Origin of the sequence: Actinomycetospora lutea (genome assembly GCF_028737205.1) — a bacterium.
GTDB classification, from domain to species: Bacteria; Actinomycetota; Actinomycetes; order Mycobacteriales; family Pseudonocardiaceae; genus Actinomycetospora; species Actinomycetospora lutea.
Map to the genome: position 1 here is coordinate 56,585 of NZ_JAQZAL010000004.1, position 112,405 is coordinate 168,989.

112 protein-coding genes, 3 tRNA genes and 1 pseudogene (2 of these 116 cut by a window edge) are annotated in these 112,405 nt (G+C 73.7%); 64 read left to right on the forward strand and 52 right to left on the reverse strand.

Annotated features, from left to right (window positions below; genetic code table 11):
- The 8 genes from PHK61_RS06125 to PHK61_RS06160 form a co-directional block, all read left to right on the forward strand.
- On the forward strand, positions 1–10 hold the 3' end of the coding sequence (locus PHK61_RS06125; RefSeq protein WP_274280090.1) for an NAD(P)-dependent alcohol dehydrogenase. The gene continues 1,019 nt to the left of window position 1, outside the view; only the last 10 of its 1,029 coding nucleotides appear in the window; its start codon lies beyond the left edge, outside the window; its stop codon occupies positions 8–10.
- 29 nt (positions 11–39) lie between these two features.
- Entirely contained in the window at positions 40–1,101 is a 1,062-nt protein-coding gene (locus tag PHK61_RS06130; RefSeq protein WP_274280091.1) for an amidohydrolase family protein, read from the forward strand.
- A gap of 50 nt (positions 1,102–1,151) precedes the next feature.
- A complete protein-coding gene (locus PHK61_RS06135) occupies positions 1,152–1,862 on the forward strand; it encodes a metal-sulfur cluster assembly factor (RefSeq protein ID WP_274280092.1) in 711 nt (236 codons plus the stop codon).
- A 40-nt stretch (positions 1,863–1,902) separates the two neighbouring features.
- Positions 1,903–2,535, forward strand: coding sequence for a hypothetical protein (locus PHK61_RS06140; protein ID WP_274280093.1), 633 nt, complete (start codon positions 1,903–1,905; stop codon positions 2,533–2,535).
- Positions 2,532–3,137, forward strand: coding sequence for a hypothetical protein (locus PHK61_RS06145; protein ID WP_274280094.1), 606 nt, complete (start codon positions 2,532–2,534; stop codon positions 3,135–3,137). The genes PHK61_RS06140 and PHK61_RS06145 overlap by 4 nt, the downstream gene beginning before the upstream one ends.
- Positions 3,134–3,388, forward strand: a complete 255-nt coding sequence (locus tag PHK61_RS06150) for a hypothetical protein (RefSeq protein ID WP_274280095.1) — start codon at positions 3,134–3,136, stop codon at positions 3,386–3,388. The genes PHK61_RS06145 and PHK61_RS06150 overlap by 4 nt, the downstream gene beginning before the upstream one ends.
- Before the next feature lie 11 nt (positions 3,389–3,399).
- Positions 3,400–3,936, forward strand: coding sequence for a bifunctional nuclease family protein (locus tag PHK61_RS06155; protein WP_274280306.1), 537 nt, complete (start codon positions 3,400–3,402; stop codon positions 3,934–3,936).
- A gap of 151 nt (positions 3,937–4,087) precedes the next feature.
- Positions 4,088–5,950, forward strand: coding sequence for a sigma-54-dependent Fis family transcriptional regulator (locus tag PHK61_RS06160; RefSeq protein WP_274280096.1), 1,863 nt, complete (start codon positions 4,088–4,090; stop codon positions 5,948–5,950).
- On the opposite strand, the gene PHK61_RS06165 is transcribed toward PHK61_RS06160, so the two are convergent.
- From PHK61_RS06165 to PHK61_RS06195, 7 genes are all read right to left on the reverse strand, one after another.
- Entirely contained in the window at positions 5,931–6,854 is a 924-nt protein-coding gene (locus PHK61_RS06165; protein WP_274280097.1) for an IclR family transcriptional regulator, read from the reverse strand. The genes PHK61_RS06160 and PHK61_RS06165 overlap by 20 nt on opposite strands.
- 112 nt (positions 6,855–6,966) lie before the next feature.
- Complete coding sequence (locus PHK61_RS06170) at positions 6,967–8,502, reverse strand: YcaO-like family protein (protein ID WP_274280098.1); 1,536 nt, start codon at positions 8,500–8,502, stop codon at positions 6,967–6,969.
- Positions 8,499–9,329, reverse strand: coding sequence for an MBL fold metallo-hydrolase (locus tag PHK61_RS06175; protein WP_274280099.1), 831 nt, complete (start codon positions 9,327–9,329; stop codon positions 8,499–8,501). The genes PHK61_RS06170 and PHK61_RS06175 overlap by 4 nt, the downstream gene beginning before the upstream one ends.
- Complete coding sequence (locus tag PHK61_RS06180; protein WP_274280100.1) at positions 9,320–10,321, reverse strand: Gfo/Idh/MocA family protein; 1,002 nt, start codon at positions 10,319–10,321, stop codon at positions 9,320–9,322. The genes PHK61_RS06175 and PHK61_RS06180 overlap by 10 nt, the downstream gene beginning before the upstream one ends.
- Entirely contained in the window at positions 10,318–11,433 is a 1,116-nt protein-coding gene (locus PHK61_RS06185; protein WP_274280101.1) for a class I SAM-dependent methyltransferase, read from the reverse strand. The genes PHK61_RS06180 and PHK61_RS06185 overlap by 4 nt, the downstream gene beginning before the upstream one ends.
- Positions 11,430–12,359 (reverse strand): HD domain-containing protein, encoded by a 930-nt coding sequence (locus PHK61_RS06190; RefSeq protein WP_274280102.1) that lies wholly within the window; start codon positions 12,357–12,359, stop codon positions 11,430–11,432. The genes PHK61_RS06185 and PHK61_RS06190 overlap by 4 nt, the downstream gene beginning before the upstream one ends.
- The gene (locus PHK61_RS06195) at positions 12,356–13,540 is read right to left on the reverse strand and encodes an inositol-3-phosphate synthase (RefSeq protein WP_274280103.1); all 1,185 of its coding nucleotides are present in this window, start codon (positions 13,538–13,540) and stop codon (positions 12,356–12,358) included. Before PHK61_RS06195 ends, PHK61_RS06190 begins: the two co-directional genes overlap by 4 nt.
- 263 nt (positions 13,541–13,803) lie before the next feature.
- On the opposite strand from PHK61_RS06195, the gene PHK61_RS06200 reads away from it, so the two are divergent.
- Complete coding sequence (locus PHK61_RS06200) at positions 13,804–13,983, forward strand: PspC domain-containing protein (protein WP_274280104.1); 180 nt, start codon at positions 13,804–13,806, stop codon at positions 13,981–13,983.
- Positions 13,984–14,068: 85 nt separating this feature from the next.
- Complete coding sequence (locus PHK61_RS06205; protein ID WP_274280105.1) at positions 14,069–14,983, forward strand: slipin family protein; 915 nt, start codon at positions 14,069–14,071, stop codon at positions 14,981–14,983.
- On the opposite strand, the gene PHK61_RS06210 is transcribed toward PHK61_RS06205, so the two are convergent.
- The 3 genes from PHK61_RS06210 to glsA (PHK61_RS06220) are packed head-to-tail and all read right to left on the reverse strand — an operon-like array spanning position 14,952 to position 17,151.
- The gene (locus PHK61_RS06210) at positions 14,952–15,134 is read right to left on the reverse strand and encodes a DUF1707 SHOCT-like domain-containing protein (protein WP_274280106.1); all 183 of its coding nucleotides are present in this window, start codon (positions 15,132–15,134) and stop codon (positions 14,952–14,954) included. The two genes, PHK61_RS06205 and PHK61_RS06210, sit on opposite strands and share 32 nt — an antisense overlap.
- A gap of 7 nt (positions 15,135–15,141) precedes the next feature.
- Positions 15,142–16,134 carry a glutaminase A gene (gene glsA, locus PHK61_RS06215; RefSeq protein ID WP_274280107.1) on the reverse strand — a complete coding sequence of 331 codons (993 nt, stop codon included), beginning with the start codon at positions 16,132–16,134 and terminating at the stop codon, positions 15,142–15,144.
- An 18-nt stretch (positions 16,135–16,152) separates the two neighbouring features.
- Positions 16,153–17,151 (reverse strand): glutaminase A, encoded by a 999-nt coding sequence (glsA, locus tag PHK61_RS06220; protein ID WP_274280108.1) that lies wholly within the window; start codon positions 17,149–17,151, stop codon positions 16,153–16,155.
- Positions 17,152–17,294: 143 nt separating this feature from the next.
- Between glsA (PHK61_RS06220) and PHK61_RS06225 the strand changes: the two genes are divergently transcribed.
- Complete coding sequence (locus tag PHK61_RS06225; RefSeq protein WP_274280109.1) at positions 17,295–17,591, forward strand: DUF3040 domain-containing protein; 297 nt, start codon at positions 17,295–17,297, stop codon at positions 17,589–17,591.
- On the opposite strand, the gene hrpA is transcribed toward PHK61_RS06225, so the two are convergent.
- Complete coding sequence (gene hrpA, locus PHK61_RS06230; RefSeq protein WP_274280110.1) at positions 17,584–21,666, reverse strand: ATP-dependent RNA helicase HrpA; 4,083 nt, start codon at positions 21,664–21,666, stop codon at positions 17,584–17,586. The genes PHK61_RS06225 and hrpA overlap by 8 nt on opposite strands.
- A 280-nt stretch (positions 21,667–21,946) precedes the next feature.
- Here hrpA and PHK61_RS06235 point away from each other — a divergent pair, with 280 nt between their 5' ends.
- The 9 genes from PHK61_RS06235 to PHK61_RS06275 all read left to right on the forward strand — a co-directional run bounded on the left by PHK61_RS06235 (position 21,947) and on the right by PHK61_RS06275 (position 29,898).
- Positions 21,947–22,492 carry an RNA polymerase sigma factor gene (locus PHK61_RS06235; RefSeq protein ID WP_274280111.1) on the forward strand — a complete coding sequence of 182 codons (546 nt, stop codon included), beginning with the start codon at positions 21,947–21,949 and terminating at the stop codon, positions 22,490–22,492.
- Positions 22,489–23,979 carry a dynamin family protein gene (locus tag PHK61_RS06240; protein WP_274280112.1) on the forward strand — a complete coding sequence of 497 codons (1,491 nt, stop codon included), beginning with the start codon at positions 22,489–22,491 and terminating at the stop codon, positions 23,977–23,979. Before PHK61_RS06235 ends, PHK61_RS06240 begins: the two co-directional genes overlap by 4 nt.
- Complete coding sequence (locus PHK61_RS06245; protein ID WP_274280113.1) at positions 23,979–24,812, forward strand: serine/threonine-protein kinase; 834 nt, start codon at positions 23,979–23,981, stop codon at positions 24,810–24,812. The genes PHK61_RS06240 and PHK61_RS06245 overlap by 1 nt, the downstream gene beginning before the upstream one ends.
- Before the next feature lie 112 nt (positions 24,813–24,924).
- Positions 24,925–25,266: a hypothetical protein gene (locus tag PHK61_RS06250; RefSeq protein ID WP_274280114.1), complete on the forward strand. Its 342-nt coding sequence runs from the start codon at positions 24,925–24,927 to the stop codon at positions 25,264–25,266.
- 5 nt (positions 25,267–25,271) lie between these two features.
- On the forward strand, positions 25,272–25,601 hold the full coding sequence (gene grpE, locus PHK61_RS06255) for a nucleotide exchange factor GrpE (protein WP_274280115.1): 330 nt from the start codon (positions 25,272–25,274) through the stop codon (positions 25,599–25,601).
- Complete coding sequence (locus PHK61_RS06260; RefSeq protein WP_274280116.1) at positions 25,598–27,418, forward strand: dynamin family protein; 1,821 nt, start codon at positions 25,598–25,600, stop codon at positions 27,416–27,418. Before grpE ends, PHK61_RS06260 begins: the two co-directional genes overlap by 4 nt.
- The gene (locus tag PHK61_RS06265; protein ID WP_274280117.1) at positions 27,415–27,777 is read left to right on the forward strand and encodes a hypothetical protein; all 363 of its coding nucleotides are present in this window, start codon (positions 27,415–27,417) and stop codon (positions 27,775–27,777) included. The genes PHK61_RS06260 and PHK61_RS06265 overlap by 4 nt, the downstream gene beginning before the upstream one ends.
- Complete coding sequence (locus PHK61_RS06270; protein ID WP_274280118.1) at positions 27,774–29,459, forward strand: Hsp70 family protein; 1,686 nt, start codon at positions 27,774–27,776, stop codon at positions 29,457–29,459. The genes PHK61_RS06265 and PHK61_RS06270 overlap by 4 nt, the downstream gene beginning before the upstream one ends.
- A gap of 34 nt (positions 29,460–29,493) precedes the next feature.
- The gene (locus tag PHK61_RS06275; protein ID WP_274280119.1) at positions 29,494–29,898 is read left to right on the forward strand and encodes a hypothetical protein; all 405 of its coding nucleotides are present in this window, start codon (positions 29,494–29,496) and stop codon (positions 29,896–29,898) included.
- A gap of 50 nt (positions 29,899–29,948) precedes the next feature.
- Here PHK61_RS06275 and PHK61_RS06280 read toward each other — a convergent pair whose 3' ends face one another.
- From PHK61_RS06280 to PHK61_RS06295, 4 genes are read right to left on the reverse strand one after another with little or no spacing between them, the layout of a single operon-like run.
- On the reverse strand, positions 29,949–30,899 hold the full coding sequence (locus PHK61_RS06280) for an Acg family FMN-binding oxidoreductase (protein WP_274280120.1): 951 nt from the start codon (positions 30,897–30,899) through the stop codon (positions 29,949–29,951).
- Complete coding sequence (gene cydD / locus PHK61_RS06285) at positions 30,896–34,288, reverse strand: thiol reductant ABC exporter subunit CydD (protein WP_274280121.1); 3,393 nt, start codon at positions 34,286–34,288, stop codon at positions 30,896–30,898. Before cydD ends, PHK61_RS06280 begins: the two co-directional genes overlap by 4 nt.
- A complete protein-coding gene (cydB, locus tag PHK61_RS06290; protein WP_274280122.1) occupies positions 34,285–35,316 on the reverse strand; it encodes a cytochrome d ubiquinol oxidase subunit II in 1,032 nt (343 codons plus the stop codon). Before cydB ends, cydD begins: the two co-directional genes overlap by 4 nt.
- A 10-nt stretch (positions 35,317–35,326) precedes the next feature.
- Complete coding sequence (locus tag PHK61_RS06295) at positions 35,327–36,730, reverse strand: cytochrome ubiquinol oxidase subunit I (protein ID WP_274280123.1); 1,404 nt, start codon at positions 36,728–36,730, stop codon at positions 35,327–35,329.
- A 134-nt stretch (positions 36,731–36,864) separates the two neighbouring features.
- On the opposite strand from PHK61_RS06295, the gene PHK61_RS06300 reads away from it, so the two are divergent.
- Entirely contained in the window at positions 36,865–37,503 is a 639-nt protein-coding gene (locus PHK61_RS06300; protein ID WP_274280124.1) for a response regulator, read from the forward strand.
- On the opposite strand, the gene PHK61_RS06305 is transcribed toward PHK61_RS06300, so the two are convergent.
- Positions 37,504–37,971 (reverse strand): CoA-binding protein, encoded by a 468-nt coding sequence (locus PHK61_RS06305; RefSeq protein WP_274280125.1) that lies wholly within the window; start codon positions 37,969–37,971, stop codon positions 37,504–37,506.
- Positions 37,968–39,296, reverse strand: coding sequence for an O-acetylhomoserine aminocarboxypropyltransferase/cysteine synthase family protein (locus tag PHK61_RS06310; RefSeq protein WP_274280126.1), 1,329 nt, complete (start codon positions 39,294–39,296; stop codon positions 37,968–37,970). The genes PHK61_RS06305 and PHK61_RS06310 overlap by 4 nt, the downstream gene beginning before the upstream one ends.
- Positions 39,297–39,383: 87 nt before the next feature.
- On the opposite strand from PHK61_RS06310, the gene PHK61_RS06315 reads away from it, so the two are divergent.
- Positions 39,384–39,605: a hypothetical protein gene (locus tag PHK61_RS06315; RefSeq protein WP_274280127.1), complete on the forward strand. Its 222-nt coding sequence runs from the start codon at positions 39,384–39,386 to the stop codon at positions 39,603–39,605.
- Positions 39,606–39,613: 8 nt separating this feature from the next.
- Here the strand turns inward: PHK61_RS06315 and PHK61_RS06320 are convergent, their stop codons facing one another.
- Genes PHK61_RS06320 through PHK61_RS06365 form a run of 10 tightly spaced genes read right to left on the reverse strand, consistent with a single transcriptional unit; the run spans position 39,614 to position 51,603 of the window.
- Positions 39,614–40,015, reverse strand: coding sequence for a hypothetical protein (locus tag PHK61_RS06320; protein WP_274280128.1), 402 nt, complete (start codon positions 40,013–40,015; stop codon positions 39,614–39,616).
- A gap of 15 nt (positions 40,016–40,030) precedes the next feature.
- Positions 40,031–40,513 (reverse strand): GNAT family N-acetyltransferase, encoded by a 483-nt coding sequence (locus PHK61_RS06325; RefSeq protein WP_274280129.1) that lies wholly within the window; start codon positions 40,511–40,513, stop codon positions 40,031–40,033.
- A gap of 55 nt (positions 40,514–40,568) precedes the next feature.
- On the reverse strand, positions 40,569–41,720 hold the full coding sequence (locus PHK61_RS06330) for an acyl-CoA dehydrogenase family protein (protein WP_274280130.1): 1,152 nt from the start codon (positions 41,718–41,720) through the stop codon (positions 40,569–40,571).
- Complete coding sequence (locus PHK61_RS06335; protein WP_274280131.1) at positions 41,720–42,751, reverse strand: TIGR03617 family F420-dependent LLM class oxidoreductase; 1,032 nt, start codon at positions 42,749–42,751, stop codon at positions 41,720–41,722. Before PHK61_RS06335 ends, PHK61_RS06330 begins: the two co-directional genes overlap by 1 nt.
- Positions 42,748–44,514, reverse strand: a complete 1,767-nt coding sequence (locus PHK61_RS06340; protein WP_274280132.1) for an acyclic terpene utilization AtuA family protein — start codon at positions 44,512–44,514, stop codon at positions 42,748–42,750. The genes PHK61_RS06335 and PHK61_RS06340 overlap by 4 nt, the downstream gene beginning before the upstream one ends.
- Complete coding sequence (locus PHK61_RS06345) at positions 44,511–46,430, reverse strand: ATP-binding protein (protein WP_274280133.1); 1,920 nt, start codon at positions 46,428–46,430, stop codon at positions 44,511–44,513. Before PHK61_RS06345 ends, PHK61_RS06340 begins: the two co-directional genes overlap by 4 nt.
- 4 nt (positions 46,431–46,434) lie before the next feature.
- On the reverse strand, positions 46,435–48,096 hold the full coding sequence (locus tag PHK61_RS06350; RefSeq protein ID WP_420791360.1) for an acyl-CoA carboxylase subunit beta: 1,662 nt from the start codon (positions 48,094–48,096) through the stop codon (positions 46,435–46,437).
- Positions 48,093–48,881: a TIGR03084 family metal-binding protein gene (locus PHK61_RS06355; RefSeq protein WP_274280134.1), complete on the reverse strand. Its 789-nt coding sequence runs from the start codon at positions 48,879–48,881 to the stop codon at positions 48,093–48,095. The genes PHK61_RS06350 and PHK61_RS06355 overlap by 4 nt, the downstream gene beginning before the upstream one ends.
- A complete protein-coding gene (locus tag PHK61_RS06360; protein ID WP_274280135.1) occupies positions 48,878–50,059 on the reverse strand; it encodes an acyl-CoA dehydrogenase family protein in 1,182 nt (393 codons plus the stop codon). The genes PHK61_RS06355 and PHK61_RS06360 overlap by 4 nt, the downstream gene beginning before the upstream one ends.
- Before the next feature lie 41 nt (positions 50,060–50,100).
- A complete protein-coding gene (locus PHK61_RS06365) occupies positions 50,101–51,603 on the reverse strand; it encodes an acyl-CoA synthetase (protein WP_274280136.1) in 1,503 nt (500 codons plus the stop codon).
- A gap of 73 nt (positions 51,604–51,676) precedes the next feature.
- Between PHK61_RS06365 and PHK61_RS06370 the strand changes: the two genes are divergently transcribed.
- The gene (locus PHK61_RS06370) at positions 51,677–52,366 is read left to right on the forward strand and encodes a TetR/AcrR family transcriptional regulator (protein ID WP_274280137.1); all 690 of its coding nucleotides are present in this window, start codon (positions 51,677–51,679) and stop codon (positions 52,364–52,366) included.
- On the opposite strand, the gene PHK61_RS06375 is transcribed toward PHK61_RS06370, so the two are convergent.
- From PHK61_RS06375 to PHK61_RS06385, 3 genes are all read right to left on the reverse strand, one after another.
- Positions 52,348–52,938 carry a dihydrofolate reductase family protein gene (locus PHK61_RS06375; RefSeq protein ID WP_274280138.1) on the reverse strand — a complete coding sequence of 197 codons (591 nt, stop codon included), beginning with the start codon at positions 52,936–52,938 and terminating at the stop codon, positions 52,348–52,350. The genes PHK61_RS06370 and PHK61_RS06375 overlap by 19 nt on opposite strands.
- A 28-nt stretch (positions 52,939–52,966) precedes the next feature.
- Entirely contained in the window at positions 52,967–53,380 is a 414-nt protein-coding gene (locus PHK61_RS06380; protein WP_274280139.1) for a DUF6069 family protein, read from the reverse strand.
- A gap of 89 nt (positions 53,381–53,469) precedes the next feature.
- Positions 53,470–53,901: a nucleoside deaminase gene (locus PHK61_RS06385; RefSeq protein WP_274280308.1), complete on the reverse strand. Its 432-nt coding sequence runs from the start codon at positions 53,899–53,901 to the stop codon at positions 53,470–53,472.
- Between the two features lie 43 nt (positions 53,902–53,944).
- Here PHK61_RS06385 and PHK61_RS06390 point away from each other — a divergent pair, with 43 nt between their 5' ends.
- The 5 genes from PHK61_RS06390 to PHK61_RS06410 all read left to right on the forward strand — a co-directional run bounded on the left by PHK61_RS06390 (position 53,945) and on the right by PHK61_RS06410 (position 60,366).
- Positions 53,945–54,790, forward strand: a complete 846-nt coding sequence (locus PHK61_RS06390; protein ID WP_274280140.1) for an Fpg/Nei family DNA glycosylase — start codon at positions 53,945–53,947, stop codon at positions 54,788–54,790.
- 130 nt (positions 54,791–54,920) lie between these two features.
- Positions 54,921–56,276: an NADP-specific glutamate dehydrogenase gene (gene gdhA, locus PHK61_RS06395; RefSeq protein WP_274280141.1), complete on the forward strand. Its 1,356-nt coding sequence runs from the start codon at positions 54,921–54,923 to the stop codon at positions 56,274–56,276.
- A gap of 23 nt (positions 56,277–56,299) precedes the next feature.
- Positions 56,300–57,850, forward strand: a complete 1,551-nt coding sequence (locus PHK61_RS06400) for an acyl--CoA ligase family protein (RefSeq protein ID WP_274280142.1) — start codon at positions 56,300–56,302, stop codon at positions 57,848–57,850.
- Between the two features lie 19 nt (positions 57,851–57,869).
- On the forward strand, positions 57,870–59,900 hold the full coding sequence (locus tag PHK61_RS06405; protein ID WP_274280143.1) for a S9 family peptidase: 2,031 nt from the start codon (positions 57,870–57,872) through the stop codon (positions 59,898–59,900).
- Between the two features lie 31 nt (positions 59,901–59,931).
- Entirely contained in the window at positions 59,932–60,366 is a 435-nt protein-coding gene (locus PHK61_RS06410) for a hypothetical protein (protein WP_274280144.1), read from the forward strand.
- 12 nt (positions 60,367–60,378) lie between these two features.
- Here the strand turns inward: PHK61_RS06410 and PHK61_RS06415 are convergent, their stop codons facing one another.
- Positions 60,379–60,771 carry a YbjQ family protein gene (locus PHK61_RS06415; protein ID WP_274280145.1) on the reverse strand — a complete coding sequence of 131 codons (393 nt, stop codon included), beginning with the start codon at positions 60,769–60,771 and terminating at the stop codon, positions 60,379–60,381.
- A 73-nt stretch (positions 60,772–60,844) separates the two neighbouring features.
- Positions 60,845–61,414, reverse strand: a complete 570-nt coding sequence (locus PHK61_RS06420; RefSeq protein WP_274280146.1) for an SACE_7040 family transcriptional regulator — start codon at positions 61,412–61,414, stop codon at positions 60,845–60,847.
- A gap of 98 nt (positions 61,415–61,512) precedes the next feature.
- Here PHK61_RS06420 and PHK61_RS06425 point away from each other — a divergent pair, with 98 nt between their 5' ends.
- The 3 genes from PHK61_RS06425 to PHK61_RS06435 are packed head-to-tail and all read left to right on the forward strand — an operon-like array spanning position 61,513 to position 66,265.
- The gene (locus PHK61_RS06425; protein ID WP_420791361.1) at positions 61,513–63,087 is read left to right on the forward strand and encodes a carboxyl transferase domain-containing protein; all 1,575 of its coding nucleotides are present in this window, start codon (positions 61,513–61,515) and stop codon (positions 63,085–63,087) included.
- A gap of 5 nt (positions 63,088–63,092) precedes the next feature.
- Positions 63,093–65,120 (forward strand): acetyl/propionyl/methylcrotonyl-CoA carboxylase subunit alpha, encoded by a 2,028-nt coding sequence (locus tag PHK61_RS06430; protein ID WP_274280147.1) that lies wholly within the window; start codon positions 63,093–63,095, stop codon positions 65,118–65,120.
- Positions 65,117–66,265, forward strand: coding sequence for an acyl-CoA dehydrogenase family protein (locus PHK61_RS06435; protein WP_274280148.1), 1,149 nt, complete (start codon positions 65,117–65,119; stop codon positions 66,263–66,265). Before PHK61_RS06430 ends, PHK61_RS06435 begins: the two co-directional genes overlap by 4 nt.
- Here the strand turns inward: PHK61_RS06435 and PHK61_RS06440 are convergent.
- Both PHK61_RS06440 and PHK61_RS06445 read right to left on the reverse strand, forming a co-directional pair.
- Positions 66,240–66,605 (reverse strand): DUF2834 domain-containing protein, encoded by a 366-nt coding sequence (locus tag PHK61_RS06440; protein ID WP_274280149.1) that lies wholly within the window; start codon positions 66,603–66,605, stop codon positions 66,240–66,242. The two genes, PHK61_RS06435 and PHK61_RS06440, sit on opposite strands and share 26 nt — an antisense overlap.
- Positions 66,602–67,579: a hypothetical protein gene (locus PHK61_RS06445; RefSeq protein ID WP_274280150.1), complete on the reverse strand. Its 978-nt coding sequence runs from the start codon at positions 67,577–67,579 to the stop codon at positions 66,602–66,604. Before PHK61_RS06445 ends, PHK61_RS06440 begins: the two co-directional genes overlap by 4 nt.
- 47 nt (positions 67,580–67,626) lie before the next feature.
- On the opposite strand from PHK61_RS06445, the gene PHK61_RS06450 reads away from it, so the two are divergent.
- Together PHK61_RS06450 and PHK61_RS06455 are read left to right on the forward strand one after the other, a co-directional pair.
- Complete coding sequence (locus PHK61_RS06450; RefSeq protein ID WP_274280151.1) at positions 67,627–68,277, forward strand: MerR family transcriptional regulator; 651 nt, start codon at positions 67,627–67,629, stop codon at positions 68,275–68,277.
- A 10-nt stretch (positions 68,278–68,287) separates the two neighbouring features.
- Positions 68,288–69,193, forward strand: a complete 906-nt coding sequence (locus PHK61_RS06455) for an LLM class F420-dependent oxidoreductase (protein ID WP_274280152.1) — start codon at positions 68,288–68,290, stop codon at positions 69,191–69,193.
- 28 nt (positions 69,194–69,221) lie between these two features.
- Here the strand turns inward: PHK61_RS06455 and PHK61_RS06460 are convergent, their stop codons facing one another.
- The gene (locus PHK61_RS06460; protein ID WP_274280153.1) at positions 69,222–69,632 is read right to left on the reverse strand and encodes a VOC family protein; all 411 of its coding nucleotides are present in this window, start codon (positions 69,630–69,632) and stop codon (positions 69,222–69,224) included.
- A 59-nt stretch (positions 69,633–69,691) separates the two neighbouring features.
- Here PHK61_RS06460 and PHK61_RS06465 point away from each other — a divergent pair, with 59 nt between their 5' ends.
- Entirely contained in the window at positions 69,692–71,428 is a 1,737-nt protein-coding gene (locus PHK61_RS06465; protein ID WP_274280154.1) for an MFS transporter, read from the forward strand.
- Positions 71,429–71,496: 68 nt separating this feature from the next.
- Entirely contained in the window at positions 71,497–71,670 is a 174-nt protein-coding gene (locus PHK61_RS06470; protein ID WP_274280155.1) for a CsbD family protein, read from the forward strand.
- A 30-nt stretch (positions 71,671–71,700) separates the two neighbouring features.
- On the opposite strand, the gene PHK61_RS06475 is transcribed toward PHK61_RS06470, so the two are convergent.
- Positions 71,701–72,561 (reverse strand): hypothetical protein, encoded by an 861-nt coding sequence (locus tag PHK61_RS06475; RefSeq protein WP_274280156.1) that lies wholly within the window; start codon positions 72,559–72,561, stop codon positions 71,701–71,703.
- Positions 72,562–72,645: 84 nt separating this feature from the next.
- Between PHK61_RS06475 and PHK61_RS06480 the strand changes: the two genes are divergently transcribed.
- From PHK61_RS06480 to PHK61_RS06520, 9 genes are all read left to right on the forward strand, one after another.
- On the forward strand, positions 72,646–73,458 hold the full coding sequence (locus PHK61_RS06480) for a phosphatase PAP2 family protein (protein ID WP_274280157.1): 813 nt from the start codon (positions 72,646–72,648) through the stop codon (positions 73,456–73,458).
- Between the two features lie 109 nt (positions 73,459–73,567).
- Entirely contained in the window at positions 73,568–74,830 is a 1,263-nt protein-coding gene (locus PHK61_RS06485) for an FAD-dependent monooxygenase (protein WP_274280158.1), read from the forward strand.
- Between the two features lie 34 nt (positions 74,831–74,864).
- Entirely contained in the window at positions 74,865–75,740 is an 876-nt protein-coding gene (locus PHK61_RS06490; RefSeq protein WP_274280159.1) for an alpha/beta fold hydrolase, read from the forward strand.
- Positions 75,741–75,748: 8 nt separating this feature from the next.
- Complete coding sequence (locus tag PHK61_RS06495; protein ID WP_274280160.1) at positions 75,749–76,993, forward strand: serine hydrolase domain-containing protein; 1,245 nt, start codon at positions 75,749–75,751, stop codon at positions 76,991–76,993.
- A gap of 298 nt (positions 76,994–77,291) precedes the next feature.
- Complete coding sequence (locus tag PHK61_RS06500; protein WP_274280161.1) at positions 77,292–77,537, forward strand: hypothetical protein; 246 nt, start codon at positions 77,292–77,294, stop codon at positions 77,535–77,537.
- A gap of 102 nt (positions 77,538–77,639) precedes the next feature.
- Positions 77,640–78,377, forward strand: coding sequence for a ScbR family autoregulator-binding transcription factor (locus PHK61_RS06505; RefSeq protein ID WP_274280162.1), 738 nt, complete (start codon positions 77,640–77,642; stop codon positions 78,375–78,377).
- Between the two features lie 74 nt (positions 78,378–78,451).
- Positions 78,452–78,524: transfer RNA gene (locus tag PHK61_RS06510), tRNA-Glu, on the forward strand.
- Between the two features lie 20 nt (positions 78,525–78,544).
- Positions 78,545–78,618: transfer RNA gene (locus PHK61_RS06515), tRNA-Asp, on the forward strand.
- 32 nt (positions 78,619–78,650) lie between these two features.
- Positions 78,651–78,724, forward strand: a tRNA-Phe gene (locus tag PHK61_RS06520).
- Between the two features lie 76 nt (positions 78,725–78,800).
- On the opposite strand, the gene PHK61_RS06525 is transcribed toward PHK61_RS06520, so the two are convergent.
- The 8 genes from PHK61_RS06525 to PHK61_RS06560 are packed head-to-tail and all read right to left on the reverse strand — an operon-like array spanning position 78,801 to position 83,157.
- On the reverse strand, positions 78,801–80,033 hold the full coding sequence (locus PHK61_RS06525) for a tyrosine-type recombinase/integrase (protein ID WP_274280163.1): 1,233 nt from the start codon (positions 80,031–80,033) through the stop codon (positions 78,801–78,803).
- Positions 80,033–80,218, reverse strand: a complete 186-nt coding sequence (locus tag PHK61_RS06530) for a helix-turn-helix domain-containing protein (RefSeq protein WP_274280164.1) — start codon at positions 80,216–80,218, stop codon at positions 80,033–80,035. Before PHK61_RS06530 ends, PHK61_RS06525 begins: the two co-directional genes overlap by 1 nt.
- A 3-nt stretch (positions 80,219–80,221) precedes the next feature.
- A complete protein-coding gene (locus tag PHK61_RS06535; protein WP_274280165.1) occupies positions 80,222–80,572 on the reverse strand; it encodes a hypothetical protein in 351 nt (116 codons plus the stop codon).
- 24 nt (positions 80,573–80,596) lie between these two features.
- Positions 80,597–80,800: a hypothetical protein gene (locus PHK61_RS06540; RefSeq protein ID WP_274280166.1), complete on the reverse strand. Its 204-nt coding sequence runs from the start codon at positions 80,798–80,800 to the stop codon at positions 80,597–80,599.
- Positions 80,797–80,994: a hypothetical protein gene (locus PHK61_RS06545; protein WP_274280167.1), complete on the reverse strand. Its 198-nt coding sequence runs from the start codon at positions 80,992–80,994 to the stop codon at positions 80,797–80,799. The genes PHK61_RS06540 and PHK61_RS06545 overlap by 4 nt, the downstream gene beginning before the upstream one ends.
- Positions 80,991–82,484, reverse strand: a complete 1,494-nt coding sequence (locus tag PHK61_RS06550; protein WP_274280168.1) for an FtsK/SpoIIIE domain-containing protein — start codon at positions 82,482–82,484, stop codon at positions 80,991–80,993. The genes PHK61_RS06545 and PHK61_RS06550 overlap by 4 nt, the downstream gene beginning before the upstream one ends.
- Positions 82,481–82,747: a hypothetical protein gene (locus tag PHK61_RS06555; RefSeq protein ID WP_274280169.1), complete on the reverse strand. Its 267-nt coding sequence runs from the start codon at positions 82,745–82,747 to the stop codon at positions 82,481–82,483. Before PHK61_RS06555 ends, PHK61_RS06550 begins: the two co-directional genes overlap by 4 nt.
- Entirely contained in the window at positions 82,747–83,157 is a 411-nt protein-coding gene (locus tag PHK61_RS06560) for a hypothetical protein (protein WP_274280170.1), read from the reverse strand. The genes PHK61_RS06555 and PHK61_RS06560 overlap by 1 nt, the downstream gene beginning before the upstream one ends.
- Before the next feature lie 133 nt (positions 83,158–83,290).
- On the opposite strand from PHK61_RS06560, the gene PHK61_RS06565 reads away from it, so the two are divergent.
- The 7 genes from PHK61_RS06565 (at position 83,291) to PHK61_RS06595 (ending at position 90,165) form a co-directional block, all read left to right on the forward strand.
- Complete coding sequence (locus PHK61_RS06565) at positions 83,291–83,896, forward strand: helix-turn-helix domain-containing protein (RefSeq protein WP_274280171.1); 606 nt, start codon at positions 83,291–83,293, stop codon at positions 83,894–83,896.
- Positions 83,893–84,321 carry a VOC family protein gene (locus PHK61_RS06570; protein WP_274280172.1) on the forward strand — a complete coding sequence of 143 codons (429 nt, stop codon included), beginning with the start codon at positions 83,893–83,895 and terminating at the stop codon, positions 84,319–84,321. The genes PHK61_RS06565 and PHK61_RS06570 overlap by 4 nt, the downstream gene beginning before the upstream one ends.
- Positions 84,322–85,092: 771 nt before the next feature.
- Positions 85,093–85,545 carry an HIT family protein gene (locus tag PHK61_RS06575; protein WP_274280173.1) on the forward strand — a complete coding sequence of 151 codons (453 nt, stop codon included), beginning with the start codon at positions 85,093–85,095 and terminating at the stop codon, positions 85,543–85,545.
- Between the two features lie 6 nt (positions 85,546–85,551).
- On the forward strand, positions 85,552–86,685 hold the full coding sequence (locus tag PHK61_RS06580) for a hypothetical protein (RefSeq protein ID WP_274280174.1): 1,134 nt from the start codon (positions 85,552–85,554) through the stop codon (positions 86,683–86,685).
- Between the two features lie 303 nt (positions 86,686–86,988).
- On the forward strand, positions 86,989–88,116 hold the full coding sequence (locus PHK61_RS06585) for an aminotransferase class III-fold pyridoxal phosphate-dependent enzyme (RefSeq protein WP_274280175.1): 1,128 nt from the start codon (positions 86,989–86,991) through the stop codon (positions 88,114–88,116).
- A 199-nt stretch (positions 88,117–88,315) separates the two neighbouring features.
- Positions 88,316–89,038, forward strand: a complete 723-nt coding sequence (locus PHK61_RS06590) for a hypothetical protein (protein ID WP_274280176.1) — start codon at positions 88,316–88,318, stop codon at positions 89,036–89,038.
- Between the two features lie 23 nt (positions 89,039–89,061).
- Entirely contained in the window at positions 89,062–90,165 is a 1,104-nt protein-coding gene (locus PHK61_RS06595; RefSeq protein WP_274280177.1) for a glycerate kinase, read from the forward strand.
- Here PHK61_RS06595 and PHK61_RS06600 read toward each other — a convergent pair.
- Positions 90,162–91,517, reverse strand: coding sequence for a hypothetical protein (locus PHK61_RS06600; protein ID WP_274280178.1), 1,356 nt, complete (start codon positions 91,515–91,517; stop codon positions 90,162–90,164). The two genes, PHK61_RS06595 and PHK61_RS06600, sit on opposite strands and share 4 nt — an antisense overlap.
- Positions 91,518–92,871: 1,354 nt before the next feature.
- On the opposite strand from PHK61_RS06600, the gene PHK61_RS06605 reads away from it, so the two are divergent.
- The 6 genes from PHK61_RS06605 (at position 92,872) to PHK61_RS06630 (ending at position 96,446) form a co-directional block, all read left to right on the forward strand.
- Positions 92,872–93,963, forward strand: a complete 1,092-nt coding sequence (locus PHK61_RS06605) for an AI-2E family transporter (protein WP_274280179.1) — start codon at positions 92,872–92,874, stop codon at positions 93,961–93,963.
- Positions 93,964–94,208: 245 nt separating this feature from the next.
- Positions 94,209–94,571: a DUF7144 family membrane protein gene (locus PHK61_RS06610; protein WP_274280180.1), complete on the forward strand. Its 363-nt coding sequence runs from the start codon at positions 94,209–94,211 to the stop codon at positions 94,569–94,571.
- Between the two features lie 114 nt (positions 94,572–94,685).
- Positions 94,686–95,231 carry a potassium channel family protein gene (locus tag PHK61_RS06615; RefSeq protein ID WP_274280181.1) on the forward strand — a complete coding sequence of 182 codons (546 nt, stop codon included), beginning with the start codon at positions 94,686–94,688 and terminating at the stop codon, positions 95,229–95,231.
- Between the two features lie 228 nt (positions 95,232–95,459).
- The gene (locus PHK61_RS06620) at positions 95,460–95,675 is read left to right on the forward strand and encodes an ANTAR domain-containing protein (protein WP_274280310.1); all 216 of its coding nucleotides are present in this window, start codon (positions 95,460–95,462) and stop codon (positions 95,673–95,675) included.
- A gap of 82 nt (positions 95,676–95,757) precedes the next feature.
- Positions 95,758–96,120 (forward strand): hypothetical protein, encoded by a 363-nt coding sequence (locus PHK61_RS06625; RefSeq protein WP_274280182.1) that lies wholly within the window; start codon positions 95,758–95,760, stop codon positions 96,118–96,120.
- Between the two features lie 134 nt (positions 96,121–96,254).
- Positions 96,255–96,446 (forward strand): hypothetical protein, encoded by a 192-nt coding sequence (locus PHK61_RS06630; RefSeq protein WP_274280183.1) that lies wholly within the window; start codon positions 96,255–96,257, stop codon positions 96,444–96,446.
- A 3-nt stretch (positions 96,447–96,449) separates the two neighbouring features.
- On the opposite strand, the gene PHK61_RS06635 is transcribed toward PHK61_RS06630, so the two are convergent.
- The 3 genes from PHK61_RS06635 to PHK61_RS06645 all read right to left on the reverse strand — a co-directional run bounded on the left by PHK61_RS06635 (position 96,450) and on the right by PHK61_RS06645 (position 99,142).
- Complete coding sequence (locus PHK61_RS06635) at positions 96,450–97,250, reverse strand: serine protease family protein (RefSeq protein WP_274280184.1); 801 nt, start codon at positions 97,248–97,250, stop codon at positions 96,450–96,452.
- A 72-nt stretch (positions 97,251–97,322) separates the two neighbouring features.
- A complete protein-coding gene (locus tag PHK61_RS06640; RefSeq protein ID WP_274280185.1) occupies positions 97,323–98,096 on the reverse strand; it encodes a coniferyl-alcohol dehydrogenase in 774 nt (257 codons plus the stop codon).
- Positions 98,097–98,125: 29 nt separating this feature from the next.
- Positions 98,126–99,142, reverse strand: a complete 1,017-nt coding sequence (locus tag PHK61_RS06645; RefSeq protein ID WP_274280186.1) for an NAD-dependent epimerase/dehydratase family protein — start codon at positions 99,140–99,142, stop codon at positions 98,126–98,128.
- 226 nt (positions 99,143–99,368) lie between these two features.
- Between PHK61_RS06645 and PHK61_RS06650 the strand changes: the two genes are divergently transcribed.
- On the forward strand, positions 99,369–100,199 hold the full coding sequence (locus tag PHK61_RS06650) for a PhzF family phenazine biosynthesis protein (protein WP_274280187.1): 831 nt from the start codon (positions 99,369–99,371) through the stop codon (positions 100,197–100,199).
- A 117-nt stretch (positions 100,200–100,316) separates the two neighbouring features.
- Here PHK61_RS06650 and PHK61_RS06655 read toward each other — a convergent pair whose 3' ends face one another.
- Together PHK61_RS06655 and mycP are read right to left on the reverse strand one after the other, a co-directional pair.
- Entirely contained in the window at positions 100,317–101,174 is an 858-nt protein-coding gene (locus PHK61_RS06655; protein WP_274280188.1) for a nitrilase-related carbon-nitrogen hydrolase, read from the reverse strand.
- A gap of 71 nt (positions 101,175–101,245) precedes the next feature.
- Positions 101,246–102,604 carry a type VII secretion-associated serine protease mycosin gene (gene mycP / locus PHK61_RS06660; RefSeq protein ID WP_274280189.1) on the reverse strand — a complete coding sequence of 453 codons (1,359 nt, stop codon included), beginning with the start codon at positions 102,602–102,604 and terminating at the stop codon, positions 101,246–101,248.
- Positions 102,605–102,797: 193 nt separating this feature from the next.
- Here mycP and PHK61_RS06665 point away from each other — a divergent pair, with 193 nt between their 5' ends.
- The 5 genes and pseudogenes from PHK61_RS06665 to asnB all read left to right on the forward strand — a co-directional run bounded on the left by PHK61_RS06665 (position 102,798) and on the right by asnB (position 109,937).
- Positions 102,798–103,775 (forward strand): hypothetical protein, encoded by a 978-nt coding sequence (locus PHK61_RS06665; RefSeq protein WP_274280190.1) that lies wholly within the window; start codon positions 102,798–102,800, stop codon positions 103,773–103,775.
- Complete coding sequence (locus PHK61_RS06670; RefSeq protein ID WP_274280191.1) at positions 103,772–104,740, forward strand: hypothetical protein; 969 nt, start codon at positions 103,772–103,774, stop codon at positions 104,738–104,740. The genes PHK61_RS06665 and PHK61_RS06670 overlap by 4 nt, the downstream gene beginning before the upstream one ends.
- Positions 104,741–104,811: 71 nt before the next feature.
- The gene (locus PHK61_RS06675; RefSeq protein ID WP_274280192.1) at positions 104,812–106,476 is read left to right on the forward strand and encodes an NAD(P)/FAD-dependent oxidoreductase; all 1,665 of its coding nucleotides are present in this window, start codon (positions 104,812–104,814) and stop codon (positions 106,474–106,476) included.
- A gap of 62 nt (positions 106,477–106,538) precedes the next feature.
- Complete coding sequence (locus PHK61_RS06680; RefSeq protein WP_274280311.1) at positions 106,539–107,984, forward strand: ATP-binding protein; 1,446 nt, start codon at positions 106,539–106,541, stop codon at positions 107,982–107,984.
- Positions 107,985–108,045: 61 nt separating this feature from the next.
- A pseudogene (asnB, locus tag PHK61_RS06685) lies at positions 108,046–109,937 on the forward strand (asparagine synthase (glutamine-hydrolyzing)).
- Positions 109,938–109,956: 19 nt separating this feature from the next.
- Here asnB and PHK61_RS06690 read toward each other — a convergent pair.
- Both PHK61_RS06690 and PHK61_RS06695 read right to left on the reverse strand, forming a co-directional pair.
- Entirely contained in the window at positions 109,957–111,111 is a 1,155-nt protein-coding gene (locus tag PHK61_RS06690) for an FAD-dependent monooxygenase (RefSeq protein ID WP_274280193.1), read from the reverse strand.
- Positions 111,099–111,680: a TetR/AcrR family transcriptional regulator gene (locus PHK61_RS06695; protein ID WP_274280194.1), complete on the reverse strand. Its 582-nt coding sequence runs from the start codon at positions 111,678–111,680 to the stop codon at positions 111,099–111,101. The genes PHK61_RS06690 and PHK61_RS06695 overlap by 13 nt, the downstream gene beginning before the upstream one ends.
- Before the next feature lie 452 nt (positions 111,681–112,132).
- Between PHK61_RS06695 and PHK61_RS06700 the strand changes: the two genes are divergently transcribed.
- Positions 112,133–112,405 carry the 5' portion of a DUF445 domain-containing protein gene (locus tag PHK61_RS06700; protein WP_420791362.1) on the forward strand. 1,134 nt of this gene lie beyond the right edge of the window, so the window shows 273 of its 1,407 coding nt (coding positions 1–273); the start codon lies at positions 112,133–112,135; its stop codon lies beyond the right edge, outside the window.

The window sequence follows — 112,405 nt, forward strand, 5'->3', positions numbered from 1 at the left end:
CGTCCCGTAGACGGCGGAGTACAGGAAGGACACCACCACATGTACGAGAAGGACGGCGAGAAGTACTTCATCGTCGATTCCCACATGCACTACTGGGACGCGTCGCCCGAGAACTGGGTGCAGGGCGCGGAACAGTACGCCAAGGGTTGGATCGAGTGCTTCCACGCCTACCAGGGGCTCGGCCCGGCCGAGACGCACCAGCCGCTCGAGGAGTTCCAGAAGGTCTCCGAGGAGCAGCTGATGCGCCAGGAGTTCGAGGAGGGCCACGTCGACGTGGCGATCCTCCAGTCGACCTACCTGCGCGAGTGGTACAAGAACGGCTTCAACACCAGCGAGCGCAACGGCTACCTCGCCGAGAAGTACCCGGGCAAGTTCATCCTCAACACCCGTTTCGACCCGCGTGACGGTGACGCCGGCATGCGCGAGTTCGAGGAGAACGTGCGCCGGTACGGGGCCATCGGCGCGAAGCTCTACACCGCGGAGTGGAACGGCGACTCGCGCGGCTTCAAGCTCACCGACCCGGAGGCGTACCGCTTCCTGCAGCGGGCCGAGGAGCTCGGGGTCAAGAACATCCACGTGCACAAGGGCCCGACGATCTGGCCGCTGGACAAGGACGCGTTCGACGTCTCCGACGTCGACCACGCCGCGACCGACTTCCAGGGCCTGAACTTCATCGTCGAGCACGTGGGTCTGCCGCGCATCGAGGACTTCTGCTTCATGGCGACGCAGGAGCCCAACGTGTACGCGGGTCTGTCCGTGGTCATCGGCGGCCTCATGCACGCCCGTCCCAAGTTCTTCGCCAAGGTCATGGGCGAGCTGCTGTTCTGGGTCGGCGAGGACAAGATGACCTTCGGCTCGGACTACAACATCTGGGAACCGAAGTGGCAGGTCGAGGGCTTCGTCGACTGGACGATGCCCGACGACGACCAGTTCGCCGACTACCCGCGCCTCGACACCAACGGCAAGAAGAAGATCCTCGGTCTGAACGCGGCGAAGCTCTACGGCATCGAGGTGCCGGCCGAGTGCCAGATCACCGAGGGGCAGCCGGCGGCGCAGGACGACGCGCAGCTCGTCGAGGACCGGTCGGTGGCCCCGGCATGATCGCAGGCACGGGTCCAGCTCGCCTATCGGCGTGCTGTGTGTCTGGCTCCGTGTCCCAGGCCTCCTCCACCCCGCCGACCACGCTGGTCGACGGGGTGTGGGAGGCGCTGCGCACCGTGCGCGACCCCGAGCTCGACAACGACGTGGTCAGCCTCGATTTCGTGGCCGACTGCTCGGTCACCGAGGACGGGATCGCGCACGTGCGCCTGCGCCTGCCCACCTACTTCTGCGCGCCCAACTTCGCGTTCCTCATGGTCGCCGACGCCTGGGACGCCGTGTCGCAGGTGGACGGACTGGCCGACGTGGACGTGGCGCTCATCGACCACTTCGCCTCCGACGCCATCAACGCCGGGGTCGCGGCGCGGGCCGGGTTCGTGCACTCGATGGCCGGCAGCGAGGTCGGCGAGGCCGTCGAGGAGCTGCACGAGCTGCGCCGCTCGTTCACCGAGCGGGCCATGATGGCCGGCACCGACCTCGTCGTCCGCCCGCTGATGCGGGCGGGTGCGACGCCCGAGCAGGTCGCCGGGATGACACTCGGCGACGCGCCGGACAGTGCCGACCTGCGCCGCCTGCGGGCGCGCCGGAGCGAGCTCGGCATCCCCGCCGACGACGACGCACCGCTCGTGGTCGACCCCGTGGGGCGGACGGTGGGCCTCGAGGCCCTGCCGCTGCACCTGCGCAAGGCGCGCTCGTACCAGGTCGGCGTCGACGCCAACACCAGCATCTGCCGCGGTCAGCTCGCGGCCCGCTACGGGCTGTAGCACCGACCGGCCGGCTCCGTCCCGAGAGGAGGCTCCCGCCATGCCGCGTCACCCGGGCTGCGACCCCGTGCAGCTCGATCCCGGCAGTCACGACGACCCCGGGGCCGGGCGCTGTCTGATGGAGCACGTCTCGGTGCTGGCGGGGGAGCCGTTCCGGGCGTGGCCCCGGTGCACCCACCCCGCCGTCGCCGCGCTGGCCACCCAGGTCAACGACCGGTGCTCGCCACAAGGGCGGGCGGCGCTGCTCGGGCGGGCCGAGGCGCTCGCCCGCGCGGCCAGCGACGACCCGGCGCTGACCTGGCGGCTCGTCGGGCTGACCGCCGAGGCGACGCTCGTGATCCGACCGTACGAGCGGGGCGCGACCCGGCGCCTCGCCCGGGCCCGGCGGTGGCGCCGGCTGTGGGGCACCGCCCTGCCGCGCCCGCTCGCCCGCCGCCTGCCGCGCTGGGCGCTGGTGAGCTGCGGGCTCGCGGCCCTCGACGAGCTCGTCGCCGCGGTCCACGGCCTGGTCGCCGTGGCCGGGCCGCCCGGCTCGCCGGAACGCGACATCGCGCTCGTCGCCCTGCTGGACAGCGTGCTCGACCACGTCCTCGACGACGTGCCGCAGGCCGTCCCGCCGGCCGGGCCCACCCGGACCGACACCACCATCGTCATGAAGGAGCTCGTCGCATGAGCGCCCCCAGCGACACCCCGCGCACCGTCCGGCGGATCGGATCGCCGGCCGCGGTGGCGCTCGCCGACCTCGCGGCGATCTTCGACGACCTGCAGACCGTGCTGCTGTGCTGCGAGCGCCTCGTGACGGCGCTCAACATCCCGGAGCCGGACCCGGTGGTCGTCGAGTCGCTCTGGACCACGGCGCTGCTGTCGTACTCGCGCTGCTTCGCGCCCGGCGAGCGGGGCATGAACCTCACCGAGGACGACGTCACCGCCCTCGAGCTCGAGGGCGAGGTGCTCGGCTGGCACAAGATGCTGCGCCAGCTCAAGAAGCACTACGCGGACCCCGCGACCAACCCGCGCGAGACGTTCGACGTCGGCGTGGCCGTCGCCGACGGCGTCCCGCAGGGCGTGGCGATCACGTCGACGCGCCAGGCGCTGCCGGACACGATCTCGGTGCACCAGACCGGCGCGATCGCCTACCAGCTCAGCCAGCGCGTCGACCAGCGCATCGCCGAGCACCAGGGCACGGTCCTCGAGGGCGCCCGCGCCCTGAGCCCGACGGAGCTCGAGACCCTCGACGAGGTCGAGCTCACCGACACCCCGGAGGGTGACGAGTGATCGAGAAGTACAACCCGTGGACGGTCGTCAACCTGGTGTTCGAGCACCTCGCCGACCAGGGGCTGCACCCCGTCCTGGGCGAGAGCGGCGACCCCTCGGACGCGGCCGCCGACCTGCTGCGCTCCCTCGGGATCACGCCCGGTGACCCGTCGTGGGGCGAGGGCCAGGACGCCGAGCGCGTCCGCGAGGACCTCGCCGCGCTGCGGGCGGCGTTCGAACCGGTCGACACGGCCGACTCGTCCCGGGAGTGACCGTGGTCGCGATGCGCTTCGCGCGGCTCGTGGTGCACCGGATGACCCGCGAGCCGCTCGCGCTGCTCGTGGAGGAGAACGCCGACCGGTGCGTGGTGGTGTCGGTGCGCGGGCCCCAGGCCGAGATCCTCGACCGGGGTCCGCGGGCGGCGACGCCGGACGACGACGACCGCCTCACCCAGGACCTCATCGGCGAGCTCGCGGCCAAGCTCGGGCGGCGCCTCGCGCGCGGCGAGATCGTCGACCTCGTCGACGACCGCTTCCGGGCCGAGCTGGTGCTCGACGACGGCACGCGCCTGCCCGGGCGCCCGAGCGACGTGCTCGCGGTGACCGTGCGTGAGGGCCTCGCCCTCGAGGTGGCCGACGCCGTGGTCGACGCCGTGGGCCAGTCGTACAGCGAGCTCGGCGGCGACCGGCAGGAGCCGGCGCGCGCGGCCGCGGAGCAGGTGGAGGAGATGCGCGCGTTCCTCGAGCAGGCCACCCCGCAGGACTTCGCCCGCCCGCCGGACGCCGGCGGGGGCCGGACCGGCGGGGACGACCCGGTCTGAGGGCCGGGACCTCCCGACCGGTCCTGACCTGCGGCGTCGTCGCGCGGACGTCTCGATCCGAGACAATCGAGGGTCCCTGCGGGGCCCGTCGGGGCCGTACGATGCCGTGTTAGCCATCACTTCGTCGTGGTGGTCGATGGCGAGGTGGCCCATGGACGGACGTGCCCAGAGCGCCCTCGGTCGTGCGCGCGAGTTCTTCGTCGACCGCGGCTCCGTCAGCGCCTCCGGCATCGTCCGCCCCGAGATCGTCGACTCCTGGGAGCGCTCGCGGAACGCCGGGGTCGACGCCACGCAGCTCGACCTCCCCTACGAGCCCGACCTCGACTTCGACGGCAGCCTGTCCAACTGCGCGCGCCCGGTGCTCGACGACCTCGCCGAGCGGCTCTCGGGCATGTCCGTGGCCGTGGTGCTCACCGACGCCGACGGGCGGGTGCTCGAGCGCCGGGTCGGCGAGGGCGAGCTCCAGCGCCGCCTCGACGCGATCTCGCTCGCGCCCGGGTTCAGCTACGCCGAGGAGTTCGCCGGCACCAACGGCGTGGGCACCGCGCTCGAGGGCGCGATCCCCGCGCTGGTCGTCGGCGCCGAGCACTTCAGCGAGCGCCTGCAGGCCTTCGCGTGCGCCGGCGCGCCCGTCCGGGGCCCGGACGGCGCGCTCGCCGGCATCCTCGACGTCACGTGCCTGCGCTCCGAGGCCAACGACCTCATGCGCTTCCTGGCCCAGCAGGCCGCCACCGACATCGAGGACGTGCTGCGCGAGCGCGGCGGCGTCGGCATCCGCCGGGTGATGGCCGCGTTCCGCGCCACCTGCGCGCGCACCCGCGGGCCGGTCCTCGCCCTCACCGACGACCTCGTGATGGTCAACCGCGCCGCCCGCGGCCTCTCGACGCTCGACCAGGAGCGGGTCACGGTGCGGGCGCTGGAGCTGGGCGTGGGCGGGCGTCCCCATCAGGACCGCGTGCTGCTCGCCGACGGCCCGGCCCGCCTGATGATCACTCCGGTGCCGGCCGAGCGGCCGGTCGGCGTCGTCGTGGAGGTCGTCCCCAGCCGCAGCAGTCTGCGGCTCGCGGGCGGCGACGACGCGAGCCGGACCTCCCCCCGCACCGGCGAGCTGCCCGCCCCACCGTCGGCCTCCGGGTCGTCCTCGGCGTGGTTCCCGCCGTCCCCCTCGTCGGTCGAGCGGCCGCTGCCCGGGCTCGCCGGCGACTCGCGGCCGTGGCGCACGGTCGCCGGGGCGCTGCGCACGGCCGCCGGCGCGGCCCGCAGCACCGTGGTGCTCGGCGAGCCGGGCACCGGCAAGGCCGCCGCCGTCCGGGCCGCGCACGGCGAGGTCCGGCCCGCGGCCCGGTGGGTCACGGTCGACGGGGCCGACCCGGAGGCGGCCGTGACGCTCGCGGGGTACGCGGCGGAGGCGACCACCGCCGGGGTGGGCGCGACCACCATCGTCGTGCGGCACACCGAGGCCCTCGACGAGGCCGGCGTCGGCGCGCTGAGCGCGCTGCTCGAGAAGGTGCCGCCGTCGTGGTGGGTGGTCGGCCTGATCACCGCGGAACGCGCCCCCGAGGAGGGCGCGCTCGGGGGGATGCTCGCCGGGTTCGCGACCTCCGTGCTGGTCGAGCCCCTGCGGCGCCGGCCCGACGACGTCCCGCTGATCGCGGCCGCCCTCCTCGCCCGGCTCGCGCCGTCGCGTCGTGCCCGCTGCACGCCGGAGACCGCGGCGCTGCTCACCGGCGCGCGCTGGCCCGGCAACGTCACCCAGCTCGCGGGGGTGCTGCGCCGCGCGCTCGCCGCGCGACCCGCCGGCGACGTCGAGGCGGCCGACCTGCCCGCCGAGTTCGCGGTCAGCGGCACCCGCCGGCGCCTGACCCCGCTCGAGACCGCCGAGCGCGACCTGATCGTGTCGGCGCTGGTCGAGGCGAACGGCAACCGCTCGCAGGCCGCCAGCGCGCTGGGGATCGGCCGCGCGACGCTCTACCGGCGCCTGCGGGCCTTCGGCATCACCGACGTCGGGCGCTGAACCCGCTGAGCTCGTCGACCCCGCGGGCCGCCGGCGCGTCGCGCTCGACCGTCTCGTCCGGACGCGCGGGCGGCATGCCGACCGGGCGGGCGCCGATCTCGCCGGCCCAGTGCGCGCTCGCCCGCGCCGCGACCGCACGGACGGCCTCGACCAGCTCGTCCTCGTCGAGCGCGAGCCGGCGCGCCGAGCACGACAGGCCCAGGGCGACGGTGGCGGCGCCGGACGGCGAGACGACCGGGGCGGCGATGCTCGCGAAGCCCTCCGCGAACTCCTCGCGGTCGAGCGCGACACCGCGCCGGCGGACCTCGTCGAGCTCGGCCCGCAGCGCGGGGAGGTCGGTGAGCGTGGCCGGGGTCAGGCGGGTGAGCGGGTCGCCCTCCTCGTCGACGGCCTCGCGATACTCGGCCGACGTCGCGAGCAGGACCTTGGTCATGGCCAGGGCGTGCGCGTGGTCGGGCGCCACGTGGGTGCCGAGCCCCGGGTGCTTCGCGAGGCCCTGGTGGCCGCGCGAGTCGGTGACCGTGGCGACCACGGTGCCCGTGCGCCGCACGAGGTAGGAGCGCTGGCGCGTGCGCCGGTAGAGCTCGGTGGTGGCCTCGGCCAGCACGGCGCCGGGGTCCGGGTCGCCGGGCACCGGGCTCGCGGGGGTGGTCCCCCACTGCCCCCAGGGCGGCGCGTCGGAGAGCCGGCAGCGACCCGAGGAGGCACGCTCCGCGTAGCCCGCCTCGCACAGAGTGTTGATCATGTAGCGGGCCGTGGCGGCGCTCTTGCCGAGCTCCTCGGCGAGGTCCGTCGCCGAGAGGCCGTCGGGGTGGTCCCCGAGCAGGCGCAGCGCGCGCAGGACCGTCGCCGCGGTCTTCAGCGACCGCGACCCACCGCCCGCGGGCACCACGTCGTCGTCCACGTCCCCGACGGTAGGACCATCGCGGGGTGACGCCTGTCTCAGTGTGAGACGACGCGACGACCGGGCCGCTGGAGCCGGTCGTCGGCGCCTCGATCGGGTCCTGATGGATGCATCACCGCAGGTCGACGGGCTCGCCGGCGCCGGCGCGGGCGAGCGCGTGGCGGGTCGGCTCGCGGTAGAGGGGGTAGAGCTCGCCCACCGTGCGGTCGACCGCGGCGCGGTCCAGCCACGCGGGACCGCCCAGCCGGTCGCGCCCCTCGGCCGTGAGCGCCACGGGCTGCGCGCCGGCGTGCGGCGGGTCGCCCAGCCCGACGAGATCGCTGCCGCGGGCGAGCAGCCGCTCGACCCCGCGGGCCCCGATCCGCCCGTACGACATCGTCTCGACCTCGAGCCCGGGGACGATCACCTTGGCGGTCACCGCGGACCCCGCGTCGGCGACGACGGTCAGCACGTCGAACCCGTCGAGGCGCGCGAGCAGGTCGTCGAGCAGCGCGCCCGGCTCGGCGAGCCCGGGCGTGTGCGGCAGGTCGGTGAACGCCACCGTCTCCCGCCGCGCCAGCACCGTGGGCGCCAGCAGCTCGCGCAGCGCCGCGGCGCCCCGGGCGGTCCAGTCCGCCATCGCCTCGAACGCGCGCCGCTCCTGCGGGGGCACCGGGTGGGCGAGCTCGCGCGCCCAGTAGCGGGCGTCGAACAGCGGGCGCACCGTGTCGAGGTCGGCGTGCGCGACCAGCTTGCGCACGCGCGCCGAGCAGAACTCGAGCAGGGCCTTCTGCAGCGCGACCTCGCGGTCGGGGTGCGCCGCCTCCCCGCACGCGGTGATCGAGACGGGGTGCGGGGCGTCGGCCGGGTCGGTGTCGTACCCGACGACGTGCAGGTCGGTGACCCCGAACGCCGTCGATGCGAGCTTCGGCACCACCGTGATCCCGACCTCGGCCAGGTGGTCGAGGAGGCGGCGGGTGTCCGGGTCGGTCACCCCCGCGGTGTCGATGACGATGCCGCGGTCGAGCGCCCGGAACGCCGTGGCGTTCCCGTCGCGCTGCAGCAGCTCACCCAGGGCGTGCCCGACCGCCCGCTCGACGGTGTCGCCGGCACCGCAGCCGTTGGTGATGACGGTGACGAGGCGTTCGTCGGCGGGCTGCCAGTCGAGGTCGACGGGGTAGGCCGCGGCGAACTCGGCGGGCACGAGCACGTCCTCCCCGGTGCGCCAGCGCGTCGTCGGCAGCCACCACCGGGGCCGGTCGGGGTCGTCGGCGGTGCCCGCGGGCAGGACGAGGGAGACCGGGTCGACGACGCGGTCGTCGCCGCGCACCGCCCGCAGCGCGGTGTAGGAGTCGCGCACCGGCTCCAGCTCGCGCAGCCGCCGCGACAGCAGCATCTCCTCGGCGAGCTCGGCGTGGGCCGCGACCCGGGCCCGCCCGGTGGACAGCCCGTAGCCGAACGCGCCGCTGCGCGGCCACTCGCCGGCGGGGTCCGCGTGGTCGGCGGAGACGACGGCCACCCCGGTCCGGTCGGCGGCGGAGAGCTCGGTGTCGCCCACCTCCCCGGGCGGCAGGGCCGCGTCCAGGCCGGCGGTGACGTCGTCCAGCAGAGTCGATGGTCCGGCTGCCCTGTCGGCGTGCTCCCCTGGATGCCGCGCGTCCCGGGTCATCCCAGCTCGTCCAGCGCGATCGGCCCGGCCACCGGCTGCGCCGAGAGCAGCCGGTCGTAGAGGGCGAGGACCGTCTTGGTCGAGATGTGCGGCGCGTACTCGAACGGCGTGGCGACCGCCTCGAAGTCGAGCGCCTCGATGACGGCGTACGCGTCCCGGATCTCCTGGTGGGACAGCGGGATCTGCGCGTGGTACGCCTTGTGGGCGGACAGCCCGACCGTGGCGCCGTCGGCGTCGAAGCTCGGCTTGAGCATGTCGCCGCAGAAGAGGATCCCGCGGCGCTCGTCGTGCAGGACGTTGTGGCCGTCGAAGTGCCCGCCGGTGCGGTGGGCGACGAGGCCGGGGGCGAACGCGTGCCGGTCGTCGAGGGGCCACGTGACGCGGAAGGCCGTGGTCCACTCCAGGTCGCGCACGCCGATCCCGAGCACCGGCGGGTCCAGCTCGTCCTGCAGCTGGAACAGCGCGCCGTAGCCGTGCACATGGCTCGCGCCCAGCGCGACGAGCCCGCCGCGGCGGCGCAGCTCGGCGATCGCCGCGTCCGGGTAGAAGCCCGCGCCCTCGAAGCCGACGAGGCCGTTGTCGGTCTCGATCACCCAGCCGCAGGTGCCCAGCCCGACCTGCGGCTCGCACCAGAAGGCGGTGACGCCCGGCGTGACCTCCTCCCACCGGGCCTCCCGGCCGGCGGCGAGGTCGGCGAACGCCCGGAACTCCCAGCCGTCCTCGGGCAGGGCGTTGCGGACGTCGACGCACACCGGGCACTGCGGCGGGACGTCGAACCAGCGCTGCCAGTGCCCGCAGTTCGTGCAGGTCCAGGGGCTCAGGGGCATGACGCCTCCATCAGCAGGGTGTGCAGGGCGAGGTCGCGCTCGAGCGGGTAGGGCCACGTGGCGGCCCCGCGGACGGCGGCGCCGAACGCGGCCAGCTGCCGGGCGAACGGGCCGGCCCCGGTGTCGAAGGCGACGGGCTCCGCCGCGCCGGTCGACGCGTCGATGCGGGTCAGCGTGCCGCCGGGGTCCTGGCCGAGCGTGTTCTCCGCGACCAGCTGGGCCCCGGTGCCGACGACCTCGAGCCGGCGGCGCGGCAGCGGGTCGGCGGTGGAGAAGCTGACATGGTGTGACAGCAACGTGCCGCCGGCGGTCCGGCCGGCGAGGACGGCGGTGTCGTCCGCCGTCGGGTCGGCGTAGTCGTGGACGGTCGTGGCCGTCAGCGCGACGAGGTCGACGAGGTCCTCGCCGAGCAGGCGGCCGGTGAGGTCGATGCCGTGCGGGGCGAGGTCGATCATGGCGCCGCCCCCGGCGCGCGCGGGGTCGACGCGCCAGTTGTCCCGCCCGCCGGCCGGGGTGTGCCAGTCCGGCGGCAGCCAGCAGCCGTAGACGATGCGGACGGTGGTGACGGTCCCGAGGTCGCCGCCCGCGATCCGCTCGGCGATCACCTCGTGGGCGGGGTGGAAGCGCTGGTCGAACGCGGTGCCGGCGAGCAGGCCGTCGGTGGCGGCGACCATCTCCTTCGCGCTCGGCACGTCGTGGGCCAGCGGCTTCTCGCACAGCACCGGGATGCCGGCGGCCGCGACGGCGGCGACGACCGGCGCGTGCGCGTGGTTCGGCGTCGCGACGTACACGGCGTCGAGGTCCGGCGCGGCGAGGAGGTCGTCGAGGTGGGGGTACGCCGGGGCGAGCCCCTCGAGCGCGGCCGGGTCCCGGTCGTGCACGCCGACCAGGTGCGCGGCGGGGTCGGCGGCGATGGCGGGCAGCACGTAGTCGCGCGCCACCCACCCGAGGCCGACGACGCCCCAGCCACATGTCTCCTGGCCGGTGCTCACCAGCCCTCCGGGAGGTCGACGAGCAGCCGGCGGGCGACGGCGTCGTCGGGCAGCGGGTCGGGCCAGGTGGGCGGCAGGTAGGTCGCGGCGCGCGGCCCGTACTCGGCGGCCCAGACGTCGTTCGGCCAGCGCCGGGTGCCGTCGGCGTAGAGCGGGTTCGGGCGGAGCGCGGCGGCGCGGGCCGGGTCCAGCAGGGCGGTCTCGCCGCCGGAGCCGGTGAGGTCGCGGGCGAGCGCGACGGCCTCGGTGTCGGCGAGGTCCTCCGCGGGCGCCGGGCGCGGCAGGCGGCGCTCGAGCGTGGCGGCGGTCAGCTCCTCCTCGCCGTAGCAGGACGCCTCGGGCAGCAGGGCCGCCCAGGACTCGGGCGGGCGCGGGTGCCCGGGCTGCCCGGCGTTGTGGCAGTGCGCGGCGACCACGGCGCCCCCGGGCCCGGCGTGCTCCGCGGCGGCCGCGAGCACCGCCGCCGGGTCGTCGAGGAAGTAGAGGACGTCGTGCGCGGCGACGTAGCTGCTCCCGGCGGACTGCACCGGCCACGGGTGGGCGAGGTCGGCGCAGACGAGGTCGACGTGCGCGGGGACGACGAAGCGCCGGGCGAGCCAGAGCTTGGCGAACACGATGTCGACGCCGGTGAGCTCCTGCTCGCCGTGCTGGGCGAGGCGGCGCAGGAGGTGCCCGGCGCCGCACGCGAGGTCGAGCACCGGGCGCCCGGCCGGCGGGTGGGCCGCGGTCAGCGCGAGGACCGCGAGCCCGGACGGGTCGTGGTCGCGGTGCAGGAAGTAGTCGCCGACGCGCCCGAGACCGAGACCCGCCACGGCCTCGCGCAGGGAGGTGGCGTGCCGCGTGGCCCGCAGCCGGTCCGCGGACGGCGGGGGCTGGTCCCACCAGTCGTCGTTGTCGGCGAGCAGCACGGCCGCGGCGTCGTCGGGGCGGCCGTCGTCGAGCGCGGCGAGCGCGGCGTCCCGGACCTCCTCGCGCCCGGCGCGCACGTACGGGATGCCCTCGAGCACCGGCCAGCGCGTCGCCCCGTCGGTGAGGCTGTGCGGCGTGTCCGCGTGCAGATCGGCGCCGTTCTCGGGGCTCTGCAGGGACGGGGCCACCGCGACCGCGCTCACGGCAGCAGCCCGGCCGCGGCGAGGACGGCGTTCTGGTGCTCCTGCACCGGCGAGGCGTGCACGAGCTCGAGGTCGTCGAGCGCCTCGCGGACCGTGAACGACGCCGCCCGCGCGTGGTGGTGGGTCTGCAGCACGCGGTCGAGGACGTCGGCGGCGTGGAACGTCGCGCCGAGCGGGGTGTCGGCGTCGGCGCGGGCGGCGAGCAGGCTGCGCACGCGGCCGGCGAGGTCGTCGGGCAGCGTGGCCAGCGCACGCTCGGTGAGCCGGTCGACGACGCCGTCGAGGTGCTCGCCCAGCAGGGTCTCGCCGGCGAACCCGGCGTCGGGCAGCGCCGCGTTGTGCAGGTGGTGGGCGAGCCCGAGGAGGAAGGCGTCGCCGCGGTCGGCGCCGTGGTCCTCGGCCAGCAGGGCGCCGTAGACGGCCACGGCCCAGCAGTGCTCGCCGTGGTCCTCGGGCGGTTCGGCGATCAGCCGCGCCCGGCCCGGAGCCGTGGCGCCGGCCCGGGGCTGGCGGCACAGCGCGTCGACGAACGCCGGGAGCTCGACCGCGGAGCCCGCGGGACTTCCTGCGGCCGGCGCCGCGCGCAGCCACGCGAGCGTCGCCGGGTGCACCACGCCGTCGGCGACCTCGTCGATCGCGCGCCGCAGGACCGTCGTCACGGCGTCGCCGTCGAGGCCCGCGTCGGCGAGGACGGCGGCGTCGACGCCCGCCAGGCGAGCGCCGGCGACGGCCGCCGCGGTCTCCGCGTCCGCCACCGCCACCGGGTCCGCCCCGGCGACCAGCGCCGACCACGCCCGCACGAACGCCCGGGCGGCCATCGACCCGTCGGCGTCCGCGGTGCGGACCCGCTTGAGGTCGCCGACCTCGCGGAACAGGCCCGGCACCGCCGCGTAGCGCGCGGTCGGGGCGGTCAGCACCGAGGTCACGCGGCGCCCGCGCCGATCCACTCGCGCAGGACCTGCTCCTGCACGTGCAGGGCGTGCTCGGGGCGGCGGCCGTCGCGGGTGGTCGGCGCCTTGAAGAAGTAGCCGAGCTGCTCCTGCGCACCGCCCTCGCCGCGGCGCTGCGCCTCGACGACGAGCCGCACGAGCTCGAGCACGAGCGGCGCGGCGAGCACCGAGTCGCGGGCCATGAAGTCGACCTTGATCTGCATCCGCTGGCCCAGGAAGCCGGACAGGTCGATGTTGTCCCAGGCCTCCTTCTCGTCGCCGCGCGGGCGGTAGTAGTCGATGCGCACGACGTGGTCGCCGACCTCGTAGCCGAGGATGTCGTCGAGGACCGAGCCCTTGGTCGCCACCTTGCTCGACAGCGAGTCCGGGTCGTCGAGGATCTCGCCGTCGCGGTTGCCGAGGATGTTCGTCGAGTACCAGCCGTCGACGGTCAGCGCGCGCGAACGGAACGCCGGCGCGAGCACCGTCTTCATCATCGTCTGGCCGGTCTTGCCGTCCTTGCCGGCGACGGGCACGCCGCGCTGCTCGGCGAGGTCGAGCAGGCCGGGCACGTCGGCCGCGGCGCTCGGGGTGAAGTTCACGTACGGGCAGCCCTCGGTGATCGCCGCGTAGGCGTAGAGCATGCCCGGGGTGATCGCCGCGTCGTCGACGTCGAGCGCCTTCTCGAACCCGTCGGCGCTGGCCAGGGCGGGCAGCGTGAGGTCCGGCCAGCGCTCGGTGGAGGCGAGGTTGACCACGACGAGGTGGTCGAGCTCCTGGTCGCGCCGGAAGCGGCGCAGGTCCGCGGCGATGTGGGCGACGCGGTCGCGCAGCGCGGGGACGGCGACGAGGTTGCTGCCGCGGGCGTTGCGGCAGTACTCGGGGTCGGCGACGGCCGGCCACGGCTCGATGTCGGCGAGCGCCGGGCCCGCGGCCTCGATCTGCCGGTCGTCGAGCACGCGGTGCCCGTGCGCGGCCTTGGCGAGGTCGTCGCCGTCGACGTCCCACCCCGCGAACACCAGCGAGGTGTAGGGCACGAGACCGTCGGTGTCGGCGAGCGGGAGCCCGTCGGTCCCGACCGTCCCCAGCTTCATCAGCTCGACGCCGGCGACCGCGGTGGTGGCGACTGCCCCACCGAGCCCGACGATCGCCACTCCCGTGCGCGCGTTCTCCGCCACGTCGGTCCTCCTCGACCCTGGAACTCCTGGCCTGCTCCTGCTGGCCCGGTGTGGACCCCGCCGGACGTACCAACAACTTCTCCTGCTCGAAACCGTGGATCGGCGACGAGCGGTCGCCGGACCACGGTGAGCGGCGTCACCCGGCCCTGGGACCGGCCCCGGAAAACTCCGGGGTCGGGCACCCACGTGGCGCTCCGCGCGTTGACGGAGTGTCGGAGGGGACAGACAGCCACCGGGGGAACCACCGAGGGAACGGAGCCGTCATGGCCACGCTGACCAGGCCGCAGTCCAACAAGGTCATCGCGGGGGTGTGCGCCGGGCTCGCCGAGCGGTTCGGCATGTCGCCCGGCGTGGTGCGCCTGCTGTTCGTGCTCTCCTGCCTGCTGCCCGGCCCGCAGTTCGTGATCTACATCGCGCTGTGGGTGATCATGCCCAAGCGGTGACCCCTCAGGCGCCGCTCAGCGCCCCGCCAGGCGATCTTCAGCCGTGGCGGGGACGCTGGCGAGCCCCAGCGGGAGGAGGCGCGCCATGGACGCGCTCGTGGTCGTGCTCGTCGTGGTCGTGCTGCTGGCGCTGGTCACGGGGGGTGCGGCGGTGCAGGCCGTCCAGCAGTACCAGCGCGGCGTCGTGCTGCGCTTCGGGCGACTGCTGTCGACCGTGCGCCAACCGGGACTGCGGGTGATCATCCCGTTCGTCGACCGGATGCGGAAGGTCCCCGTGCAGACGACGGTGCTCGACGTGCCGTCCCAGAACGCGATCACCCGGGACAACGTCACGATCGGGGTCGACGCGGTGGTCTACTTCCGCGTCTCGGACCCGGTCCGTGCGGTGATCAACGTCGACGACTACCTGCGCGCGACGTCGCAGGTCGCCCAGACCTCGATGCGCTCGGTGATCGGCCGCGCCGACCTCGACACGCTGCTCTCGGACCGTGACGCCATCAACGGCGAGCTCAAGGCGGTCATCGACGCGCCCACCGAGGACTGGGGCGTGAGCATCGACCGCGTCGAGATCAAGGACATCGCGCTGCCCGAGGGCATGCGCCGGTCGATGTCGCGGCAGGCCGAGGCCGAGCGCGACCGCCGCGCCCGCGTCATCGCCGCGCAGGGTGAGCTGGAGGCCTCCGAGAAGCTCACGCAGGCCTCCGAGCGCATGAGCGCCGCGCCCGGCGCGCTCCAGCTCCGCCTGCTCCAGACCGTCACCGACGTGGCGTCGGACAAGAACTCGACGCTGGTCATGCCGCTGCCGGTGGAGCTGCTGCGGTTCTTCGAGAACGCCACGCCGGCCCAGGTCGCGGCGGCCCCCGAGGCCGTCCGCCGGGCGATCGACGCCGCGGGCGGGACGGCCGGGGTGACGGCCGCTCCGACCGTCGCCGTCCCCGACGAGGCGGCGGAGGCGCCGGAGGCGCCGGTCACCACAGGTGACCGGGAAGGTCCTTCGTGAGCTCGGAGAGCTCGCCGCGGGTGGTGGCGGCGTAGGCCGCCGCCACCCGTTCGTCGAACTCCGCGAGGGTCAGCCGGCCGTTGCCGACGGCGCGCTGGAGCCGCTCGACCACGAGGTCGCGTTCGGCGTCGGAGGCCCGGACGTCTCGCACGTCCTCATCATCCCGCCACGGCCGGCTGCGCGACGCGCCCGAAGCGGGAGTCGGCGGGGTCGGCGAACACGTGCAGGCCGAAGGTCTCGGACAGCTCGCGGCAGAGCTCGACACCGCGCACCGAGTTGCCGTGCACGTCCAGGCCGGGGGAGTAGACGCCGAAGCCGAAGTAGCGCGGCAGGACGCACACGATGTCGCCCGACACCCCGCTCTTGGCCGGGATGCCGACCTCGTTGGCCCACTGGCCGGCCGCGTCGTACATCCCGCAGGTCATCATCACGCTGACGATGTCGCGGACGTACTCGCGCGGGACGGCCCGCTCGCCGGTCATCGGGTTGATCCCGCCCTTGGCCAGGGTGGCGCCCATGACCGACAGGTCGGCCGCGGTCACCGTGATCGAGCACGCCGACAGGTAGGTCTCGACGACCTCGTCGACGTCGCCGGAGATCATGCCCAGCGAGCGCATGACGTAGCAGAGCCCGAGGTTGCGGTCGTTGCTGCGCAGCTGCTGGCGCAGGATCCGCTGGTCGACGGCGAGCGCGGGATTGCCGGAGTAGGCGCGGTAGCGCTCCAGGATGCGGTCGACCTTCTCGTCGACGTCGCGGCCGTGGACGAGGCTCGCCGCCACGAGCGCACCTGTGTTGATCATCGGGTTGTGGGGCCGGTGGTGGACCTCGTCGAACGTGATCGAGTTGAACGGGTCGCCCGAGGGCTCGACCCCGACGCGGGCGAGGGTCGCCGCCGCGCCGTTGTCCTCGAGGGCGAGCCCGTAGGTGAACACCTTGGACACCGAGTGCAGCGGGAAGGGCACCGAGCAGTCACCCGCCTGCCACTGTGTCCCGTCGACGTTGGTGCCGGCGAGGCCGAACAGCTGGCGCTGCTCCTCCGGGGCGTCCTCCGGGTAGTAGCTGACCACCCGGTCCTCGCCGAAGGCCCGGTACTTCTCGTGCAGCTCGTTGAGCTGCGTGCGGACGAGCTCTCGTTCCCCGACGGCGACCACGATCGACATCCTGCCGTGTCACGCCCGGGTCAGGCGAGGACCTCCCGTGCGGCGCAGCCGTCCGAAGCGGGTCTGGTCCGGTGAGGCGAACATGTGCAGCCCGTAGCGCAGCGACAGTTCGCGGAACACCGCCTGCCCGCGGACCGAGTTGCCGTGCTCGTCGAGCCCGGGCGAGAACGTCGCCAGCCCGAGGCGCCCGGGCATCACCGCGACGATCCCGCCGGACACCCCGCTCTTGGCCGGGATGCCGACGTCGGTGGCCCACTCGCCGACGGCGTCGTACATCCCGCAGGTCATCATCACGCTGACGACGTCGCGGACGTGCCCGGAGCTCAGGGCGCGCTGCCCGGTCAGCGGGTTCAGCCCGCCGTTGGCGAGCGTGGCGCCGATCGCCGAGAGCTCGCACGTGGTGACGCGCACCGAGCACATCGACAGGTAGACGCGCAGGTTCTCCTCGATGTCGCCGGTGAGCATGCCCAGCGAGCGCATGAGGTAGCTGATCGCGAGATTGCGGTCGGCCGAGGCGAGCTGGTCGGCGAGCAGCTCCTGGTCGACCTCGAGGTCGGACACACCGCTGAACGCCCGCATCCGCGCCAGGATCCGCTCGACCTTCTCGTCGGCCGTGTCGCCGTGCACGAGGTAGGCGGCGACGAGCGCACCGGCGTTGACCATCGGGTTGTGCGGACGCTGGTGCTCGTCGTCGAAGGTGATCGAGTTGAACGGGTCGCCCGAGGGCTCGACACCGACGTGGCGCAGGGTCGTCTCGCGGCCGTTGTCCTCGAGCGCGAGGGCGTAGGTGACGACCTTCGAGATCGACTGCAGCGGGAACCGGAACTCGCAGTCGCCGACGGTCCACTGGGTGCCGTCGACCGACGTCCCGGCCAGCCCGAAGACGTCCTCCTCGCCCTCCGCGGCCGGCAGGGCGATGGAGACGATGTCCTCCTCGTGCTCGTCCGCGTGGTGGTCGTGCAGCTGCTCGAGCTGCTCCTGGACCAGTGCCTCCTCGGCGTCGCTCACCACGAGCGCGCATCCTCTCTCACGGACGCGGAGCGGAGCGGAGCCGGACCATCGGCACCGTTCCGGTGGGTGCGTCCGGCGGGGATCCGGGGCATGCTCGTCGAACCCGGTGACGAGGCCGGCGCGCACCCGTGAGGTCTGCCATGGAACGCCCCCTCACCCGCCGGGAACAGGAGCTGCTCGCGCAGATCGCGGCGCACGAGGGGGGCGCCGACCCGGCGTTCGTGCGCCGGATGGGCGGGCGCCCGCCCCGGCGGCGCCGGAGCCGGGCGCCGTGGTTCGTGCTCGCCGGGCTCCTGGTCGTCGGCGTCGCCCTGCTGGTCGTCCCTGGCGTCTTCGTCCTCGCCGCCGTCGCCACGGCCGTCCTCGTCGTCGCCCCCGTCGCCCTCATCGCCTGGGCCCTGCACCAGGGCGGCCCGCCCCGCCGTCCGCTCACGTGAGCTTGGCGAGGGCCTTGGTGATGCGCTGCTCGGAGACGGGACCCGGGGTGCCGACGTCCTGGGCGAACAGGCTCACGCGCAGCTCCTGCAGCATCCAGGCCACGGCGTCGTAGGCGTCGCGGTCGAAGCTGCGCGGCTCGGCGGCGGCGCGCGTGCGCTGGGCGCGGTAGGCGGCCTCGACGCCGTGCGCGGCCGCGGTCGCCTCGGCGTCGCGCCCGGGCGCGGTCGGCAGCTTCTCCAGGCGCCGGCGCGCCGCCCGTAGGTAGCGCGCGACGTCGGGCAGGCGCGCCACCGGGGTGCGGGCCACGAAGCGGTCGCCGACGAGCACCCGCAGCTGCCCGCGCACGTCGTCGAGGGCGTCGGTCAGCAGGCCGCCGGGACGCTGCGCGAGCTCCTGGACCGCCAGCTCCACCTGCCCGGCCTCGCCCAGCACGGTCTCGGCGCGGGAGAGCACCTCGGCCGCCGCGGCGGGCAGGCGCGCGGCGACGTGGCCGCGCAGCCGCTCGAACGCCGCCGGGTCCCACGCCGGCCCGCCGCCGGTCGCGACCAGGGCATCGATCGCGGCGTCCACGCAGTCCTCGGCGAGCGCGTCGACGTCGCGGTAGCCGCCGCTCGTCATGGCCCCGCGCAGGCGCAGCACGGCCCGGTTGTCGAGCGAGCGCACCAGGGAGCGCGCCGGGGAGGCGATCGCGAGCCGCAGCAGGCGCCGGGTGCCCGCGCGCATCGCGTCGCGGGCCTCGAAGGCCGAGTCGAACACCCGCACGTCGACCGCGCGGCCGGTGTCGACCAGGCCGAGGTGCGCGGTCACCGTGCCCCCGGCGCGCTGCTGCTCGCGGGTGCGCGGGAGCTCGCCGATCTCGTCGAACGACGTCAGCCCGCGCCGCTCCGCCCCGTCGGCGACCGCGGCCACGGCCGCCCGCGTGGCCTCGGCGTGCCGGCGGCGCAGGGCCCCGAGGTCCGGGCCCTCCGCCACCACCCGCTCGGCGCCGGCTCCGCTGCGCTCCGCGTCGCTGCCGCCCTCGTCGTCGGTCACGCGGAACGTCAGGCGCAGGTGCGACGGGAGGCCCGCGACGTTCCAGGCGTCCACGGGGACGTCGAGGCCCGAGAGCCGCCGGACCGCCTCGGACAGCGCCGGCAGCAGGGGTTCCTCGGCCCGCGGGCGCCCGTCGCGGGCCAGGCGCGCGTGGATCGCCCGCGCGGAGTCCGGCGCGGGCACGAGCGAGCGGCGCAGGTTCTTGGGCAGCGAGCGCACCAGCGCGGTGAGCATTTCCTCGCGCAGACCGGGCACCTGCCAGGCGAGGTCCTCGGCGCGCACCTGCCCGAGCACCGCCAGCGGCACGGTCACCGTCACGCCGTCGCTGTCGGCGCCGGGCTCGAAGGCGTACGACAGCGGGAGCGTCAGCCCGCCCGAGGTCCAGGTGTCGGGGTACTGCTCGGCGGTCGGCGCCTCGCCCGCGAGCAGCGCGTCGACGTCGAGGTCGAACAGGTGCGGGTCGCGCCGCGAGGCCTTCTGCCACCAGCGGTCGAAGTGGCGCACCGAGACGACGTCGGCGGGCACGCGCGCGTCGTAGAACGCGACGATCGTCTCCTCGTCGACGACGAGCTCGCGGCGCGCCCGGCGCTCCATCTCGGCGACCTGCTCGAGCCGCTCGCGGTTGCGGGCGACGAACGCGTGGCGGGTGTTCCACTCGCCCTGCACCAGCGCGTGGCGGACGAACAGGTCCCGGGCCACCTCGCGGTCGATGCGCGCGTAGTCGATCGTGCGGTCCAGCGCCAGCGGCACCCCGAACAACGACACCCGCTCGGTGGCCACGGCCGCGCCGCGCCGCTTCGACCACCGCGGCTCGGAGTGGGTGCGGGTGACGAGCTCGCCCGCGGCCTCCTCGACCCACGCCGGCTCGATGCCCGCGACCGTCCGCGCCCACAGGCGCGAGGTCTCGACCAGCTCGGCGGCCATGACCATCGTCGGCGGGCGCTTGGCCAGCGTCGAGCCGGGCCAGATCGCGAACCGGGCGCCACGCGAGCCCTCGTACTCGACGAGCGCGCGCCGCTTCGGCTTGCCGGTCTTCGGGTCCTTCGGAGGTTCTTTCCCCGATGGTCCGGCTCCGCTGCGCTGCGCGTCCGACGCCAGCCCGATCTGCGACAGCAGCCCGGTCAGCATCGCCTGGTGGATGCGCTGCCCGAGCTCCTTGGTCATCTCCTGGCCCGGCTCGTTGCGCGTGAGCCCGAGCTCGTCGCCGAGCTGGCGCAGCTGCGCGGCCAGGTCCTGCCACTCGCGGATGCGCAGGTGGTTGAGGAACTCGGCCTGGCAGCGCTTGCGGAACTGGTTCGACGACAGCTCGCGGCGCCCGGTGCGGACGTGCTCCCACAGGTGCACCCACGACAGGAAGTCCGAGCGCGGGTCGGTGAACCGGGCGTGCGCGGCGTCCGCCTCGGCCGTCTTCTCCGCCGGGCGCTCCCGCGGGTCCTGCGCGGACAGGCCCGCGGCGATGACCGTGACCTCGTGCAGGCAGCCCAGCTCGTCGGCCGCGAGCACCATGCGGGCGATGCGGGGGTCGACGGGCAGGCGCGCGAGCCGCCGGCCGACGTCCGAGAGCCGCGTGGCGTCACCGTCCACGAGCGCGCCGAGCTCGGTGAGCAGCCGCACGCCGTCGCGGACCGCGAGCCGCTCGGGCGGGTCGACGAAGGGGAACTCCTCGACCGGCCCGAGCTTCGCGCCCGCCATCTGCAGGATCACCGACGCGAGGTTGGTGCGCTGGATCTCGGGGTCGGTGAACTCGGGGCGCGCGTCGAAGTCGTCCTCGGCGTACAGGCGGATGCAGATGCCGTCGGCGACGCGCCCGCACCGCCCGGCGCGCTGGGTCGCCGAGGCCTGCGAGATCGGCTCGATCGGCAGCCGCTGGACCTTGGTGCGCCGCGAGTAGCGCGAGATGCGGGCGAGCCCCGGGTCGACGACGTAGCGGATGCCCGGCACGGTCAGCGAGGTCTCGGCGACGTTGGTGGCCAGCACGACCCGGCGCCGCCCACCCCGCGCGGGCTCGAAGACCCGGTGCTGCTCGGCCGCGGACAGGCGCGCGTAGAGCGGCAGGACGTCGAGGTCCTCGACGTGGGCCTGCGCCGCGTGCTCGATGAGCGCATCGGCGGCGTCGCGGATCTCCCGCTCGCCGGACAGGAACACGAGGACGTCGCCGTCCGGCCCCTCGCGGCGCAGCTCGTCGACCGCGTCGACGATCCCCTCGACCTGGTCGCGCTGGTCGCCGTCGGAGTCGACCAGCGGCCGGTAGCGGATCTCGACGGGGTACGTGCGGCCGGAGACCTCGATGATCGGGGCCGGTTGATCAGGTGAGCCGAAGTGCCGCGAGAAGCGCTCCGGGTCGATGGTCGCCGAGGTGATGATCACCTTGAGGTCGGGGCGGCGCGGCAGGAGCTGGGCGAGGTAGCCGAGCAGGAAGTCGATGTTGAGGCTGCGCTCGTGCGCCTCGTCGATGATCAGCGTGTCGTAGCGGCGCAGCAGCCGGTCCTGCTGGATCTCGGCGAGCAGGATGCCGTCGGTCATGAGCTTGACCAGCGTGTCCTCGCTGGCCCGGCTGGTGAACCGCACCTGGTAGCCGACGGTGTCGGTGCCCGTCGTGCCGAGCTCCTCGGCGACGCGCTCGGCGACCGTGCGCGCGGCGATGCGGCGGGGCTGGGTGTGCCCGATCGTGCCGAGCACCCCGCGCCCCAGCTCGAGCGCGATCTTCGGCAGCTGGGTGGTCTTGCCCGAGCCGGTCTCGCCGGCGACGACGACGACCTGGTGCGCCTCGAGCGCCGCGCGGATGTCGTCGACGCGGTCGGTGATCGGCAGCGCCTCGGGGTAGGAGACGGCGGGCACCGACGCGCGGCGCCGCGCCAGGCGCTCCTCGGCGGCGGCGACGTCGCCGGCGATCCTGTCGAGCGTGCCCCCGCGCTTGCCGGCGTCGGCGATCCGCTCGGCGCCGGCGATGCGGCGTCGCAGGCGGTGGGAGTCCGCGAGCCCCAGCGCGGCGGCGCGCGCGTCGAGGTCCCGGCCGGTCGCCGGGGTGGTCGCAGCGGGCACCGTGCGGGCTCCTCCTGGTGCGGTGGTGGGGATCCGTGTCCCGAGCACACGGGACACCGACGGGACCATGCTCACCGGCGGTCCCGCACCTCCATTGTCAGCGCACGCGCTTCCCGGGCTGTTCCCGACCGTTCTGGTCACGGAGCGAAGTCGCTATTACGCTGTTCGAGTGAGTGACTTGGCGGTAGTCGTCGACGGAACGTAACGTCTGGCGCCAGATCACGGCGTTCCGGTCACCCGGGGTGACGTCGACGACCGAGATGCGAGAGGGGTGTGGAGCGTGGCGAACGGTCGGCCCGACACCGAGCTCGCGGTGCTCGCCGCCGGCGGCGACCAGGCCGCGTTCGCGGAGCTCATGACCCGCCACCGTCCCCGCCTTTACGCGGTGTGCCGCCGGGTGACCTGCCACGACCAGGACGCCCAGGAGGCCCTCCAGGAGACGATGATCCTCGCCTGGAAGCGTCTCGGGGAGTTCGACGGGCGCTCGGCGGTCGGCACCTGGCTGTACCGCGTCGCCACCAACGCCGCGATCGACGAGGTCCGGCGCCGCAAGCGCGCTCCCGAGCCCGCCGAGACCGTGCCGGAGCCGACGCCGGTGCGCGGCGCCGACGGCGGCGTCATCGCGCGCATGGACGTCGACCGCGCCCTGGCCCAGCTGCCCCCGCAGTACCGTGCGGTCGTGGTCCTGCGCGAGATCTGCGACCTGTCGTACACCGAGATCGCCGAGCTCCGCGACATCCCCGTCCAGACCGTCAAGTCCCAGCTCTCCCGCGGCCGCCAGGCGCTCGTCGAGCTGCTGACCGACCGCCCCGCCGTCACGGCATGAGTGGGGGGAGCCCGGTCGGCCCGGTCACCACCCGGCTCGTCGCGCTCGTCGCGACCACGCGCGACCGCCTGCGCACCCCCGAGCTGCGCGCACGCCTCGACGCGCTCGTCGCGCGCCTGTCCGAGCCCCGCATCCGCGTCGCCGTCGGCGGCCGCATGAACGCGGGCAAGTCGACGCTGGCCAACGCGCTGCTCCAGGAACGGCTCGCGGCCACCGGCGCCACCGAGACCACGCGGCTGGTCACCTGGTTCCGCCACGGCCACCAGGCCCGCATCCGCGTGCACCACCGCGACGGCACCGACCGTCTCCTGCCCCTGCCGGCGGGCGGGATCGGCGCGACGGTGCGCACCGACGGCGAGGAGATCTCCCACCTCACGGTCGAGACGCCCAACGACGCGCTCACCCGGTACACGTTGATCGACACCCCGGGCATGGACTCGCTCTCGAAGCTCGACCCGGACTCGCTCGCGGCGCTGGGCGATGCCGACGCCGTCGTCTACCTCATGCCCCACCCCGGCGAGCGCGACGTCGAGGCCATCGACGCCGTGCGCGGGTGGGCCGGCGGCCTGCGCCTCGGGGCGGCGAACATGCTCGGCGTCCTGTCCCGCATCGACACCCTGTCCGGCGAGGACGACCCGTGGCCGACCGCGCGCCGCGTCGCCGACCGCTACGCCCAGGAGCTGCGCGCGGTGCTCTCCGACGTCGTCCCGGTCGCCGGGCTGCTCGCCGAGACCGCCCGCGGCCCCGACTTCTCCGAGACCGACGCCCGTGCCCTGCGCACCCTCGCCGCGGCCGACCGCGCCGGGGTGCTGCGCAAGCTGCGCACCGTGCAGCGCTTCCGCGGCTGGGCGGAGTGCCCGCTCGCCGAGGACGAGCGCGAGAGGCTGCTCGACCTGCTCGGGCTGCACGGCATCCGGGTCGGGCTCGAGCTGCTCGACGAGGGCCGGCGCTCGACGCCCGCCCTGCTCGAGGGCTTCGCGCTGCGCTCGGGCGTCGAGGCCGTCCTGGAGCGGATCGAGACGGTGTTCGTCGCCGGGGCCGACCGGCTGCGGGCGAGCGCCGGGATCGCCGCGCTCGAGCACCTCTGGGACGCCCCCGACGAGGTCGACCGGCGCGCCCTGCTCACGCTGCAGTCCGAGCTCGACCGGCTGCGCCTCGAGCCCGCGCTGCGCCAGGTGGACCTCGCCGCCGCGCTCGTCGACCTGCAGGCCGGGCGGATGCGCCTGGGCGACGAGGACGTGGCGCGCCTGCGCGACCTCGCGACCGGTGCCGACGACGCCCGCCGCCTCGGCCTGGACGCGGACGCCGACCCCGGGGCCGTCGCGGCCGCGGCCGCCGCGCAGATCCCCGGATGGCGCCGGCTCGAGGCCCGCCCGTCGCGGGTGCTGCAGCGCCACGTCCGCGTCGCCCGCGAGCTGTGCGAGCACATCTTGTTCAACGCCTCGGCGCCGACGTCCCCGAGCTGGCAGGCTCGGACACCGAGCTGATGACGTCCGTCCGGGAGGAGGCCGCGGTGGGGGTGCCGCCCCGCGCCGGTCCGCCGAGGGCCGTCCTCGGGCCCTACGTGGTGCAGGACCTCGTCCACCGCGGGCGCTCGGGCGAGGTCGTGCGCGCCCACGACACCGCCCACGACCGCGTCGTCGCCCTCAAGCTGCTCGCCCCCGACACCGCCGACCGCGAGTACCGGGCGCGATTCGACCGCTCGTGCGGGATCGCCCGCACGCTGCGCGAGCCCCACGTCCTGCCGGTGCTCGACTTCGGGGAGACCGGCGGGCGCCTCTTCGTCGCGACGCCCCTGCTCGCGGGCCCCGACCTCGGCGCCGTGCTGCACCGCGACGACGTCCTCGACCCGGCGCGCGCGGTCGGCGTCGTCGAGCAGGCGGCGCGGGCCCTGGCCGCCGCGCACGCCCGCGGCCTGGCCCACCGCAACGTCAAGCCGGCCAACCTGGTCTTCGCCGACCCGGCCGCCACCGAGGTGCGCGTCGGCGACTTCGGGCTCGTCTCGCGCAACGGGCTCTCCCTCGACCACACCGCGCCCGAGCGCTTCCGCGGCGGCGCGACCGACCACCGCGAGGACGTCTACGCGCTGGGCTGCGTGCTCTTCACCTGCCTCACCGGCGCCCGCCCCTACCCGGGGCGCAGCCTGCCCGAACGGATGCGCGGCCACCTCGAGAGCCCGATCCCGCGGCCCTCCGAGACGCGCCCGGGCGTCCCCGTGGCGTTCGACGCTGTCATCGCCGGCGCGCTGGCCAAGACCCCCGCGGAGCGCACGCCGACCGTGGGCACGCTGGCCGCGGCGGCCCGCGCGGCGCTCGGCTGAAGGACTCCGGCGGCAGAAACATCTCCCGGGCCGGGAACATCCGGGCCCTCCCGCGTCGTCACAGACGCGAACGGCCCGCCGACGGCGGCGGGCCCGCACCGGGGAGCGCGCGATGAGCGGCACGACCGACACCGCAGGCGACATGTACTTCAGCGCGGACGGCGGCGTGTACGACGCGTCCGGCACGATGATCGGCACCTACGAGACCGACGACGCGGGCCGCGTCGACCTGGTCACCACCGACACCGACGGCGACGGCACGCTGGACACCTCGGTGGCCGACACCGACCACAACGGCTCGTTCGAGACCGGGATCGTCGACACCGACGGCGACGGCTACTACGACACGATGGTCACCGACACCGACGGGGACGGCGACTTCGACACCGCCGCGGTCGACACCGATCGCGACGGGCAGGCCGACACCACCAGCCACGACCCCGCCGGCTTCTGACCTCGATGATCGCCCCGACCTCCGAGCGGGCGGCGCTGGTCGAGCTGTGCATCGACCTCGCCGACCGGCTGCGCACCGCCGGGCCCGGCCTCCGGGCCCGCCTGCACCGCGGCCTGGCCGACGTCGGGGTGGTCCCGATCGAGCCGGACGGCCTGCCGTTCGACGGCGCCCACCACGACGCCGTCGACCGCGAGCCGACCGCCGACCCCGCCCGCGACCGCACGGTCGCGAGCACCGAACGCACCGGCTACCTCGACCACGGGCGCCTCCTGCGCCGCCCCGAGGTGGTCGTGTACGCCCTGACGACCGACCCCGACACCGGAGGCGACCGATGAGCACGCACCCGCTGACCGGCGAGGTCCTGGCGCTGGTGTCGCAGGTGCGCGCGGTCGCGGTCGAGGACGACGAGACCGCCGCCGCCGAGGCGCTCGGCGGCGACGTCGCCCGCCTCGCCCGCGGGACCGCCGCCGTGGTCGTCGTGGGCGAGAAGAAGCGCGGCAAGAGCTCGCTGATCAACGCGCTGATCGGGCGGCCGGGCCTGCTGCCCGTCGACGCCGACGTCGCCACCTGCGTGCACGTCATCGTGAGCCACGGCCCCGACGGCGTCACCGTCGTCGAGGGCGGCGGGAGCGCGGGGCGCGAGGTGCCGCTCACCGCACTCGCCGAGTACGCCGCGCTGGATCCGGGCGCCCGCGCCCCCGAGCACGAGGACGTCAGCCAGGTGCAGGTCCGCGTGCCCGCCCCGCTGCTGGCCGGCGGGCTCGAGCTGATCGACACCCCGGGGGTCGGCGGACTGGTCGCCGGCCACGCGGCGCTGACCCTCGCGACGCTCGACCGCGCCGACGCCCTGGTGTTCGTCCTCGACGGCTCCAGCGAGATCACCGCCTCGGAGCTGGCGTTCCTCGAGAAGGCCACCGAGCGCATCACCACGGTCGCCTTCGCGCTCACCAAGATCGACCTGTTCCCCGCGTGGGAGGAGGTGCGGGCGCGCGACGTCGAGCTGATCGCCCGGCACGCCCCGCGCTACGCCGGCGCCCCGTGGTTCGGGGTGTCGAGCCGCGCGGCCGCCGACGCGGTCGCGGCCGAGGCCGACGGCGAGCCCGAGGAGGCCGCGCAGGAGCGCGCGGCGAGCGGGATCGACCCGCTGTCCGACCACCTCGCGGGCCTCGCGCAGGACGCCGACGGGCTGCGGCTCGCCGACCTGCTCCACCAGACCTCCGCGCTGGCCAAGCGCCTGTCGGCCCTGCAGGTGCGGCGCGCGCTGTCGCTGTCGCTGAGCCCGGAGTTCGCCGCCTCGGTGAAGCGCGAGAAGGACGCGCTCACCGCGCTCCAGGGCCAGAACGCCACCTGGCGCCAGACGCTCGGCGAGCGCTCGGCGCGCCTCGAGCAGCGCATGCGCACCGAGCTCGCCCGCCGTCTCGAGGACCTGCGCAAGGAGGTCGGCGACCAGATCGCCACGGGCTCCAGCAAGGTCTTCGACACCGTCGCCACCGACCTGCCGCCCCGCGCGCAGGCCCTGTGGATCGAGCTGGACACGCTGCTGCGCCGCGAGCTCACCGCGCTCGGCGAGGCGCTGCTCGCCGACCTCGAGGGCGTCGAGGTGGACCTCGCCGGCGTCGTCCCGGACGCCCCCGAGCGCCTCGCGCAGCTCCCGGAGGCCGCGCGCGGCCAGGGCAGCACGAGCTTCGCCGAGCAGGGGATCATGGCCGCGGGCCTCGGCATGGGGCTCGGGCACCTCGTGGCCCTCGTGGTTGCCCCGCCGATCGGCATCCTCGCCGGCATCGGCGCCGTCGGGTTCTTCTCCTGGCGGCGCTGGAGCAAGGAGCGGGGCGCCCGCAGCCGCGAGGACGCCCGCCGCTACCTCGGGGAGGTCGCCACCCGCCTGAACAACGAGATCCCGCCGGTGGTCTCGCAGGCGGTCGCCGGCGCCCGGGAGGTGCTGGGCCGCCAGATCACCGCGGTGCTCGCGGCCGAGAAGGACCGGCTCACCGCCAGCCTCGCCGAGCACGAGAAGAACCTGGCGAGCGAGAAGAGCGCGCTGGCCCGCCGCAAGGCCGAGGTCGACGCCCGCCTGAAGAAGCGCAACGAGCTGCGGGAGGCCGCCGAGCAGCTGGCGGCCCGCCTGCCGGTCGATCGAGAGGAGACGTCGTGACCGCGCCGCAGGACTCCGGGGGTCCCTGGCTGGACATGTCCCGCTACCCCGACACCGACCCGGACGCCGTGCTCTCGCCCGACGACCAGGGCCTGCTGTCCGCGGCGCTCGCCGTCGACGACGGGGCGCTGCCCGACGGCGTCTGGGAGCACATGCTCGCCGTCGTCACCGGGGAGCCGACCGGCGGCACCGACGACCCCGCCGCGGACGAGGCGACCGACGACGTCGCGGACGACCCGGCCCTCGACGCCGGGTGGGCCGGGGAGCACGACCCGCACGACACGCACGACCCGGTCGCCGACGACGCCGGGCACGACCCCGCCCTCGACGACCACGACTGGGACGGCGGCGCGGTGTGACCGGCTGGGACCTCGCGATCGACTTCGGGACCTCGTTCACCACGGCGGCGACGCTCACGCGCGGCCGCGCCGAGGTCCTGGAGATCGACGGGTCCAAGTACGTGCCGTCGCTGGTCTGCCTCGACGACGACGGCACGATCCTCACCGGCCGCGACGCGGTCAACGAGGCCGCGATGGCGCCCGACCGCACCGAGCGCGTGCCCAAGCGCGCGCTGGTGGCCTCCGAGCAGGTGCTGCTGGGCGCGCGCACGGTGACCACGGTCGACCTCGTCGCCGCGGTGCTCGCCCGGGTCGCCGGGGAGGCCGTGCGGCGCTTCTCGGGGCAGCGCCCGTCGCGGGTCGTCCTGACCCACCCGGCGCGCTGGCAGGCAGGCGGCACCGAGCTGCGCCGGCTCACCGAGGCCGCCGAGCGCGCCGGGCTGGGCGAGCCCGACCTCGTCGCGGAGCCGGTCGCCGCCGCGCACCACTACGTGCGCACCGGCTCCGGTGACCAGGCCGTCCCCGACGGCGGCATGATCGGGGTCTACGACTTCGGCGGCGGCACCTTCGACACCGCCGTGCTGCGGCGCCGCCGTGACGGGTTCGAGCTGGCCGGCTCGCCCGGCGGCGACGTCGCCCTCGGCGGCGAGGACCTCGACGCCGCCTTCATGGAGATCCTCGCCGAGCACGCCGAGGCGCTCGACGCCGACACCTGGAACACGCTGTGGGAGGCCGAGGGTCGGGTCGCCGAGCGCCACCGCACCCTGCTGCGCCGCGACATCACCCAGGCCAAGGAGGCGCTGTCCCGCCTGCCGGCGGTCAACCTGTGGGTCGCCGGCTACGACGACGAGATCCGCGTGACGCGTCGCGAGTACGAGAAGGCCGTGGAGCCGCTCCTCGCGCGCAGCGTCGCCGAGCTGGCGGACACCGTGGCGCGGGCCGGCGCCACCCCCGACGCGCTCGTCGACGTCTACCTCACCGGGAGCACCAGCCGGACGCCGCGGATCAGCGCGCTGCTCGCCGACCTGCTCGGCCACGTGCCCGGGATGCGCGACGACCCCAAAGCCGTCGTCGTGCTCGGGGCGCTGTCCACGATCCCGGGGTCGGTGAGCGCCACCCAGCACGTCCGCCTGCCCCCGCGGGCCCGCGACCAGGGCCGACGTCCCCCGGCGGGGCCGACGCCGCCGTTGACGCCCGTCGGGTTCGCGGTGCCGGCGCCGCCCGCGGGCGCGACCGAGACCGTCCGGCGCTCCCGCAGCGGGGACGTGACCGTCCGCGCCGGGCGACACCACAAGCCCGCCGACGAGGAGCCCGCCGACGAGCCCGGCGAGCGGACGTCCGCCGACCGGGCGTCCGCCGACCGGGAGGCCGCCGACCGGGAGGCCGCCACCGGGATCGCGCGCGAGATCGCGGCGATCGCCGACGCGGCCGGCGTCTCCGACCTCGTCGGCGCGCTGTCCCCGACCGTGCGCGCGGGCGACACCGCCGAGGCGCTCCGGCGCCCGCTGGTCGTCGCGCTCGAGGGTGTGGGCACGGCGATCGGGACCCGGCACACCCCGTTCCCGGGGCTGCCGCCCGAGATCGCGCTACAGGTCCTGCGCGAGGGCCGCGCCGAGCTGGGGGTCCTCGGCCAGGTCCTCACGCGGCTGGACGCCGTGAGCGAGCGCCTCGCGGCGTGGCGAGCGCGATCGCCCGCGACGTGATCGGATCCCGGGACGACCACCACGGAGGAGCTGCATGTCCCACACCGCGTCCCGCCGGGCCGGCGCGGCGCCCGCCGTCCTGACCGCCCTGCGGGTCACCGCGACGCTGACCGTCGTGGTGCTGCTGTGGCAGTTCGTCACCGCCGGCGGGTTCGTCGCCCAGCCCGGGGGTGACGCCGCCGAGGCCGCGCACGCGACCGGGGCGATCGTCCTGCACGTCGTCGCCGGCCTGACGATGCTCGCCGCGGCGGTGCTGTGGCGCGCCGGCGCCGCCCTGTGGCCGACGGTGCTCGCCGCCGTGGTGTTCGCCCTGACCTTCGTGCAGGCCTACGTCGGCAGCCACGGGCCGCTCTCGGTGCACATCCCCGGCGCGATGGTCCTCACGGTCGGCGCCGTCGTCGTCGCGGCCTGGTCGTTCGCGTCGACCGGGTCTTCCTGAGCCGCGCGCCGACGTCACGATGACGGCGTGGGCGGCATTGCTCGCATCCGTCAGCCGACCGGGCGGCGGGGGGACGGGACGTCGTCGCCGGCCTTCGGGCCCAGGCGCAGCACCGCCTGCGGCCACAGCGCCCCGCCGAGCAGGGTCCGCAGCGCCGCGCGGGTCGACGCGACCTCCACCGGCGGCGCGACGAACGACGCCCCGAGCCCGTGCACGGTCGCGGTGAGCAGGACCCGCTGCAGCGCCTGCCCGGCCAGCAGGTGCGCCAGGGGCAGGTCGTGGGCGGTGGCGAGCACCCCGATCAGCGCGTTCCGGTCGGGGCGGTCGAGGCCGCCGGTACCCCCGGAGAGGTCGCGCACGCGCCAGGGGTCGTCGCGCGGGGGCCGCGGGCCGGCGACCGACGCCGGGACGCCGTCGAGCACGCCGGCGTCCCGCCCCGTCCAGGCCTCCCGCTCGGCGCGCCAGGCCGGGTCCGCGTCCTCGATCCGCGTGGCCTGCGCGACGAGGGCGGCGACAGCCTCCCGCTCCTCGGGCGTCTCGATCCAGTACAGCCAGCTGCGCTCGGCCTCCGCGGCGCGCCGCAGCTCGGCCCGCAGCGCGGGCCGCACCTCGCCCTCCCCGAACGCCCGACGGTGGGTGTGGCGGTGGCCGATCGCGCCCGCCAGCGCTCGCTCGGCGGGACTGCACGGCAGCGGGCCGCCCGCGCGCAGGCGCGCGAACGACCAGGGGTCGTCGGGGTCGGGCAGCAGGCGCACGTGCGTGCGGCGCTCCCGGGCCCGCACGGCCAGCCGCATCGCGGCCAGCGCGGCTCCGCAGGCGAGGCGCAGTGCGCGGTGATCGGGGTCGGCGACCGGCAGCGCGCGCGCCGGGTCCCCCCGCACCTCGAAGGCGTCCGGGCCGTCGGCGCGCAGGATCCAGGGCTGGGTGTTGTGTCCCGAGGGCGCCCGCGACCCGGCCGTGAGCACGTCGCGCACGGCCTGCGGACTCAGCGCGGTGGTCATGCCGCCGCCCGCTCCCGCGCCCCGAGCCGCAGCACCGGGACGCCGCGGAACTCGTCGGGCCGGTGGCTGACGACGAGCAGCGTGCGGTCGCCGCCCGCGGCGAGGAGGTCGGCGCACAGCGCGTCGGCGGTGGCGGCGTCCAGGTGGGCGGCCGGCTCGTCGAGCACGAGCACCGGCCGGTCGGCCAGCAGCACCCGGGCGACCCCGAGGCGCTGGCGCTCCCCGCCGGACACGGCGCCGCCGTGCGCGCCGAGCGGGGTGTCGAGGCCCTCGGGCAGCGCGGCGAACCACTCGCCGAGGCGCGCCCGCCGCAGCGCGTCGACGAGGTCGTCGTCGGCGGCGTCGGGCCGGGCGAGCAGCAGGTTCTCGCGCAGCGTGGAGTCGAACAGGTGACTCGCCGGCCCGCACCACGCCTGCCGGGACCGCACGTCGTCACCGTCGTGGCGCGCGATGTCGGTGTCGTCGATCGTCGCCCGCCCGGCCCGCGCCGGCAGGGTGCGCGCGAGGGCCGCCAGCAGCGTGGTCTTGCCGGCCCCGGACGGCCCGGCCACGACGAGCCGCCCGCCCGGCGGGAGGTCGAGGTCGACGCCGTGCACCGCGTCGGTCGCGGCGCCGGGCCGGCGGACGGCGAGGTCCTCGGCGCCGAGGCGGTCGCCGGCGCCCACGGCCACGGGGCAGGTGGGCTCCAGCACGGTCGCGGGTTCGGTCTCCAGCTCCACGAGCCGGCGCAGCGCGGGACCGGCCGTCGCCAGGCGGGTCGCCGCCTCGGGCAGGCCCGCGACGACATCGGCGCAGGCCAGGGGCACGAGGGCGAGCACGGCGAGCGCGGTGCCGGCGAGGTCGCCGCGGGCGAGGGCGGCCAGGCCCAGCGCGGTCGTGGCCACCGCGGTGACGCCCAGCGCGAGCACCCCGAGCCCGGACCCGAGGCCGGCGGAGAACGCGGCGCGGCGGGCGACCTCGGTGAGGCGGTCGTCGACCGCGGCGAGCGCGCGGCGCCGGTCCTCGGCGGCCCCGAAGGCGACGATCTCCCCGGCGGCCTCGAGGGTCTCGGTGGTGGCCGCGACGACCTCGCCGCGCAGCCCCGCGGTGCGCGCGCCGGCGCGGCGGACCGCCCACAGCGCGAGGGCGGGCGCGGCCACCCCGGCCACGAGCAGGCCGACCGCGAGCGCGAGCCCGGCGGCGGGCAGCACCAGCGCGAGCGCGACGACCGCGGCCAGCCCCACCAGCGCCGCCCGGGCGGCCGGCAGGGCGACGCGCACGACGACGTCCTCGGCCGCGTCGACGTCGCCGACGAGGCGGGCGAGCAGGTCGCCGCGCCGGCGCCGGGCCGTCGCCGCCGGGCCGAGGCGCACGAGCGCGGTCCAGAGCCGCACCCGCAGGTCGGCGCCGAGGCGCAGGGCCGCGTCGTGGGCGACGAGCTGCTCGCCGTAGCGCAGCACGCCCCGGGCCAGGCCGAACGTGCGCACCGCGACGATCGCGACCATGAGGGTCAGCACCGGCGGGTGCAGCGCGGCGGTCGAGATCAGCCACGCCGACGTCCCGGTCAGCGCGACCCCGCAGCCCACCGCGCCCGCACCGAGCAGGACCGCGAGGGCCCAGCGCCCGGCACGCGGGCGGAGGAGCCCGCCGAGCCGGCGTCCGGTGCCCACGGCCGCCGCGGGCACGGCCAGGTCGGCCGCCGTCGGCGTCGGGACGGGGGCGCGGCGGGTGGCGGTGCTCGCGTCGGTGGCGTCGGTCGCGGTGGGCGCCGGGACCGGTCGTGGCGCGGACGCCCGGTGCGGCACCGTCACCACGCGGTCGCAGAGCTCCAGCACCGCCGCGCGGTGGCTCACGACCACGGCGCTGCGCCCGGCCAGGGCGCCGGGCAGGGCCGCGAGGATCGCGCGCTCGGTGTCTGCGTCGACGCCCTCGGTCGGCTCGTCGAGCAGCAGCAGCGGGCGGTCGGCGAGCAACGCGCGGGCCAGCGCCACCCGCCGGCACTGCCCCGTCGAGAGGCCCGCGCCGCCGTCGGACACCACGGTGTCCAGGTCCACGTCGAGCGCGGCCGCCCCGGCCGCGGCGGCGACCGCGTCGGGGGACGCGCCGGGGGCACCGAGCCGCACGTTGTCGGCGACCGTGCCGGCGAGCAGCACCGGGCGCTGCGGCACCCAGGCCACGCGGTCGCGCCAGGACGCCGGGTCGATCGCGGCGAGGTCGACGCCGCCGACCTCCACCCGCCCGCGGTCGGGGCGCCGCGCGCCGCGCAGCAGGTCGAGCAGGGTGGTCTTGCCCGCCCCGCTCGCGCCGGCGACGCCCACCACCTCCCCGGGAGCGACGTCGACGGAGAACCCGGCGAGGACGGGATCGCCGCCGCGCCCGGCGACCCCGACTTCCCGGACGCGCAGCGGCAGGCTGCGCGGATCGGGGGCGGGCCGGCCGGAACCCGCCGCGACGGGCTCCAGCTCCAGCACCGCGAACGCCTCCTGCGCGGCGGTGAGCCCGTCGAGGCTGTCGTGGAACCGGGCGCCGACCGCGCGCAGCGGCAGGTAGACCTCCGGCGCGAGGATGATCACGAGCAGCGCAGTGTGCAGGTCGAGCTCGCCGTGCACGAGGCGCAGGCCGACGGCCACCGCGACCAGGGCGACCGACAGCGTCGCCAGCAGCTCGAGCGCGAGCGCCGAGAGGAACGCGACGCGCAGCGTGGCCATGGTGGCGCTGCGGTGGCGCTCGGCGATCTCGCGCATCCGGCCGGCCTGGCGCCGGGCGCGGCCGAACGCGACGAGCACGTTGAGGCCCGCGACGAGGTCGAGGAAGTGGTGCCCGAGCACCGCGAGCGTGCGCCGGCGTCGCCGCACCGCCCGCTGGGTGTACGCCCCGATGAGGATCATGAAGATCGGGATCAGCGGGACGGTGGCGGCGATGATGACCGCCGAGGGCCAGTCGGCGCCGAGGATGCGCGCGCCGACCGCGAGCGGCACGACCGCGGCCACGAGCAGGGTCGGCAGGTAGCGGCGGACGTAGCCGTCGAGCCCGTCGACACCGTGGGTGGCGAGCGTCGCCAGGCGGCTCGGGGTGGGCAGGCGCGGGTCGTCGGGGCCGAGCTCGAGGGCCTTCGCGACGAGGCGTCCCCGCAGCCCGGCGACCACCGACGCCGCGGCCCGCGCGCCCGCGACCTCGCCGGCGCCCGCGAGCAGGGCCCGCCCGGCGACCACGGCCAGCACGGCCGCGAGCACCCCGCCGAGCGCGGCCAGGGACTCGCCGCCGAGGAACCCGCGCGTCACCGCCGTCGCGACCAGGTCGGCCTGGACGACGACCAGGCCCGCGGTGAGGATGCCGACGCCCGCGCAGAGCACCACGTGCCGGCGCACCGGCGCGACGTGGCGCAGCAGGCGCGGGTCCAGCGGTCTCACACCTGCTCCTCGGCGGGCGCGCTCGGCGCGGGCGTCGGGATGTGGGTGCGGGAGATCCGGCGGCGGAACACCCAGTACGTCCAGGCCTGGTAGCAGAGGACGATCGGGGTCATCACCACGGCGACCCACGTCATGATCGTCAACGTGTAGGGCGTGGACGCGGCGTTGGTCGTGGTCAGGCTGAACGCCGGGTCGATCGTCGAGGGCATGACGTCGGGGTAGAGCGCGGTGAACAGGAACGCGGTGGCCGCGACGATCGTCCCGGCGGTCAGCGTGAAGCCCCAGCCCTCGCGGCCGGCGCGCGTGGCGAGGATGCCGCCCACCAGCGCGACCGCCGCCGCCAGCGCGAGCGCGGCGGTGACGACGTCCGCGCCGTGCTCGAGCCAGGTCCAGAGCAGGAACGCCGCCGCGACCGGCACTGCGCCGACCCCGAGGCGCACCGCCAGCGCCCGCGCGCGGACCCGGATGTCGCCGTCGGTCTTGAGCGACAGGAAGACCGCGCCGTGCAGGGTGAACAGCAGCAGCGTCGTCAGGCCCCCGAGCAGCGCGTACGGGGTGAGCAGCGTGAGGAAGCCGCCGACGAACTCGTGGTCGGCGTCGAGCGGGACCCCGCCGACGATGTTGCCGAACGCCACGCCCCACAGCAGTGCCGGGAGCACCGAGCAGACGACGATCACCCGGTCCCAGGTGTTCCGCCAGCGCAGCGTGTCGACCTTGCCGCGGTACTCGAACGCGACGCCGCGCCCGATGAGCGCGACCAGGATGAGCAGCAGCGCGAGGTAGAACCCCGAGAACAGCGTCGCGTACCACTCGGGGAACGCCGCGAACGTGGCGCCGCCGGCGACGATCAGCCACACCTCGTTGCCGTCCCAGAGCGGGCCGATCGTGTTGATCATGACGCGGCGGTCGGTGTCGTCCCGGCCGAGGATGCGCAGCAGCGCGCCCACGCCGAAGTCGAATCCCTCGAGGACGAAGTAGCCCGTCCACAGGATCGCGATGAGCAGGAACCAGACGTCGGTGAGCTGCATCTCGGACCTCTCAGTAGGCCACGGCGAAGGGGCGGTCGGCGTCGTCCTCGCGCGGGGACACCGCCTCCGGGGGTGGCGCGGGCGCCGGGCCGGCCTTGACCGTGCGCACCACCAGCCAGCCCTCGACGACGGCCAGCACGCCGTAGAGCAGAGTGAAGACGATCACCGACGTGAGCACGGACCCGAGGCCCACCGTCGGCGAGACGCCGTCGGCAGTGCGCAGCTGCCCGTACACGACCCAGGGCTGGCGACCCATCTCGGTGAAGATCCAGCCCATGGAGTTCGCGAGCAGCGGCAGCGCCATGGACAGGAGGGCGACGCGGGCGAACCAGCGGGCGGGCACCCGGTGCGCGCGGCCGGACCAGAGCGCGCCGACGGCGACCAGCGCCGCGAGCACGCCGAAGCCGATCATGAAACGGAACGTCCAGTAGGTCACCGGGATCATCGGGCGGTAGTCGCCGGGCCCGTACCGCGCCTGCTCGTCGCGCTGGACGTCGTTGATGCCCTCGACGGTGCCGTCGACCGAGCCGGTGGCCATGTACGACAGCACGCCGGGCACGCGCACGCTCCACAGCTCCTGCGAGCCGTCGAGGCTGCCGATCGTGAACAGCGAGAACGACGCGGGCGCGCTGGTGGTGTAGAGCGCCTCGGCGGCGGCCATCTTCATCGGCTGCTGCTCGGTCATGATCTTAGCCTGGACGTCACCGCTGACGATCACCGCGACGCTCGCGACGATCACCGTCCACGCCCCCAGACGCATCGCCGGCCGGAAGAGGGTGTCCTCGTCGCGGCGGGCCATGAACCACACGCTGATGCCCATCACGGCCGCGCCGGCGACGACGAGCGCCGCGGTCAGCGTGTGCGCGAAGGTCACCAGGGTCGTGTTCTGCGTGAGCACCGCGGCGAAGTCGGTGAGCTCGGCCCGCCCGGTCTCCGGGTTGAACCGGTAGCCGACGGGGTGCTGCATCCAGGAGTTCGCGGCGAGGATGAAGTACGCCGAGAGCACGGTGCCGATCGCGGCCAGCCAGATGCAGGCCAGGTGCACGCGGCGCGACAAGCGGTCCCAGCCGAAGATCCAGAGGCCGAGGAAGGTCGACTCGAGGAAGAACGCGACGAGGCCCTCGATCGCCAGCGGCGCCCCGAACACGTCACCGACGAAGCGGCTGTAGTCGCTCCAGTTCATGCCGAACTGGAACTCCTGGACGATCCCGGTGACGACGCCCATCGCGAAGTTGATCAGGAACAGCTTCCCGAAGAACTTGGTGGCCCGGAGCCAGTGCTCCGACCCGGTGCGGTGCCACGCCGTCTGCATGACCGCCACGAGCAGCGAGAGCCCGATCGTGAGCGGCACGAAGAAGAAGTGGTAGACCGTCGTGATCCCGAACTGCCATCGCGCCGCATCCAGTGCCGACACCGCTCGCCTCGCTCGCCTCGTGGTGGAGTGACGGCGTCCAGCGTCGGTGCCGGCGGGGGGTCGGGGTCAGGTCCCGGTGGTCCCCGGCTGGCGGGACGTCGGTCCCTGCCCCGCCGGGCGCCTAGGCTCAGGGAGTGATCCGTGTCTTCCTCGTCGACGACCACGAGGTGGTCCGCCGGGGCGTGGCCGGGCTGCTCGCCGACGAGCCCGACCTCGACGTCGTCGGGGAGGCGGGCGGCGTCGCCGAGGCGGTCGCTCGCGTCGACGCCCTCCGCCCCGACGTCGCCGTGCTCGACGTCCGCCTGCCCGACGGCAACGGGATCGAGCTGTGCCGGGAGCTGCGCTCGCGCCGGCCGGAGCTGGCGTGCCTCATGCTCACGTCGTTCACCGACGAGCAGGCCATGCTCGACGCGGTGCTCGCCGGCGCGGCCGGCTACGTGATCAAGGACGTGCGGGGCAGCGACATCGCCTCGGCCGTCCGCGACGTGGGCTCCGGGCGCTCGCTGCTCGACCACCGCGCCGCCGCCGTGCTCATGGCCAGGCTCCGCACCCCGCCCGCGGCAACCGACCCCACCGCCGAGCTCACCCCGCAGGAGCACGCGGTGCTCGAGCTCATCGGCGAGGGGCTGACCAACCGGCAGATCGGCGAGCGGCTGTTCCTCGCCGAGAAGACCATCAAGAACCACATCACCCGGCTGCTCGCCAAGCTGGGCCTGGAGCGGCGGGTGCAGGCCGCGGTGCTCGCGACCGAGGTGCGCCGCCGCCGCGGCTGATCAGCGCTTCTTCGCGCTGATCACCCCGGTGTCGAACCCGGCCAGGTGCAGGCCCCCGTGGAAGCGGGCGTGCTCGACCTTGAGGCACCGGTCCATGACCGCGGTGAGCCCGGCCGCCTCCGCGCGCTCGGCCAGCGCCTCGTCGTAGAGCCCGAACTGGAGCCAGAACGTCGACGCCCCGCTCGCGATCGTCGCGTCGAGCACGTCCGGCAGGTCCTCCGGGCGGCGGAACACGTCCACGAGGTCGGGGGTCACCGGCAGCGCGTCGAGCGACGGGTACACCGGGTGCCCGAGGATCTCGCTCGCGTTCGGGTTGACGAAGAACAGCTCGAGGTCGGTGGAGAGCAGGTAGGTCGCGACGAAGTTGGACGCCCGCGCCGGGTTGGGCGAGGCGCCGACCATCGCGACTGTCGTCGTCTTGCGCAGGATCGCCTGGCGCTCCTGCGCCGACGGCGGGGTCCAGGTCACGTGGTCGCCACTCCCTTGGTCGCTTCCGTGAGGGCCTGATCCAGGTCCCAGAGGATGTCCTCGGGGTCCTCGATGCCGACGCTGATGCGGATGAGGTCGGGGCGCACGCCGCCCTCGCGCAGCTGGTCGGCGGTGAGCTGCTGGTGGGTCGTCGACGCGGGGTGCAGCACGAGCGTGCGGGCGTCGCCGATGTTCGCGAGGTGGCTGCACAGCTGGACCGCCTCGATGAACCGCCGCCCCGCGTCGCGGGCCGCGTCCTCGCCCTCGGACGCCCCGCGCACCCCGAAGCTGAACACCGCGCCCGGGCCCTGCGGCAGGTAGCGCCGCGCCCGCTCGTGGTGCGGGTGGCTCGGCAGCCCGGCGTAGCTGACCCACGCGACCCGCTCGTCCGCCTCGAGCCACTCGGCGACCCGCTGCGCGTTCGCGACGTGGCACTCCATGCGCTGGGGGAGCGTCTCGACGCCCTGGAGCAGCAGGAACGCCGAGTGCGCCGACAGCGTGGCGCCCACGTCGCGCAGCTGCTCGGAGCGCACCTTGGTGAGGAACCCGTACTCCTGGAAGTTGCCCCACCACGTCAGCCCGCCGTAGGACGGGATCGGCTCGGTCATCTGCGGGAAGTTGCCGTTGCCCCAGTCGAACCGGCCCGACTCGAGGATGACGCCGCCGAGCGTGGTCCCGTGGCCGCCGAGGAACTTGGTGGCCGAGTGGATGACGATGTCGGCGCCGTGCTCCATCGGCCGGCACAGGTACGGCGTCGCCATGGTCGCGTCGATGATCAGCGGCAGGCCGCGCTCGTGGGCGACCCCGGCCAGCGCGGCGACGTCGGTGACCTCGCCCGACGGGTTGGCGATGATCTCGGCGAACACGAACCGCGTGCGGTCGGTGATCGCGGCGCGGAAGTCGGCGGGGTCGTCGCCGGGCACGAACGTGGTGTCGACCCCGAAGCGGCGCAGGGTGACGTCGAGCTGGGTGACCGTCCCGCCGTACAGGGCCGACGACGCGACGATGTGGTCGCCCGCGCCCGCGAGCGTCGCGAAGGTCAGGAACTCGGCGGCCTGCCCCGAGCTGGTGGCCACGGCGCCGAGCGCGCCCTCGAGGCTCGCGAGCCGCTCCTCCAGCGCCGCGACCGTGGGGTTCGCGATCCGGCTGTAGATGTTGCCGTACTTCTGGAGCGCGAAGAGGTTCGCGGCGTCGGCGGTGTCCTCGAAGACGAAGCTCGTCGTCTGGTAGATGGGTACGGCGCGGGCCCCCGTGGCGGCGTCGGGCACGGCGCCGGCGTGCACCGCGCGCGTGCGGAAACCCCAGGGACGATCCTGACCTGCCACCCCGCCGTTCTACCCCACGCGCAGGGTTGCCGGGTGGGCACGGGTGGGAAGGCCTCCCCGGTCCGCACCCGACGAGGGAGGCACGACATGGCCGTCTGCGAGACCTGCGGCAACGACTACGAGATGGCGTTCGAGATCCGCGCGCAGGGCGCGTCGCACACGTTCGACAGCTTCGAGTGCGCCATCCACAAGATGGCGCCGCGCTGCGAGCACTGCGGCGTGGTGATCGTCGGTCACGGGCACCAGGTCGAGGGGCGCTTCTACTGCTGCGCCCACTGCGCGGGCGCGTCCACCGTCGACCACGCCTGAGCGGGGGTCTACCGGAAGTACGCGTTCGCCGGCGCCTGGAACGAGAACAGGATCGCGGCGATGATCAGCGCGGCCTGGACCAGGCTCACGATCGTCGACACCGCGCCGACGCTCACGCCGAGACCCGCGGTGACCAGCACGCCGATGACGGTGAACACCGCGGACACCCCGCCGAGGACGGCGAGCGCCACGCGCGCCCAGTTGTCGCCCCCGCGCATGCGCAGGGCCAGGTAGACCAGGGCGGCGAGGAACAGCAGCCCGATGATCACGCCGACGACGCCGCCGGCGGCGAGGTAGCCGTTCGGCGCGGTCGCCGACGTCGCCAGGGAGAACACGCTCCCGAGCACGCCGACGACGACGGCGGCGATCCAGAGCCGGAAGGAGCGCTGGACGGAGGTCGGCGGGGTCACGGCGGTCACCGTAGATCACCCCAGGTCCCGGACCCAGCGCCAGACGGTGCCCTCGTCCGGGTCGGTGACCTCGCCGTCGCGGACGAAGCCGTGGCGGCGCAGCACGTGCACCGAGGCGTTCTCCTCGGGCCGCGTGTGCGCCCGGACGCGCCGGACCCCGCCCCGCGTGGCGCGCTCCAGCCACAGCCCGACCGCCGCCGTCGCCACCCCGCGGCCCTGGCGCGACGGCGCGACCGAGTAGCCGATCTCGACCTCGCCGTCGGTCGGCGGGCCGGTGAACCCGCCGAGCCCGACGACCTCGGTGCCGTCGACGATGAGGTGCGCGAACCACCGCGGGTCGACGCCGCCCTCGAGCGCGGTGACGGTGGGCTCGAGGGCGTCGGGGAACGCGAGGTAGCCGTCGACGAGCGTGAGCCCGAACCGTTCCACGAACGCCTCCGGCTCGGTCAGCAGCGTCACCGCCTGCTCCGGCGGCAGCGGCCGCACCTCGATCCCCATGTGAGCGATTTTCGGGGTTATAGCCCGGAAAATCGCTCACATACGCAGAACGGCCCTACATGCCGTGCATCTTGGCGATCACCCGGAGCATGACCTCGTCGGCGCCGCCGCCGATCGAGGTGATCCGCATGTCGCGCAGGAACCGCGCGGTCCACGTCTCCTCGATGTAGCCCAGCCCGCCGTGGTACTGCAGGCACGTGCGGGCCACGTCCTCGCAGAGCCGCCCGATCGCGAGCTTGGCGATGGTCGCGAACCGCGAGGTGTCCTCGCCGCGCATGTACGCCTCGGCGCACGCGTAGTTGTAGTGCCGGCACATGTCCACGCGGGCGTAGAGCTCGGCGAGCTGGTAGCTCAGGTACTGGTTGGTGATCAGCGGGCCGCCGAACGCGTGCCGCTTGCGCAGGTAGGCCGCGGTGCGGTCGAGGGCCCGCTCGCAGGCGCCGACGCGGCCGTAGCAGGCGACCATGCGCTCGTTCTGGAACTGCGCCATCTGCTGCTGGAAGCCGCGGCCCTCGCGCCCGATGGTGTTGCCCACGGGGACACGGGCACCGTCGAACGACAGCTCCGCGGTGTCCGAGCAGCGGTTGCCCAGCTTGTCGAGCGTCCGCGACACGGACACCCCGGGCGTGTCCGTCGGCACGACGATCTGCGACATCCCGCGCGCTGTGTTCGTGGGGCCCTCGTCCGACGTGCGCGCGAGCAGGCACAGCCAGTCCGCCTGCACCCCGTTGGTGATGTAGAGCTTCGAGCCGTGGATCACCCACTCGTCGCCGTCGCGGACGGCGCGGGTGCGCAGGCCGGCGACGTCCGACCCGGCGTCGGGCTCGGTGACGGCGATGGCCGTGACGTGCTCGCCGCGGATCGCCGGGGCGAGGTAGCGCTCCTTGAGCTCGTGGCTCCCGAAGCGCGCCAGCGACGGCGTCGCCATGTCGGTCTGCACGGCGATCGCCAGGCCGACCCCGGCGGCGTCGGCGCGCCCGATCTCCTCGGCCAGGACCACCGAGAACAGGTGGTCGGCGCCGCCGCCCCCGTACGCGGGGTCGTACTCGAGCCCCAGGACGCCCAGCTCGCCGAGCTTGGCGAACAGCTCGTGGGTGGGCATGCGCTCGTCGCGCTCCCACTGGTCGACGTACGGGTCGATCTCCCGCTCGACGAACGTCCGCACGGTCTTGCGGAACGCCTGGTGCTCCTCGGTGAACGCGACCATTACGTCACTCCCTGCAGGTGCGCCAGGGCCGGGCCCCAGCGGTCGGTCTGCGATCCGGACGGCGCGTAGAGCGGGATGCGCTGGGCGATGCCGCCGAAGCGCGCCTCGAGGGCGGGCCCGACCTCGTCGGGCTCGGCGACGATCGCGATGGTGTGCAGGACCTCGTCGTCGACGGCCTCGCCCATGGCGTGCCACTGAGTCGGATCCGTGGCCGCCCGCTTCGACAAGGTGTTGAGCTCGCGGGCGAGGTCGCCCCAGCCGTGCAGCTCGAGCACCGGGTGGTACGCGGGCGTCGACCCGTAGAACGCGACCTGGCGGCGCACGTCCTGCACGGACGCCGCGAACTCCTCCTCGGTGTTCCCGGTGGCGATCAGCGCGGTCGCCGAGAACTCGAAGCCGGTGCCGTCCTTGCCCGCTCTCTCGAAGCCCTGGTGCAGGGACGGCAGCGTCACCTCGTGCAGGTAGCGCTCGGTCGAGAACGCGTGCGCCATGAACCCGTCGGCGACCTCGCCCGCCACCGCCGTCATGCGCGGGCCGACGCCGGCGAGGTGGATCGGGGGGTTGCCGCAGGGGTTCGGACCGGGCGAGAAGAACGGCGTCATCAGCGTGTGCGTGTAGAACTCGCCGCGGAAGTCGAGGCGCTCGCCGGTCGCCCAGGCGTCCCAGATCGCGCGGACGGCGCGGATGTACTCGTGCATCCGGTCGGCGGGCCGCGACCACGGCATCGAGAAGCGCTTGGTGACGTGCGGCTTGATCTGCGTGCCGAGCCCGAGGATGTAGCGGCCGCCGGTGATCTGGTGCAGGTCGTTGGCGGTCATCGCGGTCGTCATCGGCGTGCGGGCGAACGCGACGGTGATCGCCGTGCCGAGGGTGATGCGCTCGGTGCGGGTGGCCGCGAGCGTGATCATCACGGCGGGGTCGTGCTGGGTCTCCGACGCCCAGACGGCGTCGTAGCCGGCTTTCTCCGCGGTGACCGCGTCGTCGGCGAACGCGCTGAGCCCGCCGGTGACCACGGTGGCGTCGACCTTCATTGCAGCAGCTCCTCGGGGATGTCCACGTGACGGGCCCGGACGAACTCGCCGAGCCCCTTGGCCTGCGGGTCGAGCGCGAGGTTGTCGGCCACCCCGCGCCCCAGGAGACCGACGACGGTGACGCCCACCGCGCGCAGCGCCGGGAACGCCCACAGCCGCCGCCCGCAGCCGGCGGCGTCCTCGCCCAGCAGCCACGCGACGTGCTCGTCGTCCCACCAGCTCGCGAGCCAGGCGTACGCCTCGTCGTCGCGCGCCCAGAGCCCGAGCGTCGCGTTGCCGCCCTTGTCGCCGGAGCGCGCGCCCACCAGGCGACCGAGGGGGGCGCGGGTGGTGGTGCGGGTGGTGCGGGTGGTGGTGGTGCGGGGGGTGGCGGAGCGAGGGTCACCTTCGCTGCCTGTCACGCACTCAGGGAGTCCCTCGCTCCCCGAGGGCGCGGGCGCGGGCACCGTCCACGTCCGGTCGTCGAGGCCGACGAGCTGGGGCAGGTCCGCGGCGGGCAGGAGGATCGGCCAGAACACGCTGGCGGCGCTGCCCGGGCCCGGCGGGGTGGTGGCGAAGAAGCCGGGGTAGCCGCTCAGCGCGGTCTCGACGGCCGCCCGGGAGAGTCGCGCGCACGCGTCCCTGCTGCCCGCGACGGCCACGGTGAGCAGGGAGACCGCCTCGGTCATGCGCGCCGGGTCCTCGCGGTCGGCGCGCAGCAGCCGGGTCTCGACGCGCTCGAAGGCCTCGCGCCCGCCCGGCACGCCGGCCCAGAGCGCGGCGAGCGCGTGCTCCGCCTTGGCCTCCACGTCGAGCCCGGTGAGGACGAAGGTCATCTCGTTGTGCCAGCCGGCGGGCACGACCGCGCCGACCTTGACGGTGGCCGGCGGCGCCTCGCCGCGCGTGCCCGCCATCCGCACGCGGTCGGGCGCCTCCTGCGCGAGCGTCACCGTGTCGAGCCGCGCCACGACGTCGGGCGTCAGGTAGCGCGGCCCGTCGACCTCGTAGAGCAGCTGCGCGGTGACCGTCTCCACGGTGACCGCGCCGCCCGTCCCCGCCGCCTTGGTGATCACCGCCGAACCGTCGGCCTCGATCTCCGCGACCGGCAGGCCCACGTGCTCGGTGCCGGCGAGCTCGCCGGCGAACGAGAAGTTGCCGCCGGTGGCCTGCGCGCCGCACTCGATGACGTGCCCGGCGACGACCGCGCCGGCGAGCGCGTCGAGATCGTCGGGACCCCACCCGTGGCGCCACGCGGCCGGCCCGACGACCACCGCGGCGTCGGTGACCCGCCCGGTGACGACGACGTTCGCCCCGGCCTCGAGCGCCGAGACGATCCCACGGCAGCCGAGGTAGGCGTTGGCGACCACCGGCTTCTCGGGGATCGGCTCGCCCGTCTCGAGGTGCGCGGTCTGCTCGGCGGGCAGGCCGGCGACGACGTCGGTGACGTCGTCGCCGCCGACCCAGGCGACACGGGCGCGGTCGTCGATCGCGGCGATCTCGGCGGCGCAGCCCGCGGGGTCGAGGCCGCCGGCGTTCGCGACGACGAGGATGCCGGCGTCCAGGCAGTCGGCGAGCACGTCCTGCATCTGGCGCACGAACGTCGTCGCCCAGCCGCCCTTGCCGCGCTCGCGCTGCTTGGCGAGCAGGCCCATCGTCAGCTCGGCGAGCCAGTCGCCGGTGAGGACGTCGACGTGGACGAAACCCGCGAGGTGCGCGTCGACGATCTCGCGGGCCGCGGCGAGCCGGTCGCCGTAGAAGCCGGAGATGTTGGCGATGGCGATCACTCGGGCGCCCCCAGCGTGACGAGCGTGGCGTGCGCCTCGACGTACTGGCCGACCGCGACGTGCACGCTCTCCACGATGCCGTCGGCGGCGGCCAGGGCCGGGTGCTCCATCTTCATGGCCTCGAGCACGACGAGCTTCTGACCTGCGACGACGTGCTCGCCCTCGGTCACGAGCACCTCGACCACGGTGCCCGGGACCTCGCTGACCGGCCCGGCCCCGCCCGCGGCGGCGTCGGGGGCGGGCAGGCGCGGCACCTCGCGCCACGCGCTGTGGCCCTCGCCGTCGTCGACGTACGCGACACCGGCGTGGTGGGCGACGCGGCAGCGGTACTCGACGCCGTCGAGGGTGACCCGCGCGCCGTCCGGGGAGACGTCGCGCAGGCCGACGCCCTCGAGCGCGGGGACGACCTCGCCGTCCGGCCCCTCCCAGGTGATCGCGGGCCTGGGGGCGCCGCGCAGGAGGCGCCAGCCGGGTGGGGCGAGGTGGGCGAGGGGGTCGTGCTCCCGGCGCGCCGCCGTCGTGCAGGCGACGGCCGCGGCGAGGTGCACGACGCGCGGGGTCGCGGGCTCCGGGGTGCGGAGGCCGGCGTGGCGCTCGAGGAAGTCGGTGCGGGTCGCGCCGGCGAGGAAGTCGGGGTCGCGCAGGACGGCGACGAGCAGGTCGCGGTTGGTCGCCGGGCCGTGGATCTCGGCCTGCGCGAGCCCGGCGGCGAGGCGTCGGGCGGCGGCGGCGCGCGTCGGGGCGTGCGCGATCACCTTGGCGATCATCGGGTCGTAGAAGGCGCTGACCTCGCCCGACGTCCCGAGCGCGTCCTCCCAGCGCAGGTCCTGGTCGTGGCGGTAGCGGTGCAGCGTCCCGGGGCTGGGGCGGTCGCCCGCGGCCGGGTCCTCGGCGTAGAGGCGCACCTCGACGGCGTGGCCGGTCGGCTGCAGGTCCTCCTGCGTGAACGGCAGCGGCTCCCCGTCGGCGATCGCGAGCTGGAGCGCGACGAGGTCGACGCCGTACACCTCCTCGGTGACGGGGTGCTCGACCTGCAGGCGTGTGTTCATCTCGAGGAAGAAGAAGTCCCCGGCCGTGTCATCCAGGAGGAACTCGACGGTCCCGGCGCCGACGTAGCCGAGCCGCTCGGCGAGCGCCACGGCCGTGGCGCCCATCCGCTCGCGCAGCTCCGGCGACACGGCCGGCGACGGCGCCTCCTCGACGACCTTCTGATGACGGCGCTGGATCGAGCACTCGCGCTCGCCGAGGTGCACGACGTGCCCGTGCGCGTCGCCGAGGACCTGGATCTCGATGTGGCGCGGGGCGTCGAGCAGGCGCTCGAGGAAGACGGTGTCGTCGCCGAAGCTGCGGCCCGCCTCGGCGCGGGCGGAACGGACGGCATCGGCCAGGCCGGCCGCCGAACGGACCTCCCGCATCCCGGTGCCCCCGCCGCCCGCGCTCGCCTTGACCAGCAGCGGGAAGCCGACATCCTCGGCGGCCCGGGCCCACTCGGCGGTGCCCCCGCCGGAGAGCAGGGCGTCGGGCAGCGTCGGGACCCCGGCCTCGCGGGCCAGCACCTTGGCGGTGTGCTTGACGCCCATCGTCTCGATCGACGCCGGCGCCGGGCCGACCCACGTCAGCCCGGCGTCGGCGCAGGCGCGCGCGAAGGACGCGTTCTCCGAGAGGAAGCCGTAGCCGGGATGTACGGCGTCGGCGCCGGTGGCCCGCGCGGCGGCGAGCACCTGGTCGACGTCGAGGTAGGTCTCGGCGCTCGTCGACCCGCGCAGCGCCACGGCCCGGTCGGCCTCGGCGACGTGCGGGGCGGCGGCGTCGGGCTCGGAGTAGATCGCGACCGTGCGGATGCCGAGCGTGCGCGCGCCGCGGATCACCCGACGCGCGATCTCGCCGCGGTTGGCGACGAGCAGCGTGCTGATCATGTCCTCACATCCGGAACGGCGCGAAGCGGGTCGCGCCGGCGATCGGGGCCGAGTGGACGGCCGACAGCGCCAACCCCAGCACGGTGCGGGTGTCGCGCGGGTCGATGACCCCGTCGTCCCACATCCGTCCCGACGCGTAGACGGCGTTCGACTGCGCCTCGACGGCGTCCTCGATCGCCGTGCGCGTGGCGGCGTCGGCCTCCTCGGAGTACTCGCGCCCCGCCCGTTCCGCCGAGCGCCGCTGCACCATCGACATGACGCCGGCGAGCTGCGCGCCGCCCATGACCGCGATGCGGTGGTTGGGCCAGGTGAAGACGAAGCGCGGGTCGTAGGCGCGCCCGGACATGCCGTAGTTCCCGGCGCCGTAGGACGCGCCGACCATCAGCGTCAGGTGCGGGACCTCGGAGTTCGACACCGCGTTGATCAGCTTGGCGCCGTCCTTGATGATCCCCCCGCGCTCGTAGGCGGAGCCGACCATGAACCCGGTGATGTTCTGGACGAACAGCAGCGGGATCGACCGGGCGTTCGCGAGCTGGACGAACTGGGCGCCCTTCTGCGACTCCTCGGAGAACAGGATCCCGTTGTTCGCGAGCACGCCGACCGGGAAGCCCCCGATCGATCCCCAGCCACAGACGAGCGTCGTGCCGTAGAGCGGCTTGTGCTCGTCGAACCGCGAGCCGTCGAGCACCCGGGCGAGGACGTCGCGCACCTCGACGCTCCTCTTCGCGTCCGACGCCGCACACGCGAGCAGTTGCTCGGCGGGCAACACCGGTGGGTCCGGAGGCAACGACGGCCCCGGCCCGGCCTTGCGCCAGCCCAGGTCGGCGACGATCCGCCGCCCGATCCGCAGGGCGTCGCGCTCGTCGGCGGCGAGGTGGTCGGCGAGCCCGGACTCGCGGGCGTGCATCTCCGCGCCGCCGAGGGTCTCGTCGTCGACGTCCTCGTTGATCGCCATCTTCACCAGCGGCGGGCCGCCCAGGTAGACGGTGGCCTGCCCGCGGACGAACACCGTGTACTCGCTCATCCCCGGCATGTACGCCCCGCCGGCGGTCGAGGAGCCGAAGACGACGGCGATCGTCGGGATGCCCGCCGCGGACAGGCGCGTCATCTCGCGGAACGTGCGCCCGCCGGGGACGAACAGGTCGGCCTGGCGCGGGAGGTCGGCGCCGCCGGACTCGACCAGCGCGACCACCGGCAGCCGGTTGCGCTCGGCGATCTCCAGCGCGCGCAGCTGCTTGGTGACGCCGATCGGGGTGATCGAGCCGCCCTTCACCGTCGGCTCGTTCGCGACCACCATGCACTCGACGCCGCTGACCGCCCCGATGCCGACGACGAGGCCCGCGCCCGGCGTCGTCAGGTCCGGCTCGTGCGCCCCGGCGAGCGCGCCGATCTCGAGGAACGCGGCGTCGGGGTCGAGCAGCAGGTCGACGCGCTCGCGGGCGGTGAGGCGGCCGCGGTCGTGGTGGCGCTCGACGTACCTGGCGCCGCCGGCGGCCAGCACCGTCGCGGCGACCTCGTCGACCCCGGCGAGGGCGTCGAGCATCGCGGCGCGGTCGGCGGCGTACTCCGGCGACGCGGGCTCCAGCCGCGAGCCGAGGACGGCCGCCGGCGAGACGTCGGGCATGCGGATCGACGGTCCAGCTCCGCTGCGCTTCGTGTCCGTCATGCGCGAACAGGGTCCTTCCCCGGCGTCCCCGCGAACGCCTGGCCGAGCTCCATCCATTCGCGCGCGGCGTCGCCGGTGATCTCCAGCGACGTGTCGTCGACGTGGCGCCGGCGCACGAGCACGAGGCAGAACTTCTCGGCGTCGCCGGTGATCGCGTCCCCGCCGTCCTCCCTGCCCTCGCCCCATCGCCACACGTCGCCCGAGGGGCCGGTGAGCTCGATGCGGACCGGCACGTCGGGGACCTCGCGGCCCCGGACCCGGTAGCCCTGCGCGCGGGCGCGGACGGCGATGTCGGCGACGTGGCGCAGCCGGTCGGTCGGCGCGAGCCGCGCCCCGACGGCGTCGGCGACGTCGCCGCCGTGCGCCCAGGTCTCCATGATCCGGCTGGTGATCGCCGAGCGCAGCGACATCGACGGGCCGTACCAGGGCAGGCGCGCCGAGGGGTCGCACGCGCGGGCGGCACGGTCGAACGCCCGGGCGGCGTCCTGCCAGTAGGCGAGCGCCGCCGGCCCGACCTCCGGGACCTCGCGCAGCGTCCGGTCCACGTAGCCCGCGATGTCGGTGATCGCGTCGCGCTCGGCCTCGAACTCCGCCGGCGTCGAGATCGCCCGCGCGAACGCCCCGTCGAACCAGCCGAGGTGGGCGATCTGGTCGCGCACCGTCCAGGGCTCGGCGCGCGTGGGCAGCGTCCACGAGTCGCGCGGCAGCTCGCGCACGATCGCCATCACCGCCGCGCGCTCGGCGTCGAGGTCGGTGAGCAGCTCCTGCACGGACGGCGCGCTCATCCGTCCAGCCCCAGACGCCCCGCCACGACCTCGTCCATGATCTCGGTCGCCCCGCCGCCGATCCCGAGGATCCGCGCGTCGCGGTAGTGGCGCTCGACCTCCGCGCCGTGCATGTAGCCCATCCCTCCGTGCAGCTGGACGGCACGGTCGACGACGGCGTCGCACGCCGCGACCGCGGTGTTCTTGGCCATCGCGAGCTCGGTGACGACGTCCTCCCCGGCCTGCCAGCGCGCCAGCACGTCCCGGACGTAGGTCCGCGCCACAGTGGCCTCGCGGGCCATCCCGGCGATCTGGTGCCGCACGACCTGGCGCTGCGCGAGTGCCGAGCCGAACGTCCGGCGCGAGCGGGCCCACGCGATCGTCAGGTCGACGCAGCGCTGCGCGGTCGCGTACGCCTGCACGGCCATCGACAGCCGCTCCGCCGCGAAGTTGACCATGATCTGGCGGAAGCCGGTGCCCTCGGCGCCGACGAGGTTCGCCGCCGGCACCCGCACCCCGTCGAAGCGCAGCTCCGCGGTGTCGCTGCAGTGCCAGCCCATCTTGCGCAGCCGCGAGCGCGACACACCGGGACGGTCGGTCTCGATCACCAGCAGGGAGATGCCGCGGTGGCCCGCGCCGCCGGTGCGCACCGCCGTGGTGACGAAGTCCGCGCGCGTCCCCGAGGTGATGAAGGTCTTGGCGCCGTCGACGACGTACTCGTCGCCCTCGCGGCGGGCGCGGGTGCTGATCGCCGCGACGTCGGAGCCCGCCTCGGGCTCCGTGATGCCGAGCGCGCTGATCGCCCGCCCGGCGAGTGCCGGCGCCACGAACCGCGCGATCTGGTCGGGGTCGCCCGCGGTCGCGATGTGCGGGACCCCGATGCCGTGGGTGAACAGGCCCGCGCACACCCCGCTCGACCCGCCGGAGAGGATCAGCTGCTCGGCGACGAGGCACGCGTCGAGGTGCTCGCCGACCCCGCCCGCGGCCGCGGGGAAGCCCAGCTCGAGCAGGCCCAGCGCCCCGGCGCGCTCGTGCAGCGAGCGCGGCAGCGCGCCCTCGTCCTCCCACCGGTCGAGGTGGGGGACGATCTCGCGCGCCGTGAAGTCGGCGACCAGCTCCCGCAGCGCCCGCCGCTCCGGCGTCGACCACGCGTCGTGCGCGGAGCCGGAGCAGCGAGGGTGACCCTCGCTGCTTCCCACGCAGCCAGGGACTCCCTCGCCCGATCCCGTCGCCGACCCCGTCACCGGCGGACCGCCTCGGCCTGCCCGGTGAACTGCTCGCGCAGGACCCGCTTGAGCAGCTTGCCGGTGGCGTTGCGCGGCAGCTCGTCGACGATCTCGACGCGCCGGGGTGCCTTGAAGTGGGCGATGCGCTCGCGGGCGAAGGCGATCACCTCGTCGGGATCCAGCGCGCCGGACGCCACCACGACCGCCAGCACCGTCTCGCCCCACTGCGCGTCGCCGACCCCGACGACCGCGACGTCGGCGATCGCCGGGTGGCGGTGCAGGACCTGCTCGACCTCGACGGGGTAGACGTTCTCGCCGCCCGTGATGATCATGTCCTTCTTGCGGTCGACGAGCGTCACGAAGCCCTCGGCGTCGCGGACGCCCAGGTCTCCGGAGTGGAACCACCGGTCGCGCAGCACCTCGGCGGTCGCCTCCGGGCGGTTCCAGTAGCCGGAGAACACGGTCGGGCCGCGCAGCACCAGCTCGCCGACCTCGCCGACGCCGACGTCCTCCCCGCTCGGGGAGACCAGCCGCGCGTCGACGTGCAGGAACGGGCGCCCGACCGAGCCCGCGTGGGTGAGCACGTCGGCGGCGTCGAGGAAGAGCGCGGCCGGGGACAGCTCGGTCATCCCGAAGCCCTCGGTGAACGTCCAGCCGAGGCCGGTGAAGTGCTCGATGACGGTGACGGGGCACGGGGCCCCGCCCGAGATCGCCCAGCGCAGCGACGGCTGCGGCGGCAGGGACGGCAGCCGGGTCAGCGCCGCCCACATCGCGGGCACGAGGAACTGGGTGGTGACGCCCTCGGCGGCCATGAGCTCGGCGAACGCCGCGGGGTCGAACGACGGTACGACGACCACGGTGCCGCCGGCGTAGAGCAGGGGGAGCGCGGAGAGCCCGAGCGCGCCGATGTGGAACAGGGGCGCCGCCGCGATCGTCACGTCGGAGCCGCCGATGCCGGGGCCCGCGGTGACCATGTTGATCGCGTTCCACAGCATGTTGTCGTGCGTGAGCACGGCGCCCTTCGGGACGCCCGTGGTGCCCGAGGTGTACATGATCACGCAGGGGTCGTCGCCCGCGGCCGGGTGCGCCGCGACGGTGCCGTCGCCCGGCTCCTCGCCCAGCTCGACGACCGACGGCGCCGGCCCGCGCAGCTGCGCCGACGATCCCTCCGCCAGCGCCGCGAACGCCGTCGAGCGCACGAGCACCGTGGCGCCCGAGTCGCCCAGCACGTGCGCGACCTCGGCGGGTGCGAGGCGGTGGTTCACCGGCACGGCCACCGCGCCGAGGCGCGCCGCGCCGAAGAGCCACTCGAGGTAGGCGGCGGAGTTCTCGCCGAGCAGGGCCACGCGCGTGCCGACCCCGACGCCGAGCGCCGCCAGGGCCGCGGCCCTGGCGGCGACGCGGCGGTCGAGCGCGGCGTAGTCGTGGCGGGCGCCGGTGGCGACGTCGACGAGGGCCGTGTGACCCGGCCGGCGCACCGCCCGGCGCGCGATCCAGTCGGCGATCCCACCGTCCATCGCCGGCCTCCCGTTTCCGTCGTGACCTGCGCTACTCTGCCCGTACGTGCGGTCAGTTTTCAAGGGGGTGTCGATGGCCGAGCCGGTGGTGGCCCCGGGCCGCCCCCGTGGCGGGCGGCGCGACGAGATCCTCGCGACCTTCACCCGCCACGTCGCCGAGCGCGGCTACGACCGCGCCAACTTCGGCGACGTCGCGACCGAGCTGGGGATGAGCAAGGGCACGATCGTCCACCACTTCGGCACCAAGGACCGGATGCTCGCCGAGGTCCAGGAGCGCTACATGGGGCGGCGCCTCGAGGAGGCGCACGCGTTCCTCGCCCGGCTGCCCGCCCCCGAGCAGCGTCTCGCGGCGTTCGTCCACGCCGGCGTGCGCTACTCCACCCTCGAGCCCGCCACCACCGTGGCGTTCCAGCGGGAGGTCGTGCGCCTCACCCACGAGCCGGGGATGGAGACGGCGCGGGCGCAGCGCGACGCCTACCGCGACCTGGTCGTCGCGGTCCTGCGCGAGGGGCAGGAGGCCGGGGTGTTCGTCCCCGGCGACGCCCGGCTGCGCAGCCTGCAGATGTTCGGCTCGCTGCACTGGATGTGGACGTGGTTCGACCCGCAGGGCCGCCTGCCTCCCGAGGACGTCGCCGCCGAGTTCTGCCGCACGCTGCTGCGCGGGCTCGGCACCCCCGACGAGCTCGCCGCCGTCGCCGCCGACCCGCACGGCCCGGTCGCCACGTGCGTGGCGGAGATCGTGGATCAGCGGGCGACGCGGTAGGTGGCGATGAGCACGCCGGTCGCGGCCTGCTCGACGGAGACCAGCTCGAGCGGCCGGGCGGCGCCGGACGTCGGGAAGACGCCCTTGCCCCCGCCGAGCAGGATCGGCTCGATCATCAGGCGGTACTCGTCGACGAGATCGGCGTCGGCGAGCTGGACGGCCAGCGACGCGCTGCCCTGCACGAGCAGCGTGCCGTCCTCGCGCTCCCGCAGCTCCCGCACGGCGCCGACCGCGTCGTCCGCGGGCAGGAGCGTCGAGTGGTCCCACGTCATGTCGGCCTCGGTGAGCGTCCGCGAGGCGACGTACTTCGGCATCGCGTTGAGGAGGTCGGCGAACGGGTCGCCCGCCTGCGGCGCCCAGGCCGCCGCCGAGACCTCCCAGGTCCGGCGCCCGAACAGCATCGCGTCGGCCTCGCGCAGGGCGCGGTCCCATGTGGCGCCCATCGTCACCGGGTCGAAGTAGGGCATCGACCAGCCGCCGTGGGCGAAGCCGCCGTCGGTGTCCTCGTCGGGCCCGCCGGGGGCCTGGGTGACGCCGTCGAGGCTCATGAACTGGGTGACGAGGATGCGCACGATGACCTCCGGGAACGTCGGGACGGGCTCAGCGGCGGGTGAACGCGGGGATCAGGACGGCGGCGACGGCGAGGTGGGCGATCATCAGGCCGATGCGGGTCGACGCGGTCGCCGCGACCAGGCCGATGGGGGTCATCGACACGGCCAGGACGCCGACGGCGAGCCAGGTCCAGGCGGTGCGGCCCCAGGAGGCGACCCGCTCGAGCACCGCCAGCAGCGCCCAGCCGAGCAGCGCGACGACGATCGTGGTGCCGACGGCCGCGGGGATGTCGACGCGGGCGGTGCCCTGCACGTCGGTGATCCAGTAGTCGGCGCCGAGCAGCGCGCCGACGCTCCAGCCCGCCAGCGCCGCGGCGCCGGCCCCGACGACGGCGAGGCCGCGGACCTTCGCGCGGGAGGACGTCGCGGTGGTGGCGGCGGCGGGGGCGGTGACGACGGACATGGTGACCTCCGGGTGGGGTGCCAGCGGGTTTCTCTGCCCCCAGGTCGAACGGCGGTCCCCGGTTTCGACACGACCCCGCGGAGGATTTCCTACTCGGGTCCGCCGATGTCCTCCAGCCACGCTTCGGGATGCTCGGCGGCGAAGCGCGCCATCAGCTCCGCGCAGGCCGGGTCGTCGAGCACCGACACCTCGACGCCCTGGTCGGCGAGCCAGGCGTGCTGCCCGCCGAAGTTCTCGGCCTCGCCGACGACCAGGCGCGGGATGCGGAACTGGCGGATGAGCCCGGCGCAGAACCAGCACGGCGAGAGCGTCGTGACCATGGTCGTGTCGCGGTAGTGCGGGCGGCGCCCGGCGGCGCGGAACGCGGCGGTCTCGCCGTGGGTGGCGGGGTCGCCGTCCTGGATGCGCCGGTTGTGGCCGCGCCCGAGGAGCTCGCCATCGGCGCCGAACAGCGCCGCGCCGACCGGGACACCACCGGCGGCCGCACCGGTCCGGGCCTCCTCGAGCGCGACGGCGAGCATGGCGGCGGGAGTCAGCACGCCGCTCACGCTGCCACGCCGCAGAATGGATCGCGTGCCGGAGCTCCCCGAGGTCGAGAACGCCCGTCAGGTCGTCGAGAAGGCGCTGGACCGGGTGATCGCGAGCGTCGACGACACCGACGAGTTCGTCTGCCGCCCGCACGGTCCGGGCGAGATCGACCACGCGCTCAAGGGCGGGCGGCTCACCGCGGCGCACCGGCGGGGCAAGACGATGTGGTGCGACACGGTCACCGCCGACGGCGCAGACGGGCCGGCCCTCGGCATCCACCTCGGCATGGGCGGGCGCATCTTCGTCACGGGCCCGTCCGGGGACGCCGAGAGCCTCTACGCCGGCGGCGACCCGCACGTCGGCGGCATGCCGAAGAAGCCCGGCGAGCGGCCCGACAAGCCCGAGTGGGATCGCTTCCGCATGACGTTCGACGACGGCGGCGAGCTGCGCCTGTTCGACAAGCGCCGCCTCGGGCGCGTGCACCTCGAGCCCGACGTCGACGCGCTCGGCCCCGACGCCGCGGAGATCACCCGCGACGAGTTCCGGTCCCGCGTCGGCAAGGGCGTCGTCGCGATCAAGGCGAAGCTGCTCGACCAGTCGGTGCTCGCCGGCGTCGGCAACCTGCTGGCCGACCAGACACTGTGGCAGGCGCGCCTGAGCCCGTCCCGCCCCGCGGGCGAGCTGTCGACCGAGGAGCTCGACGCCCTCCGCCGCGAGCTGCGCCGGGCCACCCGCAGTGCGATCACGAAGGGCGGCGTGCACACCGGCGAGGTGATCCCCCACCGCGCGAAGGACGAGACCTGCCCCCGCTGTGGCGCGCCGATGGTGCGCGGCACGGTCGGGGGCCGCACCACGTGGTGGTGCGAGAAGGAGCAACAGTGAGTGACTGAGCTCCTGGAGCCTCTGGGCGGTGCTCCCGGCGCCCTGACGATCGTCCGCCGTCCGACTGACGCGGATCATCGGCGGGTACCAGCCTCATCGGCACGGGACGACGACGTACCGGGAGGACCGAGTGGCGCGCGACGGCAGCGACGAGCCCGAGGACGCGGCCCTGCGGAAGGTCTGGCGCGAGGTCCTGCGCCGCGATCCCCACCAGGAGTTCTTCCACTCCGACGTGCGCGGCGTGCTGCGCAGCATCGGCCCGGTGCTCCTCGAGCACCCGGAGTACGTCGACGTCGTCGGGCGGCTCTGCGAGCCCGAGCGGGTCATCGTGTTCCGCGTGCCCTGGGTCGACGACGCGGGGCGGGTGCGGGTCCACCGCGGGTTCCGCGTCCAGTTCAACTCCGCGCTCGGCCCGTACAAGGGCGGTCTGCGGTTCGCGCCGTCGGTCGACCTCGACATCATCAAGTTCCTCGGCTTCGAGCAGGTGTTCAAGAACGCCCTGACCGGCCAGGACATCGGCGGCGGCAAGGGCGGCGCGGACGTCGACCCCAAGGAGCTGTCGACCGGCGAGCTCATGCGGTTCTGTCAGTCGTTCGCCACCGAGCTGGCCGGCCACGTCGGCGCCGCGGTGGACGTCCCCGCCGGCGACATGGGCGTCGGGTCCCGCGAGATCGGCTGGATCTACGGGCAGTACCAGCGCCTCATCGGCTACCACGAGCCCGGCGCGTTCACCGGCAAGCCCGCGGTGCTGGGCGGCTCGGCGCTGCGTCCCGAGGCCACCGGGTTCGGCACCGTCTACTTCACGCAGCGCATGCTCGCCGAGCAGGGCCGCGACCTCGACGGCGCCCGCGTCGTCGTCTCCGGCAGCGGCAACGTCGCGCTGTTCGCGATGGACAAGGTGATCGCCTCGGGCGGCACCGTCGTCGGCTGCTCGGACTCGCGCGGGTCGGTGTCCGAGCCCGACGGCATCGACGTCGACCTCCTGCGCGAGGTCAAGGGCCAGCGCGGCTCGGTGGCCGACTACGCCGAGAAGCGCCCGGACGCCGAGGCCTCGGACGGCTCCCCGTTCACCCTGGAGTGCGACGTGGCGCTGCCCTGCGCGACGCAGAACGAGATCGGGCCGGACGAGGCCCGCGCGCTCGTCGAGCACGGGTGCTGGGCGGTGGCCGAGGGCGCCAACGGCCCGGTCACGCACGAGGCGCGGGAGGTCCTGCGGGAGGGCGGCGTCGCCTTCGCGCCGGGCAAGGCCGCCAACTCCGGGGGCGTCGCGGTGTCCGCGCTGGAGATGCAGCAGAACGCCGGCCGCGAGCGCTGGAGCGCCGAGGACGTCGACGAGCGCCTCTCCACGATCATGTCCGACGCCTACGACCGGGTCCGCGACGCCGCCGAGCGCTACCACGGCGACCCCACCGACCTGGAGAACGGCGCCAACGCCGCCGGCTTCCTGCGGGTCGCGGGGGCGATGACGAGCCTGGGCGTGGTGTAGGGCGATCGGGTAGTACTCGGGTCATGTCCGTCACCCCGGCTCCCTTCAGCTTCGCCGAGCTCACGCCGACGGCGTTCCTGGACCGCGCGGCCCACGTGTTCGCCGGTCGCGACGCGATCGTCGACGGCGACGTCCGGTTCACCTACGCCGAGTTCGGCGCTCGGTCGCGGCGGCTCGCGGGCGCGCTGCACGAGCTCGGGATCGAGCCCGGCGACCGCGTCGCGGCGCTCGCCAGCAACAGCCACGTCATGCTCGAGTGCCACCACGGGGTGCCCTACGCGGGCGCGGTGCTCGTGCCGCTGAACACCCGGCTCTCGGTCGACGAGATCGTCCACATCGTCGAGCACTCGGGGGCGAAGCTGCTCATCGCCACCCGCGAGTTCGTGGCGAACGCGCGCGCGGTCGCGGAGCGCACCGGGGTGGCGCTCGTCGAGGAGGGCGAGCGCTACGACGGCCTCGTCGCCGACGCCCCCGAGCGCGTCGTCCCGGTCGCCGACGAGCGCGGCCTGCTCGCGATCAACTACACGTCGGGGACCACCGGGCGGCCCAAGGGCGTGATGTACCACCACCGCGGCGCCAACCTCCAGGCGCTCGCGATGGCCTTCCACCTGCGCCTCGAGCCCGCCTCGCGCTACCTGTGGACCCTGCCCATGTTCCACTGCGACGGCTGGTGCTTCCCCTGGGCGGTCACCGCGGCCGGCGGGCTGCACGTCTGCCTGCGGGCGATCGACGCCGAGGAGATCTGGCGGCTCATCCGCACCGAGGGCGTGACGCACTACTGCGCGGCCCCGACCGTCCTGACGATGATCGCCCACGCGGAGGCGGCCACCGAGGGCCCGGCGCCGGAGCGGGTGACGGTCGCGACCGGCGGTGCCCCGCCCTCGCCGACACTGCTCGCGCGGATGGACGAGCTCGGGATGTCGGTCACGCACCTCTACGGCCTCACCGAGACCTACGGGCCCGCCGCGGTCAACGACTGGCACCCCGAGTGGGACGCCCTCGACGCCGACGAGCAGGCGCGGCTCAAGGCGCGCCAGGGCGTCGGCAACGTCGTCGCGCAGCGGCTGCGGGTGCTCGGCGGCGACGACGCCGACGGGGGCGACGTGCCGTGGGACGGCGAGACGCTCGGCGAGCTCGTGCTGCGCGGCAACGACGTCATGCTCGGCTACTACCGCGACCCCGAGGCGACCGCGGAGGTCGACGCCGACGGCTGGTTCCGCACCGGTGACCTGGGCGTCATCCACCCCGACGGCTACATCGAGATCCGCGACCGGAGCAAGGACGTCATCATCTCCGGGGGCGAGAACATCGCGTCCGTCGAGGTGGAGCGCGTGCTCGACAGCCACCCCGCCGTGATCGAGTCGGCGGTCGTCGGGGCGCCCGACGAGCAGTGGGGCGAGATCCCGATCGCGTTCGTGACGGTGTCGCAGGACGTCGCGCCCGAGGTGCTCGTCGAGCACGTCCGGAGCCACCTCGCCCGGTTCAAGGCCCCGAAGCGCATCGTGTTCACCGAGCTGCCCAAGACCTCGACCGGGAAGATCCAGAAGAACGTGCTGCGCGAGCGGACGGAGTAGCGGCGCCTACGGTGGCGGCGTGACCCCGCTGCCCCACGGTTCCTGGCCGACGCCGATCACGTCCGAGCGCGTCGTCGCGGCCGCGGTCCGCCTCGACGACGTCCGGCCCGACGGGCGCGGCGGCGTCGTGTGGGGCGAGAGCCGGGCGACCGAGGGCGGGCGCACGCAGCTCTTGCGCCGCGACGCGGACGGTGCGGTCGCCGACCTGCTGCCCGAGGGCGGCAACGCCCGCACCGCGGTCCACGAGTACGGCGGCGGCGCGTGGTGGGTCCACGAGGGCGTGGTCTTCGCCGTCGACTGGGCCGACCAGCGCCTGCGCCGCCTCGACGACGGCGTGGTCACGCTGCTGACCCCCGAGCCGGCGGTGCCGCGCGGCGACCGCTACGCCGACGGCGACGTCTCCCCGGACGGCACCTGGCTCGTCTGCGTCCGCGAGCACCACCCCCGCGAGGGCGCCCCGGCCACCGAGCCGGATGGTCCGGCTCCGCTGCGCTCCGCGTCCCGGGTCGTCAACGAGCTCGTGCGCCTCGACGCCCGGACGCCGGGGGAGCCGGAGGTGCTGGTCAGCGGCCCCGACTTCGTCGCCGCCCCGCGCCTGTCGCCCGACGCGACCCGGCTCGCGTGGATCTCCTGGGACCACCCGTCGATGCCGTGGGACGACACCGTGCTCACCGTGCGGGACCTGGCGACCGGCACCGACACCGTCGTCGCGGGCGGGCCGGGCGAGTCGGTCCTCGAGCCGGCCTGGCAGGCAGGAGGGGCGCACGCCGATAGGGGCGCGCTGCACTTCCTCTCCGACCGCACCGGGTGGTGGAACCTCTACCGCTGGTCCGCCGACGAGGGCGTCACCCCGCTCGTGGTGATCGACGCCGAGATCGGCCTGCCCGCCTGGCAGCTCGCCGGCGCCCGGCACGCGGCCGTCGGGGACCGCGTGGTGTTCGCGCGCTCGTCGCAGGGGTTCGACGCGCTGTGCGTCCGCGCCCCCGACGGCACGGTGACCGAGCTCGACACCCCGTTCACGGCGGTCCGCTCGGTGCGCGCGGAGGGGCCGGAGAGCGTCGTCTGCGTCGCCGGCTCGCCGACCGCCGAGGCCGGGGTGCACCGCGTCGCCCTCGACGGCACGGTGACCACGCTGCGCGCGCCCCGCGACCTCGGGCTGGACCCCGCGACGATCTCGGTCCCGGAGCCCATGACGTTCGCGTCGGTCGACGGCGAGGGCCGGCCGCGTGACGCCCACGCCCTGTACTACGCCCCCGTCGGCGACGGTCCCGACGGTGACCGTCCGCCCCTGCTCGTCGTGATCCACGGCGGCCCGACCGGACAGGCCAGCCCGGTGCTCGCCCTGGGCCTGCAGTACTGGACGAGCCGCGGCTTCGGGGTCGTCGACGTCGATTACGGCGGCTCCACCGGGTACGGCCGCGCCTACCGCGAGCAGCTCAAGGGCGCCTGGGGCCTCGTCGACGTCGCCGACTGCCTCGCCGCGGCCCGCGCGCTCGCCGACGCCGGGCGGGTCGACCCCGCGCGGCTGGCCATCCGGGGCGGCTCGGCGGGCGGGTTCACGACCCTCGCCGCGCTGGCCCGCGACGACACCCCGTTCTCCGCGGGCGCCGACCACTTCGGTGTCGCCGACCTCGAGGCACTCGCGCACGACACGCACAAGTTCGAGTCGCGCTACCTCGACGGGCTCGTCGGCCCCTACCCGGCGGCGCGCGACGTCTACGTGGAGCGCTCGCCGATCACGCACGTCGAGCGCTTCGCGACGCCGCTCATCGTGCTGCAGGGCGACGAGGACGCGATCGTCCCGCCGAACCAGTCGGAGATGATCGTCGAGGCGCTGCGCCGGCGCGGCGTCCCGGTCGCCTACCTGCTCTTCTCCGGCGAGCAGCACGGCTTCCGCCGGGCGGAGAACATCCGGCGCGCGCTCGACGCCGAGCTCGCCTTCTACGCCGAGATGTTCGGGTTCGCGCTGCCCGCCGGGGAGGACATCGCCCCCGTCCGGATCGAACGCGGATCGTCCGCTTCCGTCCCGGGCGCACGCGGTGCACAGTGAGAGGCGTCACTCGGAGTGAGGAGGGATCGCCGTGGCGACCTCACGACTGGGCCGGTTCTTCGGACGCGGCCGCGACGCCCGGGCGGTCGGGACCGTGCCGCCCGCCTACACCGGTGTCGGTGCGCCGCGCCCGTACGACCCGCCGCCCGGCGCGCCCGGGCACGGCACCGCCGGCTACGGCACACCCCCGCCGCCCACGCCCGCCGGCGTGGTCACCCGCGCGCAGTACGACGAGGCCGTGCGGCGCCGGCGCGAGGCCGACCAGCACGTGGGGGTGTTCGAGCGCTTCGACGCCAAGCTGAGCGAGCAGATCCACGAGGCCACCGAGGCCGGACGCACCGACTACGTCCGCGAGCTGCTCTCGCGGCAGCGGTCGGTGCGCGCGCGCCTCGAGGAGGCGACGATGCGGCGCAACCGCCTGCTCGGGGTCGAGGAGGAGTACGGGGCCGCCACGCGGGGTCGGTAGCTCAGACACGCTCTAGCGCTGGGTGTGCGGCACGACGTAGACGGCGGTGCCGTAGGCGGCGATCTCGCTCGCGGTCTGGGCGATCTCGTTGCAGTCGAAGCGCAGCGCGAGCACCGCGTTGGCGCCGAACGCCATCGCCTCCTCCGAGAGCCGCCCGAGGGCCTCGTGGCGCGAGTCGGACAGCAGCTTCGACAGGCCCTTGAGCTCGCCGCCGGCCATCGCCTTGAAGCCCGCGCCCATGGTCGAGAACATGTTCCGACTGCGGACCGTGAGCCCGAAGACCTCGCCGAACACGCGGACGACCTCGTAGCCCGGGAGGTCGTTCATGGTCGAGAGCAGGATCGGGTAGCGCTGGCCCTGGAACTGTCCGGGGTGCTGGCCGTGCTGCTGCTGCGGCTGGTTCACGAGTGCGGAGCGTAGCGGCGGGACCGGGCGCCGCGGGGCGACCCCGCCCGGCCTGTCGCCGCGTCGTCGCCGGTCAGACAGGGTGCGCGTGCAGGGCGGCCCGGGTCATCGTGGTGAGGATGTCGGCGGCGACGTCGGCGCCGGTGTGGGTGGCGCTGCGGGGTGTCGAGTTCATCAGCCCGAACGCCGCGTGCGCCGCGACGCGGGCGGCCTCGTCGCTCGCCGCGAGCTCGGCCCGGACCAGCGCGCCGACCCAGATCTCCACGTACGCCCGCTGCAGGCCGCGGACGCTGCGGCGCGCATCGTCGGGCAGGTTGGCGAGGTCGCGGTCCTGGACGGTGATCAGCTCGGGTTGGCGCAGCGCGAAGTCGGTGTGGAAGGCGACGAGCGCGTCGAGCAGCGCGACGGGGTCCGGGTGCTCGGCGGCGCGCTCCTGGCCGCCCGCCAGCAGGTGCTCGCTGATGCCGACCAGCATCTCGGCGAGCAGGCCCTCCTTCGACGGGAAGTGCCGGTAGAGCGCCGGCCCGCTGACCCCGACCGCCGCGCCGATCCCGTCGATGGACACGCCGTGGAAGCCGTGCCGGGCGAACAGGCGCGCGGCCTCGGTGAGGATCTGCTCGCGGCGAGACGTCGTGACCGGCACCCTCGGCACACTAACGCCTCTTGCCAGGGCGTGTGAACGGTCGCTAACGTGAATGAGCGTTAACGTGCCGCATCGGACGGACGACGAGGAGGTCGCGCGTGGCCGCGCCCAGCACCGACCAGGTGAGCGAAGTTCGGGGCTATAGCACCGAAGATCGCTCACATGCGGCTCTTGTCGCCGACCTGCGCGAGCGGCTGGCGACCGCGCGGCTCGGCGGGCCGGAGCGTTCGCGGCAGCGCCACGTCGAGCGCGGCAAGCTGCTCCCGCGCGACCGCGTCGACGCGCTGCTCGACCCGTCGAGCCCGTTCCTCGAGCTCTCGCCGCTGGCGGCCACCGGCATGTACGGCGACGCCGCGCCGGGCGCGGGGATCATCACCGGCATCGGGCGCATCGCCGGGCGCGAGTGCGTGGTCGTGGCCAACGACGCCACCGTCAAGGGCGGCACCTACTACCCGATGACGGTGAAGAAGCACCTGCGCGCCCAGGAGGTGGCGCTGCACAACCGCCTGCCCTGCATCTACCTGGTCGACTCCGGCGGCGCGTTCCTTCCCGAGCAGGACCAGGTCTTCCCCGACCGCGAGCACTTCGGGCGCATCTTCTACAACCAGGCCACGATGTCCGGCCTGGGCATCCCGCAGATCGCGGCGGTGCTCGGCTCCTGCACCGCGGGCGGCGCCTACGTCCCGGCGATGAGCGACGAGGCGATCATCGTCCGCGACCAGGGCACGATCTTCCTCGGCGGCCCGCCGCTGGTGAAGGCCGCGACGGGCGAGGAGGTGACGGCCGAGGAGCTCGGCGGCGGCGTCCTGCACGCGCGCACCTCCGGGGTGGTCGACCACCTCGCCGACGACGACGCCCACGCGCTGTCGATGGTCCGCGACATCGTCGACACTTTCGGGCCCCGCGTGCCGCCGCCCTGGGAGCGCCGCCCGACCGTCGAGCCCGAGCACGACCCGACCGAGCTCTACGACGTCGTCCCGGTCGACGGGCGCACCGCCTACGACGTCCACGAGGTGATCACCCGGCTGGTCGACGGCAGCGGCTTCACCCCGTTCAAGCCCGACTACGGCACCACGCTGGTCACCGGCTTCGCCCGCCTGCACGGGCACCCGGTGGGCATCGTCGCCAACAACGGCGTGCTCTTCCGCGAGTCGGCGCTCAAGGGCGCGCACTTCGTCGAGCTGTGCGACCAGCGCGGTATCCCGCTGGTGTTCCTGCAGAACATCACCGGGTTCATGGTCGGCCGCGAGTACGAGGCGGGCGGCATCGCCAAGGACGGCGCCAAGATGGTCACCGCCGTGGCCACCACCCGGGTGCCCAAGCTGACCGTGGTCATCGGCGGCTCCTACGGCGCGGGCAACTACGCGATGAGCGGGCGGGCGTACTCGCCGCGCTTCCTGTGGATGTGGCCCAACGCGCGGATCAGCGTCATGGGCGCCGAGCAGGCGGCCACGGTCCTCGGCACCGTCGGGTCGAGCGACGCCGACGGTGGCCAAGGGGATCGCATCAGAGAGCAGTACGAGCACCAGGGCCACCCCTACTACTCCACCGCGCGCCTGTGGGACGACGGCGTCATCGACCCCGCCGACACCCGCACGGTCCTCGGCCTCGCGCTCTCCGCCTGCGCCAACGCCCCCCTCGACGCGCCGCACTTCGGCGTCTTCCGGATGTGAGCGCGATGTTCCAGAGCGTCCTCATCGCCAACCGCGGCGAGATCGCCGTGCGGATCACGCGGACCCTGCACGCGCGGGGGCTGCGGGCGGTCGCGGTGTACACCGACCCCGACGCTGGCGCCCCCCACGTCGCGGCCGCCGACGTCGCCGTCCGCGTGCCCGACTACCTCGACGGCGCGGCCATCCTCGAGGCCGGCCGCGCGGTCGGCGCGCAGGCCGTGCACCCCGGCTACGGCTTCCTGGCCGAGAACGCCGGGTTCGCCCGGCAGGTCGCCGACGCCGGGCTGACGTGGATCGGCCCGCCGCCCGAGGCCATCGAGGCGATGGGCGACAAGATCCGCGCCAAGGCGACGGTCGGCCCGGCGGGCGTCCCGCTCGTGCCCGGCTCCGACGGCTCGGGGCTCTCCGACGCCGAGGTCGCCGCCGCGGCGCGCGGGATCGGCTTCCCGGTGCTCCTCAAGCCCAGCGCCGGGGGCGGCGGCAAGGGCATGCACGTCGTGGAGCGCGACGGCGACCTCGAGGACGCGATCGCGGCCGCCCGCCGCGAGGCCCGGGGCTCGTTCGGCGACGACACGCTGCTCGTCGAGCGCTACGTCACCGACCCCCGCCACGTCGAGATCCAGGTGCTCGCCGACGCCCACGGCACCGTCGTGCACCTCGGCGAGCGCGAGTGCTCGCTGCAGCGCCGCCACCAGAAGGTCGTCGAGGAGGCGCCGTCCGCGGTGCTCGACGCCACGCAGCGCCACGCCATGGGGCAGGCGGCGGTCGAGGCCGCGCGCGCCTGCGGCTACGTCGGCGCCGGGACCGTCGAGTTCGTGACCAACGCCGACGCGAGCGAGTTCTTCTTCCTCGAGATGAACACCCGCCTGCAGGTGGAGCACCCGGTCACCGAGGAGGTCGTGCGCGTGCGCAGCGGGCGGCTCGACCTCGTCGCCGAGCAGCTGCGCATCGCCGCCGGCGAGGAGCTGGGCTACGACCAGGGCGACGTGACGCTCGAGGGCCACGCCGTCGAGGTCCGCCTCTACGCCGAGGACCCGGCGCGCGGCTTCCTGCCCACGGGTGGCCGTGTCCTCGACCTGGTGTGGCCGGGGGGAGACGCAGCGCAGCGGAGCTCGACCATCGACGGAGGCGCGCGCGTCGACGCGGGCGTCGCGGCGGGTACCGAGGTCGGGTCCCGCTACGACCCGATGCTCGCCAAGATCATCACCTGGGGTCGCGACCGCGCGAGCGCGTTCGACCGCCTCGACGCCGCGCTGGCCGCCACCACCGTGCTGGGCGTGCGTACCAACCTCGCGTGGCTGCGCACCCTGATCGCCGACGAGGACGTCCGCGCCGGACGCCTGGACACCGGGCTGATCGCGCGCCTGCCCGTGCCGGCCGAGGACCTCCCCGACGACGTCCTCGCCGCGGCCGCGCTCGCGGGGCTGCTGGACCTCGCCGAGAAGGCCGCCGGCGACGACCCCTTCGACCGCATCGGCGGCTGGCGGCTCGGCGCCGACCCCGCCCCCGCGCGCTGGCGCGTGGTGCCCGCGGCCGGGGCCACCGGCGACCCGGTGGACGTCGCCGTCGCCGGCCCGCCCCACGCCGCCGTCGTCACGATCGGCGCCGAGGGGACCCCGCGCCCGGCGCAGGGCCGCCGCGAGGGCGCCGACGTCGTCCTGACCCTCGACGGCGCCACCCGCCGGTTCCGCACCGCGACGACCGGGGGCGCCGACGGGGTCCGCTGGCTCGGCCGCGAGGGCGGGGTCTGGGCGCTGCGCGAGCAGGAACGCCTGCGCGCCGCGCGCACCGCCGCCGGCGGGCAGGACGGCCCGCTCACCGCGCCGATGCCCGGCACGGTCACCGCCGTGGAGGTCGCCGAGGGCGACCACGTCACCGCAGGCCAGCGACTCGTCGTCGTCGAGGCCATGAAGATGGAGCACGTGGTGTCGGCGCCGGTCGACGGCGTGGTGAAGGACCTGGCCGCGACGGCCGGGGCCGCCGTCGCCCTCGACGCGCCGTTGGTCACCGTCGTGCCCGACCCAGGAGAATGATCATGCAGCTGTCCGACGAGCACGAGGCCCTGCGCGCCACGGTCGAGGAGTTCGCGCAGAAGGAGGTCGCGCCGGTCATCGGCGAGTACTACATCGCCGAGAAGTTCCCGTACGACCTCGTCGCGCAGATGGGCGAGATGGGCCTGTTCGGCCTGCCGGTGCCCGAGGAGTACGACGGCATGGGCGGCGACTACGTCGCGCTGTGCGTCGCCCTCGAGGAGCTCGGCCGCGTCGACCAGTCGGTGGCCATCACGCTCGAGGCGGGCGTGTCCCTGGGGATCATGCCGCTGCTGCGCTTCGGGTCCGACGAGCAGAAGCAGCAGTACCTGCCCGACCTCGCCACGGGCCGGCACCTGGGCGGGTTCGGGCTCACCGAGGCGGGCGGCGGGTCCGACGCCGGCGCCACGCGGACCACCGCGAAGCTCGACGGCGACGGGTGGGTGATCAACGGGACGAAGGCGTTCATCACCAACTCCGGCACCGACATCACCTCGCTCGTCACCGTCACCGCCGTCACCGACCGCGGCGAGGACGGCAAGAAGGAGATCTCGGCGATCCTCGTCCCGTCCGGGACCCCGGGCTTCACCGTCGCGCCCAGCTACTCGAAGGTCGGCTGGAACGCCTCGGACACCCACGAGCTCTCGTTCGACGACTGCCGAGTGCCCGCGGAGAACCTCGTCGGGACGCGGGGCCGGGGTTACGCGCAGTTCCTGTCGATCCTCGACGAGGGACGGGTCGCGATCGCCGCGCTGTCGACCGGCGCCGCGCAGGGCTGCGTCGACGAGTCCGTGCGCTACGCCCGGGAGCGCGAGGCGTTCGGCGCCGCGATCGGGACCTACCAGGGCATCCAGTTCAAGATCGCCGAGATGGAGGCGCGCGCCGTGTGCGCCCGCCTGGCCTGGCACGACGCGGCCGAGAAGATGGCCGCCGGGCTGCCGTTCAAGAAGGAGGCGGCGGTCGCGAAGCTCGTGAGCTCGAACGCCGCGATGGACAATGCCCGCGACGCCACGCAGATCTTCGGCGGCTACGGCTTCATGAACGAGTACCCGGTGGCCCGCCACTACCGCGACTCGAAGATCCTGGAGATCGGCGAGGGCACCAGCGAGGTGCAGAAGATCCTCATCGCCCGCCACCTGGGCCTCTGAGCAGGGCCCGCTCGCGCAGGGCCAGGAACAGCGGGAACGTGAACGCCACGGCGAGCACGAAGCTCAGCACCACGAGCAGCGCGACGACGATCGGGCGGAAGCCCAGCCGGCGGCCCTCGACGACCATGACGATGCACGCCGCGATGGCCATGACGATGATGTCGACGGCCGCCGAGCTGCTCGCGGGGTTGGCGAACCAGCCGCCCAGGTAGTCGGTGCCGCCGGTGGCGAAGAAGGACAGGTTGAAGTACCAGGTCCCGACCAGGCCGATCACCGAGAGTGCCGCGTAGACCGCGACGAGGACGGGGCTGCCGGTGCGGCGGGGCGTGAGGGTCGTCATCGGGGCTCCAGGATCCGGTCGGGGGTGGGGCGGGCGCCGCGGCGCAGGACCAGCAGGGCGCCGGCCGCGGACGCGACGAGGAGGGCGGCCGCCGCGGCGAGCGTGGTGCCGTCCGGGGCGATCAGCGGCTGACCGCGCAGGGCCTGCCAGGTCAGCAGCACCGTGAGGCCGGTCCAGGCCGCCCCGGCGACGACGACGAGGTGGGCGCGCACCCGCGCGTCGCGCAGCACCGGGCGGCGCGCGGCGAGCAGGCCCAGCCCGAGGGCGAGCAGCGGCAGGCCCTGCAGGGCGTGCAGCCCGACGAAGTGGGCGATGCGCAGGTCGCCGCCCGTGGTGCTCCATCCGACCAGCGGCAGGCCCGGCCCGCCGTCGGGGACAGCGACGGCGTGGGCGCCGACGGTCGGCATCGCGCCGGTGGCCTGCGCCGCGGCGACCTGGGCCCCGGTCGGGCCGGTCATGAGGAACGCCACGGCCATGCCGAGCAGGGTGACGACGAGCCCGAGGCGCACGGCCCACGCGGTGTCGATCGCGAGGCTGCGCTCGCGCAGCAGCAGGACGCCGAGCCCGGCGGTCGCGAGCCAGAGCACCACGATCGTCGTGCCCATCACGCTCCACACCGCCGTGTCGAGCGGCGTCGCGACGTTGAAGTGGCTGGCCCGCCCGCGCACCACCTGGCCCACGATCGCGATCATCTCGATCGTGCCCGCCACCGCGACGACGACGCCGGCGCGGCGGGCCCAGCGACGCGTGCGCGGCACCGCGACGAGGGAGATCATCCAGGCCAGCGTGGCGGAGTAGAGGACGAAGCTGACCGAGAACTTGAGCGGCTTGGCCCAGAGGGGCTGGCCGCCGAGGAGACGGGGGTCGAGGACCAGCCCGGCGACGCACACGACCGCGAGCGCGGCCATGGCGACACAGAACGCGGCGAGGGACCGTGACTCCCTCGCCATCGAGCGGATAGTGACGCTGTCCATGAGTGGAGAGTAGAACTATCCGTCCAGGGTGTCCAGAGGGGAGAGCGATGCGGATCGGGGACCTGAGCCGCCGGACGGGCGTGAGCGTCGCGTCCATCAAGTACTACCTGCGCGAGGGCCTGCTCCCGCCCGGCGAGCTGACCAGCCCGAACCAGGCGCGCTACGGCGAGGAACACGTGCGACGGCTGCGTCTCATCCGCGCCCTGGTCGACGTCGGCGGGCTCTCCATCGCCGGCACCCGCGACGTCCTGGCCGCCGTCGACGCCGACGACGTCGCGCTGCACCACGTGCTCGGCGCGACCCAGAAGGCGCTGCTCGGGACGCCCGTGGTCGCCGACGACGACGAGGCCGCCCGGGCGGCCAAGCTCCTCGACGACCTCGTCGAGCGCCGCGGCTGGCACGTCACGGAGACGAACCCGGGACGGCCCGCGGCGATCGAGATCCTGGCGACGAGCGAGCGGCTGGGCACCGAGGTGCTCACCCGGCTGCTCGACACCTACGCCGAGGCGCTCGAACCGCTGGCCACCGCCGAGGTCGGCGCCGTCGTCGCGCGCGGCGAGCGGTCCGACGTCGTGGAGAGCGCCGTGCTCGGCACCGTGCTGGGCGCCGGCCTGTTCTCGGCGCTGCGCACGATGGCCCACGAGTCGGCGTCGTCGCGGCTCGACGCCGGTCCGGCGGCCGGGCCGGAGGAGGGATAGCGTCGCGGCCGTGGCCGCACAGATCGACTTCCCGTCCCGCATCGGCGTCTGGTGGACCAGCGACACCTGGTCGATCCAGGACGCGCAGCAGGCCGCCCGCGACATCGAGGCGATGGGCTACGGCTCACTGTTCTACGGCGAGGCCTACGGCAAGGAGACGCTGACCCAGGCGGGCGCGTTCCTCGCCGCCACCGAGCGGCTCGTCGTCGGCACCGGCATCGCCAACATCCACGCGCGCGACCCGATCGCCGCGGAGAGCGGCGGGCGCACGCTGACCGCGCTGCACCCGGGTCGCTTCGTCCTCGGGCTCGGCGTGAGCCACGCGCCGCTGGTCGAGCGCGGACGCGGCGGCACGTACGAGAAGCCGCTGGCGACGATGCGCGACTACCTGCAGCGGATGGCCGCGGTGCCCGAGCAGATCGAGCCCGGTGCCGGCCGCCCGGCCCGCCTGGTCGCCGCGCTCGGCCCGAAGATGATCGAACTCGCGGGCGCCGAGACCGACGGCGTGCACCCCTACCTCGTCACCCCCGAGCAGACGCGGGTGACGCGCGAGGCCCTCGGCGCCGACAAGTGGGTCGTGTCCGAGCAGGCCGTGGCGGTCGGGGGCGACGAGGACGACGCGATGCGCCGCGCCCACGCCCACCTCGAGATCTACTCGGGCCTGCCGAACTACCGGAACTCCTGGCTGCGCCAGGGCTTCGACGAGTCCGACATGCCGCGCGGCGGCTCCGACCGGCTCAAGAAGGCCCTGGTCGGGATGGGCGACATCGACACGATCGCCGCGTCGGTGACCGCGCACCTCGACGCGGGCGCCGACCACGTCCTCGTCCAGGCGCTCGGCGACGGTCCGGGCGGGGGTGTCGCAGCCGACCCCCGCGAGCACCTCCGCGAGCTGGCCGCCGCCCTGGGTATGTGAGCGAACTTCGGTGCTATAGCCCCGAAGTTCACTCACGGAGATCCGTGCGGATCGGGTGGCCCGGGGGGATCTCGACGAGGACGATCGCGCGGCCGTCGGGGTCGGCGATCCAGCACTCGTCGAGGCCCCACGGCTCACGTCGCGGCTCGCGCGTCACCCTCACGCCCCGCTCCCGGACCTCGGCGACCGCGTCCGGCAGCGAGCGCACCTGGAGCCACAGCGCATCCCCCTCGGGTCGAGCTCCGCTGCGCTCCGTCTCCCCGTCGCCCGTCGCGACCGCACCCGACTTGGAGACCTCCAGGTAACCGGTGCCCAGGAAGAACACCACGCCGCCGGGGAACTCGCGCGCGACCGCGAGCCCGAGCGTCTCGGCGTAGAACCGTTGCGACACCTCCCAGTCGTGGGGGCGCACGAGGATGCGGCTCGACAGGATCTCCACGCTCGTTCCCTCCGTCACGCGTCACGGTTCGGCGCCCGGACGGGGGGAAACTCGTCCAGGTGAGTTCCCCCGAGCCCGATCCCCGGCGCTGGCACGCCCTCGCGGTGTGCCTCATCGCCGGGTTCATGACGCTGCTCGACGTCAGCATCGTCAACGTCGCCCTCCCCTCCATGCAGCGGGGCATCGGCGCGTCGTCGGCGGAGCTGAGCTGGGTCGTGTCGGGCTACGCGCTGACCTTCGGGCTCGTGCTCGTCGCGTCGGGGCGGCTCGGCGACGACCGCGGGCGCAAGAAGATGTTCATGATCTCGCTGGCGCTGTTCACCCTGACCAGCGTCGCGGCCGGCCTGGCGCCGAACGCCGCGTCGCTCGTGGTCTTCCGCCTGCTGCAGGGCGCGGCCGGCGGCATGCTCAACCCGCAGGTCATCGGCTTCATCCAGCAGCTGTTCACCGGCCGCGAGCGCGGCCGCGCGTTCGGCCTGTTCGGCGCGGCGATCGGCATCTCCACGGCCATCGGCCCGCTGCTCGGCGGCCTGCTGCTCGAGTGGGGCGGGGCGACCGACGGCTGGCGCTGGGTCTTCTACGTCAACGTGCCGATCGGGATCGCCGCGCTCGTCCTCGGTGCCCGCCTGCTGCCGCGCGATGCGGCGACCGCGGGCGAGAAGCGTCCCCTCGACGCGATCGGCGCGGTGCTGCTCGGCGGCGCCGTCGTCGCCGTCATGGTCCCCCTCGTGCTCTCCGAGCGGGACCCGGCGAGCGCGCCCTGGTGGCTGCTCGCGGCCGCCGTCGTCCTGCTCGTCGTGTTCGTGCTCTGGGAGCGCCGCGCGCGCCGGCGCCACGGGCACCCGCTGGTGAACTTCCGGCTGCTGCGCACCCGCAGCTACGCGCTCGGCACCTCGCTGGGCCTGCTCTACTTCGCCGGCTTCACCGCGATCTTCTTCGTCGTCACGCTCTTCCTGCAGAACGGGCGCGGCTACACCCCGCTCGAGGCCGGGCTCGCCCTGACCCCGTTCGCGCTCGGCTCGGCGGTCTCGTCGGCGATCGGCGGGCGGCTCGTGTCCCGGCTGGGCAAGCCGCTGGTGGTCGGCGGGCTCGTCCTCGTCGCGCTGGGCCTCATCGCCGTCGACGTCGTGCTGCGCCTCGACCCCGAGCAGGTCGGCTGGGCGATCGCCGCCCCGCTGCTGCTCGCCGGCGTCGGCAGCGGCTTCGTCATCGCGCCCAACCAGACGCTCGCGCTCGAGGAGGTCCCGCCCCGCGAGGGCGGCACCGCGGCCGGCGTCCTGCAGACCGGCCAGCGCGTCGGGTCGGCGGTCGGCATCTCCGCGGTGGGCGCCGTGTTCTTCGGCCAGCTCACCAGCACCGGCGGCGACTGGGCGCTCGCGATCAGCCGCGGCCTCGTCGGCGCCGTCGCGTTCGTCGTGCTCGCGCTGGCCCTCGGGCTGGTCGACCTGCTGCTCGGCCGCCGCCGGGCCGCGCGGGGGATGCCCCCGCCGGCGACGAGCACGACCGCGCAGGGCCATGAGCCCGCGGGTCTCGTCGGCCGGGTCACCGACACGGCCGGCGGGGGTGTCGGCGGGGCCACGCTGACCCTGGTCGACCCCGACGGGCACGAGGCCGCGACGGTGAGCGCCGGCCCCGACGGCGGCTTCCGGCTCGCCCCGCCCGCCGCGGGCCGCTTCCAGCTGGTCACGCGTGCGGACGGCCACCGCCCGGCGGTGGCGTGGGTCGACGTGCCCGGCGACGCGGAGGCCGTGCGCGACGTGGTGCTCGACGTCGCGGAGCGATCACCGGCGGGTTGACCTCCCGATACCGCGGGTACCTGGCTCTCTGCGAGGCGCCCAGCACGGAGCGCCGGGAGGAGGCCCGCATGTCGAGCGAGAAGAAGACCGACAACAAGATCCAGGAGTACAAGGGCAAGGTCAAGGAGACGGTCGGGAAGACCGTCGGCAACGAGAGCCTCGAGGCCGAGGGCAAGAAGGACCAGACCGCCGGCAGCCTCAAGAACGCCGGCGAGAAGGTCAAGGACGCCTTCCGCGACTGACCTGCCCGACGCCGGCGCGCCGCCGCCCGCTCAGAGTCTCTTGAGCGGCGGCGGCGCGACGCCGTCGTCACCCGACAGCGACGCCTGGGCGGGCGAGCGGGCCAGCACGACGACCCCGCCCAGCGCGAGCACGAGCCCCGCCACGAACCACGGCACCCCGCCCGGGCGGACGCCGTCGCCCAGCGCGACGAGCCCGATCAGCCCCGGCACGAGGGTCTCGGTGACGGCGAGCACCGCCACCACCGGCCCGACCGCGCCGCGTCCCAGCGCCACCGTGTACAGCGCGAGGCCCAGGACGGCGAAGCCGAGCAGCGCCCACACCACCGGGTCGGTCAGGGCGTTGCGGGCCATCTCGCCCAGCGGCCCCTCCAGGTCGACCATCCGCACCGCCACCGCGGTGCCCCCGAACGCGAGCCCGGAGAGGAACGACAGGAGCATCGCGCGGCGGCTGCGGAAGGCGATGGGCACCGACACCACGAGCAGGACGCCGAACGTGACGCAGAGCGCGACGACCCCCGCGGTCGACGGGGACAGCAGCACGTCCTCGACGCTCGCGCTCGCCACGATCAGCGCCAGCCCGACGACGTTGGCGGCGGCCGCGGCGAGGTCGATCCGGCGCAGCGGCGTGTCGAACACCCAGTGCGACGCCACCACCGTGATCCCGACCTGCCCGGCGACGATGGCCTGCACCGCGACGATCGGCATGTACCGCAGCGCGAGCACGGTGAGCACCCAGCCGCCGATGTCGAGGGCGAGCCCGGAGAGGTACATGGGGTGCAGCACCACCGCCGCCGCCCGTGTGGCGCGACGGGCGGCACTCGCCTCGAGGAGCGCGGCACCGGCGTTGGCGCCCGCCGCGGCCAGCGCGGCGAGCAGCCCCAGGAGCAGCACTCGACCAGTCTGCCCCGGGATGATCGGGGCAGGCACCGCGGAGCCCGGCGCGTCGCCGTCTCCCGTCCACCGCAGGAGGAATCCGTGGCCCTCGACGCCACCGCCGTGACGCTGCTGGTCCTCGGGGCCCTGATTGGGATCGCGGTCATCGCCGACAGGGTGGCCGGCGGCGCGCTGGCGGCCGTGCCCGGCGCGGTGCGCGACACCGGGATCGTCGCGGTGCTCGTCCTCTCCGCCGGCGTGGTGTTCACGCTGGTCGCCACGGACGAGGCCCTCGCGGACGCGGACGCGCCGGTGCTCGGGTGGGTCCTCGGGATCCGGTCACCGGGCCTGACCGACGCCGCCGAGGCCGTCTCGCTCGTCGGCGGCACGGTCGGCACCGGCGGGCTCGCGGTCGTGTCGGCGGTCGTGCTGTTCGCCCGCGGCCACCGTCGCACCGCGGTGATCTGGGTGCTCGGCGTCCTGGCCGGCGCGCTGGCGATCCGGCTGGTCAAGGTGGCCGTCGAGCGCCCGCGCCCGCCCGAGGCCCTCCGGCTCGCCGAGGAGACGACGGCCTCGCTGCCCTCCGGCCACGCGCTGATGGCCGCGCTGGGCCTCACGCTGACGGCGGCCGCGGTGGTCGCCCTGGCCGTCGGCACGCCCCGCGCGCGCCTCGTGCGGGGCGTCGTCGTCGTGCTCGCGGTGGTCGGCGCGCTGCTCGTCGGGGCGAGCCGTGTCTACCTCGGCGTCCACTGGACCACCGACGTGCTCGCCGGCTGGTTCCTCGGCGCCGCGCTGGCCACCACGTGCCTCACGCTCGCGCGCGTGCTCGACGCGCGCGTCCGGCTCGGCGACGCCCCCGACCCCGCTCCGGAGCCGTCGCGAGATTGTCCGGACGCGACTCAGTCGGCGGAGTGACGGTCTCGGGTGGTCAGGCCACGTCGTGAACACTCAACGGCGCGCGATTGCTCCGTCCGAGATGATCTGCCTACGCTTGTCTCGTCCGCGCGGGTGAACGAGGTGAGCCGTGGTTGCCGTACCGCTGCTCGTGCTGGGTGCCCGGTTCGCCGGGCTCACCACGGCGCTCTTCCTCGCCCACCAGGGCTTCCCCGTCCACGTCATCGACCGTGACCGGCCCGGGGACGTCGACCGGGGCCTGGCGGTCCTGACCCCCGCCGCGCTGCGGGAGCTCGCCGCCCTCGGGCTGGCCGACCCCCTCGCGGCGCAGGCGTGGGAGCCGCGCCGCCTCGCCCACGCCGACGCGGACACCGGCGCGGTGCTCCGGGTCGCCGACCTGGGCCCCGTGGTGCGCGCCCGGTTCGGCCGGCCCTACCTGCTCGCCCCGCACGGCGTGCTGCGGGCGCTGCTGGTGGCGGCGTGCGCGGCGGACGAGATGGTCACCGTCACCTACGGGCGCAGCGCCACGTCCGTCGAGGACCTGGGCGACGCGGTGCTCGTCACCGACGACGCGGGCGGGCGCCACCGCGCCGAGGCGGTGATCGGCGCCGACGGCGCGGGCAGCCGGGTGCGCGCCCACCTCGGCGGCGGCCACGCGCTCTCCAGCCCCTACCTCGTGCACCGCGGGCCCGGTCCGGCGCCGCCCGACGACGTGCTGCGCCTCTGGTCGTCGCCGACGCTGCACGTCACGCAGTCGGCGGTCGCGGGCGGCGGCGGGGAGGTCTCGATGACCGTGCGCGTCGACGCCCTCGAGGACATGCACCGCGACGGCGTCGCCGCCGTCGTCGCCCGCCTGCTCGCGAGCGCCGCCCCGGAGGTCCGCGCGGCGGTCGGTGACGCCGTCGTGGCGTCGCCCTCGCGCGTCCACCGCCACCACGCCCCGCTCGAGCGCGGCGCCCGGCACCGGCTGACCGTCGTCGGCGGGGCGGCCCAGCCGATGCTGCCGCACACGGCGCAGGCGGTGGCGCTGGAGATCCTCGACGCTGCGACGCTCGGCCGCGCCTTCGACCACGCCGACGGGCGGATCGTGCCCGCGCTGGAGGAGTACGCCTCCGTCCGCGCGCACCCCCGGGCCGCGGTCGCCCGCCGGGCCCACGACTTCGCGGCCCTCTGCCACGCCGACGGGCTCGTGCGCCGGATGCGCGACCGGCTCTGGCGCACCACCTCCGTCGACGCGACCGCGGCGATCGTCGACGCCATTCGGGGCCCGTCCCCGGGCAGCCCGCCCGGGGCGTACGGGCACCGCCCCGGCCTCGTCGAGCCCGTCGTCCCGCCGGCTCCCGGGCCCTCGCCCCCGGGACCGCACGGCCCCGCCGGACCCATCGCCGGCTGACATCCCGCCGGCCGCGCGGGCAGGATGCGCGCCCGTGACTGCTGCGCCCGGCCCCGCCCTCACTCCCGACACCGTCGTCGCCAACGGGGTCCGGCTCCACTACCGCCACGGGGGCTCCGGCCCGCCCGTGGTGCTGCTGCACGGCTGGCCGCAGACGGGGCACTGCTGGCGCCACGTCGCCGGCCCGCTCGCGGCGGACCACACCGTGATCGTCCCGGACCTGCGCGGCTACGGCGCCAGCGACAAGCCCACCGGCGGCATGGACAAGCGCACGATGGCCGCCGACGTGTCCGCGCTGGTCCGGGGCCTCGGCCACGACCGGGTCGCCGTCGTCGGGCACGACCGCGGCGGGCGCGTCGCGCACCGCTGGGCCCTCGACCGGCCCGAGGAGGTCACGCGGTTCGCGGTCCTCGACATCGCGCCGACCCGCGCCACCTGGCAGCGCATGGACGCCGCGCTCGGCGCCAAGTACTGGCACTGGCTGTTCCACCTCCAGCCCGACCTGCCCGAGCGGCTTGCCGGCGCCGACGTCGAGGGCTACCTGCGCTACTTCCTCGAGAAGTGGACCTACGCCCGCGAGGGCCTCGAGCCCGCGGCGATCGCGGAGTACGTCCGCGCCTTCTCCCAGCCCGGCGCGCTGCGCTGCGGGTTCGACGACTACCGCGCCCACCCCGTCGACGCCGAGCACGACGAGGCCGACTTCTCGGCCGGCCGGCGCGTCACCCAGCCGCTGCTCGCGCTGTGGGGCGCCGAGGGCGTCATGGGACAGACGTTGCCGATGCTCGACCTGTGGCGCGAGTACGCCGACGACGTGCGGGGCCGGGCCATCGAGCGGTGCGCCCACTTCGTCCCCGAGGAACGGCCCGAGGAGGTGCTCGACGAGTTGCGGACGTTCCTCGCGGAGGCATAGTGGCGGAAGTGACGAGCAGCCTGAAGGTCGAGACAGATCCCGAGGAGCTGGGCTTCGACCCGGCCCGCCTGGCCCGCATCGACGAGCACTTCACCCGCTACGTCGACGACGGCAGGCTCGCCGGCTGGCACGCGGTCGTCGCCCGCGACGGCAGGGTCGTGCACTCGTCCACCGCGGGCCACCGGGACGCCGAGGCCGGTCTGCCGGTCACCGACGACACCCGCTGGCGCATCTACTCGATGTCCAAGCCGATCACCTCGGTGGCGGCGATGATCCTCGTGGAGCGGGGCCTGCTCGAGCTCACCGACCCGATCAGCCGCTGGCTCCCCGAGTTCGCCGAGCCGCGCGTCTACGTCAAGGGGTCCTCGGGCAAGCCGCTCACGGAGGCGGCCACCGAGCCCATCCGCGTCTGGCACCTGCTGACCCACACCGCCGGGCTGACCTACGGCTTCCACCACGCCCACCCCGTCGACGAGCTCTACCGCGCCGCCGGCTTCGAGTGGGCCGCGCCGCCGGAGCTCGACCTCGCCGGCTGCGTCGAGGCGTGGGCCCGGATGCCGCTGGTGTTCCAGCCGGGGTCGGAGTGGAACTACAGCCACGCCACCGACGTGCTCGGGCGGCTCATCGAGGTCGTCTCCGGGCAGTCGCTGGACGCCTTCCTCGACGAGCACGTGCTCGGCCCGCTCGGGATGACGTCGACGGGTTTCGCCGTCGACGACCCCGACCGTCTCGCGACCCTCTACCTCGCGAACCCCGCCACGGGCCGGTACCTGGCGGCCGAGGCGGCGGGCATGGGCGCGCTGGCGAACGAGGCGCTCGAGCCCACCTGGCTCGGAGGCGGCGGGGGCCTGGTGTCCACCGCCGCGGACTACCACCGCTTCACCCGGATGCTGCTGGGTCGCGGCGAGCTCGACGGCGTCCGCGTCCTCGGCAGCCGGACCGTCGACTACATGGCGAGGAACCACCTGCCCGGGGGCGCGGACCTCGAGCAGTTCGGTCGTCCCCTGTTCGCCGAGATGCCGTTCGACGGCGTCGGCTTCGGCCTCGGGTTCGCGGTAGTGGTCGACCCGGTGAAGTACCGGACGATCTCCAGCGCCGGCGAGATGTCGTGGGGCGGGGCCGCCAGCACCGCCTTCTGGGTGGACCCCGTCGAACGCATCACCGCCATGTTCTTCACCCAGCTGCTCCCGTCGAGCGCCCACCCGATCCGCACCCAGCTGCGCGGGCTCGTCTACCAGGCCCTCGTCGACTGAGCCGTTCGCCCGGTGTCCGGCGATCCGGACGCGACGTCCGGAACCGCCACGCCGCGACGTCCCGGACGATCATTGTCGCGCTCCGTGACCGATCGGCGACGATGCGGGCGGTCCGGATCCGGTCCCACCGTCACTCGGGAAGGGGGCTGCATCGTTGCGATCGTGTGGGTAGCGTCGCCTCGACTCGGACGAGGGATGGCGTCGGGCACGGTGAGTGACCGGCGGTGTCCCCGTGACGAGTGATCCCGCCGCGTGAGCCGTTGCAGCGGGTCGGGACCAGGCGGCACGGGGAGCCAGCATGAACGCGACGTCAGGACCGCGACGACGACCGAACGGACCCCACCCCGAGCGGACGGCGGCCGAGGAGCCCTCGGTCCCCGCGCAGCGCACGGCGGCGGACGTCTACGGGGTCAGCGACGAGCAGGTGCACCGCGCCCGCATCGCGGTGGCCCGCAACTCCCTCGACTCCGACGACTGCCGCGAGCTGCTCGACATGCTCGGCCTGATCGGCGAGGGGGGCGACCCGCCGCCGGTCCGGCGCTGACCTCCGGGCTCACGGCCGCTCCACCAGGAGGATCGTCCGCAACTGGACGATTACCGGCGTGGCGGCCGTGGGTGAAAGGCCGCCCCGCTACCGTGGCCGCCGATGTCCGACACCGTTGATCCACCGCGTGACCGCTTGGGTGCGTCCGGTGATCCGCCGCGCCAGGCGCGGGCGGTGGCGACGCGCGGCGCCATCCTGGCCGCGGCGGCCGAGGAGTTCGCCGCGCGCTCGTACCACGAGGCCTCGCTGTCGCGGATCCTCGAGCGCAGCAAGGTCACCAAGGGCGCGCTGTACTTCCACTTCGTCTCCAAGGAGAGCATCGCGCTCGCCGTGGTCGACGAGATGGAGCGGCTCTGCCGCGGGATGGTCGAGCGCTGCGCCGCGCTGGAGCTCGACCCGCTGCGGACCGCGGCGCAGATCGCGCGTGAGATGCAGGATGCCCTCGACGGCCCCGAGGTGCGGGCGGGCCAGCGTCTGTGCGGGGAGGGGCTCGCAGGTCCCGAACGCCCGGGCTGGCCCTTCGCCTTCTGGCAGGAGACCTTCACCGACCTCTTCCGCCGCGCCGCCGCCGCGGGCCTGCTCCGGCCGGCCGTCGACCCGGCTTCCTTCGCCCGGACGATCGTCGACGTGTCCGGCGGGGCCTTCGTCGCCTCGCTGGCGACCACGGAGCTCGCCGACCTCGCGCAGCGCGTCTGCGAGAACTGGGAGCTGCTGCTCGGCGCCACCGCAGAGCCCCGCTGGCTGGAGGGCTGGCGCGCGGACGGCGGCATGCGCGCCGTGCTCGGGCCGCACCTCGGGTCGGTGGCCGCCGGCCGCGGGGGGTGGGTGCCGGGCAGCTGAGACCCGTCACCTATGCTTGGCGTGCTCCCAACGGGTACGCCGTTGGCGGGTAAGGTCCTCAGCCAGAGGGTCGCGCCCCCATCGTTCAGCGGCCTAGGACTCCGCCCTTTCAAGGCGGCAACGCGGGTTCGAATCCCGTTGGGGGTACGGTAGGACAGCACGATCAAGGCCCAGTGGCGCAGTTGGTTAGCGCGTCGCCCTGTCACGGCGAAGGTCGCGGGTTCGAGTCCCGTCTGGGTCGCTCTTCCGGTCGAGGTGGTTCCTCGACCTCTCGGCCAGGTAGCTCAGTCGGTACGAGCGATCGCCTGAAAAGCGATAGGTCGGCGGTTCGACCCCGCCCCTGGCCACCCCGCTCACCAGCGAAAACGCCGGTGAGACTCGTCGCCGAGTGATCCACTACAGCAGCCCGTGTAGCAATGGGTCTCACAGGTCCTCCCACTCGATCGCATCGAGCGCCTGACGCATCGCGTCGAGGTTGGTGTGGGCGTAGATCGCCATCGTGATGTCGACGTGCGCGTGCCGGGCGATCGCCTGGACCACGTGCGGCGGAGTGCCGAGGTCGAGCAGCAAGCTCACGACGGTGTGCCGCAGGTCATGGAGGCGGACGTCGGGCATGCCGGCCCGCACGCGGAGGTCCGCGAAGTGTCGGTTGAGGTTCCGCGGCTCCATCGGCGTGCCGATCGTCGAGGGAAACACGAGGCCGCGGTCCTGCCACGCCTCTCCCGCGTCGGCGCGCTCCCTCTCCTGCCGCTCCCGATGGGCTTCCAGGACGCGGCGGGTGACCTTGGGCAGCGGGATCGTGCTCTCCGAGGCGTCAGACTTCGCCGGGCCGACGTACAGCTGGCCGGCGGCACGGGCGACGGTCTGGGCAACGGTGAGCGTGGCGCGCTCGAAGTCGACGTCCTCCCAGCGCAGGCCGAGCAGCTCGCCGTGACGAAGCCCGAGGGTGGCCGCGGTGACATACAGCGCGTACCAGCGCGTCCCCTCAGCCTCCTTGAGCAGCGCCTTGGCCTGGCTGACCCGCAGCCCCTTGCCGATCTTGTAGCGCGGAGTCGAGACCTTGACCAGCTTGGCGACGTTGCGGCTGACCAGCTCTTCGCGCTCGGCGTTGCTCAGCGCGTTGCGCAGCACGGCGTGGATGTACTGCACCTGCCGAGGCGAAGGTCGCCGACCACAGCAGGGGTGTCCGTCACGGCAGCACGGATCGGCACCGGCCCGCCGACGGGCGTTGCGCCCGTTGGTGCAGCACAGGCACTTCGCCCGGACCACGCCCATGAAGTGCCGGACGTCGGCGCCCGTGAGCCGGTCGAGACGCTTCTTGCCCAGCGCCGGGACGATGTGCAGCCGGACCACCGACTCGTACCCGTGGAACGTCGTCAGCCGCTTCTCCTCCTTCACGACCGACAGCCAGTGCTCCATGTACTCGCCGACGGTCATGGTCCGGTCGGGCACCGGGATGCCCTGCTCGTTGTTCGACTGCAGCCGGACGAGCTTGGCGCGCGCCTCCTCGAAGCTGCGGGCGTACCGCGAGCGGCGTCCGATACGTCCCGACGAGACGTAGACGTAGGCCGAGGCGACCCACAAACCGTCGCTGGAGCGCTGATAGATCGAGCCCTCGCCGTTGACCTTTCGGCCCTTCTTGCGGTCGCCGGCCATCACACGACCGCCTGGGCGTCGAGGAGCCGCGCGACGTACTCCTCCAGGGAGGCGCGGGGGATGCGGCGGGAGCCGCCGATCTTCACGGAGCGGAGGTCCTGGTTTCGGAGCAGGTCGTAGACCTTGCATCGGCTGATCTTGAGTACCTCCGCGGCCTCCTCCGCGGTGAACAGCAGTGCGTCCATGGATCAGTCCTCCGATGCCGTGTGGCGGCCGAGGTGGCCGAGGTGGTTGTGGGCGGTGCTGAGGTGCTCGCCGGCCTGGACGACGGCGGCGCAGGCGTCGTCGAGGTGGCCGTGCGCGGCGTGGAGCGCGCCGGACGGGTCGCGCCCGCGGTCGTCGTAGTGCGCCGCGGGGTCGGCGCGGCGCAGCGAGCGGGACAGGTAGTCCAGGAGCTGCGGAAGCCGGCCGGCGAGTTCGGTGAGTCCACCGACCACGGCGTAGGACTCGGGGCCGTCGAGCGGGGCACGCATGGTGGCGTGGTTGGCCGCGCGGACGGCGTCGCTGGCGGTGTCGACGTGCTGGGCGAGGGCGGTCACGGGTGGTTCTCCTTGGGGGTGGGGTCAGTCGGACGCGGCGCGGGTGATGCCGTCGCCGATACCGCCAGCGATGGCGGTGAGGACGTCGCCGACGCCGCCCACGAAGCCGGGGGCGACGACGCCGAGCAGGACGACGGTGATGACCCCGAGCACGAGGGCGGGGCCGACGGCGCGGCTCTTGGCGGCGATGACGGTCAGCAGGCCGGCGATGATGACGGCGGCGATCACGGAGCCACCTCCTGCCGGGCGCCGGCTCGGACCGGGGCCGGGCGTCGGATGGGCTGTCGCTGCGTCGCCGTCCGCCGGAGTCGGCCGATCAATGCCAGCAGCCCGCAGGCGAGGTAGGCCATGGCGACCACGCCGAGCAGGACCAGGAACAGCCAGCGCGGGGTGTCGCTGGTCAGCAGGGCGGCGGCGCTCATGACGCGTCCGTCCGCTTGTCGGGACGCTTGGTCTCCCGCTGCTTGGTGACCAGCTCGGGGACGTCCTCATGGGTGGGCGAGGCGTACTCGGTGGCGAGCCAGCGCATGCCGGCGTCGTCGTGGAAGTCGGCGCGGACCTTGATCGGCTCGCGGCGGTCCTCGTCGTCGACGACGTAGGCCACGCCGGGGGTGTCGAGGTCGATGTCCTGGCAGCGGGCGCCGCGGTCGTGGGCGGAGTCGCCGAGGACCATGGCGACCTCGTTGCGGCTGTCGAGACGCAGGCCGACCTTGACGGTGAACAGGTTCCGCAGCTCGAGGACCTCCTTGCGGGGGTCCTGGACGAGCCCGACCACGGAGAACCCCGCGGCACGGCCCTTGCTCAGCAGGGTGCCGAGGGCGACGCGTGCGCGTTCCTTGAGAGCACGGTCGACGATGTAGCTGGTCAGCGACGCGATCTCGTCGACGATGATGATGTGGAACGGGTCGTCGATGGTGGGTCGGTGCAGGCGGGTCCGGCCCTGCAGGGACTCGCAGCGGGCCATGGTGAGCGCGGCGGCGTGTTCCAGGGCGGCGACGAGCTCGGCCTCCGAGCGCCAGGCGAACATGTGCAGCAGCTCGGGGTACATCCCGAACTCCATGCCGCCCTTGGGGTCGACACCGATCACGCGGACCCAGCCGTCGGCGATGGCGGGCGACAGGGCCCAGAGCAGGGCGGTGACGATTGAGCCCTTCCCGGCCCCGGACGCGCCGGCCACGAGCAGGTGCCGGCCGAGCAGGCGCAGCGCCCAGGGCTCGCCGTCCTCGCGGCGTCCGATCGGGACCCGGGTGAGGTCGACCCGGTCGCGAGCGTGGTGCTGCTGTTCGGCGAGGGTGTCGTGCAGGACGACGCGCAGCAGGCCCCAGGTGCGTACGCGGGGGTGGCGGGTGACGCGGACGTCGAGGGCGGCCCACTCCGAGCGGAGCCCGTCGGCCTGCGCGGCGATGGTGTCGAAGGTGACGCCGGGGCAGAGCTGGACGGTAAGGACGTCGACGTGGTCGCCGAGCCCGACCCAGACCAGGCGGGGGACGACGATGCGGTGGGCGGCGTCGGTGGCCTTGATGCCGCAGGCGGCCATGACGTCGTCCCAGACCCAGCGGTAGCGCAGGCGTCGCCAGAAGCGCTCTCCGCGCCGGACCACGTGGCGGGTCCAGGTCCCGGGCGCCCAGCGGGCCCAGGCCCACGCGCCGCCGGCCGCCAGAACGGCGACACCGGAGACGCCCCACGGGCCGAACACGAGCCCGGTCACGATCAGCAGGGCGACCACGGCGCCGACCGGGGGGACGTAGACGAGGCCCCAGAGGCCCATGACGGCGGCCCACAGCGCCCAGCGCAGGAGCCAGAGGGCGCCGTAGAAGGCGGTCGCGAGCGGGCCGTGGTCGCGCTCGATGAGGGTGCGCTGGATGTCGGCGCGGCGGCGGATGGTCTGGCCGCGCCACAGCGTCGCGCTCATCGCCCACCACTCCCCGAGGAGGAGCGGCGCGGGCCGCGACGGCGGCGCTGCTCGCGGGCGGGTGAGCCGGACACCTCGACCTGGGTGACCTCCCAGGTGCTCGACCCGCAGGCCGGGCAGCGCTCCTGCGATAGCTGGACGACACCGTCGCCGCCGTCGTTGATGGGCGCCGGCTCCCACTGCTCGGTGCAGTGTCGAGCCCGGCAAGTCAGTACGAGGACGTCGAACAGCGAGCGCGTCGCGACCTTCACCGGTGCGCCCATCACGCCACGTCCTTGGGCGCGGTGTCCTTGGCTGCCGGCGCAGGCTTGGCGGACGCCGAGGCGACGCGGACGGCATCGGCGGACAGGTACAACTCAATGCCCTTGCCGGTCTTGGCGGGTCGGATGAGGGCCTGGAGGCCGTCGAACTCGACGGGCTCGAACTCGGGCAGCTCGGGGACCTCGTAGGAGCAGACGCGGACGGTGTGGGTCTCCTTCTCCCCGTTCTGGCCGGTGGGCAGCAGGACTCCGATGAGGTTGATCGGCTGCCCGGTCTCCTCGTCGACGGCCGTGGAGCCGGCCACCGGTCGTCGGCCGTTGGGGGTGTCGTCCCAGCGCGGTGGCTGCACCACGTCGCCGGTCGCGATCACTCTGGTGCGGGTGGCGTCGATCGCCAGCGAGCAGGAGTACATGTCTCCTCCGTCAGGGAAGCGGACTGATACGGCATGACTAGTGCGGCAGAGAGTGCGCCTCTTTCGTCCGCTGTGTCAAGCCGCATACGGCAGGTCACTTGCCTCATACGTCTGACCGGGGAAGATGTCGCGCGTGGACGTGTCGGAGGTGATCAAGTCGCAGCGCGCGGCGCTGGGGCTCTCGCAGGGGGAGCTGGCTAAGACGGCCGGCGTGAGCGTCCGACAGCTCGCCAGGTACGAGGCCGGCGAGCAGCAGCCGACCCTCTCCGCGGCCGTCTCACTCGCTGACGCGCTCGGCATCTCCTTGGCCCGCCTCGCCGGGCAGGTCGACTACGGGCTTGACCTCTCCGGCGAGTGGTGGTGCTCATGGCAGACCTGGAAGGAGGGCAAGCCGCGCGTCGACACGCACTCATTGGAGGTCGAGCAGCGTGGGGAGCTGCTGCACCTCGACGCCGAGCGCGCGATCGCGGTCGCGGAAGGCAGCTACCGATGGCACGGCGAGCTACGGCTGTGGGACCAGGAGGCGCTCATGGGTTGGTACCGCTCCACCGATGCCGCTGTCAGGTCTAAGGGCACGATGTACCTCGCCCTGCACCGCCACGGCACCCACGCGTGGGGCCGCTGGGTCGGCATGAGCTACGACGGTGCCGTCGTCACCGGTTGGGGCTCCCTCGCCCGCACACACGAGCACAGCGCGCAGATCGTCCAGGACCTCATCGACGAGGACGAGGCACGATGACCGAGCTACGCAGCCGCATCGCCCAGTTCGTCATCGACGTCGCCGACCTGGACGCCGGCGTGGCCTTTTGGTCCGCCGTCCTCGACGCGACCGAGGAGACGCTTGGCGCCGACAGCCAGCCCGTCTACCGCCGGCTCAAGCTCCCCGACTCCGACATCCGCATCCTGCTCCAACGCACCGACGACCCCAAGACGTCGAAAGAGCGCATGCACGTCGACCTGGAGACCAACGACGTCGAAGCCGAGGTCCGACGACTCGAAGCCCTCGGCGCCACCCGCTGGGACCACCAACAAGAGCGCGGCCACGAGTTCTGGGTACTTCGCGATCCGTGGGACAACGAGTTCTGCGTGCTACCCCCTGAGTTCCCTACGCTATTGGCCCGCCGCGACCCCGTTCCTCAACCGTCACCGACCCCGTTGTCGTAGCCGATCAAAGCGAGCGCCTTACGCCTGAGGCGACGCGCGACGCCCGAGTCGCCAGCGAGGCCCGCGGAAACGAGCTGGTCACCGACCATGTCATGACCTCGCACTGCTGGTGGCGGCACCGAACGAGCCGCTTGATCCAGATCGACGTCGCCGGGCGACCGCCGACCGGCAGGTCCGAACTTGACCGGCCGACGACCTGAGCAGCCGCCACGACACGGACGCCGGGACAGCCGACCATGTCGTTCGTGGTCTGAGCTCCCAGCTCGAGCTCGCCGTCGTACTCCTCGACCGCGACCAGACGAACCCCCTCAAGCCCAGGACCGCCACAAGAGTGTGCTCCCGGGCCATGATCACCCGAGACTGAAGATCGTGTTCTCGTCAGGCCTCAACGCTTGAGGACGAGCCGCAATGCAAACGAGGGCAGTCTAGACAAAGACCTTCGGCTGGACCGGGCGCGAGCGGCTGGCGCCGCTCGCTGGGCAGCAGTCCCTGCGCCAGGCTTTTGCCGCCACCCAAGGCGACGGCCAAGGCGCCTGGACCAGCCCAACGAGAGCATCGGGTCGCCCCAACCCCTTCGGCGCCCGCGAGCTGCGGACTGTGCATCTCCCTCGCCGCGGGAGGAGAACCAAGATCACAAAGCGAGCACCATTGAGGACCCTCTCGCGAAAGCGTTGCCGGCTACCCCTTCCAGGCCTTGTCGAATAAACCGGGCGCCGCTACGCTCCGTGGCAGCTGGGGGGTCAGCGATCTCCGCCACGTCAACACTCGGGAATGGGAGCGATAGTGTCGAGCACTCTTGAAGAGTTCAACTCCAAGTTCCGAGTCGAGGAGCTCCTTATCCTCGACTCAGGTCTCTGGCGCTGGTCTATTCGGCCGGTCCATTCAACTCTTGGCGCCGGAGTTCTCTCACTCTCGCGCTTCGCCACTTCCTTTGCCGACATGACTGACGACGAAGCGCAAGATCTCGCCCAGACAGTTAAGTCCGTTGAGGCAGCGCTCCGCGCCACTTTCTCGCCTCAGAAGATGAATTATGTGATGCTCATGATGGTTGACGACCACCTGCACTTCCATGTGCTGCCGCGTTATGCGGAAACAAAGCAATTCGGCGGCCTGGAATGGGTTGACTCCGGCTGGCCTGGACCGCCCGGGATGGGAGACTACTCGGATCGCTCAGAGGACAAAGTTCTTTTCGACATCCGCGACCACCTTAAGTCGAATCTGTGACATTTCGTGCTTGACCAGGCACTCGTGGGCGATCATGCCCAGGATTTCTTGCACCCGTACCTTGGCGAGACGGAGAGTCTATTCCGGACTGCTCTTCAAGCTGTCGACGATGAGGCCGACTGCAAGATAACTCCCGCAGCCGATCTCGGATTCCCTGCCGACGTCGTTAGATTTGCTGGCGGGTTTGCAAGCGGGTGCCTTGTCGAGTGGTCGTCTTCATCGGAGGTCGTTCCCGTCGATACGTGCACCGGGGTCGACACCTCAAGCATCTTCTGGCTGGATGACTTTCCATCTCCGGAAATTCGTGATGAAGACCTGGTGCGGCTGGAGAAGTGGCTGGTTTCAACTTCCACCTACGTGTGGAACTTTCATCAGGGCAATCACTTCATCATGCTGGTGCGACGTCGCACTGACGGTGCGCCAGCCTTAGTGATGCATAGTAGCGAAGGAGAGTTCACCTACCAATCGACCGGCCTGCTACCAGGTAACGACAACTGGTACATCAAGGATGTAGTCACTACATATTCACCCGCCAGTGATCGCTACATCCGGCTCCTATGGGGCGATAAGGCTTCGCTATACAAACGAATGTCAAGAACGTTGAGAAGCTATGCCCGAGATCGTCACGCTTTAGTCGCCACCATGCTATTAGATGGTCGGGCGAGGATTGGCTCTGAGTACCATAAGCAGCACTTCTATATGCCATCCTCGAACTCCGCAGCACTCGGGTGCTATCTCTGCCAACCGAATGAGGTTGTGCCAATCTTCAGTGCTCCATCGAGGGACATCGACATGTTTAGATGTTCAATGGGTGGCAAGAACGACATCAATCTACTGAATGGGCGACGAGTCATTCTAGTTCCTCACGGCTGGGGCCGAACCATGACGAGCGAGGTGGACTGTGCCGTCGAAGGAGGAAGAATCTCCCTTAACGGCGAGACCTATCCTGTGGAGCCCAGAGTTAGTATAGCGAGCCACCCGCAAATGGGTCTCCGTGAGTTCGACGATTCAAGCCTCAGCTCGGGTTCATTCTACGGAGTGATCGAGGGACATACTCCTGGTAATGTCATTGATTCCCTCGCCCAAATTTGGTCCTACTCCTCGGCCGGCTACGTTCACCACTCCACGCCGAGGCAGTAGCTGTCCATAAGTCTACGTCTATCCGTTACCTGTTCGCTAGTAGAGGAAACGCTAGCAGTCAACATAGTAGAAATTCCGGTAGTTTGTACACGTTGTGCCGAAGAAGGGTCTCTACAGCGGCAAGCCCTTCGGACTGCCACGTAAAGGGGGGACATGGTCGAGGATTCACGCTCTACTGGCGGCCTTCATAGTGCCCTCGCAGACGCTCGCGCTCGGTACGTCGACCGGAACCCGGAGAGCTTTCGCCACCACGAGCTCGCTCGCCAGGTCTTACCGGGTGGAACAACGCGCGCCGTCCTTCACATGAGTCCTTTCCCATTCAGGGTCCAAAGCGCATCTGGGTCAAGGCTCATCGATGTAGACGGCCATACCCTAATCGACTTCTGCGGCGACTTCACAGCAGGCCTTCTTGGACACACACCTAGCTCGGTGGCGGAAGCCGTACGAAGTTCTCTCAATCGCGGATGGTCATTCGGAGCTACGACGACTACCGAAATTCGGGCGGCCGAATTGGTCTGCGCCCGCTTCGAATCGATTCAACAAGTGAGATTTACACACTCTGGCACCGAAGCCAACTTGTTCGCGATCGCTGCTGCCCTAAATTTCGCCCAGCGCGACAGGGTCCTTGTTTTCGATAACAGCTTCCACGGAGGCGTAATATCGTTCCTCCCGGATAGCCAGCGCATGAATGTACCTCACAACTTCTTGATTGCGAACTTCAACGACTTAGACAGCGTGGAAGAAGCGTTCGCCTCAGGCCCTATAGGTTGCGTCGTAGTTGAGCCGGTTCAGGGTGCCGGCGGGTGCATCCCAGCGTCTCGAGAGTTCCTTGATCGACTTCGCAAGCGGTGTTCAAGTGACAACACCGTCCTAATCTTCGATGAAATAATGACTTCTCGACTGCATCCCCGTGGCGCGCAGGCTCTCTATGGAGTACAGGCAGACCTCACAACACTAGGCAAGTATCTAGCGGGGGGGACTGCGTTCGGCGCATTCGGAGGACAGCTTGAGATCATGAAGCAATTCGATATGGGTTCAGGTGGATTGCTAGCGCATTCGGGCACATTCAACAACAATAGTATCAACTTGGCGGTAGCAGTCGCCGTGATGTCGGCGGAACTCAGTGCCGAGCGTATCGAGAGCGTAAATCGGCGTGGCGACTTGCTACGGGAACGTCTGAACGACACGTTCTCAAACCTCGAGTTGCCGCTTTGGGTAACCGGACTCGGCTCCATGCTCCACATACATTGCGTTGACTCTGTCTGGTATGACTGGCTCTTCTACGAACTTCTGGAGGATGGATTTTATGTCTCCCCTAAGGGTTTCATAGGCTTGTCGTTTGAGATTGGGGACTTGGAATGCGAGGGACTCGTCGAGTCGGTCGCCGCCTGGGGCTCTAGGGCCATACGAATGAGGTCAGGGACCAACTAGCGCGGGACAGCACTTGTTCTCGGCTCATCAGAAGACGGAGGTATAGGTACCCCCGTTACGACCAATCGCAACATTTGTTGCCAGCTTTGCAAATAGGACGGTCTCTCGGTGGGAAAAGATCCCGTCGAATTCTCGACCATGCAAATTTGGGCTAGCAGTTCAAGCTCAGTAACCCAGAACATGAGTCAGGAGGTAGAGGTTGAAAGTCAGCGGCATCCCAATGCAGTACAGGGTTCGACAGCTGAACGCGCTCGCCCTCCTGCTGGCTGTCGCGTACGCACTCGCTGCTATCAAGTACACCCAATCGGTAACTCAGATCAGTCCCTGGATCAGAGATATCTTTGTGTATGCAACGTCCATCGGTGTTTACCGCATCATAATTGACGTCATTTTCCGAATAGTCGAGCGGACCACCTTCTTTCGGAGGTTGTATTGGGGGCAGCTTCACATCGCGGGGCTATGGTCATATTCATACACAATCGAAGGGGCACCGGAAAGGACTGTATATTTCGGTGTCTGGCGCTTCGAGCAAACACTCTTCGCGACTTCAGTGGTTGGATTCGGCCTAACAGATGAGTTTGATACTCGGTCTCACGTGCGCTCCGTAACTGATGTCATCTCTAATGGCAACGCCTACGAAGTGATCAACGTTCGCAGTGACTCGGTGAACTCGGAGGCCGAGGTGTTCTCGCGCACGACCATGTTCTTCGAGCAGAGTTCGGCGAGATTCTTCAAGCAACCAGATCGGATGAGGGGGAAGACGTTCGTGTATGGGGGACCGCTAACGGGAAGAATCTGCAACAACACCTTCGTTCGCCACGTGAAAGCTCGCACCGAGCAGGATGTAATTGACGAGTTGCGACACAATCTAAATGAACATGGGCATGTTCACGGTGCTGTCGTGCGCGTTGTGGCTTCTTGATTCCCGGCGGCCCAGGAAAATTGATGAGTGTCCTGATCGCACTCGGGTCCTTTAAGGGATCAGTCCGCTCGACAACTGCATGCTCCATCGTCTACCGAAGTCTCTTGCGCCGCACTAAATCAAGTGAGGTCGCTGTCTTGCCTCTCGCAGATGGTGGTGAGGGGACGCTTGAGGTCTTCGAGCACTACTTTGGCGGCTCCATGGCTGTTCACGTGGCGCATGACTGCATGGGTCGTAGGCGCCGATGTAGAGTCTGGACGAATGCATCCGGCTTCGCCTTGATTGAGTCAGCGGAAGTGGTTGGTCATTCCTTAGTAGGGCGGGCCGACCGTGACCCGTGGGCTGCCAGCAGCCGAGGGGTCGCGGAGCTCATTAACGAGCTCGTTGCGGACGGATTTCGCGTCATCGCGGTCAGCATGGGCGACTCGGCCGTGATGGATTTCGGCGTTGGAATGCTAGCCGAGTTGGGCGTACGGTTCTACAGGAATCATGTACGAATTGACCATCCCCGTCTTGCGCATCTCGCCACCATCTCGGGGTTCGACGCCCGCGTACTCTCCGAACTCTGGCCGGGAGTAACCATATTTGGTTTAGTAGATACTTACGACTTTGTTTGCGGAGAGGACGGTCAGGGGGAACAGTATGGACACCAAAAGGGCTTAGTGCCCTCTGATTCTGAGTTTCTTGAAGCGTGCTATTCTAACTTCACTTCTCTTATCGAAGAGGAGCTTGGCGTTGCTGTGGGACGTTTGCCTTTCGGAGGAGGAAGTGGGGGACTTGGTGGTGCGCTCGCCGCATTCCTGGGGGCAGACCTCGTTCACACGCCAGAGTATCTGGACAACTACCTCGGTATTTCGCGTAGGATTGCCGAATACTCCCACGTCGTGACTGGCGAAGGTCAGCTCGATCGCCAAACCAAGTGGGGAAAAGTCCCGTACTACGTAGCCTCGCGGGTATCTAGCGACGCAAGGTTCACGGCATTGGTTGGATCATCGACTATCGAGGGCTCGGCCGATCTATTGCGCGTGGCGCCACAGGCACAGATTGTAGAGCTCCATGTACCCGAGCCATATACGGGTACGCGCAACGCGCTATCTCGTGTCGCTAGTGGTCTCACGAACGGCTAGCGAGGTATGGTCGCTAGGGCCGCTGCGGTGGAGCGTGCTCGACCCGCCTGGCACACCGAAGGCTGGCACGCACCGTGACCACGGTCGTCAGGTTCTTCGATTCGGACCGGACGCGCACCCGCAGCCTCGGTCCAACGGAGTCCGCGGCAGTGAAGCCAGCATCGGGCGCCGTCCAGTCCTTGCTCCTCACTCACCTCGAGCAGCTCGCACTGCCGCCCAGTGTGCTCGATCCAGTCCCAGCTCTCGGGCTCGATGCCGAGCCGTACCCCCTCGCATTGGTGATCTTCGGCTAGCTCCTCGTCCGTGTGCTCGCCTCCGAGTTCGGCCAGTCTCCGCAGGTCGTGGCGCCCCCGTGACCAGGTGAGCTGCTGTCGGCGCTGAGAGGCTGCTTCCCACTCCCACCATCGCGCGAGGTCCTCCACCCGGTAGGTCTCGACCGCGTCCGCGAGGAGCTGCATCGGCGTCCGGCCGCCCTTGCGCCGACCTTCCTTGTGGTGGTTGCCGGTGACCTCGTGGGCGACCTTCGTGAAGTAGTCGGCCAGGTCTCCGTCGCCGAGCCGGACCTTGCGGACGTCCCAACCGTGTTCCTGGGAGGCCTCGAAGCCGTGACGCTCCAGCGCGCGGCACCAGCGGCCGAAGGCGAGAGCGCAGACGGTCTCGCGGATCAGCTCGACCGGGACGTCTCGCCCAAAGCAGAGCAGGGCGTGGATGTGGACGTGCCAGCCGTTGCCGTGACGGCGCTGGGAGCAGCCGGGGTCGTCGCAGACCTGGAGGCCGTCGGTCACCTCGACGACCTTGGCCCAGCCGAGTAGCCCGCCGAACATCTCCTTGTCGGCCTGCCACTGGGCGCCCTCGGTGACGGCTTTCCACCCGTCGGCGCAGGCGTCCCAGCAGCCGCGCCGGGCTCTGATCTCGGATTCCTCGATGGCGTCGGCCTCGGCCTGGCGCTCGTCGACGTGCCAGCCCCGGGCTTCGGCGTCGTCACGCTCGCTCTGGGCCTCGCCGAGTTCCTCGAGGCGCTCCCGGTCGCGTTCCTCGAGGCGAGCCAGCCTCTCGGCGTCCTTCTTGCTAAGCCGTCCGGCCTCGCGGCTCTTGCGGCGCTTCTCCAGCAGCGACAGCCGCTCTCGGTCGGCCATGGAGAGCCCGAGGCGGTCACCGGCGCTGTGGCGCATCGTGAGCGTCAGCATGAACGCCGAGCCGCCGGCGGCGTCGACCGCGCGCATCACCTGGGACAGCTCGTCGGCTCGACCGGTGGCGATCTTGGCGGCGCACTGCGGGCACACCCACACCGAGCCACAGGTGGCAAGTCCGCCATAGCCGGCGGTGCGCGTCCCGTCGGCGTTCTCGGTCACCGCCAGGGTTGGACCGGCCTCGGGGTTGGTGCAGTAGCCGCAGCGGCGGACGCGGCCGATGCTGGTGATCTTCCGAAGTTGCGTGCGGCGAGACCACCGATGAGCACGCTTGGCCCGCGCCTGAGTCACCTGCTCGGCCGTCGGGGCACCCGACTCCTGACGACGTCGGCGGCCGCGGTGAAGGACTGCTCGCCCATTACCGAGAGAGGACCGCGCGCTCACCGGGCACCGTCCGAGGTCAGCGCCGGCGCTGGCGCGCCGGCGCGGCCCGGCGTTGCCGGGCCGCTCCCGCCACTCTGATAAATCGCCGTGCGTCCGCGGCCCGGCAGCCGGGCCAGCCAGCAGCCAGGCACACGACGAGGACCGGGACGAGTGGCCGGGAGGCGTACGGCCTCCGGCGGGCAGGGCTCCGCCCTACAACCGGGCACCACGCTCAGGAGAGGGGCAGCCTCGTGGACAGCGGTGTGGCAGTGCGTGGGGGAGCGGTGGGTGCGGGGTCTCTCCCTCGGCGGCGCTTCCGGGGTCTGACAGCCCGACCGCTCCGGTGCAACCACCCGCCCGAGGCCGGACACGAGGACCGCCGGCGGGAACCAAGACGGCCGGGAAGTTGCACCTACGCAGCCGGCCCGTCCGAGGCGACCCCGCGCCGCCGAGGGAGAGACCCCGAAGCCGGTCCGTGGGACGTTCGCGAACTGCTGCAGCCCTACAGCAGCGTTGGTGCACTCGGGGTCGTCCGTCAGTGTCCGTCGGAGACGTTTCCCCTGCTCAGAAGACTGGACGAGACGGACTGAGCACTGCTCACGGCACCTGAAAAGCGATAGGTCGGCGGTTCGACCCCGCCCCTGGCCACCAGCGCCCACCAGCGGAAACGCTCGGTGGGCGTTCGTCGTTGACGGGGCTCCTTCAGCAACGACTTCAGCCCGCCTGACGCACGGCGGGCGGTCGCCTGGACCACATGTGGCGGCGACCGGAAGCTGGCCCAGCTCGGGCAGGTCGCTCGCACCAGAGTCACCCGGCAGTTCGGCGATGTTCGCCTCGCCCGGCGGGGACCTTCGACCCGCGCGCGGGGGCTGTTGGCCTCTCAGCCCCCGGCCGAGGAGCTGAGTACCTGGCAGGAGCCACCGGAACGCCGACGACACCGTCGGTTCGCGGCCCGGCCGGCGATCCCCCGAGACCCCGGGTTCGGTGTGCCGCTGAGTCACGCCACGGCCGGTGGTCGCGGCGCGATGGAAGTGAGGAGCGGATGGCCATGGTGGACGGCGACTCCCGACCCTGGGTCGGCTCGGAGCAGATGAGTGGCCCCCCGGGTGCCGCCGGCGCGGTGCCGGCGGGGCCCGGGTTACCGCGAGGTGTGGTGATCCTGCTGGGGGCGGCGGCGGTGGTGGTGATCGTCGCCGGGATGTTCTGGTCGTCGTGGCTGTCCGGGCCGCTGCTGCTGGCCCTGGTGATCGTGATCGCGGTGTACCCGGTCAAGACGTGGCTGCAGAGCAAGGGGTGGCCCGCGTGGGCCACTGTCCTGTCGCTGATCGTCGTCATCTACGGGTCGCTGCTGGTCCTGCTCGTCTTCCTGGCCGCGTCGGTCAGCCAGCTGAGCGCGCTGCTGGCCGAGAACTCGGGCAAGTCCCAGCAGTTGGTCAACTCCGTGACCGCGGCACTGCAGAAGGTCGGCGTCACTCCCGGGCAGTCCGCGAGCACCGCGGGCTCCGCGAACCTGAGCAAGTTCGCCGACCAGATCGGCGCGGTGCTCGCGAACGTGGGCTCGCTGCTGAGCAGCCTGGTGTTCATCCTCGCGCTGATGCTGTTCCTGACCGCGGAGTCCGGCGGCACCGCCCGGCGGATGGACATGATCTCCCGGGATCGCCCGCACATGGTCACCGCGCTGGAGGGGTTCGTCCGCGGCACGCGGAGCTACCTGGTGGTCACCGCGGTGTTCGGCCTGATCGTCGCGGTGCTCGACACCGCCGCGCTGGCGATCATGGGCATCCCGCTGGCCGTGCTCTGGGGTGTGCTGGCCTTCCTCACCAACTTCGTCCCGAACGTCGGGTTCATCATCGGCCTGGTGCCCCCGGCGCTGGTGGCCCTGCTCCTCGGTGGCTGGCAGCTCGCCCTGGCGGTCGTGGTGGTCTACTGCGTGCTCAACGTGGTGATCCAGTCGCTGATCCAACCGCGGTTCGTCGGTGACTCGGTGGGCCTCTCGGCCACGGTGACGTTCCTGGCGCTGCTGTTCTGGGCGTGGGTCCTCGGCCCGCTGGGTGCGCTGCTGGCCATCCCGATGACGCTGCTGATCAAGGCCGTGCTCGTCGACGCCGACCCCCGCGCGCAATGGGTCGAGGCCCTGCTCGGCGCCGAACCTTCGGCTCCGAAGGAGAAGAAGGTCCGTCGGAAGCACGCCGGCAACGGCCAGCGCCCCGAAACCGCCGATGTCGCCTCCACCTCAGCCCCTTAGCCCCCCGACGGGGCGGCGGTCGGGCCACCCCGCCGGGCCTTCCGGCCCTGAGGGCACTCGCCGACCGAGGCAACCATGCGGGATGAGGGCCCCGCTGACCGGGCCGGGCCATCGACGGTTCACATCTGGAGGACGAGATGACAGATCAGCGGACACCGACCGCGACGGACCACAGGGCCGGTTCTCGACCGCCGTCGGGTTACGACGCCGCACCGATCGAGGACACGGGCGCGGGGACGGGCTGGGTGCGCTTCGCCGGCGTGATCATGGTGGTGATCGGCGGATTCGGCGTGATCGAGGGTTTCGTCGCGCTGTTCGCGCCGACCTACTTCGTCACGGTCGGCGGTGCCGTGCTCACCATCGACCTCGCCGCGTGGGGCTGGGCGCACATCATCCTCGGTGCACTGGTGCTGGCGACCGGGCTGGCCCTGCTGGGCAACGCCCCGGGCTGGGCGCGCGTCGTCGGGATCGGGCTGGTGACGATCAACATGCTCGTGCAGCTCGCGTGGCTGCCGGCCTACCCGATCTGGTCGATCATCGCCCTGGTGCTCGACGTGCTCGTGATCTACGCCCTGGTCACCACCTGGGGGCAGCAGGTCGAGGCGTGAGGACGACGTCCGTGGCGGTCCTGCCTCCCCGATCGTCGTGCCGTCCCCGAGCACCGTGGTGTGGGCGTCCGCTGGTCGGGGAGGCACGGCCGTGCTGATGGGGGTCGTCAGGCGATGAGCGCACCGTCCGCGGTGGATCCCGCCGTCCGTCCGCCGCGACGGCGGGTCATCGTCGTCTCCGTCCGGGCCGTGCTGACCGTGGTCGTCCTCGTGACGCTGTACTACGTCCTGCCCCTCACCCCCAGGCCCGGCGGGTACGCGCTCGCGATCCTGCTGGTCGGGCTGGCGGCGCTCACCGGGCTGATCGTGTGGCAGATCCGCGCCATCGTGCGGGCCCGCCACCCCGGGCTGCGCGCTCTCGAGACGCTCGCCCTGGTGATCCCGACCTTCCTGCTGGTCTTCGCCGCCGGCTACTACATGGCCTCGCAGGCGAATCCGGCGGTCTTCTCCGAGCCGCTGAGCCGCAGTGACGCGCTGTACTTCACCATCACCGTGTTCGCCACGGTGGGTTTCGGGGACATCAGCCCGGTCGCCGAGCCCCTCCGTCTCGTGGTGGCCGTGCAGATGCTCGCCGATCTGCTCGTCCTCGGACTCGTGCTCCAGGCCGTGCTCAACGCCGTGCGCCGGGGACAGGAACGCAGCCGGTCCGCGCTCGGGTGATCACGGGACCCCGAGGCGGCCCCGGACGCCTCCGGAGCGGCCGTCGAGCGCCGGACCGACCTCGCCCCGCCCTTTCACCGGTGCTCTTCGGGTCGTCGTAGGCCGTACCGCCAGCAGGCCGATGGACAGTTCGTACTCGGACGGGTACTCCTGGTCACAGCCTTCCCGGTGGTCGACCCCGACGGCCGCGGAAGAGGTCTCGACGAGGATCCCCGAGGAGCATCCGTGATGCTGCCGGCCGAGAACGACCGATCGATGGTCCCCGCCGATGTCTACCGTGCCGAGGGCGTGGTGGCCGAGCGTCTCGGCGTGGACGTGGAGACCGCCGCGGCGGTGCTGCGCAACGAGGCGACGTCGCGCGCGATGACGATGGTGGAGATCGCCCACGAGGTGCTCACCGGGGCGTGGTCGCACCGCGTGCTCGATCCCTGGGGCAGTTGCTAGGCGCATCAGGTGACGAGCGGGCCCGTCGGTCGTGGCCGCTGTCACACTCGGTCGACCCGACCCGCGACGACGGGAGCGTCCGATGCCGATGATGGTGCTGACCAGGCTCATCCCGCCGGAGAAGTACGAGGACTGGCGCGCCGGCCTCGCGGCCTTCGGCGGTCCCCGGCGGGAGGAGTACACCGCGGCGCGTGTCCGGCAGGGCGTCACGCGCCAGGGGGTGTTCGTGGCGCACACCTCGGACGGGCCGATGGAGATCATGGTGATGGAGGCCGACGACCCGGCCCGCGCCCTGCAGATGATCGCCACGTCGGAGGAGCCGTTCGACGTCGAGTTCCGCGGGTTCCTGCTGGACACCCTCGGGCTGGACATGGCGCAGCCGCCGGCGGGCCCGCCGCCCGAGCAGGTGCTCGACTGGACCGCGCCGGCGCGCAGCCGCGCGTAGCGGGGATCCGACCGCTGGGCCTGCCCCGCCCACCGACCGGCGCCGCGCCGTCACACCCGACGTCGGGGCCGTAACGACTTCACCCGATCGAGCGACCTCTCCGCGAGGAGTCGGCACGGCGCTGGGGGTTCGGCGTGGAGTGGGTCGTGGCGGTGGTGGTGTTCGCGGTGGTCTCGGTCCTGGTGATCGGGGTGCCGCTGTACCTGGCGATGAGGTCCTGGTCCGGGCGGGCCGACCGCCGCGCCGCGGAGGCCCGTCGCCGGGCGTCCTCCGCCGATCCCTCGACCGCCGCCGGCGGGCGGCCGCGCCGGGTCCTCCAGCCCTGACGGTCAGCCGGTGACCAGCTCGACGTCACCGGCACCGTGCGCGCGGGCGTACTCGAGCATCCTGCTCAGGTCGCTGACCCCGTTGCTCGCCGGCAGCGGCGCGAACTGCAGCGTCGAGAGCACGCCGAGCGCGCGCCCGTCCGCGGACAGGAACGCGCTGCCGGAGTCGCCGGGGATGCCCGGGGTGACGGTCAGGACGTCGTGGCTCCAGCCGTTGCCGGTCTCGCCGGCGACCGTGCCGACCTTCGGGCTGAGCAGCGTGACGCCGCCGCGCAGTTCCGAGTTGCCGTAGCTGCGCACCACCTCGCCGACGCGGGCGCCGTCGGTGTCGACGCCGCTCGGTCCGCCGAAGAACGGGACCGTGCCCGAGGCGGTGGCGGCATCCTCCGGGGCCAGCTCCACCAGCGCGAAGTCGTTGAACGCGCAGGCGTCCGGGTCGGTCTCGCCCGCCTCCTGCATCGCGAGCCAGGAGTTGTAGACCAGCTCGCCGGGCCTGCTCGCGCCCCCGACCTCGACCGCGGTCCCCAGCGGCAGGGACCCGGAGTCGCAGCCGTCGGTCTCGGTCGCGGCGCCGGTGCCCGAGCAGTGGGCGGCCTGGCCGATGTAGACGTCCTCGCCGTCGCGGAAGAGGAAGTTCGCGGTGCACTGCGCGCCGTCGGTGCGGGTCTGGACGCCGGGGTGCACGCCGGGCGCGGTGGGTGCCGGGTCGCCGGGGGCCGCGACGGCCGGTGCACCACCCAGCCAGACGGCTGCGGCGAGGGCCGCTCCCGTGGCGAGGGTCGCCGTCCTGCGTCCTGATCCCATGCGTGGTCTCCCGTGAGCCGAGGGCACATCCGCCTCGTCCAACGGACAGCTCTCGATCGGGTGACGGGGCGATCAGCGGGACTGCAGCGCCGCCCAGGTGGTCGCCGCGGCGACGCCCCCGTCGGCCGCGAGGGTCTGGCCGTTGACCCAGCGGCTCTCGTTCGACATGAGGAAGGCGACCACCGACGCGATCTCGGACGCCTCCGCGTCGCGGCCCGCGGCCGTGCGCTGGCGCGCGAGACGGCGGGGATCGGTGGAGCGCTCCACCTCGGGCAGCGAGGGCGTGCGCACCGTGCCCGGAGCCACCGCGTTCATCCGCACACCGTCGCTCCAGGTCAGGGTCGACGACGCCGTCGTGTACGCGAGCACGGCCTCCTTCGACACGTCGTAGACCGACCGATCGGGGCGCTGCTCGCGGCACCACCGCATGCCCTCGGCGAACGTGCGCGTGGCGAGCAGCGGTCGGAGCTCCGCGAGGTGGGCCACCCAGTGCCGTCCCTCGGAGGCCGACACGTTGACCACCGACCCACCGCGGCGGATGCGGCCGACGAGGCTCTCGGTGAGGTGGCGCATGCCGAGGAAGTTCACGGCGAGCACGGTCTCGACCGGCGCGGTGCCCGGGACGCCCGCCACGTTGGCGAGGGCGTCGACCTGACCGTCGAGGCGGTCGACGGCGGTGTCGATCGAGCCCGGGTCGGCGAGGTCGCACGGCACGTGGGCGATCTCGCGGTCGGGCGGTTCGCGACGGTCGAGCCCGACCACCGACACGCCGTGGCGCGTGAGGAACTGGGCGAGTGCGCGCCCGACCCCGGAGGAGGCTCCGCTGACCAGGAAGACCGTGCTCATGGCGGGATCACAGTAGCGAGGCCCCGGCGTCACCCCGTCGGCGCAGTCCCCGGGGCGCACAGCCGCACCAGCTCCGCCTCCTGCGCGGCGCCGAACCCCGCGGCGAGCGCAGCCCCGCCCCGCTCGCGGTGCCACGCGAGGACGTCGCGGGCGGTCTCCACGGCGGGCCGGAACCGCAGCCCCGCGGCGTGCGCGGCGGAGGAGTCGATCGCGTCCTGCGGGATCTGGTCCTCGGGGAACCACAGCGGGCGCTGCTCCTCCTCGACGTCCCGCAGCCCGGCGCGCAGCGCGTCCTCGCCGGCCCAGGCCCAGGTCACGTCGCCGGGGTGCCCCCCGGCGGCCTCCAGGCAGGCGTCGAGCACGGCGGCGAGGGGCTGTGCACGCAGGGGCCCGACCGTGTCGAACACCCCGCCGCGCCCGTCCGCGAGGGCCCGGACCGCGAAGGACGCGATGTCGCGGGCGTCGCTGTACTGCACGGCGCGCTGCGGGTCGCCGGGGGCCAGCACGGTGCGCGACGCCTCGCCGGCGAGCGCGCGGGCGAGGCGCACCGGCCACCACGTGAAGCGGTCGGACGGGTCGCGGGGCCCGACCATGACGCCGACGCGCAGCACGGTCACCGGCCCGTCGACGGTGCTCGCGACCGCGTCCTCGGCGGCGAGCTTGGCCAGCGAGCGCTCCTGGAGCGGGTCGTCCGGTGCCGCCTCGCCGGGCCGGCGCACCGGCGCGTCCTCGTCGGGCACCGCGGGGCCGTCGGGGTGGTAGACGCTCATGCCCGACACGTAGCCGAGGGCGCCCACGGCGCCGCGGAGCCGCTCGGCCGCGGCCCGCACGGCGTCGGGGTCGGAGAACGTGTCGAGCGCGGCGTCGAACGTGCGCCCGTCGAGGGCGGAGAGGTCGCCGTACCGGTCGACGGCGAGGGCCTCGACCCCGTCCAGCGGCGCCGAGCCCGACCGGCTCGCCACCGTCACGTCGTGTCCGGCACGCTGCGCCTCGGCCGCCACGTGATAGCCCAGGAAGCCACCACCGCCCAGCACCAGGAGCCGCATCGGGGCGGCTACCCGGCCCGCGCGCGGTGACACCTGTGTGGCTCAGCGTAGCGATCTTCGGTCGTGGAGGTGACAAAGCTTGGCTGACGCACGCCAAGCATGTGACCGTCTGTGTCCAAGAGCGATTCCGACCGGAACCCGCTCCCGGGGCGTGGTGGGGTGAGGCCCGCGCCCCGGGGCGGCTCATCGGCTCCCCTCGGAGTGATGCGCACGGCACGATGGGGTCGTGCAGCTCCTCCTCGTCGACGCCTTCACGTCCTCGCCCTTCACCGGCAACCCGGCCGGCGTGTGTCTGACCGACGCCGACGACGCGGCCTGGATGCAGGCCGTCGCTGCGGAGGTCAACGTCTCCGAGACGGCCTTCGTCGACCTCTCGACGCTCGCGACCACGGGTGAGGTGGGCCTGCGCTGGTTCACCCCGACCGTCGAGGTCGAGATCTGCGGGCACGCCACGCTGGCGAGCGCGCACGTGCTCTTCGAGCAGGGCCTCGCGACCTCGCCGATCGCCTTCCGCACGGCCTCGGGCGTCCTGCGGGCCGAGGCGCTGCCCGGTGGCGGCATCCAGCTCGACTTCCCGGTCGACGAGCCGGTCTCGGCGCTGCCGGACGGGCACCTGGCCGACGAGTTCGCCGACGCCCTCGGCGCCGCGGTGGTCGAGCTGGCCCGCTGCCGCTACGACGTCCTCGTCGAGATCCCCTCCGCCGAGGAGGTGCGCGACCTCGAGCCGGACCTGTCGGTGCTCCGGGCGGCCAGCGGGCGCGGCGTGATCGTCACCGCGCGGGCGGCCGAGGAGGCGGGGCCGGGCGGGCCGGACTTCGTGTCGCGGTTCTTCGCGCCGGCCGTCGGCATCGACGAGGACCCGGTGACGGGCTCGGCGCACTGCTGCCTCGCGCCGTACTGGGCCAAGCGCCTCGGTCGGGACCGCCTCGTCGGCGCGCAGCTCTCCCCGCGGGGCGGCGAGGTCGGCGTCGAGCTCGCCGGCGAGCGCGTGTACCTGCGGGGTGACGCGGTGACGGTCAGTCGCGGGGAGCTGACCGCAGCCGCGACCAAGATCTAGATCGTTGCGCCGCGAGCGCAGCGAGACGGTCCTCGACGACACCTCGCGTCCGGGCCCCGCCTGCGTGGACGAGTGCTGGCGTGCTGGTCGTCGTCGGGCCCGTCGAGGGATCGCCCTCTAGAGATCCCCGCCCTCGTCGAGGAGCCGGTCGATCTCGCGGCGCAGCAGGCCCAGCCGGGCCTCGCGCACGAGCGGGATGTCCCGGCGGCGCCGGCGCACGTCGGCGAGGTCGATGTCGATCGTGCAGGTCTCCTCGGCCTCCGCGCCCTCGCCGCACTCGCCGACGACCTCGCCCCAGGGGTCGACGACGTGGCTGCCGCCCCAGAACGTCAGCCCGCCCTCGACGCCGACGCGGTTCACGAACACCACGAACAGCTGGTAGAGGCGCCCGTAGAACGTGGTGATGTTGCGCCAGTACTCCTTGGAGTCGTAGCGCTCGGGCGACATCGACTGCGCCGAGTTCGCCGGCACGAGCAGCAGGTGGGCGCCGTCCTGCACCGACAGGAAGGCCACCTGCGGCTGCCAGGCGTCGTTGCAGATCAGCGTGGCCGCGCGGTGCCGCCCGCCCCGCACGCCGTAGGCGCGGGAGTGCTGGCCGGGCAGGAAGTGCTTGCGCTCCTCGAACGTCGAGTACGTCGGCAGGTAGAGCTTGCGGTGGGTGTGCACGAGGCGCCCGCCCTCGTAGTAGCCCGCGCTGTTGTAGGTGTGCAGGCCGTGGCCGCCGGCCTCGGGGAATCCGAGCAGCACCCCGGCGTCGCCGGCGCGCTCCGAGATCTTGAGCAGGCGGGGGTCGTCGGGCGCGAGCGAGAGGTCCTGGGGCACCTCGCCGATCTGGTAGCCGGACAGGGACAGCTCCGGGAACACGACGAGGTCGGACTCGGCGTCGACGGCCTCGCTCACGACCCGCTCGGCGCGCTTGAGGTTGCCGTCGAGGTCGCCGAGCGCGGCGTCGGTCTGGGCGAGCGTGATGCGCACTCGGGGCTCCTCGGGGTCGACGCCGCGGGCGGCGCGAGGGGACGACACGACACCGGGCCACGCCGGGCGCGTCAGCGCGACCGGCGTGCCCGTCGCGCGACGAGGACGATGAGGCCGGCCCCGCCCAGCAGCGCCATCGCTGCGGCCGACCCGACCAGCGCCACGGTGCGCGATCCGGAGTGTGCATCCCGTGCATCGCTCAGGTCGACCCGCCCCGCCCCGGCGGGGGAGACCGAGGCCGGTCCGGGACCGGCGAACTCGTCCGGACGGACGTCGGCGACGGCCGCGACCGGGTCGACGGTGCCGGCGCCGACCGCGTCGTCGCGCCCGCTCGCCGGCCGGTCGGCCGACGAGGTCACGCGCGCCATGACCTGGCGCGCGTCGAGACCGGGGTAGCGGGCACGGACGAGCGCGACCACGCCGCTGACGTAGGGCGCGGCGAAACTCGTGCCCTCGATGGCGATCGGGCGGCCGGCCCCGATCGGGGTGATGGTGTCGACGAGCCCGGGCCCGGCCGGGTCCAGCGAGACGATCTCCGAGCCGGGCGCGGCGAGCGACACCCACGGCCCGCGGATGCTCTGGGGCGCGGGCAGGCCGTCGCGGCGCGTGTAGCCGACCGAGAGCACGTCGTCGCCGAACCAGGCCGGCGCCACCACCTGCCCGGAGCTCTGGCCGTCGGGGGACTGCACGCAGGCGCCCGACCCGGCGTTCCCGGCCGCGGCCACGACGACGACGTCGGCGTCCACGGCCGCGCGCACCGCGGCGCGCAGGGCGGCGAGCCCCCGGCCCGCGTCGGCGGCGGGGACGCAGGCGGCCTCCGAGATGTTGATGACCGTCGCGCCGAGCCGCGTCGCGCGCAGGACGGCCTCGGCAAGGGTGTCGACGTTGCCGCCGCCGTCGGTGCTCGAGCCGTCCGGCGCGGTCGTGGCGACGGTGGCGCTGGACTGGCGGATCGACAGCACGCGCGCGTCCGGGGCGACGCCGACGAACCCGGTGGCCGGGTCGGGGGCGGCGGCGATGATCCCCGCGACGAGCGTGCCGTGGCCGTCGCAGTCGAGCAGCCCGCCCTGCGCGCCGACGAAGTCGCCGCCGTCGACGAGGCGGCCGGCGAGGCGGGGGTGCGCGCTGACCCCCGTGTCGATCACGGCGACGGTCTGCCCGGCCCCGCGGGTGAACCGCCAGGCGTCGGTGAAGCGCAGGCGCTGCTGGGTCCAGGGCGCGCCCGCGATCGCCCCGCCGCCGTCGGAGCGCACGCACGGCACCCGGGACCGGACGCCGGGCAACGGGCGCGGGTCGGGGTCGAGGCGCGCGAGCGCGGCCGGGTCGGGCGGGGGCGGGACGGGGGCCTCGGCGGCCGCCGTGCCCGGCGTCGCGAGGACCAGCACGGCGACGACCGCCACGACGACCGCGCGCCCGAGGATCTCCCGCACGTCTCGGAGAGTAGGAGGTGGGCGACGGGCCGGTGAGCACTTTCGCGCACCCGTGCGTGAGCACTTTCCGGTGCTGGAGCACCGGAAAGTGCTCACATGGGACGCAGGAGCACGTGCTGGTTCACCCTGATGGTCCAGTGATCCGGCTTGTCGTCTCTCTCCGTAGCGTTCACGCTGATCAGGGGGAGGGACGATGACCGCGACGACGTGTGACGACCGGCCGCCGGGCGGTGGCCCGGCGCCGCGCTGGTCGCCGCGCCGCCTCGGGCACCACCGCTACCTGTGGTGGGCCGGGTCCCTCGTGCTCGCCGCCGCGGCCGTGGGCCTCGCGATCGCGCTCGACACCTCGCCCGGACCGGGTCTCACCGACGGCGGCGCCCTCGCCGTGGTGGTGGTGGTCTTCCTGCTGGCCCCGGTGCTCGTGTGGATGACCGGGCTGGAGCTCGTCACCGCCGTGCGCCGCCGCGTGCGCGACGACGTGCGGGTCCACGGCACCGGGCAGCCCGCCCGCGGTGCCGCGCCGGCCGTCGTGCCCGGCGAGCGGGCGTGGGCGCGGGCCCCGCAGGAGGTGCTCCTGCACGTCGACGTCGACCACGTCGCCGACGCCGCCCGGATCGTCGAGCGCGCGGTGCCGGGCGGGCGGCACCGCGTCGTCGAGACCGGCCGCGAGACCCTCCGGCTGCGCAGCGGGCGGGGCACGCTCACCGCGACCGGCCGCGACGGCCACGTCCGCCACCGCGCCACCCGCCACGCGCGTCCCGGCCACCACCGGGCCCGCTGGGAGCTCGAGCTGGACGGGCGCCGGCTGGGTGTCGAGGTCCACGGCCTGCAGCCGGTGCCCCGGCGCACCCTGCTCGAGCCCGACGGCACGGCGTGGCTCGTGCACATGGGGACGCCCTCGCTGCTCGACCAGCTGCGCGGCGGGCGCGCGGCGCGCCTGCGTCCGCACGGGCGGCTCCCCGAGGACCTCACGCCCGACGCCGTCGCGTTCTGCCTCTGGATGTTCTGCGAGCTCGAGACCCACCAGGACCGGGTGCGCAGGTACGGCCGCGAGTACGGGGCCGCCCGCCCGGAGCCGGTGGCCGACGCCTGGGCCGGTCACCCGCCGCCCGACGGCCCCGACGGCCCCGCCGCCCACGAGACGCTCGAGCCCCAGGAGGACCGCCCGTGACCGCGACGCTCGACCCCGCGCGCCCCGCCCACGGTGGTCCCGCGCCCCGGTGGTCGCCGCGCCGGCTGGGCCACCAGCGCTACCTGTGGTGGCTCGGCGCCCTCGTGCTCGCGGGGGTGGCCGCGGCGATCGCGGTGGGCTCCGACCCCTCGCCGGCCCCGGGGATCGCCGACGACGGCGCCGTGAACGTGCTGACCGCGGTGATCGTCCTGGCGCCGTTCCTGCTCTGGGGGCTGATCCACCAGCTGGTCTCGGCGGTGCGCCGCCGCGTGCGCGACGACGTCCGCGAGTACGGGGTGGGCCAGCCGGTCGCCGTGCGCCCGCCGGAGGAGCCGGCCGGCGACGAGCAGGACCGCGTCCGCTACCTCGTCGAGGTCGACCACGTGCCCGGCGCCGTGACCGTCCGCGACCGCCCGGAGCGCGGCGGAGCCGGGAGACGGAGCAGTCAGGGGAGCACGCCGACAGGGGAGCTCGACCCCGGTCGGGCGGCGTTCCTCGACGACGGACGGCGCCGCCTGCGCCTGCGCGCCCGCTCCGGGCTCATGACGGCGAGCGGCCCCGACGGCCCCGTGTTCACCGCGCGCCGGTTCGGGCCCGCCGGCCGGCGCCGGTGGGAGATCGGGGTCGAGGGCATCCGGCTGCACTGCGAGGTGCGGGGCACGTTCCCGGTGCCGCGCCGCACGCTCGTCGACGACGACGGGACGGCGTGGCTGATCCGGCTCGGCCGGGCCCGGCGCGGGCGTGTCCGGCCGTCCGGGCGCGTGCCCGAGCGGCTCTCGCCCGCCGCCGCCGCGTTCGTCGTCTGGTTCGCCGCCGAGCTCGACGCGAAGATCCGCGCGGCTCGCGACGCCCCGCTCACCGGCGGGGGCGGGAGCGACTCCGGTGACTCCTCGTGGTGGGACACGGGCTCCTCGGAGTCGGGTGGCGACAGCGGCGACAGCGGCGGCGGCAGCGGCGGCGACTGAGCCGTTCGCGCTGCGCGCAACCGGTGCTCAATCGATCGAGAAGCGACCACCGACGGCCTAGGCTGGAGGGTGTGGCCCGCCCGGTGATCCTGACCGTCGACGACGACCCCGCGGTGTCCCGTGCCGTCGCCCGCGACCTGCGGCGCGAGTACGGCGAGCACCACCGCATCGTGCGCGCGGAGTCGGGACCCGCCGCCCTGGACGCCCTGCGCGAGATCGCGCTGCGGGGCGAGCAGGTCGCGGTGATCCTCGCCGACCAGCGGATGCCCCGGATGTCGGGCGTCGAGTTCCTCGAGCAGGCCATGGACCTGTTCCCCCGGGCCCGGCGCGTGCTGCTCACGGCGTACGCCGACACCGAGGCGGCGATCACCGCGATCAACGTGGTCGACCTCGACCACTACCTGCTCAAACCGTGGGACCCGCCGGAGGAGAAGCTCTACCCGGTCGTCGACGGGCTGCTCACCGCGTGGCGCGAGTCGGCCGACCGCCCCTCGGCGACCATCCGCATCGTCGGCAACCGCTGGTCGGCGCGCTCCTACGAGCTGCGCGACCTCGCGGCCCGCAACCAGGTCTCCTACGACTTCTACCGTGCCGAGGAGCCCGCGGGCGCGCGGCTGCTCGAGGCGGCGGGCGCCGACCCCGACCTGCTGCCCGTGGTGATCACCGAGGACGGGCGCGCGCTCGTGCAGCCCACCGACGCGCAGGTGGCCGAGGCCGCCGGCCTCGCGACCACCGCGTCCGAGGAGGTCTACGACCTCGTGGTGGTCGGCGGCGGGCCGGCCGGGCTGGGTGCGAGCGTGTACGGCGGCTCCGAGGGCCTGCGCACGGTGCTCGTCGAGTCCCGGGCCACCGGTGGGCAGGCGGGGACGTCGAGCCGGATCGAGAACTACCTGGGCTTCCCCAACGGCGTCTCCGGCGACCAGCTGACCACGCGGGCGCGGTTGCAGGCCGAGAAGTTCGGCACCGAGGTGCTCACGACCCGCACGGTCACCGCCCTCGAGCCCCGCGGGCGGGCGCGCGTCGTCCGGTTCGACGACGGCTCGGAGATCACCGCGCACGCGGTCGTGCTCGCCACCGGCGTCTCGTACCGGATGCTCGAGTGCCCGGGCCTCGACGACCACACGGGGCAGGGCGTCTTCTACGGCGCCGCGGCCACCGAGGCCGCCTCGTGCGCCGCGCAGGACGTCTACGTCGTCGGCGGGGCCAACTCGGCGGGCCAGGCCGCGATGAACTTCTCCCGGCACGCCAGCAAGGTGGTCATGCTCGTGCGGGGCCCGTCGCTGACCGCCTCGATGTCGCACTACCTGATCGAGCAGATCGAGGCCAACCCGCGCATCGAGGTGCGCACGAGTACGGAGGTGGTCGGGGCCGCCGGCACCGACCACCTCGAGAAGCTGACGTTGCGTGACAGGAACACCGGCGACGAGGAGACCGTCGAGGCGTCCTGGCTGTTCGTGTTCATCGGTGCGGCGCCCCGCACCGACTGGCTCGACGGCGTGGTGGCCCGTGACGGCCGCGGGTTCGTCCTCACGGGCCCCGATCTGCCCCGCGAGGAGAACGGACGCGCCCCGGCGGGATGGGAACCGGACCGGGATCCGTTCCACCTGGAGACGTCCGTGCCCGGGGTCTTCGCCGTCGGCGACGTCCGGGCCGATTCGGTCAAACGCGTCGCGTCCGCGGTCGGTGAGGGCGCGATGGCGGTGAGTCTGGTGCACCGATGGCTGGAGAACCGATGACTGAACTTCCGGCGTCCCGCTTCGCAGGCTCCGCGGGTGTGACAGAGCAGCTCCCCGAGAAGATGACCCGCGACGAGCTGCGGGGGCTGTTCCTCTTCGAGAAGCTCGACGACACCCAGCTCGACTGGCTCGCCGAGCACGGCGACGTCGTGGCGTTCTCCGCCGGCGAGACCGTCTGCCGCGAGGGCGAGCCGGCCAGCTGCTTCTGGGTGCTGCTCACCGGCGAGCTGGCGATGCTGCAGACGATGCGCGGCGACGAGGTCGAGACCACGCGCACGTCGCAGCGCGGCGCCTACGGCGGCTCGACCCAGGCCTACATCCCCGACGCCGAGCAGACCTACAAGCACACGCTGCGGGCCACCAGGGACGCGACGTTCCTCGCCCTGCCCGCCGCCGAGTGGGCCGAGGCGCTGCGGAACTGGTTCCCGCTGCCGATCCACCTGCTCGAGGGTCTCGTCGTCGGCATGCGCCGCACGTCGACCATCCAGAGCGAGCGCGAGCGCCTGCTCGCCCTCGGCTCGCTGTCCGCGGGCCTGACCCACGAGCTGAACAACCCGGCGGCCGCCGCGCAGCGCGCCACCGAGTCGCTGCGCAGCCGCGTGGCCGGCATGCGCCACAAGCTGGGCCTGCTCGCCTGCGGCAAGCTCGACGGCCCGACCGTGGCGCAGCTGGTCGAGCTGCAGGAGGACGCCGTCAACCGCGCCGAGACCGCGCCGGACCTCTCCGCGCTCGAGGCCTCGGACGCCGAGGACGAGCTGGGCGACTGGCTCGACGAGCGCGGCGTGGGCGGCGCCTGGGACCTCGCGCCGGTGCTCGTCGCCGGCGGCCTGGACGCCGAGTGGCTGGACAAGGTCGAGCGCGCCGTGCCCGAGGGCTCCATCGAGGCGGCGGTGCGCTGGATCGCCTATGCGGTCGAGACCGAGACGCTCATGGGCGAGATCACCGACGCCACCACGCGCATCGGCAACCTGGTCGGGGCCGCCCGCCAGTACTCGCAGCTCGACCGCGCGCCGTTCCAGGAGGTCGACCTGCGCGACCTGCTGAAGTCGACGATGGTGATGATGAGCCGGAAGTTCGAGGGCATCCAGGTCGTCAAGGACCTCGACCCCGACCTGCCGAAGATCCCGGCCTACGCCGCCGAGCTCAACCAGGTGTGGACCAACATCATCGACAACGCCCTGGGCGCCATGCACGCCCACGGCGACGGCACCGGGACGCTGACGATCCGCACCCGCCGCGACGGCCCGCACGCGATCGTCGAGATCGGCGACACCGGCCCCGGCATCCCCGACGACGTGCGTCCGCGCATCTTCGAGCCGTTCTTCACCACCAAGGACGTCGGCGAGGGCACGGGCCTCGGTCTGGACATCTCCTGGCGCATCGTGGTCAAGAAGCACCACGGCGACATCCGCGTGCACACCGGCCCGGGCGGCACCACGTTCGAGATCTGCCTGCCGCTCGAGGGCCCGGCCCGCGAGGACGTCCCCGAGGGCGACGAAGAAGATTAGTTACACGAGCTAACTATCAGGGCACTCCTCCTCCGTCACCGTCGACGGGGAGGTCGTGGCCATGTGTGGCATCGCGAGAGCCGTGGACCTGGCGCGTGGGGTGGACCGCGCCGAGGTCGATCCGATGGTCGCGACGATGAGCTGCCGGGGGCCGGACGACGAGGGCCTGTGGCTGTCCGGGGGTGACCACGGCCGGGCGGCCTTGGGACACCGCCGGCTCGCGGTGGTCGACGTGCCGGGCGGGCACCAGCCGATGACGATCGAGCGCGGCGGCGAGACGCTGCTGACGCTGGTGTTCTCCGGCGAGGTCTACAACTTCCGCGAGCTGCGCCGCGAGCTCGAGGGCCGCGGCCACACGTTCCGCACCGCGGCGGACACCGAGGTCGTGCTGGTCGGCTGGCTCGAGTGGGGCACCGAGGTCGTCGAGCGCCTCAACGGCATGTTCGCCTTCGCGATGTGGGACACCCGGCGCGAGGAGCTCTTCCTCGTGCGCGACCGCATGGGCGTCAAGCCGCTGTACTACTACCCGACGCCGGACGGCGCGCTGTTCGGTTCCGAGCCCAAGGCGATCCTCGCCCACCCGCGCAGCGAGGCCGTGCTCGACCTGGACGGGATGCGCGAGCTCCTGGCGCAGTCAAGACGCCCGGGCACGGCATCTACCGCGGGATGTCCGAGGTGCGCCCCGGCTCGTGGGTGCGGGTGGGCCGCGAGGGCATCGACGTCCACCGGTACTGGCAGCTCGAGGCCCTCGAGCACACCGACGACCAGGAGACGACGGTCGCGCACGTCCGCGAGCTGCTCGACGACATCGTCGACCGCCAGCTCATCGCCGACGTGCCGCTGTGCGCGCTGCTGTCCGGCGGCCTGGACTCCTCGGCGATCACCGCGCTCGCGGCCCGGAAGCTGCGCGCCCGGGACGCCGGCCCGGTGCGGTCGTTCTCGGTGGACTTCGTCGGCTACGAGGACGCGTTCTCCGCCGACCCGATGCGCGACACCCCCGACGGGCCCTACGTCCGCGAGCTCGCCGAGCACGTGGCCGCCGACCACGCCGCGATCACGCTGTCCAACGACGATCTGACGGACCCCGACGCCCGCGCCGCCGTGCTCGCCGCCCGCGACGTGCCCGTGTCGATCGGCGACATGGACACCTCGCTCTACCTGCTGTTCAAGGCGATCCGGGGACGCTCCACCGTGGCGCTGTCCGGCGAGTCGGCCGACGAGGTGTTCGGCGGCTACCGCTGGTTCCACGACGCCGACGCCGTCAACGCCGACACGTTCCCGTGGATGGCGGCAGCGCGGACCGGGCCGCTGGACCTCTCGACCTCGCACTTCGCGCCCGACCTGCGCGACCAGCTCCACCTGGGTGACTACGTCGACGCCTCGTACCGCGACGCGCTGGCCGAGGTGCCGCACGTCGAGGAAGACGCAGCGACGCGGAGCTCGACCCGTGGCGACGGGGTGGGCGCGCAGGAGCGGCGGATGCGCGAGGTCTGCTACCTGCACCTGACGCGGTTCGTCCAGATCCTGCTCGACCGCAAGGACCGCATGAGCATGGCCAGCGGGCTCGAGGTGCGCGTGCCGTTCTGCGACCACCGGCTCGTGCAGTACGTGTTCAACACCCCGTGGGCGCTCAAGACCTTCGACGGCCGGGAGAAGAGCCTCCTGCGCGCGGCGACCCGCGACCTGCTGCCGGCCTCGATCGTCGACCGGGTCAAGAGCCCGTACCCGTCGACGCAGGACCCGGGCTACGAGAAGGCGCTGCGGACCTCGATCGCGGACCTGGTGTCCGACCCCGACGCCCCCGTGCGCGACCTCCTCGACGTCGACGCGATGCGCACCGCGATCGACGCCCCGCAGGACGGCCCGAGCATCGACACCGACCGCGCGAAGCTGGAGTCGGTGCTCCAGATCGACGCGTGGCTGCGCCGCTACCGCCCGACGCTGGCGCTGTAGCCGGCCGGGTCCCCCGCCCTCAGTGGGTCGCGGCCCCGATGAGCCTGCTGCCGAGGCCGCGGCTCACCGCGGGCAGCCGTGCCGCGTGCAGGACGGTCCGCCGCACCCAGAGGTCCCGGCGGTGGCGGGGCACGAAGGCGCCGGCGGCCCGCCGGCCCGACCGCTGCACGGGTTCGACCACGGCCCGCCAGGCGCGTTCGTGCTCGTCGAGGGCGGTGTCGAGGTCGTCGTGGGCCGCGACGTGGTCGGCCAGGGACACCCCGCCCGCGATCGCGAGCGACGCGCCCTGGCCGGCGAGCAGCGACACGGCGTGCGCGGCGTCGCCCGCGAGCAGCACCCGCCCGTGCACCCACCGCGGTACGACCGCCTGCGCGACGACGTCCTGCCAGGGGGCGTCGGGCACCCGGTCGGCGACCGCGGCGGCCCACGGGCCGTGGCGGCGCAGCTCGTCGACGACCGCCCGCCGGGGGTCGTCGGGGAGCGGGGTGCCCCCGGGGCACACCACGAAGACCGAGACCCGCTCGCGGTCGACGGCGAAGATCCCGACCTGTCCGCCCACCACGTCGGTGAGGAGCACCTCGTCGCCGAGCCGGGCGGCGAGGTCGGGGTGGGTGCAGATGAAGGCGGCGGTCCGGAACCCCAGCGGGCGCAGCAGCGACGCCTCGCCGCCGACCACGAGCCGTCGCACCCCGGAGTGCAGGCCGTCGGCGGCCACCAGGAGGTCGCCGGTGACGACGGCACCGTCGTCGAGGGTCACCGCGACCGGGGCGCCGGGGTCCGCCCGCTGCTCCACGGCGACGACCGTGCGCCCGTGGCGGACCTCGACCGCCGGCGGCAGCGCCTCGCGCAGCGCCTCCTCGATCTCGGGGCGCAGGATCGAGAAGTACCGCCCGCCGGCGACCGGGGCGAGTGCCGCGAGCGGCAGCCGCCCGGTCGTGCGTCCGCCGGCGTCGACGTACCGGGCCGCGGCGTAGACCCGGCCGCGGCGGCGCAGCGCGGCCAGCACGCCGAGGCGCTCCGCGGCCTCCCACCCCGGCCCGAAGAAGTCGATCATGTACCCGCCCCGCCGTGGGGCGGGCGCGACCTCGACCACCGTCACGCGCCACCCGAGCCCGGCGAGCGCGGTCGCCGTCGCGAGCCCGGCGATGCCGCCACCGCTGATCACGGCGTGCACGACCCACCTCCCGACGTCGTGAGGGTCTCGAACAGCGCGTCGACGCGGGTCAGGGACAGCTCCGGGTCGAGGGCGCGGTGCAGCGCGATCCCGTCGAGGACCGCGGTGAGCAGGGCGGCGACGTCGCCCGCGACCGCGCTCACCACGCCCCGGCCGACCAGCCATCCCGCGAGCCGCCGGCGGAAGTCGGCCACCGCGCGGCGCAGGGCATCGGCGAGCGCGGGGTCGCGGGAGGCGGCGAGGTGGGTCTCGGCCATGAGCAGGTGCAGCGGGTCGGAGGAGTCGACGTGCGCGACGGACTCCCGCAGCATCGCGAGCCCCGCGCGCAGATCCGGCGCGTCCTCCAGGGCGTCGAGGCCCTGCCCGGTCAGGGTCGTGATGCGGAGGAGCGCGGCCTCGGCGAGCAGCTCCTGCTGGGAGGCGAAGTGGTAGTGCACCAGCCCGGGGCGGACGCCCGCCCGCTCCGCGACCGCGCGGGTGCTCACGCGGCCCCAGCCCAGCTCGGCGACGAGGTCGGCGGCGGCGTCGAGCACCGCGGCCCGCGTGCTCCGTCCCCGGTCGTTGCCCACCCCCTCGTCGTACCACGACTTGGACGATCGTCCAATACCCGGAGCAAGGGGCGCCCCCCGGTCACCGTGGGGCAGCACGGCGACCGGGGGACGCGAGACCCCCTGCGGCCGGGCGCGGGCGGTCGCAGGGGGGACCGGGTCGTCCCCAGCGGGACGGCTCGGGGGTCAGCGGCTCCGTCGGCGTCGACGTCGCCCGGCGGGACCGCCGGTCGGACGACCCGCGGCGACTCCGGAGCGAACAGCGGCGACAACGACACCAGTCCAACGAGCGACGTCGTCCGGGCGATACGCACTCTCGCTGTCCTGCCCGCGATTCGCGCCCAACGGTGGTCCGGTTCACCGAAGCGGGGGACATGACGAGTGTGACGCACGTCTCACCGATCGATCACGGCTGCTCGGGAGGGGTGACGCGCGACCCGGCGCCGCGCCGCGCCGGTGGGACACTGGAGGACGTGCAGACCGCCCACGGACCGGACCGCGGTGCCGGCCGCAGCGCGCCGGAGCTCGACCCGCCGACGGATCCCGTCCTCCGGCCGGTACCCGCCCTGCCCGCGGCCGACGAGGACGCCCCGCGCCGGCCCGGTGTGGTGCCGGGTGCCACGCCCACCGGCTTCGTCGACGACCCCGAGAAGCGCGCCCGCCTGCGCCGCATGAAGGCCGTCGCGCTCGGCTTCCTGCTCGGCGCCGCGGTCGTGTGGGTGGTGTTCCTGCTCTGGGAGAACAAC

Excerpts from the sequence above, each read along its gene's own strand:
- PHK61_RS06240 (WP_274280112.1), top strand. The coding sequence starts at position 22,489 with ATGAGTGGGGGGAGCCCGGTCGGCCCGGTCACCACCCGGCTCGTCGCG.
- PHK61_RS06645 (WP_274280186.1), bottom strand. The coding sequence starts at position 99,142 with ATGCGGCTCCTGGTGCTGGGCGGTGGTGGCTTCCTGGGCTATCACGTG.
- PHK61_RS06175 (WP_274280099.1), bottom strand. The coding sequence starts at position 9,329 with ATGCCCCTGAGCCCCTGGACCTGCACGAACTGCGGGCACTGGCAGCGC.
- PHK61_RS06225 (WP_274280109.1), top strand. The coding sequence starts at position 17,295 with ATGGAACGCCCCCTCACCCGCCGGGAACAGGAGCTGCTCGCGCAGATC.
- PHK61_RS06665 (WP_274280190.1), top strand. The coding sequence starts at position 102,798 with ATGACCGCGACGACGTGTGACGACCGGCCGCCGGGCGGTGGCCCGGCG.
- PHK61_RS06245 (WP_274280113.1), top strand. The coding sequence starts at position 23,979 with ATGACGTCCGTCCGGGAGGAGGCCGCGGTGGGGGTGCCGCCCCGCGCC.
- PHK61_RS06385 (WP_274280308.1), bottom strand. The coding sequence starts at position 53,901 with ATGCTCGCCGTCGCGCTCGAGGAGGCCCGGACCGGTGCGGCCGCCGGT.
- PHK61_RS06130 (WP_274280091.1), top strand. The coding sequence starts at position 40 with ATGTACGAGAAGGACGGCGAGAAGTACTTCATCGTCGATTCCCACATG.
- PHK61_RS06325 (WP_274280129.1), bottom strand. The coding sequence starts at position 40,513 with ATGGGGATCGAGGTGCGGCCGCTGCCGCCGGAGCAGGCGGTGACGCTG.
- PHK61_RS06145 (WP_274280094.1), top strand. The coding sequence starts at position 2,532 with ATGAGCGCCCCCAGCGACACCCCGCGCACCGTCCGGCGGATCGGATCG.
- PHK61_RS06560 (WP_274280170.1), bottom strand. The coding sequence starts at position 83,157 with ATGTACTCCTGCTCGCTGGCGATCGACGCCACCCGCACCAGAGTGATC.
- PHK61_RS06275 (WP_274280119.1), top strand. The coding sequence starts at position 29,494 with ATGTCCCACACCGCGTCCCGCCGGGCCGGCGCGGCGCCCGCCGTCCTG.
- PHK61_RS06570 (WP_274280172.1), top strand. The coding sequence starts at position 83,893 with ATGACCGAGCTACGCAGCCGCATCGCCCAGTTCGTCATCGACGTCGCC.
- PHK61_RS06615 (WP_274280181.1), top strand. The coding sequence starts at position 94,686 with ATGAGCGCACCGTCCGCGGTGGATCCCGCCGTCCGTCCGCCGCGACGG.
- PHK61_RS06585 (WP_274280175.1), top strand. The coding sequence starts at position 86,989 with ATGAGTCCTTTCCCATTCAGGGTCCAAAGCGCATCTGGGTCAAGGCTC.
- PHK61_RS06335 (WP_274280131.1), bottom strand. The coding sequence starts at position 42,751 with ATGAAGGTCGACGCCACCGTGGTCACCGGCGGGCTCAGCGCGTTCGCC.
- PHK61_RS06140 (WP_274280093.1), top strand. The coding sequence starts at position 1,903 with ATGCCGCGTCACCCGGGCTGCGACCCCGTGCAGCTCGATCCCGGCAGT.
- PHK61_RS06530 (WP_274280164.1), bottom strand. The coding sequence starts at position 80,218 with ATGGACGCACTGCTGTTCACCGCGGAGGAGGCCGCGGAGGTACTCAAG.
- PHK61_RS06330 (WP_274280130.1), bottom strand. The coding sequence starts at position 41,720 with ATGGTCGCGTTCACCGAGGAGCACCAGGCGTTCCGCAAGACCGTGCGG.
- PHK61_RS06575 (WP_274280173.1), top strand. The coding sequence starts at position 85,093 with ATGGGAGCGATAGTGTCGAGCACTCTTGAAGAGTTCAACTCCAAGTTC.
- PHK61_RS06315 (WP_274280127.1), top strand. The coding sequence starts at position 39,384 with ATGGCCGTCTGCGAGACCTGCGGCAACGACTACGAGATGGCGTTCGAG.
- PHK61_RS06640 (WP_274280185.1), bottom strand. The coding sequence starts at position 98,096 with ATGAGCACGGTCTTCCTGGTCAGCGGAGCCTCCTCCGGGGTCGGGCGC.
- PHK61_RS06260 (WP_274280116.1), top strand. The coding sequence starts at position 25,598 with ATGAGCACGCACCCGCTGACCGGCGAGGTCCTGGCGCTGGTGTCGCAG.
- PHK61_RS06440 (WP_274280149.1), bottom strand. The coding sequence starts at position 66,605 with ATGACGACCCTCACGCCCCGCCGCACCGGCAGCCCCGTCCTCGTCGCG.
- PHK61_RS06445 (WP_274280150.1), bottom strand. The coding sequence starts at position 67,579 with ATGGACAGCGTCACTATCCGCTCGATGGCGAGGGAGTCACGGTCCCTC.
- PHK61_RS06205 (WP_274280105.1), top strand. The coding sequence starts at position 14,069 with ATGGACGCGCTCGTGGTCGTGCTCGTCGTGGTCGTGCTGCTGGCGCTG.
- PHK61_RS06595 (WP_274280177.1), top strand. The coding sequence starts at position 89,062 with ATGAGTGTCCTGATCGCACTCGGGTCCTTTAAGGGATCAGTCCGCTCG.
- PHK61_RS06280 (WP_274280120.1), bottom strand. The coding sequence starts at position 30,899 with ATGACCACCGCGCTGAGTCCGCAGGCCGTGCGCGACGTGCTCACGGCC.
- PHK61_RS06525 (WP_274280163.1), bottom strand. The coding sequence starts at position 80,033 with ATGGCCGGCGACCGCAAGAAGGGCCGAAAGGTCAACGGCGAGGGCTCG.
- PHK61_RS06155 (WP_274280306.1), top strand. The coding sequence starts at position 3,400 with ATGCGCTTCGCGCGGCTCGTGGTGCACCGGATGACCCGCGAGCCGCTC.
- PHK61_RS06450 (WP_274280151.1), top strand. The coding sequence starts at position 67,627 with ATGCGGATCGGGGACCTGAGCCGCCGGACGGGCGTGAGCGTCGCGTCC.
- PHK61_RS06400 (WP_274280142.1), top strand. The coding sequence starts at position 56,300 with ATGTCCGTCACCCCGGCTCCCTTCAGCTTCGCCGAGCTCACGCCGACG.
- PHK61_RS06545 (WP_274280167.1), bottom strand. The coding sequence starts at position 80,994 with ATGAGCGCCGCCGCCCTGCTGACCAGCGACACCCCGCGCTGGCTGTTC.
- PHK61_RS06380 (WP_274280139.1), bottom strand. The coding sequence starts at position 53,380 with ATGTCCGTCGTCACCGCCCCCGCCGCCGCCACCACCGCGACGTCCTCC.
- PHK61_RS06430 (WP_274280147.1), top strand. The coding sequence starts at position 63,093 with ATGTTCCAGAGCGTCCTCATCGCCAACCGCGGCGAGATCGCCGTGCGG.
- PHK61_RS06370 (WP_274280137.1), top strand. The coding sequence starts at position 51,677 with ATGGCCGAGCCGGTGGTGGCCCCGGGCCGCCCCCGTGGCGGGCGGCGC.
- PHK61_RS06620 (WP_274280310.1), top strand. The coding sequence starts at position 95,460 with ATGCTGCCGGCCGAGAACGACCGATCGATGGTCCCCGCCGATGTCTAC.
- PHK61_RS06355 (WP_274280134.1), bottom strand. The coding sequence starts at position 48,881 with ATGAGCGCGCCGTCCGTGCAGGAGCTGCTCACCGACCTCGACGCCGAG.
- PHK61_RS06200 (WP_274280104.1), top strand. The coding sequence starts at position 13,804 with ATGGCCACGCTGACCAGGCCGCAGTCCAACAAGGTCATCGCGGGGGTG.
- PHK61_RS06500 (WP_274280161.1), top strand. The coding sequence starts at position 77,292 with ATGAACGCGACGTCAGGACCGCGACGACGACCGAACGGACCCCACCCC.
- PHK61_RS06555 (WP_274280169.1), bottom strand. The coding sequence starts at position 82,747 with ATGGGCGCACCGGTGAAGGTCGCGACGCGCTCGCTGTTCGACGTCCTC.
- PHK61_RS06160 (WP_274280096.1), top strand. The coding sequence starts at position 4,088 with ATGGACGGACGTGCCCAGAGCGCCCTCGGTCGTGCGCGCGAGTTCTTC.
- PHK61_RS06505 (WP_274280162.1), top strand. The coding sequence starts at position 77,640 with ATGTCCGACACCGTTGATCCACCGCGTGACCGCTTGGGTGCGTCCGGT.
- grpE (WP_274280115.1), top strand. The coding sequence starts at position 25,272 with ATGATCGCCCCGACCTCCGAGCGGGCGGCGCTGGTCGAGCTGTGCATC.
- PHK61_RS06550 (WP_274280168.1), bottom strand. The coding sequence starts at position 82,484 with ATGAGCGCGACGCTGTGGCGCGGCCAGACCATCCGCCGCCGCGCCGAC.
- PHK61_RS06470 (WP_274280155.1), top strand. The coding sequence starts at position 71,497 with ATGTCGAGCGAGAAGAAGACCGACAACAAGATCCAGGAGTACAAGGGC.
- PHK61_RS06365 (WP_274280136.1), bottom strand. The coding sequence starts at position 51,603 with ATGGACGGTGGGATCGCCGACTGGATCGCGCGCCGGGCGGTGCGCCGG.
- PHK61_RS06170 (WP_274280098.1), bottom strand. The coding sequence starts at position 8,502 with ATGACCCGGGACGCGCGGCATCCAGGGGAGCACGCCGACAGGGCAGCC.
- PHK61_RS06435 (WP_274280148.1), top strand. The coding sequence starts at position 65,117 with ATGATCATGCAGCTGTCCGACGAGCACGAGGCCCTGCGCGCCACGGTC.
- cydB (WP_274280122.1), bottom strand. The coding sequence starts at position 35,316 with ATGCAGCTCACCGACGTCTGGTTCCTGCTCATCGCGATCCTGTGGACG.
- PHK61_RS06250 (WP_274280114.1), top strand. The coding sequence starts at position 24,925 with ATGAGCGGCACGACCGACACCGCAGGCGACATGTACTTCAGCGCGGAC.
- PHK61_RS06635 (WP_274280184.1), bottom strand. The coding sequence starts at position 97,250 with ATGGGATCAGGACGCAGGACGGCGACCCTCGCCACGGGAGCGGCCCTC.
- PHK61_RS06625 (WP_274280182.1), top strand. The coding sequence starts at position 95,758 with ATGCCGATGATGGTGCTGACCAGGCTCATCCCGCCGGAGAAGTACGAG.
- PHK61_RS06345 (WP_274280133.1), bottom strand. The coding sequence starts at position 46,430 with ATGATCAGCACGCTGCTCGTCGCCAACCGCGGCGAGATCGCGCGTCGG.
- PHK61_RS06350 (WP_420791360.1), bottom strand. The coding sequence starts at position 48,096 with ATGACGGACACGAAGCGCAGCGGAGCTGGACCGTCGATCCGCATGCCC.
- PHK61_RS06390 (WP_274280140.1), top strand. The coding sequence starts at position 53,945 with ATGGATCGCGTGCCGGAGCTCCCCGAGGTCGAGAACGCCCGTCAGGTC.
- PHK61_RS06680 (WP_274280311.1), top strand. The coding sequence starts at position 106,539 with ATGACCCGCGACGAGCTGCGGGGGCTGTTCCTCTTCGAGAAGCTCGAC.